The organism is Inhella gelatinilytica (genome assembly GCF_016093295.1).
GTDB classification, from domain to species: Bacteria; Pseudomonadota; Gammaproteobacteria; order Burkholderiales; family Burkholderiaceae_C; genus Inhella; species Inhella gelatinilytica.
This window is the reverse complement of sequence record NZ_JAEDAL010000004.1, coordinates 169,390-256,407: the sequence shown is the minus strand read 5'-3', so window position 1 is coordinate 256,407 and position 87,018 is coordinate 169,390. Positions and strand designations below refer to the sequence as shown.

78 protein-coding genes and 1 pseudogene (1 of these 79 only partly in view) are annotated in these 87,018 nt (G+C 64.2%); 65 read left to right on the top strand and 14 right to left on the bottom strand.

Annotation, left to right across the window (positions count from 1 at the left end):
• The 18 genes from I7X43_RS10770 to I7X43_RS10685 form a co-directional block, all read left to right on the top strand.
• Window positions 1–4,401: beta strand repeat-containing protein (locus tag I7X43_RS10770; protein ID WP_198100930.1), on the top strand; the 4,401-nt coding region annotated here is incomplete at its 5' end.
• Between the two features lie 97 nt (window positions 4,402–4,498).
• Window positions 4,499–5,734 carry a glycosyltransferase gene (locus I7X43_RS10765; RefSeq protein WP_198100929.1) on the top strand — a complete coding sequence of 412 codons (1,236 nt, stop codon included), beginning with the start codon at window positions 4,499–4,501 and terminating at the stop codon, window positions 5,732–5,734.
• Complete coding sequence (locus tag I7X43_RS10760; RefSeq protein WP_198100928.1) at window positions 5,731–6,549, top strand: NAD(P)-dependent oxidoreductase; 819 nt, start codon at window positions 5,731–5,733, stop codon at window positions 6,547–6,549. The genes I7X43_RS10765 and I7X43_RS10760 overlap by 4 nt, the downstream gene beginning before the upstream one ends.
• Window positions 6,546–8,423, top strand: a complete 1,878-nt coding sequence (locus tag I7X43_RS10755) for an acetate--CoA ligase family protein (protein ID WP_198100927.1) — start codon at window positions 6,546–6,548, stop codon at window positions 8,421–8,423. The genes I7X43_RS10760 and I7X43_RS10755 overlap by 4 nt, the downstream gene beginning before the upstream one ends.
• Window positions 8,420–9,997, top strand: a complete 1,578-nt coding sequence (locus I7X43_RS10750) for a hypothetical protein (RefSeq protein ID WP_198100926.1) — start codon at window positions 8,420–8,422, stop codon at window positions 9,995–9,997. The genes I7X43_RS10755 and I7X43_RS10750 overlap by 4 nt, the downstream gene beginning before the upstream one ends.
• The gene (locus tag I7X43_RS10745) at window positions 9,994–11,412 is read left to right on the top strand and encodes a glycosyltransferase (RefSeq protein WP_198100925.1); all 1,419 of its coding nucleotides are present in this window, start codon (window positions 9,994–9,996) and stop codon (window positions 11,410–11,412) included. Before I7X43_RS10750 ends, I7X43_RS10745 begins: the two co-directional genes overlap by 4 nt.
• 39 nt (window positions 11,413–11,451) lie before the next feature.
• Window positions 11,452–12,123 (top strand): hypothetical protein, encoded by a 672-nt coding sequence (locus I7X43_RS10740; RefSeq protein WP_198100924.1) that lies wholly within the window; start codon window positions 11,452–11,454, stop codon window positions 12,121–12,123.
• A gap of 57 nt (window positions 12,124–12,180) precedes the next feature.
• Entirely contained in the window at window positions 12,181–13,935 is a 1,755-nt protein-coding gene (locus I7X43_RS10735) for a type I secretion system permease/ATPase (protein WP_310737556.1), read from the top strand.
• Between the two features lie 11 nt (window positions 13,936–13,946).
• Window positions 13,947–15,692 carry a type I secretion system permease/ATPase gene (locus I7X43_RS10730; RefSeq protein WP_246480339.1) on the top strand — a complete coding sequence of 582 codons (1,746 nt, stop codon included), beginning with the start codon at window positions 13,947–13,949 and terminating at the stop codon, window positions 15,690–15,692.
• A gap of 47 nt (window positions 15,693–15,739) precedes the next feature.
• Complete coding sequence (locus I7X43_RS10725; protein ID WP_198100923.1) at window positions 15,740–17,107, top strand: HlyD family type I secretion periplasmic adaptor subunit; 1,368 nt, start codon at window positions 15,740–15,742, stop codon at window positions 17,105–17,107.
• Between the two features lie 2 nt (window positions 17,108–17,109).
• Window positions 17,110–18,498 carry a TolC family outer membrane protein gene (locus I7X43_RS10720; protein ID WP_198100922.1) on the top strand — a complete coding sequence of 463 codons (1,389 nt, stop codon included), beginning with the start codon at window positions 17,110–17,112 and terminating at the stop codon, window positions 18,496–18,498.
• Window positions 18,495–19,388, top strand: coding sequence for a peptidylprolyl isomerase (locus I7X43_RS10715; RefSeq protein ID WP_198100921.1), 894 nt, complete (start codon window positions 18,495–18,497; stop codon window positions 19,386–19,388). The genes I7X43_RS10720 and I7X43_RS10715 overlap by 4 nt, the downstream gene beginning before the upstream one ends.
• Before the next feature lie 6 nt (window positions 19,389–19,394).
• On the top strand, window positions 19,395–20,186 hold the full coding sequence (locus I7X43_RS10710; RefSeq protein ID WP_198100920.1) for an ABC transporter permease: 792 nt from the start codon (window positions 19,395–19,397) through the stop codon (window positions 20,184–20,186).
• The gene (locus I7X43_RS10705; RefSeq protein ID WP_198100919.1) at window positions 20,183–21,388 is read left to right on the top strand and encodes an ABC transporter ATP-binding protein; all 1,206 of its coding nucleotides are present in this window, start codon (window positions 20,183–20,185) and stop codon (window positions 21,386–21,388) included. Before I7X43_RS10710 ends, I7X43_RS10705 begins: the two co-directional genes overlap by 4 nt.
• Before the next feature lie 167 nt (window positions 21,389–21,555).
• Entirely contained in the window at window positions 21,556–22,428 is an 873-nt protein-coding gene (locus I7X43_RS10700; RefSeq protein WP_198100918.1) for a lysophospholipid acyltransferase family protein, read from the top strand.
• Window positions 22,371–23,507, top strand: a complete 1,137-nt coding sequence (locus I7X43_RS10695) for an acyltransferase family protein (protein WP_198100917.1) — start codon at window positions 22,371–22,373, stop codon at window positions 23,505–23,507. The genes I7X43_RS10700 and I7X43_RS10695 overlap by 58 nt, the downstream gene beginning before the upstream one ends.
• Window positions 23,497–26,142 (top strand): glycosyltransferase family 2 protein, encoded by a 2,646-nt coding sequence (locus I7X43_RS10690; RefSeq protein ID WP_198100916.1) that lies wholly within the window; start codon window positions 23,497–23,499, stop codon window positions 26,140–26,142. Before I7X43_RS10695 ends, I7X43_RS10690 begins: the two co-directional genes overlap by 11 nt.
• Complete coding sequence (locus I7X43_RS10685; RefSeq protein WP_198100915.1) at window positions 26,142–27,389, top strand: glycosyltransferase family 4 protein; 1,248 nt, start codon at window positions 26,142–26,144, stop codon at window positions 27,387–27,389. Before I7X43_RS10690 ends, I7X43_RS10685 begins: the two co-directional genes overlap by 1 nt.
• On the opposite strand, the gene I7X43_RS16580 is transcribed toward I7X43_RS10685, so the two are convergent.
• From I7X43_RS16580 to I7X43_RS10670, 3 genes are all read right to left on the bottom strand, one after another.
• Entirely contained in the window at window positions 27,362–28,525 is a 1,164-nt protein-coding gene (locus I7X43_RS16580; RefSeq protein ID WP_198100914.1) for an O-antigen ligase family protein, read from the bottom strand. The two genes, I7X43_RS10685 and I7X43_RS16580, sit on opposite strands and share 28 nt — an antisense overlap.
• A gap of 6 nt (window positions 28,526–28,531) precedes the next feature.
• The gene (locus I7X43_RS10675) at window positions 28,532–29,347 is read right to left on the bottom strand and encodes a glycosyltransferase family protein (protein ID WP_198100913.1); all 816 of its coding nucleotides are present in this window, start codon (window positions 29,345–29,347) and stop codon (window positions 28,532–28,534) included.
• Window positions 29,348–29,460: 113 nt separating this feature from the next.
• Entirely contained in the window at window positions 29,461–30,543 is a 1,083-nt protein-coding gene (locus tag I7X43_RS10670; RefSeq protein WP_246480338.1) for a glycosyltransferase family 2 protein, read from the bottom strand.
• A 104-nt stretch (window positions 30,544–30,647) separates the two neighbouring features.
• Between I7X43_RS10670 and I7X43_RS10665 the strand changes: the two genes are divergently transcribed.
• Entirely contained in the window at window positions 30,648–32,114 is a 1,467-nt protein-coding gene (locus I7X43_RS10665; protein WP_198100912.1) for a DEAD/DEAH box helicase, read from the top strand.
• On the opposite strand, the gene I7X43_RS10660 is transcribed toward I7X43_RS10665, so the two are convergent.
• Both I7X43_RS10660 and I7X43_RS10655 read right to left on the bottom strand, forming a co-directional pair.
• Window positions 32,081–32,866: an SAM-dependent methyltransferase gene (locus I7X43_RS10660; protein ID WP_198100911.1), complete on the bottom strand. Its 786-nt coding sequence runs from the start codon at window positions 32,864–32,866 to the stop codon at window positions 32,081–32,083. The two genes, I7X43_RS10665 and I7X43_RS10660, sit on opposite strands and share 34 nt — an antisense overlap.
• Window positions 32,863–33,450, bottom strand: a complete 588-nt coding sequence (locus tag I7X43_RS10655) for a Maf family protein (protein ID WP_198100910.1) — start codon at window positions 33,448–33,450, stop codon at window positions 32,863–32,865. The genes I7X43_RS10660 and I7X43_RS10655 overlap by 4 nt, the downstream gene beginning before the upstream one ends.
• Window positions 33,451–33,483: 33 nt before the next feature.
• On the opposite strand from I7X43_RS10655, the gene I7X43_RS10650 reads away from it, so the two are divergent.
• From I7X43_RS10650 to I7X43_RS10575, 16 genes are all read left to right on the top strand, one after another.
• A complete protein-coding gene (locus I7X43_RS10650) occupies window positions 33,484–34,050 on the top strand; it encodes a YceD family protein (protein ID WP_198100909.1) in 567 nt (188 codons plus the stop codon).
• A 161-nt stretch (window positions 34,051–34,211) separates the two neighbouring features.
• A complete protein-coding gene (rpmF, locus tag I7X43_RS10645) occupies window positions 34,212–34,397 on the top strand; it encodes a 50S ribosomal protein L32 (RefSeq protein ID WP_198100908.1) in 186 nt (61 codons plus the stop codon).
• Window positions 34,398–34,523: 126 nt separating this feature from the next.
• Complete coding sequence (plsX, locus tag I7X43_RS10640; protein WP_198100907.1) at window positions 34,524–35,579, top strand: phosphate acyltransferase PlsX; 1,056 nt, start codon at window positions 34,524–34,526, stop codon at window positions 35,577–35,579.
• An 8-nt stretch (window positions 35,580–35,587) separates the two neighbouring features.
• Window positions 35,588–36,568 carry a beta-ketoacyl-ACP synthase III gene (locus I7X43_RS10635; RefSeq protein WP_198100906.1) on the top strand — a complete coding sequence of 327 codons (981 nt, stop codon included), beginning with the start codon at window positions 35,588–35,590 and terminating at the stop codon, window positions 36,566–36,568.
• A 40-nt stretch (window positions 36,569–36,608) separates the two neighbouring features.
• Complete coding sequence (fabD, locus tag I7X43_RS10630) at window positions 36,609–37,550, top strand: ACP S-malonyltransferase (protein ID WP_198100905.1); 942 nt, start codon at window positions 36,609–36,611, stop codon at window positions 37,548–37,550.
• 11 nt (window positions 37,551–37,561) lie between these two features.
• Entirely contained in the window at window positions 37,562–38,302 is a 741-nt protein-coding gene (gene fabG, locus I7X43_RS10625) for a 3-oxoacyl-ACP reductase FabG (RefSeq protein ID WP_198100904.1), read from the top strand.
• Window positions 38,303–38,392: 90 nt separating this feature from the next.
• Window positions 38,393–38,632, top strand: a complete 240-nt coding sequence (gene acpP, locus I7X43_RS10620) for an acyl carrier protein (RefSeq protein ID WP_198100903.1) — start codon at window positions 38,393–38,395, stop codon at window positions 38,630–38,632.
• An 87-nt stretch (window positions 38,633–38,719) separates the two neighbouring features.
• Complete coding sequence (gene fabF / locus I7X43_RS10615; protein WP_198100902.1) at window positions 38,720–39,967, top strand: beta-ketoacyl-ACP synthase II; 1,248 nt, start codon at window positions 38,720–38,722, stop codon at window positions 39,965–39,967.
• A 428-nt stretch (window positions 39,968–40,395) separates the two neighbouring features.
• The gene (locus I7X43_RS10610; protein ID WP_198100901.1) at window positions 40,396–41,808 is read left to right on the top strand and encodes a DegQ family serine endoprotease; all 1,413 of its coding nucleotides are present in this window, start codon (window positions 40,396–40,398) and stop codon (window positions 41,806–41,808) included.
• A 284-nt stretch (window positions 41,809–42,092) separates the two neighbouring features.
• Entirely contained in the window at window positions 42,093–43,901 is a 1,809-nt protein-coding gene (gene lepA, locus I7X43_RS10605; protein WP_198100900.1) for a translation elongation factor 4, read from the top strand.
• Window positions 43,898–44,905, top strand: a complete 1,008-nt coding sequence (lepB, locus tag I7X43_RS10600; protein ID WP_198100899.1) for a signal peptidase I — start codon at window positions 43,898–43,900, stop codon at window positions 44,903–44,905. The genes lepA and lepB overlap by 4 nt, the downstream gene beginning before the upstream one ends.
• A gap of 37 nt (window positions 44,906–44,942) precedes the next feature.
• On the top strand, window positions 44,943–45,299 hold the full coding sequence (locus I7X43_RS10595) for a DUF4845 domain-containing protein (protein WP_198100898.1): 357 nt from the start codon (window positions 44,943–44,945) through the stop codon (window positions 45,297–45,299).
• A complete protein-coding gene (rnc, locus tag I7X43_RS10590) occupies window positions 45,296–45,991 on the top strand; it encodes a ribonuclease III (RefSeq protein ID WP_198100897.1) in 696 nt (231 codons plus the stop codon). The genes I7X43_RS10595 and rnc overlap by 4 nt, the downstream gene beginning before the upstream one ends.
• Window positions 45,988–46,959, top strand: a complete 972-nt coding sequence (gene era / locus I7X43_RS10585) for a GTPase Era (RefSeq protein WP_198100896.1) — start codon at window positions 45,988–45,990, stop codon at window positions 46,957–46,959. The genes rnc and era overlap by 4 nt, the downstream gene beginning before the upstream one ends.
• A 12-nt stretch (window positions 46,960–46,971) precedes the next feature.
• Window positions 46,972–47,745: a DNA repair protein RecO gene (gene recO / locus I7X43_RS10580; RefSeq protein WP_198100895.1), complete on the top strand. Its 774-nt coding sequence runs from the start codon at window positions 46,972–46,974 to the stop codon at window positions 47,743–47,745.
• Entirely contained in the window at window positions 47,742–48,518 is a 777-nt protein-coding gene (locus I7X43_RS10575) for a pyridoxine 5'-phosphate synthase (RefSeq protein ID WP_198100894.1), read from the top strand. Before recO ends, I7X43_RS10575 begins: the two co-directional genes overlap by 4 nt.
• A 63-nt stretch (window positions 48,519–48,581) precedes the next feature.
• Here the strand turns inward: I7X43_RS10575 and I7X43_RS10570 are convergent, their stop codons facing one another.
• Window positions 48,582–51,470, bottom strand: coding sequence for an Rne/Rng family ribonuclease (locus tag I7X43_RS10570; protein WP_198100893.1), 2,889 nt, complete (start codon window positions 51,468–51,470; stop codon window positions 48,582–48,584).
• Window positions 51,471–51,574: 104 nt separating this feature from the next.
• On the opposite strand from I7X43_RS10570, the gene I7X43_RS10565 reads away from it, so the two are divergent.
• The 9 genes from I7X43_RS10565 (at window position 51,575) to I7X43_RS10525 (ending at window position 60,206) form a co-directional block, all read left to right on the top strand.
• Window positions 51,575–51,712: a hypothetical protein gene (locus I7X43_RS10565; RefSeq protein ID WP_198100892.1), complete on the top strand. Its 138-nt coding sequence runs from the start codon at window positions 51,575–51,577 to the stop codon at window positions 51,710–51,712.
• 280 nt (window positions 51,713–51,992) lie between these two features.
• Window positions 51,993–53,018 carry an RluA family pseudouridine synthase gene (locus tag I7X43_RS10560; protein WP_198100891.1) on the top strand — a complete coding sequence of 342 codons (1,026 nt, stop codon included), beginning with the start codon at window positions 51,993–51,995 and terminating at the stop codon, window positions 53,016–53,018.
• Window positions 53,015–54,415, top strand: a complete 1,401-nt coding sequence (locus tag I7X43_RS10555; protein ID WP_198100890.1) for a hypothetical protein — start codon at window positions 53,015–53,017, stop codon at window positions 54,413–54,415. The genes I7X43_RS10560 and I7X43_RS10555 overlap by 4 nt, the downstream gene beginning before the upstream one ends.
• A gap of 5 nt (window positions 54,416–54,420) precedes the next feature.
• Window positions 54,421–55,080, top strand: a complete 660-nt coding sequence (locus tag I7X43_RS10550; protein ID WP_198100889.1) for an HAD family hydrolase — start codon at window positions 54,421–54,423, stop codon at window positions 55,078–55,080.
• Window positions 55,073–55,459 carry a Rieske (2Fe-2S) protein gene (locus tag I7X43_RS10545; RefSeq protein ID WP_198100888.1) on the top strand — a complete coding sequence of 129 codons (387 nt, stop codon included), beginning with the start codon at window positions 55,073–55,075 and terminating at the stop codon, window positions 55,457–55,459. The genes I7X43_RS10550 and I7X43_RS10545 overlap by 8 nt, the downstream gene beginning before the upstream one ends.
• Window positions 55,456–56,526 carry a S49 family peptidase gene (locus I7X43_RS10540; RefSeq protein ID WP_246480337.1) on the top strand — a complete coding sequence of 357 codons (1,071 nt, stop codon included), beginning with the start codon at window positions 55,456–55,458 and terminating at the stop codon, window positions 56,524–56,526. Before I7X43_RS10545 ends, I7X43_RS10540 begins: the two co-directional genes overlap by 4 nt.
• Window positions 56,527–56,540: 14 nt before the next feature.
• Window positions 56,541–58,166, top strand: coding sequence for a gamma-glutamyltransferase family protein (locus I7X43_RS10535; RefSeq protein ID WP_198100887.1), 1,626 nt, complete (start codon window positions 56,541–56,543; stop codon window positions 58,164–58,166).
• 179 nt (window positions 58,167–58,345) lie between these two features.
• Window positions 58,346–59,656 (top strand): MFS transporter, encoded by a 1,311-nt coding sequence (locus I7X43_RS10530; RefSeq protein WP_198100886.1) that lies wholly within the window; start codon window positions 58,346–58,348, stop codon window positions 59,654–59,656.
• A complete protein-coding gene (locus tag I7X43_RS10525) occupies window positions 59,631–60,206 on the top strand; it encodes a GAF domain-containing protein (RefSeq protein WP_246480336.1) in 576 nt (191 codons plus the stop codon). The genes I7X43_RS10530 and I7X43_RS10525 overlap by 26 nt, the downstream gene beginning before the upstream one ends.
• 75 nt (window positions 60,207–60,281) lie before the next feature.
• On the opposite strand, the gene I7X43_RS10520 is transcribed toward I7X43_RS10525, so the two are convergent.
• A complete protein-coding gene (locus tag I7X43_RS10520; protein ID WP_198100885.1) occupies window positions 60,282–60,887 on the bottom strand; it encodes an OmpW/AlkL family protein in 606 nt (201 codons plus the stop codon).
• A 123-nt stretch (window positions 60,888–61,010) separates the two neighbouring features.
• A complete protein-coding gene (gene ugpQ / locus I7X43_RS10515; RefSeq protein ID WP_198100884.1) occupies window positions 61,011–61,769 on the bottom strand; it encodes a glycerophosphodiester phosphodiesterase in 759 nt (252 codons plus the stop codon).
• 146 nt (window positions 61,770–61,915) lie between these two features.
• Here ugpQ and I7X43_RS10510 point away from each other — a divergent pair, with 146 nt between their 5' ends.
• Window positions 61,916–65,800 (top strand): DUF3683 domain-containing protein, encoded by a 3,885-nt coding sequence (locus tag I7X43_RS10510; RefSeq protein WP_198100883.1) that lies wholly within the window; start codon window positions 61,916–61,918, stop codon window positions 65,798–65,800.
• A gap of 28 nt (window positions 65,801–65,828) precedes the next feature.
• Here the strand turns inward: I7X43_RS10510 and I7X43_RS10505 are convergent, their stop codons facing one another.
• The gene (locus tag I7X43_RS10505; RefSeq protein ID WP_198100882.1) at window positions 65,829–66,605 is read right to left on the bottom strand and encodes a substrate-binding periplasmic protein; all 777 of its coding nucleotides are present in this window, start codon (window positions 66,603–66,605) and stop codon (window positions 65,829–65,831) included.
• Between the two features lie 81 nt (window positions 66,606–66,686).
• Between I7X43_RS10505 and I7X43_RS10500 the strand changes: the two genes are divergently transcribed.
• The 3 genes from I7X43_RS10500 (at window position 66,687) to I7X43_RS10490 (ending at window position 70,377) form a co-directional block, all read left to right on the top strand.
• Window positions 66,687–67,121, top strand: a complete 435-nt coding sequence (locus I7X43_RS10500; RefSeq protein WP_198100881.1) for an HIT family protein — start codon at window positions 66,687–66,689, stop codon at window positions 67,119–67,121.
• Window positions 67,122–67,283: 162 nt separating this feature from the next.
• On the top strand, window positions 67,284–69,311 hold the full coding sequence (locus I7X43_RS10495) for a PKD domain-containing protein (protein ID WP_198100880.1): 2,028 nt from the start codon (window positions 67,284–67,286) through the stop codon (window positions 69,309–69,311).
• A 37-nt stretch (window positions 69,312–69,348) separates the two neighbouring features.
• Window positions 69,349–70,377, top strand: coding sequence for a 2-hydroxyacid dehydrogenase (locus I7X43_RS10490; protein ID WP_198100879.1), 1,029 nt, complete (start codon window positions 69,349–69,351; stop codon window positions 70,375–70,377).
• A gap of 9 nt (window positions 70,378–70,386) precedes the next feature.
• Here I7X43_RS10490 and dtd read toward each other — a convergent pair whose 3' ends face one another.
• Together dtd and I7X43_RS10480 are read right to left on the bottom strand one after the other, a co-directional pair.
• Window positions 70,387–70,824: a D-aminoacyl-tRNA deacylase gene (gene dtd, locus I7X43_RS10485; protein WP_198100878.1), complete on the bottom strand. Its 438-nt coding sequence runs from the start codon at window positions 70,822–70,824 to the stop codon at window positions 70,387–70,389.
• Window positions 70,821–71,711 carry a cation diffusion facilitator family transporter gene (locus I7X43_RS10480; protein WP_198100877.1) on the bottom strand — a complete coding sequence of 297 codons (891 nt, stop codon included), beginning with the start codon at window positions 71,709–71,711 and terminating at the stop codon, window positions 70,821–70,823. The genes dtd and I7X43_RS10480 overlap by 4 nt, the downstream gene beginning before the upstream one ends.
• 135 nt (window positions 71,712–71,846) lie before the next feature.
• Here I7X43_RS10480 and I7X43_RS10475 point away from each other — a divergent pair, with 135 nt between their 5' ends.
• From I7X43_RS10475 to tatC, 10 genes and pseudogenes are all read left to right on the top strand, one after another.
• A complete protein-coding gene (locus I7X43_RS10475) occupies window positions 71,847–72,548 on the top strand; it encodes a substrate-binding periplasmic protein (RefSeq protein ID WP_198100876.1) in 702 nt (233 codons plus the stop codon).
• 58 nt (window positions 72,549–72,606) lie between these two features.
• Window positions 72,607–73,503: an acetylglutamate kinase gene (gene argB, locus I7X43_RS10470; protein ID WP_198100875.1), complete on the top strand. Its 897-nt coding sequence runs from the start codon at window positions 72,607–72,609 to the stop codon at window positions 73,501–73,503.
• 21 nt (window positions 73,504–73,524) lie between these two features.
• Entirely contained in the window at window positions 73,525–74,406 is an 882-nt protein-coding gene (locus I7X43_RS10465; RefSeq protein ID WP_198100874.1) for an ATP-binding protein, read from the top strand.
• Window positions 74,381–74,848 (top strand): annotated as a pseudogene (locus I7X43_RS16420) (NUDIX domain-containing protein); the annotation flags it as partial. The gene I7X43_RS10465 and the pseudogene I7X43_RS16420, both read left to right, overlap by 26 nt.
• Window positions 74,849–75,262: a phosphoribosyl-AMP cyclohydrolase gene (gene hisI, locus I7X43_RS10460; protein WP_246480352.1), complete on the top strand. Its 414-nt coding sequence runs from the start codon at window positions 74,849–74,851 to the stop codon at window positions 75,260–75,262.
• Window positions 75,259–75,594, top strand: coding sequence for a phosphoribosyl-ATP diphosphatase (locus I7X43_RS10455; RefSeq protein ID WP_198100873.1), 336 nt, complete (start codon window positions 75,259–75,261; stop codon window positions 75,592–75,594). Before hisI ends, I7X43_RS10455 begins: the two co-directional genes overlap by 4 nt.
• A 12-nt stretch (window positions 75,595–75,606) precedes the next feature.
• Window positions 75,607–75,954: a histidine triad nucleotide-binding protein gene (locus tag I7X43_RS10450; protein ID WP_198100872.1), complete on the top strand. Its 348-nt coding sequence runs from the start codon at window positions 75,607–75,609 to the stop codon at window positions 75,952–75,954.
• Window positions 75,955–76,017: 63 nt separating this feature from the next.
• Complete coding sequence (gene tatA / locus I7X43_RS10445; RefSeq protein WP_198100871.1) at window positions 76,018–76,242, top strand: Sec-independent protein translocase subunit TatA; 225 nt, start codon at window positions 76,018–76,020, stop codon at window positions 76,240–76,242.
• A gap of 31 nt (window positions 76,243–76,273) precedes the next feature.
• Window positions 76,274–76,723: a Sec-independent protein translocase protein TatB gene (gene tatB / locus I7X43_RS10440; protein WP_198100870.1), complete on the top strand. Its 450-nt coding sequence runs from the start codon at window positions 76,274–76,276 to the stop codon at window positions 76,721–76,723.
• A gap of 33 nt (window positions 76,724–76,756) precedes the next feature.
• A complete protein-coding gene (gene tatC, locus I7X43_RS10435; RefSeq protein ID WP_198100869.1) occupies window positions 76,757–77,539 on the top strand; it encodes a twin-arginine translocase subunit TatC in 783 nt (260 codons plus the stop codon).
• Here tatC and I7X43_RS10430 read toward each other — a convergent pair.
• Window positions 77,530–78,600, bottom strand: coding sequence for a S1C family serine protease (locus I7X43_RS10430; RefSeq protein ID WP_246480334.1), 1,071 nt, complete (start codon window positions 78,598–78,600; stop codon window positions 77,530–77,532). The two genes, tatC and I7X43_RS10430, sit on opposite strands and share 10 nt — an antisense overlap.
• Here I7X43_RS10430 and I7X43_RS10425 point away from each other — a divergent pair.
• Complete coding sequence (locus I7X43_RS10425) at window positions 78,599–79,348, top strand: Nif3-like dinuclear metal center hexameric protein (protein ID WP_198100868.1); 750 nt, start codon at window positions 78,599–78,601, stop codon at window positions 79,346–79,348. The genes I7X43_RS10430 and I7X43_RS10425 overlap by 2 nt on opposite strands.
• On the top strand, window positions 79,329–80,354 hold the full coding sequence (gene pdxA, locus I7X43_RS10420) for a 4-hydroxythreonine-4-phosphate dehydrogenase PdxA (protein WP_198100867.1): 1,026 nt from the start codon (window positions 79,329–79,331) through the stop codon (window positions 80,352–80,354). Before I7X43_RS10425 ends, pdxA begins: the two co-directional genes overlap by 20 nt.
• Here the strand turns inward: pdxA and I7X43_RS10415 are convergent.
• Both I7X43_RS10415 and mscL read right to left on the bottom strand, forming a co-directional pair.
• The gene (locus I7X43_RS10415; RefSeq protein WP_198100866.1) at window positions 80,341–82,641 is read right to left on the bottom strand and encodes a DUF1631 family protein; all 2,301 of its coding nucleotides are present in this window, start codon (window positions 82,639–82,641) and stop codon (window positions 80,341–80,343) included. The genes pdxA and I7X43_RS10415 overlap by 14 nt on opposite strands.
• Before the next feature lie 64 nt (window positions 82,642–82,705).
• Window positions 82,706–83,128: a large conductance mechanosensitive channel protein MscL gene (gene mscL / locus I7X43_RS10410; protein ID WP_198100865.1), complete on the bottom strand. Its 423-nt coding sequence runs from the start codon at window positions 83,126–83,128 to the stop codon at window positions 82,706–82,708.
• Window positions 83,129–83,360: 232 nt separating this feature from the next.
• On the opposite strand from mscL, the gene petA reads away from it, so the two are divergent.
• The 5 genes from petA to I7X43_RS10385 all read left to right on the top strand — a co-directional run.
• Window positions 83,361–83,951, top strand: a complete 591-nt coding sequence (gene petA / locus I7X43_RS10405) for a ubiquinol-cytochrome c reductase iron-sulfur subunit (RefSeq protein WP_375140393.1) — start codon at window positions 83,361–83,363, stop codon at window positions 83,949–83,951.
• 9 nt (window positions 83,952–83,960) lie between these two features.
• Window positions 83,961–85,418: a cytochrome b gene (locus I7X43_RS10400; protein WP_198100863.1), complete on the top strand. Its 1,458-nt coding sequence runs from the start codon at window positions 83,961–83,963 to the stop codon at window positions 85,416–85,418.
• Window positions 85,419–85,438: 20 nt separating this feature from the next.
• Complete coding sequence (locus I7X43_RS10395; RefSeq protein WP_198100862.1) at window positions 85,439–86,197, top strand: cytochrome c1; 759 nt, start codon at window positions 85,439–85,441, stop codon at window positions 86,195–86,197.
• 87 nt (window positions 86,198–86,284) lie between these two features.
• Complete coding sequence (locus I7X43_RS10390; protein WP_198100861.1) at window positions 86,285–86,902, top strand: glutathione S-transferase N-terminal domain-containing protein; 618 nt, start codon at window positions 86,285–86,287, stop codon at window positions 86,900–86,902.
• A protein-coding gene (locus tag I7X43_RS10385; RefSeq protein WP_246480333.1) for a ClpXP protease specificity-enhancing factor crosses the window boundary here: on the top strand, window positions 86,899–87,018 show its start. It continues 375 nt past the right edge of the window; only the first 120 of its 495 coding nucleotides appear in the window; it begins with the start codon at window positions 86,899–86,901; the stop codon falls past the right edge of the window. Before I7X43_RS10390 ends, I7X43_RS10385 begins: the two co-directional genes overlap by 4 nt.

The following is an 87,018-nucleotide window of genomic DNA, read 5'->3' as shown; positions in this document are numbered from 1 at the left end:
CTGACCTACACCATCACCAGCGATGACGGCAACGGCGGTACGGACACCCAGGACGTGGTGGTGACCATCACGGGCACCAACGAAGCCCCGGTGATCTCGCTGCAAGCGGGTGACTCGGCTGCGGTGGCTCTGGCGGAAACCAACGCCGGCCTGACCGCCAGCGACACGCTGACCGTGCGGGACGCTGACGACATCGACACCGTGACCAACGCGGTGACGGCGGTTGTGGCGTCGGGCACCTACGCGGGAGGCAGCACGCCGGTCAACGCCACGCTGCTGGCCATGATGTCGGTGAATGCCGGCCCGTTGAATGCGGATTCGGCGGATCTGAACAACATCACCTGGAGCTTCAACTCCGGTGCTGAGGCGTTCAACTTCCTGGCTGCGGGCGAGACGCTGGTTCTGACCTACACGATCACCTCGACCGACAACAACGGCGACTCGGACACGCAAGATGTGGTGGTGACCATCACGGGCAGCAACGATGCGCCGGACATCACGGTGCAAGCCGGCGGTACGGTGGACGCGGCCTCGGCCAGCCTGACCGAGACCAACGCTGGTCTGACCGCGACTGACACGCTGACCGTGCGTGATGCGGACGACAGCAACACCGTGACCAACTCGGTGACGGCGGTTGTGGCGTCGGGCACCTACGCGGGTGGCAGCACGCCGGTCAACGCCACGCTGCTGGCCATGATGGGTGTGAACGCGGGCCCGGTGAATGCCGACGCTGCGGATCTGAACAACATCACCTGGACCTTCAACTCTGGTGCGGAGGCGTTCAACTTCCTGCCGGTGGGCCAGACCCTGGTGCTGACGTACACGATCACCTCGACTGACGGCACGGCTTCGGACACGCAAGACGTGGTGGTGACCATCACGGGTACCAACGACGCTCCGGTCGTGACCTTTGATGGTTCGACGGCGGCAGGCTTCACGATCACGGCCAACGATCCGGATGACGGCGATGTCTTGACCTTCAAGGCGCCGACGTTTGCTGCGATCCAAGGCGCGGTGAATGACGGTGCTGCGACGCCGATCAACCTGGTGGCTCTGGGCACGCAAACCCAGTACGACCTGGTGGTTACCGATGGCACCGCCGACACCGCCGTCCTGAACGCCGATGGCGATCAGGTCATGGTCGTCGTCGGAACGGGCCTCAGCAACACCCAGGCCCCTGTGGCCGGCGCTGGCCTCTACTACGGTTTTGCGGGCAATGACACCATCACCGGTGGCGCCAACGCGGACACCCTGTATGGCGGCGAAGGCAACGACAGCATGACCGGCGGCGCGGGCAATGACACCTTCGCGCTGAACGGCGATGCAGGTGCTGAAACCGACACCATCACCGACTGGGGCAATGGCACCGACGTCTTCTCGGGTGTTGCTGGGTCGGATGTCATGGGCGCAGGTGACCAGCTCAATGTCACCATGGTGGGCAACACCTTCACGGCAGCTGTGATTGCTGCGGTGAATGGTGTGGTGAGCGTGAACGGCAGCGCCGGGAACGACACCATTACCGGTGGTGTGAACGCTGACACCCTCATCGGCAACGCCGGTGTGGACAGCATGATGGGTGGCAACGGCAACGACATCCTGGTTGGCGCGCAAGACGATGCCCTGCTGGATGGTGGCAACAACGCCGACATCCTGCAAATTGGCGCTGCGTTCAACGACGCCAGCGACGCGCAGATCGCCAACATCGAGACCGTGGACCTGACGGTAACCGGCTTGACGGTCGATCTGGGTGACCAGACCGAGAACCTGACGATCAACGGGTTTGCAACCGGCGCTTCGACCATCACCGGTGGTTCGGGTGCGGACACCATCACGGGTGGCACGGGCACGGACAGCCTGAATGGCGGTGCGGGCATCGACAGCCTGATGGGCGGTGACGGCAACGACACGCTGGTTGGCGCGCAAGACGATGCGCTGCTGGATGGTGGCAACAACACCGACACCCTGCAAATCGGCGCCGCTTTCAACGACGCCAGCGACGCACAGATTGCCAACATTGAGACAGTTGACCTGACGGTGACCGGCTTGACGGTTGATCTGGGTGACCAGACCGAGAACCTGACGATCAACGGGTTTGCAACTGGCGCTTCGACCATCACCGGTGGTTCGGGTGCGGACACCATCACGGGCGGTACGGGCACGGACAGCATCACGGGTGGCCTGGGCAACGACTCGATCACCTCGGGCGCTAGCAACGACACCATCAACGTTGACGCTGGCACCGACACCATCACCGACCTCGCCGGTTCGGACGTGGTGGTGATCAGCGCCGGTGCGACGGCCAACGGCACGGTCACGGCGGCGTGGACGGCCACGGCTGCGACCACCAACGCCGGCACGGGCAACGTGGACGCCGCTGGCTTCACGGTGGACCTGAGCCTGGCGGGTGGTGCCAACGGCTGGACGGTGACCAACAGCGGGGCTGCGGCTGCGCTGACGGGTTCGGGCCAAGCTGACACCATGACCGGTGGCGCTGGCAACGACACGATCAGCGCAGGCGCTGGCGTGGACGTGATCACGGGCGGCCTGGGCAACGACTCGATCACCTCGGGCGCTGGCAACGACACCATCAACGTGGACGCGGGTACCGACACCATCACCGATCTGGCGGGTGGTGACGAAGTGGTGGTCAGCGCTGGTGCCACGCTGAGCGGCACCGTGACGGCGGCCTGGACGCCGACGGCCACGACCAGCAACGACGGCACCGCTTCGGTGGATGCTGCGGGCTTTGCGGTTGACCTCACGGCGGCAACCGGCGCGAACGGCTGGACGGTGACCAACAGTGGGGCAGCGGCTGCGCTGACGGGATCGGGCCAGGCGGATACCCTCAACGGTGGCGCAGGTGCCGACACCCTGAGCGGTGGCGCCGGCAATGACTCGATCACCGGCGGCGCGGGTGCTGATTTGATCAACGTGACTGCGGGTACCGATGCCGTGGTGATGGATGACAACTCGGCGCACGACGACGTGGCGGTGTCTGCGGGTGCGACGGCCAACATCTCGATCACGGTCGGTGGCGGCTTCTTGTGGACCCCCACGGCCGCAACCACCAATGCGGGCACCGCAGTGATCACCTTGGCGCTCCCGCCCAACGGTGTGGATCTGACCAATGCCGGCGGCCCGAATGGCTACACGGTCATTTGCTCGGACGGCAGCAACGACAGCGTGGTGGGTTCGGCCTTTGCGGACACCATCACGGGTGGTGATGGTGATGACACGCTGACCGGCGGTGCTGGCAACGACAGCATCACTGGCGGTGCCGGTGCGGACTCCCTCACGGGCGGTGACGGTGACGACACCTTCCAGTTCGCGTCAGCAGCGCTCTTTGCTGCGGACACGGTCGACGGCGGCAACAACACCGACAGCATCGTGTTCACGGCGGATGGGTTGACCATTACCGATGCCCAATTCGCGAACAAGACCACAGTCGAGCGCGTGATCTTGGCCAATGGCGTCAACAGCATCTCCTTAGATGCCAATGCACTGGCGGCTGGTGTGCTGAGCGTGGTCGGTGGAACGGGGGCTGACACCTTCAATCTGACGGCCGGATTGAACCCGGGTGAGGGCTTCGACCTCTCGGGCGGGGCAGGCGCCAATACCTACAGCTTCGACGCAGGGGCAGGCGCTGAGGTGGGATCCTCGACGATCGTCGGTGGTGCCAACACGGACACGATCGTTGCTTGGAACGGTATCGCGCTCGGCAACGTGACCCTGAACGATGCGGACTTCACCGACGTTACCGGCGTGGAAGTGCTGACGTTGAGTGCTGCCGGTACGGGCACCGTGACCCTGGCTGCCGCGGCGAGCGCTGCGTTTGCCACCGGCATCACGGTGACCAATGCCATTGCTACCGGCGTGCTGGTGGTCAACGGCGCTGCGGCGACGGTGGCCATCACGGCGACCGGTGGCACGGCCAACGACACGCTGACAGGTGGCGCTGCAAACGACAGCCTGACCGGCGGGGGCGGTGCTGATTCGATGACCGGCGGGGCTGGCTCGGACGTCTTCCGTTTTAACGCCTTGAGCGATTCGGGTGTAACCGCTGGCACCGCCGATATCATCACCGACTTCAACAGCGCCACCGATGATCTCCACTTCGCCGGTCTCGGCGCGGGTGACTGGGTCGTGGGTTCCTACAGCGAGATTGACGCCTCCACAACCGGCGGTGACGACATCGCTACGGTCGCGGCAGCCTTGGCCTACTACGGCGGCTTGGGTGCCTGGGCCAGCGAATGGACGTTTGTGTACGACGGTACGGGTGGTACGCAGGGTTACTTGATCTATGACGCCGACTTGGACGGAACTGCTGAGCAGGTGATTGTTCTCGTTGGTGCCACCAGTGCGGGTGCCTTCGACAACGGCGATATCCTCCATGTTGCCTAAGGCGTAAGAACCGTACCGGGCTCCCGGTACCTTGACCAGGCCCCCGCTTCGGCGGGGGCTTTTTCATTTTTGGGAAGGTAAAGACGCCCCATCGACGATGAAAATTCTGTTTATTCACCAAAATTTTCCCGGCCAGTTCTTGCACCTGGCCCCCATCCTGGCGAACAACCCGCAGCACGAGGTGCGGGTCATGACCATGCGGCAGGACTTGCCCAAGCTGCACCCCCGCATTGGCGTGATGCGCTACGGCGTGAGGCGGGGCACCTCGCCGAACATCCAACCCTGGGTGGCGGACTTTGAGACCAAGGTCATTCGCGGCGAGGGCGCGCTGCGCGCTGCCCTTCAACTCAAGCGCCAGGGCTACACGCCCGAGGTGATCGTGGCGCACCCGGGCTGGGGGGAGAGCCTGTTCCTGCACGACGTCTGGCCCGCCGCCAAGATGGGCCTGTACTGCGAGTTCTATTACGGCGCGGGGCCGGGTTCGGACGTGGGCTTTGACCCGGAGTTCCCGGTGGCGCAGCCCGAAATCGAAGCCGCCCGCTTACGCGTCAAGAACGCCAACAACACGCTGCACTTCGAGTTCGCGCAGGCCGGGCTCTCGCCCACGGTCTGGCAGCGCAGCACCTTCCCGGAGCCCTTCCGCTCGCGCATCACGGTGGCGCACGACGGCGTGGACACCGAACGCGTGCGGCCGGACGCCCAGGCGCGCTTCGCGCTACCCGATGGCAAGGTGCTGAGCCGCGCGGACGAGGTCATCACCTTTGTGAACCGGAACCTGGAGCCCTACCGCGGCTACCACGTCTTCATGCGCTCCTTGCCCGAGCTGATGCGGCGCTGCCCGAAGGCGCAGATCGTGATCGTGGGCGGCAATGACGTCAGCTACGGCGCCCGCCCGCCCGCCGGCCAGACCTGGAAAGAGATCTACCTGAACGAGGTGGCGGGCCAAATCGACTCTGCACGGGTGCATTTCGTGGGGCATTTGCAGTACCCGAACTTCCTCAAGCTGCTGCAGGTGTCGACGGTTCACGTCTACCTGACCTACCCCTTCGTGCTGAGCTGGAGCCTGATTGAGGCCATGAGCACGGGCTGCGCCATTGTGGCCAGCCGCACGGCACCGCTGCTGGAGGCCATCGAGGACGGGCGCAACGGCGTGTTGGTGGACTTTTTTGACCGCGAGGCGCTGATCGACGCGGTGGCCGGCCTGTGCGAGCAGCCCGAGCGCCGCGCCCTGCTGGGCGCCGCGGCCCGGGCCGACGCACGGGCGAAGTACGACCTGCAGTCGGTGTGCCTGCCCGCGCAAAAGGCGTGGGTGGAAAGCTTGGCCGGCCTGTGAACATCGGCTTGCTCAGTCCGGGCGAGATGGGCTCGGCCCTGGCGCAGCAGTTGTGGAGCCGCGGCCATGCGGTGGCTTGGGCCTCGGAGGGGCGCAGTGCGGCTTCAGCGGCGCGGGCTCAGGCCCAGGGCCTGCGTGATTGCGGCAGCCTTGCGCAGCTGTGCGCGCAGGTCGACACATTACTGGTGGTGGCGCCGCCCCATGCTGCGCTGGACATTGCCACACGCGTGGCGGACTGCGGGTTTAAGGGCCTGTACATCGAGGCCAACGCCATTGCCCCCGACACCCTGGCCGAAATCGTCCGTTGCCTGCAGCCGGGTGGGGCGCGGGTGTTGGATGCCGCCCTGGTGGGGCCACCGCCGAAAGCGGGGCAGGCCGCGCCAACGCAGCTGCTGCTTGCTGGCCCTGATGCAGCAGCGCTGGCACCGCTGCTGGAAACCCCCGTGCTCCTGCCCACCGTACTGGGGGCGGAGCCCGGCGCCGCCAGCACGCTCAAGCTGCTGCACTCGGCACTGAACAAGCTGCCCCTGGCGCTGGAGCTGTGGGCCTGGGCCCTGGCCGGGCGCGCCGGGCTAAGCCCCGAGCTGCAAGCCTTGCTGGCCGATCGACCAGCGGCGGCCAGCGCGCTGAGCGACCCCGCACGGCGGCAGCGCTTGGCGGCCAAGGCTTGGCGCTTTGCTGGCGAGATGACGGAATTGGCCCAACTGGCCCAGGCCTTGGGCGAGGACCCGCAGCCGGCGCAAGGCGGGGCGCGGGCGTTTGAACAGTGGGTGGCCGCTGCCGCCCGGCAGCAGTCGGAAGGGGCGTCCGCATGACGGCTCGGGGGTTCACAGGCTTGCGCTGGCGGGGCCCGCTGCGCGTGCTGGATGGCAGCGGCCATGGCGTGCACCAACGCGTGGCCGTGGCCGAGCTGCGCCTGCGTCTGCCCGAGGGTTGCACGCCCGCGGCGGTGCAAGCGCTCACCGACTGGCTGGAGGTCGAAGTCTCGGACCCGCACCCGGAGGCCACACCGCCCGCGCCGGCCGCCCAACCCTGGGTGCTGGCGTGGCTGCACCGCTGGATGGCGGCCGTGCAGCGCGAGCAGGGCGTGCCCGTGTTCGGTCCCTGTCAAACCGTTTTGGCGGAGGCCGCTGCGGCGGATGCAGCCGACGGCGCGGCATGGACCTGGGTTTTGCCCGTGGGCCATACCGTCGCCTTTGAGCACAGCTTGGCTTGGGCCTTGCGCCAGCTGGGCACGGTGCTGGACGCGCCCAAGACCGGCCCCGAGGTGTGGGCGCCGGCCTTGCAGGCGTTGCGCCAGGCGCTGCGCCCCTGCGGCGTGGGCGGCACCAATGTGCTGCATTTTTTGGCCGCAGCCCGCGAGCTGAAGTTGGAGGCCGGCTTGCTGGTGAGCGGCGTCCATGCCTTCGGCCTGGGGGCAGGTGCGCGCTGGTTGAGCAGCACAATCACCGACCGCACGCCGTCGCTGGGCGTGTCGCTGGCGCGCAGCAAGCTGCACACGGCCACGGTGCTGCGCCGGGCAGGCCTGCCTGCGCCGCAGCACCGGCTGGTCCGCGACGAGGCCGAGGCCGTGCAGGCGGCCGGGCAGTTGGGCTGGCCCATCGTGGTCAAACCCAATGACCAGGATCAGGGCCGCGGGGTGTTCACCGAGCTGGCCACCGAAGCCCAGGTGCGCGCGCACTACCGCGAGGCGCGCCAGCATTCGGCCGAGATCCTGATCGAGCGCCATTGCCGGGGCGAGGACTACCGGCTCACCGTGGTGCAGGGCCAGCTGATCAAGGTGATGCACCGGCGCCCGGCCCAAATCGTCGGCACGGGAGAGGACACGGTGGCGGTCCTGGTCGAGCGCCTGGGCCAAACGACCGAGAACCTGCGTGCGTTCCGCCGCAGCGGGACGCCGCGCGTCAGCCTGGATGCCGAAGCCCTGGACTTGCTGGCCGAGCAGGGCTTGGCGCCGGACACGGTCTTGGCTGCCGGTCAAGCAGTGCGCCTGCGCCGCAAGGCCAACATCTCCACCGGCGGTACGCATGCCCTGGTGCCGCTTTCGGCGGTGCACCCGGACAACGTGAGCCTGGCTGTGCGGGCCGCCGCAGCGCTGCGCCTGGACCTGGCGGGCATCGACCTGATTGCCGCCGACATCGCCCAGCCCTGGCACGCCCAGGAAGCGGTGATCTGCGAGGTGAATGCCCAGCCGCAGCTGGGCTACCGCGACACCCCTGGCCTCTACCGGGACCTGCTGGCCGCCTGGGTGCCGCCGGCGCAGCGCGTCCAGGTGCACGTGCTGCTGTGGCCGCAGGCCCTGGCTTGGCCGACGGCGCGCCACCTCCAGGCGCTGGCGCAAACGCTGGGCTGCACGGCTTGGTCGGCGCCCGGCCACGCCTGGAGCGCGGGGCAGCGCCTGGGTTGGCCGCGGCCGGCGCCGGCGACGGGGGCGGGCAGTGACGCTTGGGAGCAAGCCCAGGTGCTGCTGCAGCACCCGGCGCTGCAGGCGGCCGTGCTGGTGTTGAGTGATGCCGAGGTGCTGGGCCGCGGCCTGCCCACGCCCTGGTTGCAGACGCTCTTGCTGCCAGATGCTGCCGCCGGACTGACCGGTGCGGACCGCGCCCGCTGGCACCAGGCCTGCACCCTGGCGCAGCCCCATGCGGCGCGTGTGCAGGCCCTGCAGTGGACGCAAGGGAGCCGACTATGAGCGCCACGGCGGGGCCGGTCGTCCTGTGCCTGGACGGCTTCAACACCGAGCTGCTGAACGAGGCGCTGGCAGCGGGGCATCTGCCCCAGCTGCGCCGCATTCAAGAGGCAGGCCAGACGCTGACCCTGGTCCATCAGAAGCAATTCCGCAACGAGCGCTGCTGGGAAATCTTCCTCACCGGTACCGACCAACCGCACTGCGGTTCGAGCTTCGACCCGGCGCGCTACGCCTACTTCAACGAGTCCCCTCAGCGCGGCGCCGCGACGCTGCAGCCGCCGTTTTACGCCCAGGCCGATCTGCGCGTCTGCACCTTTGACCTGCTCGGCCCGCTGGTGCCGGGCTTGCCGGGGCTGCAGCTCAGCGGTTGGGGCAGTGAGCTCAATGCGGCGGCGGCGCTGTCGGACCCGCCCGGGCTGATGGACGAGATGCTGCAGCGCCATGGCGCCGACCCCAAGCTGGTGACCTCGATGGCCGTGCGAGACCCGCGCACCGGCGCGCCCGAGCGCAGCTACCGCATGCCCAACCTGTACGACCCGGTGGGCACGGCACGCTTTGCGTCCAACCTGGTGGAGGCGGTGCAACGGCGCACGGCCATCCTGCTGGACCTGCTGCAGCGCGGGCCCTGGGATTTGGTGCTGGCGGCCATCGTCGAAGGCCACAGTGCCAACCACGCCCTCTGGCACTGGCAGCGCCCGCACCCGGCTGCGGACGCGGCAGATGCCGAGCGGGGGGCGGTGATGAGGGTGATGCAGGCCATTGACGCGAGCATTGGCCAGGTTCGCGCGGCCTTGGCGCCCGGGCAGCCGCTGGCGGTGCTGACACTGGACCATACGGTGGCCAACACCATGGACCTGCCGACCATGGCCTTTTTGCCCGAGTGGCTGCTGCGTTGGAACTTTCCGGGTCGGGTGGCGCTGGTGGGCGGGGAGCCCGCCGGGGCGCCGCCGGTCTGGCCGGCTGACCGGCATTGGAAGGAAGTGATTTGGGGCCAGTGCTCGCCCTGGGGCCGGGCCCATCTGAGCTCGCCCCAAGATTTGGAGGCCCAGGGCGAGGCCCTGAGCTGGAACCCGGCACGCTGGTACCAGCCGCTGTGGCCCCAGATGAAAGTCTTTGCCTTGCCCTCGGTGTCCGATGGTTATGTGCGCTTGAATGTGCAGGGCCGCGAGGCAAATGGCCAGGTCGCGCCGGCCGACTATGACGCCACCTTGGCGCAACTGGAGCAGGGCCTGCGCGGCTTGCGCGACGGTCGCACGGGCCAGCCCCTGGTGCAGCGTTTGCAGCGCACGCGCCGGGCCCCGCACGAGCACCCCGAGCTACCGCCCGACTTGATCGTTTGTTGGGCCGGTGAGACGCCGACCGACCGGGCCGAGTGCCCGCTGCTGGGGCGCCTCGGGCCCTTGCCGTTTTTTCGCTCCGGCGGGCATGTGGCCCATGGCACGGAGGTGCTCAACCCGGCTTACGGGCTCAACCTTCCCGGCCCCTGGGCCGAGGGCGAGCGCTTGGACCTGGCGGCCTTTGGCAGCCGCTTGATGGCGCAGTTGAGAGCGGCCCGCCAAGCCGAGGCCATGCCATGAGGGCAGTGGCCCGGCCTCGGGTGGCGCTGCATGACTACCGCACCGATCCGCTGCTGCCGCAGAAGGACGGCGTCAACCTGGCGCACGAGAACATCGCAGCCCTGTTGCGCTCACCCGCAGCGGTGGGGCTGGACGTGCGCTTCCACGACCTGCTGGCGTTGCTGCGAAGCGACGACCACGCCGCCGAAGCCTTGGCGGACGTGGACTGCGTGGTGGCCAATGTGGGCCCGCACGCGCACTACTACCTGGCGCTGCGCGAGCGGCTGGGCTTGCGCTACAGGGTGATCCGAGACGTGCGCACCGCCATGTGGAGCAGCTATCTGTTGCAGGAGCACCTGTGCGCGCCACTGCTGCGCGAGGGCGACGTGCTGATGGTGGCGAGCGTCTACACGCAGTCGCTGTACCGTCATTTTTTCCCGCATCTGGCGGGGCACCCGCTGCCGCTGTGCTACCCCTTGACGGTGGGCTTCCCCGCTTCACCGCCGGCGCGCGTGCCCGACCCGCTGGGTCGCCAGGTGCTGGGCTACCTGGGCCGGCTCTCGGAAGACAAGAACTTTCCCGACCTGGTTCAGCTGCTGATCGCGCTGGAGCGCCGTCAGCCGGGCCGGCACCTCCTGCTGGCCTGCGGCGACGTGCACTCGGCCTCCTGTCACCCCGAGCGGGTGCGTGCGGCCTTGGCGGAGCAGGGCGTCACGCCCAGTGCCTTCGAGCACTGTGGCGCGCTTCCCAACGCCGCAGTCTGGGGCGTGCTGGGGCGCATGGACGTGATGCTGTTCCCCAGCACCTCCAACCTGGAGACCCTGGGCCGGGTGCTGATCGAGGCCTCATTCGCCGGCATTCCCGTCATCGGGGGCCAACACGCAGCGGCTCCGGAGTTGGTGCCAGGCGAGGCGCTGGTGCCGGTCCACTACCACCCGGGTCTGGTGTTCGACACCCACCACGACCACTCGCTGGGCCACCTCTCGGGCGCTGACTTGCTCGCCGCGGTCGAGGGCCGCCAGGGCCGGGTGCCGCAGGCCTTTGGGCGCTACCAGGCCCATGCGGAGCGCTTTCTGGCCCTCGTGGCGGGTCAGTGGGATCCGGACTGGGAACGCCTTCCCGAGGGCTCACCGCCGGCGGGCGCTGGAGTCGAGCGCTGGCAGATGCGCTTGCCCCCGGCCTTGACGGCCCCAGCGGCCTTGGAGGCGATTGACACCGCCCAGCGCTGGTTCCTGGACCTGCACGATCGCAGCGCCCCTACGTTTGCGGCCACCTTGCAGGCGCTGCAGGCCTTGTCCGCGCACCCGGAGCGCACCCAGCGTTTTTTGCAGCGCTTGGCGCAGACCCGGGGGGATTTCACCAATGTGGGGGCGATCGACATCGAACTGTGTGGCGTGATGCGCTTCTGGCCGGAGGTGCGGCAAAACTTCATATAGGACAACATTCATATAGGATGCGCTATACTGCCGTCCTATATGAAATCCCGCGCGTCCATCGCCCTGCACCTGAACGACGCCCAGCGCCAACGGCTGGTGGCGTTGCAGCAGGCGTTTGCGCGGGCCTGCAATGCGCTGGCGCCCAAGGTGCGCGAAACGCGCTGCTGGAACCGCGTCGCCTTACACCACATGGCCTACAAGCAGCTGCGCGAGCAGTTTCCGGAGCTGGGCTCGCAAATGGTGTGCAACGCCATCTACTCGGTGAGCCGCTCGGCACGTTTGGTGTACCAACACCGCGCCAGCCCCTTCAATGTGCAGCGCTTGGGTGAGCGCGCCTTACCACTGTTGCAGTTTGCGGACTCCTCGCCCGTGTACTTCGATCGCCACACCCTGAGCCTGAAAGAGGGTGTGTTGTCGCTGTTCACTCTGGATGGACGCATGCGATTTGACGTGCGTATGGACTCGGACGTGGAGGCGTTGCTGCACGAGGGCCGCCTGCGCGAGGTGGTGTTGGCGCGTCGCGGCGAGGGCTTCGAGCTGAGTTTTGCCTTTTCCCAAGGCGAGGACGAGCACGCGGCGGAGGCGCTCGAAGCTGATGCCAATGGCCCCCAGTGGCCTGAATACCTGCTGGTGACCCCCGACGACCCAAATGCGCCGCGCCTAGCGCCGGCCCGGATGGGGGAGGCGCCACGCGCCGCCCCTCACGATTGACTGGACTGAACCCGAATGTCTGCACCCCCTCGAATGCCCCAGCCGGGCCAAGCGCCCGTGTCTGAACTCCGCGAAGGCCTGCGCGCCCAATCGCCCCTGCTGGCGCGGGTGGCGGGCTACAGCCTGGTCACCAGCCTGCTGTTCCTGGCGCCCACCTGGTACATGCTGGAGGTCTACGACCGTGTGCTGAACAGCCGCAACGAAACCACCTTGCTGATGCTGACCGTGATGGTGGTGGCGGCCTACGTGGTCATGGAGTTGTTGGATGTGGTACGTCTGCGGCTGTTGCAGCAGGTGGGCCTGAACCTGGACGCGCGGCTACGCCTGCGCTTGTTTGATGCCGCCTTCCGCCAGCAACTGCGCAAGCAGCCGGGCGGCAGCGTGCAGGTGTTCTCCGACCTGCGCACGCTGCGCGACGCGGCGGCCACGCCGGTGGTGACGGCGCTGTTTGACCTGCCGGCTTCGCTGGTGTTCCTGGTCCTGGTAGCGGCCATCAGTCCTTGGCTGGGGGTGCTGGCAGCATTGGGCGCGGCGCTGTTGGGTGTGATTGCCTGGTTGACCGAGCGCTACACCATGCCCATGCTGATGGAGGCGAACAAGGCCTCGATCGAGGCGCAGGGCTACGCCGGCGCCAGCCTGCGCAATGCCCAGGTGATCGAGAGCATGGGCATGCTGGGCGCCATCCGGTTGCGCTGGCTCAAGCGCCAGGAGGGCATGCTGGGCAACCAAGCTGCGGCCTCTGACCGCGCCGGCCTGAACACGGCGGTGTCCAAGATGCTGCAGGGCCTGCAGGGCTCGCTGCTGCTGGGGGCCTCGTGCTGGCTTACTTTGCAGGGCGACTTGGCGGGGGGGGGCGGCATGATGCTGGTGGCCTCCATCCTCGGTGGTCGGGTGCTGACGCCCTTGACTCAGCTCGTGGGCCAGTGGCGCCTAGTGGTCAATGCCCGCGATTCCTGGAGGCGCCTAGACAGCCTTTTGGCCGCCGTGCCTGAAGGCCAGGAGGGCATGGAGTTGCCGCCGCCCAAGGGCCAGCTGAGCGTCGAAGGCGTGTTGGCTGCGGCCCCGGGTTCGCAACTGCCCATCATCCGTGGCGCCAGCTTCGCGGTCAGCCCTGGCGAGGTGGTGGCGGTGATCGGCCCGTCGGCCAGCGGCAAGACTACCTTGGCGCGCCTGATGGTGGGCCTGTGGCCCACGCTCTCGGGCACGGTGCGCCTGGATGGGGCCGACGTGTACGGTTGGCCGAAGGAGAAGCTGGGGCCCCACCTGGGCTATGTGCCGCAGGGCGTGGAACTGTTTGACGGCACGCTGGCCGAGAACATCGCCCGCTTCGGCAAGGTGGACCTGGAGAAGGTCGAGCGGGCCGCGGCCCAGGTCGGCTTGACCGAATGGGTTCAGAGCCTGCCCGAGGGCTGGGAAACCAAGCTGGGTGAAGACGGCGCCGTGCTGTCGGGTGGCCAACGCCAGCGCGTGGCCCTGGCCCGGGCAATCTATGGTGACCCGAGCTTCATCGTCATGGATGAACCCAACGCCAGCCTGGACGAGGCCGGCGAAAAGGCCCTGGTGCAGTTGCTGCTGACGCTCAAGGCCCGCAAGGCCACGGTGGTGGTGATCACCCACCGCACGGCCGTGCTGCCAGCCTGCGACAAGCTGCTGATCCTGCGCGACGGCCAGGTGGCGGCCTTCGGCCCGCGAGACGAGGTGATGGCGCAGTTGAACAAGGCCGCGCAACAAGGTGCGGCCCAAGCCGCCCAAGCGGCACCCAAGCCTGGGGCCGCCATGGCGATGCCCATCAAGGTCGGGGGCGCAGCATGAAGGAATCGGGGATGAGTGAAATGAAGGCAACGGACGGCGGCACTGGGGTGTTGCGCCGCAGCCTGCAGGGCTTCCGCAAGGAACTGATCTGGGTGGCGGTGTTCAGCCTGTTCGTGAACGTGCTGATGCTGACGCCCACGCTGTACATGCTGCAGGTGTTCGACCGCGTCATGTTGTCGGGCAGTGGCTGGACACTGATTGCCTTGACCTTGGTGACGGTGCTGTTCTTCGCCGTCATGGCCTTCTCCGAGTGGGTGCGCTCGCGCCTGCTGGTGCGCGCTGGCGTGCGCTTCGACCAGTTCCTCAACACCCGGGTGTTCGACGCAAGCTTCGAAGCGCGGCTGGGCGGCTCCTCGGCCAAACCGCTGCAGGCCTTCGGCGACTTGGTGATGCTGCGTCAGTACCTCACCGGCAACGGGGTCTTCGCGTTCTTCGACACGCCCTGGGCCTTGATCTACATCGGCGTCCTCTTTTTGATGCACCCGCTGCTGGGCTGGGGTGCGGTGGTGGCCTGTATCGTGCTGGCCCTTGTGGCGGTCTGGTCGCACCGCATTTCGGCGCAGCGCGTCGAGGCGGCGAACGATGCGACCAGCGGCTCCACCAGCTTCTTGGTGGGCAAGCTGCGCAACGCCGAGACCATTGAGGCCCTGGGCATGCAGGGCAACCTGCGCCGCCAGTGGCAGGCTGGTTATGAAGCGCAGTTGGCCCAGCAGGGTGATGCCATGCACCTGCAGCACCGCATCCAGGCCACGGTCAAGTTCATCCAGTACACCCAGCAGTCGCTGATGCTGGGCCTGGGAGCCTGGCTGGCCGTGAAAGGCGAAATCGGTGTGGGCGCCATGGTGGCCTCGAATGCCCTGGCCTCTAACGCCATGCGCCCCATCGGCACCTTGGTGGCGACCTGGAAGCAGTTCATTGATGCTCGCCAGTCTTATCACCGCCTGGATGCGCTGCTGGTGACCCACCCACCCCGCGGCGACGAGCATGCCGGTCAAACCGTGCAAGGCCAAATCAGCCTGCGTGACCTCGTGGCCACTGCCCCCGCGCGCAAGGAGCCCATCCTCAAAGGCCTGACTGCCGACTTCAAGGCCGGCGAGGTGGTGGGCATCGTCGGCCCTTCGGGCGCGGGCAAGTCCACGCTGGCGCGTTGCCTGTTGGGCATCTGGCCGGAGACCCAGGGCACGGTGCTGCTGGATGGCCAGCCCATCGAGAGCTGGTCGCGCGAGGCCTTGGGCCCCCATGTCGGCTACCTGCCCCAGGACATCGAGCTGTTCGAGGGCACGATCGCCGAAAACATTGCCCGCTTTGCGCAGATGGACCCGATGAAGGTCATCGAGGCGGCCCAGCGCACTGGCATCCACGAGATGGTGCTGCGCTTCCCCAAGGGCTATGACACGCCCATGGGCGAGGCGGGCGGCCTGCTTTCAGGTGGGCAGCGCCAGCGCATCGGCTTGGCCCGGGCGCTGTACGGCAACCCCCGCCTGGTGGTGCTGGACGAGCCCAATGCCAACCTGGACGACGTGGGTGAGACCGCACTGATTCGCGCCGTGCGCGACCTGAAGGCCGGCGGCAGCACGGTGTTCATGATCGTGCACCAGCAAAAGGTCTTGGTCGCCTGTGACCGGGTGCTGGTGCTACAGGCCGGGCAGATCGCCCAGATCGCCGAAGTGAAGGTGCAAACCGCCCCGCCCGCGGCACCCGCGGGTTTTGCGAACACCTTGGCCGGCCCCGGCGCGCTCAAGCCCGCTGCCGGCTGAGCCACCGCCGAACACAACGAATTGACGAGTTGAAACGAGAGATGAGCATGAACGCTTCCCAAGGGACGACGGCGGGCACGCCCCGCAACAACAGCGGCGAGGCGGTGGACGTCACCGACGTGGCCCTGCTGTCTGACACCCGCGGTCCCATCCGCCTGGGGTTCTGGGTGCTGGTGGTGGGCTTTGGCGCCTTCCTGGCTTGGGCCGCCTGGGCCCCGCTGGACGAAGGGGTCTCGGCACAGGGTACGGTGGCCGTGGAGTCGCGGCGCAAGCCCATTCAGCACTTGCAGGGTGGGGTGATCAAGGAGCTGCGCGTCCACGATGCACAGCCCGTCAAGGCGGGCGACGTGCTGGTGGTGCTGGACGATGCCACCACCCGCGCCGGCTACGAAACCATCCAGCAGGCCTACCTGGCCCAGCGCGCGATGGAAAGCCGCTTGCTGGCGGAACTCAGCGGGGCGGGGCGCATCAGCTTCCACCCCGATGTGCTGGCCGCGGCTGACGGGCCGGCCAAGCCGCACATGATGGCGCAGCAGCAGCTGTTCGACGCGCGGCGGGCCGCCCAACAGGCCGAGATGGCCGCGGGCGAAGAGGCCATCGGCGGTCTGCAAGCCCAGGTCACCGGCCTGCGGGGCGTGCTGGAGGGGCGCCAGGCCCAAGCGCGCTACCAGAGCGAGCAGCTGAACAACGTCAAGAGCCTGGCAGCCGACGGCTTTGCACCGCGCAACCAGGCCTTGCAGCTGGAGCAGTCGCAAGCCGAGCTGCGTGCTGGCATGGCGGACGTGCAGGCCAACATTCAACGGGCACTCAACGGCATTGCCGAGACGCGCCAGCGCATGGCGATGCGCCGTCAGGAATACCTGAAAGAGACTTCGGCCCAGCTGACCGATGTGCGCCGCGAAGTTCAGGCCAACCAGGAAAAGCTGGTCGCGATTCGTGGTGAACTCAAGCGCACCCAGATCGTGGCCCCCATGGACGGTCAGATCGTGGGCCTGCAGTTGGGCGGCGTGGGCGGTGTGGTGTCGCCCGGCCAGCGCCTGATGGACGTGGTGCCCGCAGGCGAGACGCTGATCCTGGACGTCAAGGTGCCGCCCCACGTGATCGACCGCGTGCGCGTGGGCGATGCCACCGAGGTGCGCTTCTCGGGCTTTGCCAATTCGCCCCAACTGGTGGTGGATGCCAAGCTCAAGAGCTTGGCCGGCGATGCGGTGACGGAGCAGGTGGGCTCGATGGTGCAGACCTATTACGCCGCCCGCGTGGAGCTGACGCCTGAGGGCCTGAAGACCCTGGGCCATCGCCAGCTGCAGCCCGGCATGCCGGCCGAGGTGCTGATCCGCACCGGCGAGCGCTCGCTGCTGACCTACCTGCTGCACCCGCTGACCAAGCGGATCGCAGCGGCCATGAAGGAGGAGTGAGTATGGCTGGCTCTTTGCGTAAAACGGTCCTGGCGCTGAGCCTGGCTTGCCTGGGCGCGGGTGCCACCGCGGAGGTGCTGGGCTTTGCGCGCGCCTTTGACGCCGCGGTGAGCCACGACGCCCAGTTCGAGGCGGCGCGGCACGAACGCAACTCCGCCCACCACGGCGTGGGCGTGGCGCGTGCGGGCTTGCTGCCCACGCTGTCCTGGAGCTCCAACCGGATGCGCACCCAAGGGGAGCGCGACTTCTCCAACGCGCTCAACCAGCCGGTGACGGTGACGGTGGACTACATCGCCCCGCAAAACGCGCTGCAGCTGCGGGCGCCGCTGTTCAATGCCGACGCCATCACCCGCTACAAGCAGGCCATGCGCCAGGCCGATGCGGCCGACGCGCTCTACCGCGTGCGCGGCAATGAACTGCTGGACCGACTGGCCGTGGCCTACCTGCAGCGCCTGCTGGCCGAGGAGGCGCTGACCCAGGCCCAGGCTCAGCAGCGCTGGATTGAGGAGCAGGTCAGCCGTGCCGAGCAGCGCCTGCAGCGGGGCGAGGGCTCGCGCATCGAACTGGCCGACGCCCGCGCTCAGCACGCTCTGGTGCAGGCCCGCGTGAGCGAGGCCCGCGACCAGGTGCGGGTGGCGCGCGCTGGCTTGGTGCGCCTGACGGGCACCGAGGTGGACGAGGTGCCCAAGGTGTCCGCCAGCTGGCAGCTGATGCCGTTGGACCCGACGGACTTGAGCGAATGGCAATCCCATGCGCTGCGCTTCCATGCCGCCATCCAGGCGCGCGAGAAAAACGTGGAAGTGGCGCGCATGGGGGTGGAACGCCAGCAGGCGGGCTACTACCCACGCCTGGACCTGGTGGCCAGCGCGCAGACCAGCAGCAACGAGTCGGTCAGCAACCTGAATCAAAGCAACCGCCTGCGCAGCTACGGCCTGCAGCTCAGCGTGCCGATCTACAACGGCGGGGGCGTCCATGCTGGGGTTCAAGCCGCGCAGTCCGACCTGCTAAAAGTCCAGGCCGAGCTGGAGGCCGAGCGCCGCACGGCTCAGGTTGAAGTGGAGCGCCAATATTGGGCGGCGCTGAACGGGCGTGAGCGGGTGGGCCTCTACCAAGACGCCGTGCGCGCGGCCGAATTGATGGTCGAGGGCGTGCAGCGCGGCTTGCAGGCCGGCGTGCGCACCACGGCGGATGTGTTGGAGGCGCAGAGCCGTCTTTTCAACGCGCGCAAGGAATTGCTGCAGGCACAGCTTGACGGTGTGCTGGCCCGCGCCCGGTTGCAACTGCTCAGCGGCACGGTGCCGGCTGAGGTGGCTCAAGAGGTCGAGCGCTGGTTAGGAATGGCGGGCGCGCCGGTGGAGGCCGCGGCTGCGCAAGAAAAGGACAAACCATGAAGACGAATCTGCAACGCGCGTGGTCCTGGGGGCTGACCTTGGGCCTGGGCTTGAGCCTGGTGGGCTGTGGAGGCGGGGGCGGGGCCCTGGCCGACAAGGAGAACCAGGAAACCGTGTCCTCAATCTCGGCCACGACGGTGGGCTACCGCCGAACCATGACGGTGTCGGTGACGGGGGGGGGCTTGACCGATGGGCTCAAGGTCGTGGTGCCCGAGGGCTGTGGCGCCGTCACCGCCTCCACGGGCGGAACGCAGTTCAGCCGCTCCTTCACCTGCAAGGTGGACAAGCTCGGTGCCCTCTTGGTGACGGTGGAGAACGCCGCTGGCAAGCGCCTGGGCACGTTGACGCTGGACGTGCCGACGCCCCAAGTCACGTTGATCACGAACAAGGGCACGATGGTGCTGGAGCTGGATCCGATCAAGGCGCCGTTGTCGGTGAACAACTTCCTCGATTACGTGGCCGAGGGCTTTTACCGCAACGTGGTGTTCCACCGGGTGGATCCAGCCTTTGGAGTGATCCAGGCGGGCGGGTTCAGAACTGGCACGGCCCTGGTGCCCATCACCGTGGTTAAGGAGCCGATCAAGAACGAGTCCAACAACGGGCTCAAGAACCTGCAGGGCACGATTGCCATGGCGCGTCTGGCCGGCACGGACACCGCCACCTCGCAGTTCTTCATCAACATGCGCGACAACCCGGACTTTGATTTCCAAAGCGAGGCCCTGCCGGGCTACGCGGTGTTTGGCAAGGTGGTGACGGGTCTTGACGTGGTGGACACGATCGGCGCCGTGGAAACGGGGCCCCGCAATGTCACGATCGAGGGCAATGTGACCACGCTGCAGAACGTCCCCAAGGTCGATGTGACCATCACCTTCGCCAGCCAGTCTCGCTGAGCCCAGATGAATTGGTGGCGCACGACCCGTGACCTGGCCTGGCCGCTGGCGCGCAAGGACTTGCAGGCCCGCTTTCGGGGCTCCGTCCTCGGTGTGGCCTGGATCCTCATCGCGCCGCTGCTGATGGTGGCGGTCTACGCGCTGGTGTTCACGGGCGTCTTCAAGGCCCGTTGGCCCGGCCTGGGGGACAGTACCGGCCTGCCGCTGGACTATGCCGTGCGCCTCTCCGTGGGTCTCTTGATGTTCAGCGCTTGGAGCGAGGTATTCAGCCGCGCCACGCGCCTGATCCAGGAGCATGCGTCGCTGGTCAAGCGGGTGATCTTTCCTTTGCCCTTGCTAGGCACCTCCGTCATCCTGGCCGCCTTAGGCATCCTGGTGCTGCAGTGGGTGAGCATGGCGGGGGTCTGGGTGCTGCTGGGGGGGCGGCCCTCCGTGAATGTTTGGGCGGCGCCGCTGGCCGTGGCCTGGTGGGGGCTGCTGGCCCTGGGCGGGGTGTGGGCGCTTTCAGCTTGCGCCTGCTACCTGCGGGATCTGCAACAGATGGTGCCTGTCGCTCTGGGCGGTCTGCTGTTCGTGTCGCCGGTTTTTTATCCCCTGGACGCCGCACCGCCAGCGCTGCAAGGGCTGTTGGTGCTGAATCCGATGGCCGGCCCCATAGAACTGGCGCGCTGGGCGTGGTTCGGACAGGCCGTGGACTGGGGATTCCTGGCTGGCTCGCTTCTGGGGACACTGCTGATCTTGACCCTGGGCCGCTGGGTGTTTGTTCGATTGCAACCGGGCTTTGCGGATTTGGTATGACCTCGCAATCCGATGATGGGGTGATTGAGCTACGGGGCGTGGCCAAGCGATATGCCACCGAGAGCCGCCCCTGGGCGCGCCTGTGGCGCCAGTTGCGCGGCACGGTGGATCAAGGGCCGGTTCACGAGGCGCTCGTGGGCGTGGACTTGTCCATCCGTCGTGGCGAGTTGGTGGGGTTGATCGGCAGCAACGGGGCGGGTAAATCCACCCTGCTGCAATTGGTGTGCGGCGTGCTGCAACCCAGCGCGGGCGAAGTGCGGGTGCAAGGGCGCATTGCGGCCATCCTGGAACTTGGGGCCGGCTTTAACCCTGAGCTGACGGGGCGCGAGAACGTGCGCTTTTGTGCGCCGCTGCTGGGGCTTTCCCCGCAGGAGACTGAGGCCAAGTTGCCCGACATCCTGGCCTTTGCAGAGATTGGAGATTTTGTGGACCAGCCCGTCCGCAGTTATTCCAGCGGCATGTTCGTGCGCTTGGCCTTTGCCCTGGCGACTTCCGTTCAGCCCGACATATTGGTGATCGACGAAGCTCTGGCCGTGGGCGATGAGGCGTTCGCCCGCAAGTCGTTCAAACGCATCATGGCGTTGCGTGAGGCGGGTGCCACGATTCTGTTTTGCTCTCACGCGCTTTTCCAGGTGGAGGCGTTGTGCCCTCGGGCAGTGTGGCTGAACCGCGGCCGCATCGCCTTTGATGGTCCGTCCGCCGAAGCAATCGTGCGCTACCGGGCTCACCTTGGCGTGCAAGGGGAACTCGGCGAATCGGCACTGCAGGAAAACCGCTTTGACACCGGTCGAACTGCCTTGAAGTCAGTACGGGTTGAGTCGGACGAAAGGGTCTTGCGCAGTGGCGAAGATGAACTGGTGATTGCAGTGGAATTCGCGAGCGATCCCAATGATGCCTGCCCGGTTTTGGGAGTCGTTGTTCAGGATGCTGAAGGGCGGTCGATCATGAGCGCGGGTAGCTGGTTGGATGCTCAGAATTTGGTGCGCGATGACGGCGGTGCAGGGCGCGTGCGGCTGTGCTTCCCGCAGGTGGGCTTACTCAAAGGGCGCTACTACGTCTCGGCCTACCTCATGTGCGAGCGGGGCATTCAGGTGCGATCCGCTGCCGAACATGTGGTGCGGTTTGAGGTCAAGCAGACCCATTTGGAGCAAGGGGTGGTTCACCTTCCGCGCACCTGGACAGTAGAGGCCGGAGGGGCATGAGCTTGGATCCGGTTACCCTCGAGCATGCGAGGCGTTGTAAGCGTTTTTTCGTTTGGGCAGAGCGTTTCTTTCGCTGGACGCCCGTCGCCTTACACCCTCGTGCAGCACGTTGGGTGGCGGGCGCGTTTTCCCCCAGTGAGCGCGATTGGGCTGCCTTGGGCGCCAGCATGCAATGGGCCTTAAAGCTGACGGATGCTCAGGCGCAGCAAGCCCTGGACCGTTGGTTGGCCAACCAAGGTGCATGGGGCCTGGACTTGCACAACTATGCCCACTTGCCCCCGGAGTGGACCCAGAGCGTGCACTGCACGAGTCGTGGCCTGTTGGGGGAACTCGTGGCTCAAGGGGGGTTGGTACTCAGCGCTCATTCCCAGCACCACAACCGGTTGGGTGCATTTCTGGGGGATTCCGGTGTGCCGGTCTGGGGAGTGGCGGGGCCCGAAGAGGGGTCACCGTATCAGCCCTGGACCGGGCGTTATGTGCGCTTGATCAACGGCGGCAGTGAAGCCCGCTTTGGCGGCGGGCGCTATGTGTTTACCGACAACCTAAGGGGCTTGGTTCGCGACTGCCGGCACGCCTTTGAACGTGGCCATGCGGTGGTGAGCGTTTCGGATGTTCCCTTGGGCAGTCCTCAGTCCGTGGGTGTTTCCATTTTCGGGCGGGAGTTGCCCGTGGCCACTGCGCTGATCGACTTGGCCTTGAGTGCAGGGGCGCCCATCTGGGCCGCCATCATGGTGAGCGATCTTGAGGGCGGACATACGGTGCGGATGGTTCGCCTGACGGCGATCGATACCCCAGCGGTGGTCCGGGCCTACGGGGCGGTGCTTGAGGGGTGGTTGCGGGAGGAGCCCTGGTTTTGGCAGGGTTGGGCGTGGTGGCTCAACTTGCCCGCTCTGGACCCAGAGGTCTCGGGCACGCCGATCGAGATCGCCGAGCGACTGGAGCATTTCATGCAAGCCCGCCCGGTTGCGTCGCGGGGTACGCGATGGCTGCGCCGCATTGGAGCGTGGCAGGAGCGGGTGGCTCCGCTGATGCGACCATGATGGCCGTGGGGGCCTGCGCGCCGAATGAGGACGCGCGCATTGAGGGGCTGCGGGCCTTGGCGGCGTGGATGGTCGTCGGGATGCATTACCTTCCGCAGGCCTTGGGCCCGAGTGTCCAAAACCTGCTGGTGCTCCAAACCGGAGTCAATCTGTTTTTTGTGCTGAGCGGCTTTGTGTTTGGCCGCTATGTTTGGGGGGCGCCGCTGGATCTCAAGGGATATGCCTTGCGCCGCTGCATGCGCATCGTGCCGTTGTACTTTGTGGCCGTTGCGCTGTACGCCTGGGCGGCCCCGACCGGGGAGATCAGCGGGGGCCTCGTGCTCAAGCACCTGCTCTTTCTGCACACCTGGGAAAACCACGCTACGGCGACTGCACTGAACCCCGCGTTCTGGAGCTTGCCGCCGGAGGTGGAGTTTTACCTTTTCATTCCGCTGATCGCGAGGCTGAAAGGGCCCGTGCGCGTACTTTTTGTAATGGCATTTATCGGACGCTGGCTGATTGGGGAGGCCCTGCCCAGCGAGGGCGTCAATGCGGCGCTGCGTTTGTGGGTTCACCTTCCCGGCATTGCCGTGGAATTCTTGGCCGGGGCGATGGCCTGGCAATGGACGCAGACGCCTCGATCGGGGCGCTTGCGGTGGGCGATGGGCCTTGTGGCGCTGGCGCTGTGGGGTTGGCTAGCGTTTGCGATGGGTTCGGCGGGCGGCGAGGGGGCGTTGCATGCCATGACCTGGGCACGGGGCAAAACAGGGATGTGGGCGGCGATGATTTACGCCGTGGCCCTAGCAGCCTGCATGGCCGGACCGGCGAGGGTGAACCCTCGGTGGCGGGCAGCAATGCTGGGGGCCGGTTCGCTGAGCTACGGGGTGTACTTGTTACACAACCTTTGGCCCGCGCACGTCTTGCCCCACTTTCCGGAGCATACGGTCGTGGGGCTGGCGGTTTGTGTTGCGCTGACGCTCCTTAGTGCCTGGGTCGCCCACTGGGGGATTGAGCGCCCGGCGCGGGCCTGGGGACGAGCCAAAGCGCAGCAGTGGGCGGACCGGTCGGCCCAGGGTTCAAAGAGCAGACATGAAGATTGATGTTTTGGTTCGCACGATGGGCCGTCCCACTTTGGGGCGGGCTGTGGCCTCGGCGCTGGCGCAAGATGGGGTCGAACTGCGGGTGTTGATCCAGCCAGCGCAGGGCTTGCCCTTGGATGGGGCGGTGCTGGGCGTGTCGGGCACAGATCCCCGGTGTGAGGTGCTGCCCCTGGCGGGGGTGTTGCCCCGGGCGCAGGCGGCCAACCAATTGCTGCGCGCTACGCAGGCCGACGCTTTTCTCTTCTTGGACGATGACGACTGGTTGGAGCCGGGGCATTTGGCTGCACTGCAGACGGCTCTGCTTCAGCATCCTGAAGCCGTGGCCGTCCACACCGGCGCACGGATCGAGCAAGCCGGGGGCGCCGAGGGCGGGCAATGCCTCGCCCCGGATTCGGTGGATGCCGACGCCCTGCTGCTGACAAACCGCCTGGCCATTCACTCCGTGCTGGTGCGCCGTCAGGCTGTGGAAGATCCCGCGCTCCGGTTCGATGAGGGATTGGTGTGTTTTGAGGATTGGGACTTCTGGTGCCAGTTGGTTGAGCGCGGGCCACTGGTGGCCGTGCCGCAAATGACGGCGGTGTACTGTTTGAGCCCTGCGGCCGGCTCGGGCCATTCGGCGCCGAGTGACCAGCGGCAGCGGTGGCTGGACGCCTTTGGTGCGCGACAAGTCAAGCGGGTGACACCGGAGCGGCTGGCGCGGTGGATCCAAATGCACGCGCAGACAGCCCACGAAATGCAGCTGCTTCAAGACGCGGTGTCGATTGGCGCCACGGAGTCGAAGAATCTGAAGTTGGAGTTGCGTGCTCTTAGAGCGGAGGTCAATGCTTTCAGAGAAGCCCTTGACGACCGGCACAGGTACGTTGACGCTTTGCGTGCCGAACAACAGGTGCTGGCCCGAGCGTTGGACGAGGCCCGTGACAGCGAACAGCAACTGGTGGTGGCCCGTGAAACGCTCCTGGACGAGTTGCGAGCATTCGAGGCCACGCGTCAGGAGTTGACCAAACTGGAAGCGGTCCGATTGCATCTCTTGGCCGACCTATCGCTGCTGCAAGCGCAGCTGCAGGGGGTTCTGAGTTCGACCTCGTGGCGGTTAACGGCACCGCTGCGCGCGGCTGTGACCCACTGGCGCGTGCTGCAGTCGGCCGCGCTTCGCCGATCCAGGGCGCTGGTGCGCTTTGCGCGCAACTCGGGGCTACTCACTCGGCAGCATGTGCGTCACCACGGGGTCTGGGGTGTGCTGCGCCGGTTGCCGCACTACGCGCGCCGACTGCCGCAGCGCTGGCGCTGGATGGCCCAAGATGAGGCGCCACTGCAAGGCAACCCGTTCGATCAAGTCGAGCGGGTGCGTCGCCAAGGGCCCCAGCGCCCGCTACCGCCGGACCTAGTGCGCGACTGGACGGATGTGGACGCTAGCGTGTCGGTCGTGATTCCCGTGCTGAACGGAGGGGCTGAACTCAAAGCTTTGGCGCGCAAGCTGCTGGCGCAGCAAGGGCTGCGGTCGGTAGAGGTGGTGATCGTGGACAGCGGCTCTCGGGATGGGTCACCCGAAGCTCTGCGCGCCCTTGGGGCGAAGGTGGTGGAAATCTTGCCCAGCGAGTTCAGCCACAGCCACTCTCGCAACGTTGGTGCAGCCCACGCCACGGGCGACTTCCTGCTCTTTATGGTGCAGGACGCCTTTCCCATTGGCGACCGGTGGTTGGCGGGTTTGGTTCGATCGCTGGAGCGTCTGTCGCCTCAGGGGGTGGTTGCGGTCTCGTGTGCCGAAACACCGCGCAGTGACAGCGACATCATTTACGACAGCATGATCCACACGCACTACCGCTTTCTTGGCTGTGACGTGCAAGACCGGGTCGGGCAGTTCAGTGGTGAGGACCACATGAACTTGCGCTCCCAGGGGCAACTCAGCGATGTGGCGTGCCTGATCCCGCGCGCGTTGTTCCAGTCTTACGGGTACCGGGGCGATTACGCGGAAGACTTGGATCTGGGCATGCGCTTGATCCGCGACGGCCACCGCATCGCCATGTTGTCGTCGCTGCGGGTCATCCACTCGCACAACCGCCCCGCTTATTACTACCTCAAGCGGTCGCTGGTGGATGTGGTGTTCTTGGTGGATCTCTTTTCCGACTTCCACCATCCCCGCATTCGGTCGATTCGGGCCCAGACTGGACAGGTGGCCCTGGCCAGCACCTGGCTCAGCGATCTGAGAGCCAGTCTGGCCGACGTTCCCGAGGGCACGCCAACTGCCAGGTGGTTGGGCACCTGGGTGTCGCGTTTGCGGGAGTCCCCTGCCCCGTCGTCGGCTGCGGGTGCAACTGGCGATGGGCGCTTGGACGCTTTTGTTGGGCGCTTGCTGATTGACCATCCAGCGGAGTCAGGCGGTGACCGCGAAGAGGAGCCGTTTGGTCGGGCGCTCGCGGCACGTGTGGAGCACTTTGATGCCTACTTGTGCGGCGTGCACACCCACTTCAACCCTGCACTGAAGACCGAAGTGGACGCGGCGGTGGTCAAGATCTTTGCGCAGGCCTTGGGAACCTTGATGGCGTACTGCTGGCTGGATCGAAGAGGGCGGGCCGAATCCGATGCTGAACGCCAGTGGGCTGCCGCCGTCTTGGCGGAATTGAAGGCGGGGGTGTGATGCGTCTGCTGTACATCGTTCATCAGTTCTTTCCAGAGTTTGCAAGCGGAACGGAGCGCGTGACGCTGAATCTGGCCCGCATGGCCCAGCGGGCCGGGCATCGCGTCGACGTCTTAACCTGCACCCTGGACCCGCGGCAGTTGAAAGGGGCACAGCCCGGCCCGCTGCCGGGGACCTGGGTGAGTTGGGTGGAGGGTGTGCCCGTCTGCTACCTGGACCGGGCGCAGCTCTCCCTCCAGGCGGAAACCACGTTTGAGGTGAATGGAGCCCTGCGTGACGCGTTGGTCCAGTGGATGCAGCAACGTGAGTTTGACGTGGTGCACGTGATGCACAGCATGCGCATGGGCACGGCCATTGCCGCGGCTTTGGCGGCCGGGGTGCCCCTGGTGGCCAGCCTGACGGACTTTCACCCTCTGTGCTTGCGCACCAACCTCGTGGATCAGGTGGGCGACCTGTGCGCGGGGCCTCAGCAGGGCGTGGCCTGTCGGCAGCGCTGTTCGGCGCTGGGTTGGGCCCCGGAGGCGCTAGCCCGGCGTCTGAACCAAGCGGCTACATGGCTTCGGTCAACATCGGCTTGCATCGCACCGTCGGAGTTTGTGGCGCAGCGCTATCGGGCCGAGCTCCCGGATTTGCCCCTTCATGTGATCCCGCATGGCGTGGATGGGCTCCGGTTCCTGGACCTTGGGGCGAAGCGCCCACCGCCGGCCCCGAGTCTTCGATTGCTGTTCATCGGCTCGCTGATCGAGATCAAGGGGCTGCACGTGGTTCTGCAAGCCCTGGCCCAGCACCCCAAGTGGCCGATCACCGTGGACGTTGCGGGGGGACTGCACGGGGATCCGGTGTATCAGCAGCGGATCCGCCAAGCGATGCAGGCCGATCCGCGGGTGACGTGGCACGGACAGCAACCGTCCGACGACGTCCTGCGACTGCTGGGTCAAGCGCATGTGTTGTTGCTGCCCTCCTTGGTGCCGGAAACGTTTTCTCTGGCCTTGCACGAAGGGTTTGCGGCGGGGCTTCCGGCCTTGGTCTCTGACCAAGGCGCACCGGCCGACCGCGTGCGGGCCACGGGCGCCGGGTGTACGGTGCCGATGGGCTCTGTGGAGGCTTGGGAAGGGGCGCTGGCGGACCTGGTGAAATCGCCCGACCGCGTGACCGACTGGGCCCATCGCATCCAGCCCCCACTGCGCATCGAAGAAGAGGCCTTCTTGACCGAAAGCCTTTACTGGGCGGCCTTGGCTGGGGGCTGAGACAGGCTGACCCCGAGCACGATCAGCAGCGGGAGCCCAAAGACGCTGTCTCGAAGGACCGCGTTGAAGAGGGCACCGACCGCCAACAAGACCAGAGCGGCTCGGGCCTGCGGAACCGCACAAGCGGTGGTAGTCGCCCGTGCCATGGCCACCCCCCAAGCCAGAAGCAAGGTCAGACCCACCAGGCCTTGTTGCGTCAGCACTTGCAGGTACTCGTTGTGGGCGGTTCGAAGTCGGGCCAGTGGGCTGTTTGGGGGAGCCTGGCCCCGCCACCACACCTCCCAGCTCCCCAACCCCCATCCTGCGAGGGGGCGCGCTTGCGCCATGTGCAGGCTGCCCTCGGTGAGGGCCGCCCGCTGACCCCAGCTGGTGTCGACCGCCCGGGGAGAGTCGGCGTTTTCGAGTTCGTGCCACCCCTCCTGAAAACGGCCTTGCACCTGGCTTGAACTCACCCAAATCGACCCAAACAAGAGCAGCAAGCCACTGAACTTCATGAGGCGCCGAGGGAGGGAACCTTCGCTGATCGCCCAAATGACCAACAAGACCGCCAGCGCCACCATGCCGGAGCGGCGGTCCTGATTCAGCAAGCCCCAAGCCGAGCCAAGGCCCGCCAGGGCCCACGCCACGCGGCGGGTGCCGCTCGAGGTGGCCGCAATCTGCAGGGCCCAGACGGACCCCAGCGCCAAGAGCAGGGACGTGGCAATGCGCTGGTTGCCCTCGGACATCACCGTGCTGCTTAAAAGCATGGTGCCTCCGGGCTGAGCGCCCAACAGCGCGGTCAGCGGCCCGGCCACGGCGGTGGCGAGCCCCACGAGGGCCGCGCTCACCACGAAATGGGCGCGCAACCGAGAAGCCCACTGCGGGGACAGGCGATCAGCCAGCAGGGCCGGCAGGAGCAGCGGCAGGTAGTGGGCCCACTCGCGCAGTGCGGCGGTGACGGACGCGGCGCTCCAGGCCATCGAAATCAGCATCCACACCAGCAGTACCAACGCCCAGCGCGCCCCCCCCGACTGCGTCCAGGGCCGACGGACCCGATCGGTGCGGGGGTGGAGCAGGGCCCCCATCGCCAGTGCCAGGGCGGCCATCCATTTCAGGGTCACCGAGCCCCACAGCGACCAGGCCAGTAGCGCCGCCACGCCGCCTTACCCTGGACGGGCGCGAGGCCGCCGCCAAAGACCAACCCCGATGCCCCGCCACAGTGCGGCCAGCTTCGCTCCTTTTTGCGCCTCGGCCTTGAGAATGCCCAGCGTTTCATAGGCCAATCGACTCAGGGCCAGGACCGCAAACGAGGGGAACTGCCATCCGTGGCGGCGAATCAACCACACCGTGTTGCGGCCAATTTGGAATCGCCGATCGGGATCGTGCCCACCGGTTTGAAACGTGCGACCCAAAAAGCGGTAGGCCCGTCGCTCACCGATGCGATGAAGGAACTCATGCGAACCGTCGACCAGCAGGCGCAGTCCCGCGCGTTGGGCGCGCAAACACATGTCCGTGTCGATGTGGTCCACCGCCAGAGTTTCGTCAAATGGCCCCAGTCGATGCAGGACCTCGCGTTTCCAACAACTCATGGAGTTGATCAGGAAGCTCACCGGCCGGAGGTCGGCAAACTCGCGAGGCCAAAACCGCACGGACACCCCATGTAGGGGCTGCACATACTGGCCCCGAAGGCCGGTCTGACGCTCTCGGTAAGCCGGCGCGATGGCGCCGCAGTCGTCGTTGCGAAATGCCGCCAAGGTATTGGGGTCGCCGAGAAACGCCTCAAGGCTCTGCGGCTGGGAGTCGTCGTCGACGAACAGGACAAATGGCCATCGATCCGCAGCGTGTTCATCCAACCAACGGAGCGCCCGGTTGTAGGCACCCGCCAAGCCGCCTTGGTTTTGGTTGTCGAGTCGCACGACGTCAGGGGGTAGGCGCAGATCCGCGGGCCAGTGGCCTTGCGGGTGATTGTTGACAATCACCACCGAGCCCATGTGAGAGTGAAGCGATTCGATGAGAGCGACGGGGAAACGGTCGGACTTGAAAAAGACCACCACTGCCGCGCACCGTGCAGCCCAACTCGCGGGCGAATGGGTCACAGCCGGCGAATCAGGGCGGCCAGGGCGATGCCGACGTTGCCCACCCAAGTTTGCCGGTGAATTCCACTGCGCCGCAGTCGTACCAAGCGCGCACCCACCCATCGCTTGCGCAGCGATTTGAATTCGTCCAATACCTTGCGGTTCTCGGGCGTGATGAGGTGCCGGACCTTGTCCAGCGCGCTCAGGTTGGCGTCGATCCAATTGCGGAATCGCCCGTGGAGCAACTGATTCACGCGGCGCGCCTGGGCGCGAACGCTCACATTGGCTCCGAACTGATTGGTGTCATGCTGGCGGTACCGCACCGTGGGGTGGGGGTCGTAATGCACCAAACCGCCGCAGCCACTGATGAGCATGTAGGCCCACCAGTCATGGGTTACAGCTTCAACAGACTCGCCCGCCCGCCGCAGCAGGTCACGGGCTGCGCGATTGAAAACCATGGTGTTGCCGCCCGCAATGCTCTGCACCAAAGCGTTGCGGAAACTCGGCTCTTTCTGAAAAAGGGGCGAGTACCCAATGTGCTGGTTGCGCGCATCCACCAGTTGGGTGCGCGAACCATACAGCGCAGGAATGTGCGCCGGAATGGTCTGCAGCCAGGCGACGGCCCGCTCGAGTTTGTCGGCTTCCCAAATGTCGTCTTGATCGGCGTAGGCGAAATAGTCGGCGTCAATGTCGGCCCGGCAGGTGAGGGCCAGGAAGTTGGCCGTTGACCCTTCGGCCGGACCCTCATGGATGGAGATGCGCTCTTCACCCCAATGCGACTGGTAGTACGCGAGGATGTCGTGGGTGAAGTCATCGGAGCCATCGTCCGACGCCCAAATCGACCAACTGGGGTGGGTTTGCGTGGCGATGGAATTCAGTTGTTCGGCCAGAAAACGCTGGGCCTGCATGGTGCACATCAACACCGCCACTTTGGGAAGGGGCGGGTGCGTGCGATGCAGCAGCGATTTCAGCGAAACCAGCGGAATGACGCGCCGAAATTCCTCCCAGGGCGCCACCAAACCCGCCACCGTTAAGGACGGATCCGATCCCGCTCGGCGCGGCATCTGCGGTGCCGTTTCGGTTGTTTGGGGCCGAGTCATGAGCTCAGTTTACCGGCTGGTTTCAGCCGATTTGTGACCGGCAACACATGTTTACGGTCATTTACGAGGTAACCCCATGTGCAAGGCGGCGACAATACACGGATATGACCCAAGAAACCCCCCAAGCGCCGCGATTTGACACGCTGCCACTGGATGCCAAGTTGCTGCGTGCCGTGGCGGACTCTGGCTACACCGCGATGACCCCCATTCAGGCCAAGGCGATCCCGATCGTGTTGTCCGGCCGAGATGTCATGGGGGCCGCCCAAACGGGAACGGGCAAAACGGCGGCGTTCTCCATACCGTTGCTACAGCGCATGCTCAAGCACGAGAACAGCAGCATGTCGCCCGCGCGACACCCCGTTCGCGCCGTGGTGTTGGCGCCGACCCGGGAGTTGGCGGACCAAGTGGCGCAAAACGTATTGGCCTATGCCAAGCACACCCAATTGCGGGTGGCGTGCGTTTTCGGCGGGGTTGATATCAAGCCGCAGGCGGCCCAGTTGCGCGGTGGGGTGGAGGTGCTCATCGCCACCCCAGGTCGACTCTTGGACCACATTGAGGGGAAGAACTGCGCCTTGCACCAGGTGGAATACGTGGTGCTGGATGAGGCGGACCGGATGCTGGATATCGGCTTCCTGCCGGACTTGGAACGTATCCTCAGCTACTTGCCCAAAAATCGGCAGACCTTGCTGTTTTCGGCGACGTTCTCGCCCGAAATCAAGCGGCTCGCTGGCAGCTATTTGCAAAACCCTGAACTCGTGGAAGTGGCGCGGCCCAACGCCACCGCTTCGACCGTGGACCAGCGGTTCTACGCTGTGGGTGATGATGCCAAGCGGGCGCTCTTGAAGCAGTTGTGGCGTGAACAGGGGCAGAAGCAGGCTATCGTGTTCATGAACAGCAAGCTGGGCGCTGCGCGGTTGACGCGGGCGCTGGAGCGCGAAGGGCTTAAGGCCAGTGCCCTGCATGGCGACAAGAGCCAAGATGAGCGACTGAAAACCTTGGCGGCTTTTAAGGCGGGCGAGGTGGACCTGCTCGTCGCCACCGATGTCGCAGGGCGAGGGCTTGATATCGCGGAGCTGCCGCTGGTCTTCAATTTCGATGTGCCCTTCAATGCCGAGGACTATGTGCACCGGATCGGACGAACCGGTCGCGCCGGCGCCTCGGGGGTCGCCATCACGTTTGTATCCCCCAGCGATTCACGCCTGGTAGCGGATATTGAAAAGCTGATCAAACGCAAGATTGAGCCGCAATCCGTTGCCGTTGAAGAAGAAGGGCGGGCTCGCCGAGCCGACAGCCGCGGGGAGCCACGTTTTGAGCGCTGGGGAGAAGCGCGCAGTGTTGAAGCGGCGCCGCGTCGCGCTGTGCCCGCGTCGCCCCGCGACCCCTTCTTTGACCGCCCCTACGAGGAAAAAGAGGGGGGCGAGGTGCCCGCCTGGGAGCGTGCAGCGGTCAAACCCGCCGTAAAGGCCGGCGGCTTGTCGCGTTACATCAAGCCCAAACGCCAAGTGGCGGCTTTGTTTGCGCCGCCGGTGGTGGTCGATCAACCGGCCAGCCAGGAAAACACCGCCGGCTGATCGGTGGGTAACTCGCGGGGCTCACGGCGCCAGTGGGCCACGGTTGCGCAATGGGTGGAAGCCGATGGCGTAGTCAGTGCCATGCTGACAGACAGCCGGGTTTCCGGGTGCAGCGCTTGCAGCAGGGCGTCCAGCAACACCCGGTTTCGATAGGGCGTTTCGATGGCGATTTGCGTTTGTTGCTCTTTGCGCGACCGCTGTTCCAATTCGCGGATGCGCGCCGTGCGTGCTGCCGCATCTTGGGGCAGATAGCCCACAAAAGCGAATTGTTGCCCTTGTAGCCCACTGGCTGCCAACGCCAGGAGCAAACTGCTGGGCCCGGCCAAACTGTGAACCGGGAGGCGCTCGCGATGCGCTTGCGCGACCAATCCACTCCCCGGGTCGGCCACGGCAGGCAGACCAGCCTCTGACAGCAGGCCCAGGTCATGCCCGGCGCGAGCGGGGGCCAGCAAAGAAGCCCACACCTCGCTCGCTAGGGTCTGCGATGGGGCGGTTTTGCCGCCCTTGTTGGGTCGCGGTAGTTCGACGATCGACAGTTGCTGCAGCGGAACCGAGAGGGGCTGGACGGCATCGATTCGCTTGAGAAAGGCGCGCGCTGACTTGGCGTTCTCCACCACCCAGTACCGGAGTTGGGCTGCTTCACGCCAAACGAGGGGAGGGAGCGCTGCGTCCAAGCCGAGGACGGACTCGACACCGAAGTCGAGGGTGTTCGGGACCAGGACGAGGCGCCCGGGGGGCGACGTGGTTTTCATGTTGACAAGGGGTCCAACCCTGCCTCGCGCAGCAGTCGTGTCAAGGCGATGAGGGGCAATCCAATCAGGGCGGTGGGGTCGTCAGATTCAATGGTCTCCAGCAAAGCAATACCCAAGCCCTCACTCTTGGCGCTGCCGGCGCAATCGATGGCGGGCTCCAACGCGAGATAGCGAGCAATGGCGTCTGGAGTCAGGGTTCGAAAGCGAACCCGAACGGGCACCCTGACGGACTGCTGCCACTGTCGGGCATGGTTCACCAGGGCCAAGCCTGTTTGAAACACCACGGTTTGGCCGCTCAGCCGTTCTAGCTGTCGCTGGGCACGCTCTAAATCTCCGGGCTTTCCGATGGGTTCGCCGTTTAGATCGGCAACTTGGTCCGATCCAATGACCCAGGCCTCCGGGTGGGCCTGAGCCACGGCGCGGGCCTTGGCGATGGCCAGCCGTACCGCGAGTTCGGCGGGGGACTCATGGTCCCTGGGTGTTTCGTCCGTGTGGGGTGGGTGGACCGAAAAGGGCAGATGCAGTCGCTCCAAGAGTTCACGTCGATAGCGTGAAGTGGAGGCCAAGATCAGGGGGTGTTGCATGGTGGGCGGATTGTCCCTTCGTACACTCTCGACATGCGTGCTGAATTGAATTGGAAGCCGGATCGCCTGGATGTGGGCGCGTTCGCGCGTGAGGGCGCCGAATTGCATGGTCGCTGGGTGGCCTCAGATTTACCCCGGTGGTTGGAGAGTCAGTGGTGCCCGGTCGAGGAGGCTGAGCGCCTGCCGGCGATTGACTGGTCATTGCGGGGCGAGCGACGGGAGCGTTTGGGGTCCCCGCCCGAGGTGTGGTTGCATTTGTCGGTGTCGACGGGCTATCGGCTGGAGTGTCAGCGCTGTTTGCAGGCCGTTGAGAGGACTGTGTCCGTCGACCGCTCGTTTCGTTTCGTTCGGGATGAGGCGTCGGCCGAGTCCGAAGACTTGGACAGCGATGAGGATCTGCTGGTCCTTAGCCGAACCTTCGATGCAAGAGAACTCATTGAGGACGAGTTGCTGCTGGCGCTTCCGCTTGTGCCCCTACACGAGGCTTGCTCGGCGCCTGAATTCGCCAGCGAGCCCGAAGGGGTGTCTGGAGAGGAGCCCTCCCAGGACGAGCGCCCCAACCCCTTCGCGGCCCTCGCGGTTCTCAAGAAGCAGGACTAGGGGCTTCCCTGGGGTCTGAATTCGGGCTAGAATGGAAGACTTTTGTCGCTGCCGCTTCTGTCTTTGGGTGCTGGCAGGTTCGTCGCTTTGTGGGTTGTAGCAATCCACGGCGCTCATCGGATGAGCCGTTTTTCGGCCCGCCGCACAGCATTGGAGCAATCATGGCTGTTCAACAAAACAAGAAGTCGCCGTCCAAGCGCGGCATGCACCGCTCGCATAACGCCTTGGTGAACCCGGGTACGGCCATCGAGCCGACGACCGGTGAAGTCCACCTGCGTCACCACATCAGCCCGAACGGTTTTTACCGGGGCCGTAAGGTTCTGAAGACCAAGGCTGACGCGGCCTGATTCCGTTTGGGGGGCGAGGTCACGCGTTTGTGATTTCTGCTCCCGGGATCGATCGTTGCTGCGCCCGACGTCCCTGCGAGGGGGCGCCGGGCGTTCTGCTTTGGTTTTCTTGGTGAGGATTTGCGGATGCTGCAGCGTGTGCGCATTGCGGTGGACTGCATGGGCGGCGATTTGGGGCCGGCAGCGACCTTGCCGGCCTGCCAAGCCTTTCTGAGCAGTCATCCCCACGCGGAACTGCTGTTGGTGGGTCGGCCCGAGACGGTGGGTGTGGCGCGGCATTGGCCGCGGTGCACGGTGATCGAGGCCAACGAAGTTGTTGCCATGGATGATCCCGTTGAGGTCGCCCTGCGCAGGAAGAAAGACTCTTCGCTTCGTGTCGCCATCAACCAACTGAAAGCTGCGGACGGAATACCCGCCGCGGCCGATGCCTGCGTCTCGTCGGGCAATACCGGGGCGCTGATGGCGGTGGCCCGTTTCGTCTTGAAGACGATGGAGGGCATTGATCGCCCGGCCATTGCCACCGTGCTGCCCAATCGCAAGGGCACGGGCACCACGGTCTTGGACCTGGGGGCCAATGTCGATTGCGGCCCTGATCACTTGCTGCAGTTCGCGATCATGGGTTCGGCCTTGGTCACGGCGGTGACCGAAAACCCCAGCCCCACGGTGGGCCTTCTCAATGTGGGTGAGGAGGTGATCAAAGGCAGCGAAGTGATCAAGAAAACGGGCGAACTGCTCCGCGGTGCGCATGAGGCCGGTTTGGTGAACTTCCACGGCAACGTGGAGGGCAACGACATTTTTAAGGGTACGACGGACATCGTGGTCTGCGATGGTTTTGTCGGTAACGTGGCGCTGAAAGCTGCGGAAGGTCTGGCCAGCATGGTCGGCGAGCAGCTCAAGGCGGAGTTTTCCGCGGGTTGGCTCTCAAAAGCGGCGGCGGTGGTGGCGTTGCCCGTGCTGAAGCGGTTCAAACAGCGCGTGGATCACCGGCGCTTCAACGGGGCCGCTTTGCTGGGTCTGCGGGGCTTGGTTTTTAAGAGCCACGGTTCGGCCGATGCTTACGCGTTTGAACGCGCCTTGGAGCGGGCCTATGAGGCCGCTCGCCACCAGCTCCTGTCGGGTGTTCAGAGTCGCGTGACCGCTGCTGTCTCCAACTTACCCGCGAGTGCCGCCCAGCCAGCGTGAGTTTCAATATGAATCCGAATTTCTCTAGGGTCTTGGGCACGGGCAGTCATTTGCCCGCCCGTCGTGTGTCCAATGTCCAGCTGGTCGCTCAGTTGGCGGCCGACGGGGTTGAAACCTCGGACGAATGGATTACCGAGCGCACAGGCATTCAAGCTCGTTACTTTGCCGAGTCAGGTCAGTCCACCAGCGACTTGGCCCTGCCGGCGGCGCAAGCCGCGATTGCCGCGGCGGGCCTTGCAGCCGAGGATTTGGACCTGATCATCGTCGCGACCACCACGCCAGACATGGTCTTCCCTTCCACAGCGTGTTTGCTACAGGCCAAGCTGGGTGTCGCTGGTTGCGCGGCGTTCGATGTGCAGGCCGTGTGTTCGGGCTTTTTGTACGCCTTGTCGGTGGCGGATGCCATGATCCGGGCGGGACAGGCCCGGCACGCCCTGGTGGTTGGGGCGGAAGTGTTTTCTCGCTTGCTGGACTTCAAAGATCGCACCACGTGTGTGCTCTTTGGCGATGGTGCTGGCGCCGTCGTGCTGGGGGCTTCCGACACACCGGGCATCCTGGCCACTGCCCTGCATGCTGACGGGGCGCAAGCCGAAGTTCTCTGTGTTCCGGGCACGGTGCAGGGGGGGCATGTGGTGGGTCATCCGGTGGTCCGCATGGACGGTCAGGCTGTTTTCAAACTTGCGGTCACGGCGCTGGACAAAGTCGCCCGCGAAGTCATGGAGCGAGCCCAGGTCGCAGCGGGTCAGATTGATTGGCTGATACCTCACCAAGCCAATCTGCGCATCATGAAGGGCACGGCCAAAAAACTCGGACTCCCCGAGGAGCGAATGATCGTGACCGTTCATGAGCATGGCAATACATCGGCTGCGTCTGTGCCATTGGCACTGGACGGGGCTATCCGGTCAGGGCGCATTCAACGGGGGCAAAAATTGCTGCTCGAAGGGGTGGGCGGCGGCTTCACGTGGGGCGCCGCCCTGTTGACGTACTGATTACGACATTACACGAACCTATAGGACATTGGAGTCATTGATGACCGCATCGTTTGCTTTCGTTTTTCCGGGCCAGGGTTCCCAGGCTGTAGGCATGTTGAATGCTTGGGGCGACCATCCGGCCGTGCGCGCGGTCCTTGCCGAGGCGAGCGAAGCCTTGGGGCAGGATATGGGCCGATTGATTGCCGAGGGGCCCAAAGATCAACTCGATTTGACGACTAACACGCAGCCCGTGATGCTGACAGCGGGCGTGGCGTGCTACCGCGCCTGGGTTCAAGAGACCGGATTGCTTCCGAGCGCCGTGGCAGGTCACAGTCTGGGTGAATACAGTGCGCTGGTGGCAGCAGGTGTCCTGACCTTGGGGCAAGCATTGCCCTTGGTTCGCCTGCGCGCTGAGGCGATGCAAGAGGCAGTGCCCGTGGGGCAAGGTGGCATGGCGGCCATTTTGGGTTTGAATGAGGGGGCGGTTAAAGCTGGTTGCGCGCTTGCTGCTCAATTCAGTGGGCAGGTTGTTGAAGCGGTTAACTTCAATGAACCGCTCCAAACTGTTATCGCAGGTACCAAAGGTGGCGTCGAGCGCGCTTGCGAGATGCTCAAGGCCTCAGGTGCGAAACGCGCGCTGCCCTTGCCGGTTTCGGCGCCGTTCCACAGCAGCCTGATGAAGCCGGCTGCGGAACGTCTACAAGAAGCCCTCAAAGGAATGAAGCTGAAGAAGGCGGCCTTCCCTGTGGTCAATAACGTAGACGTTCAGACGCCCACGGAAAGCAAGGCTATTCGAGAAGCCTTGGTGCGACAAGCATACCAGCCCGTCCGCTGGGTCGAGGTGGTTCAGGCCCTCAAGGCGCGTGGCCTGAATCATGTGATTGAGTGCGGCCCTGGCAAAGTCCTTTCGGGGATGGTGAAGCGCATTGATAGTGCGCTTGTGACCGCGGTCGTTCAAGATCCCGCCAGTCTGGCTGAGGCACGGGCCTTGTTGGGCTGAGGATCAAGGGGATGACCATGAGTACCAAGACAATTGCCCTCGTAACCGGTGCCAGTCGTGGCATCGGTGCGGCCATCGCCCAGGCATTGGCCGAGCAGGGTCATCATGTGATCGGGACGGCGACCACCGTCGAAGGGGCCGAGCGGATCACCACATCCCTGGCTGCGACGGGCGGCCGTGGGGTGGCTCTCAATGTGAACGATGCGGCGGCCTGTGAAGCGCTGGTTGAGAGCCTGATCAAAGACGAAGGCGGCCTCCATGTGCTCGTCAACAACGCGGGCATCACCAAGGACAATTTGGCGCTGCGTCTGAAGGACGAAGATTGGGACGCGGTGCTTGATACCAATCTGAAGGCCGTTTTTCGGCTCTGTCGTTTGGCGATCAAGCCCATGATGAAACAGCGCCACGGCCGCATCATCAGCATCACGTCCGTTGTGGGTGCCTCCGGCAACCCGGGGCAAGCCAACTATGCGGCGGCTAAAGCCGGCTTGGCGGGCATGAGTCGCGCTTTGGCTCGGGAAGTCGGCAGCCGTGGCATCACGGTGAACTGCGTGGCTCCTGGCTTCATTGCGACCGACATGACTTCGGCGCTGCCTGAGGCGCAGCAACAGGCGCTTCTGTCGCAGATTCCGTTGGCGCGACTGGGCGAAGCCAAGGAAGTGGCGGCGGCTGTGGCCTTCTTGGCTGGTCCTGGCGGTGGCTATGTGACGGGCAGTGAACTGCACGTCAACGGCGGCATGTACATGTGTTGATTTCGTGGCTGTCGCCCATTGATTAGGGCGATGGCTCTAATGCCCGTAGAATGGCGGGCTGTTTCTTTGCAAACCCCTCCTGGAGGAGTCATGAGCGATATCGAAGCCCGCGTCAAAAAAATCATTGCTGAACAACTCGGCGTGCCTGAGGCGGACGTGACCAACGAAAAGGCCTTTGTGGCCGACCTGGGCGCTGACTCGCTCGATACCGTGGAGCTGGTCATGGCCCTGGAAGACGAGTTCGGCATTGAAATTCCGGACGAAGAAGCCGAGAAGATCACCACCGTCCAACTGGCGATCGACTACGCTGTCAAGGCGCAAAAAGCCTAATCTTTGGGCTGCGCTGTGCGCAACTTCGGTTGCGCTTTCGATGGGGCCGCAAGGCCCCTTTGACCATTTGCACTTCAGTTGAATCGCATGAGCCGTCGTCGCGTTGTCGTCACTGGACTGGGCCTGATCACACCGGTGGGAAACACCGTTGCAGACTCGTGGGCCAATATTTTGGCCGGCCGCTCCGGGATCGCCACCGTCACTCGATTTGATGCCAGTAACTTGGCCTGCCAATTCGCAGGAGAAGTGAAGGGCTTCAGCATTGAGGACTACATCACTGCCAAAGAAGCCCGCACGATGGATACCTTTATCCATTACGGTTTGGCCGCGGGCATCCAGGCCGTGAGGGACTCAGGTCTGCTCACTGGCGAGGCCCTGACCGAGGCGCAATCCGAGCGCATCGGCGTGATGGTGGGATCCGGCATTGGTGGCTTGCCGATGATTGAGGAAACCAAGGCTGAAGCGATCAGCCGAGGGCCTCGTCGAATCTCGCCGTTTTTTGTGCCAGCCTCAATCATCAACATGATTTCGGGGCACCTGTCGATTCAATTGGGATTCAAGGGCCCCAACTTGTCGGTGGTGACGGCCTGCACGACGGGTTTGCACAGCATTGGCATGGCGGCCCGTCTGATCCAGATGGGCGACGCGGATGCGATGGTGGCGGGTGGCGCCGAATCCACGGTGTCGCCCCTGGGGATCGGTGGCTTTGCGGCGGCCCGGGCGCTGTCAACCCGCAACGATGACCCGGCCGCGGCCTCGCGTCCCTGGGACAAGGGGCGCGATGGGTTTGTTCTGGGTGAGGGGGCCGGCGTGATGGTGCTCGAAAGCATGGAGCACGCACAAGCCCGGGGCGCCAAGATCTATGCGGAGCTCATCGGCTTTGGCATGGGAGCGGATGCGTATCACATGACGGCCCCCAACGTCGATGGCCCACGCCGCACCATGCAGGCGGCGTTGCGCGACGCCGGCCTGAACGCGGATGCGGTGGATTACATGAATGCGCATGGCACCTCCACTCCGCTGGGCGATGCCAATGAAACCAATGCCATCAAACTGGCCTTTGGAGACCATGCCAAGAAAATGGTGGTGAGTTCCACCAAGTCGATGACCGGGCATTTGCTGGGGGGGGCAGGCGGGATCGAATCGATCTTCACTGTGCTGGCCCTTCGGGACCAGATTGCGCCGCCGACCATCAACTTGCAGGATCCCGATCCGGCTTGCGATTTGGACTATTGTGCCAATCAAGCGCGGGAGATGAAGATCGACATCGCTGCCAAAAACAATTTCGGTTTTGGTGGCACGAATGGCACGCTGATCTTCAAGCGATTCGACTGAGCCATGAGCCGGCGGGCTCTGCCGGGGGTGGTCTGGCCGTTAAGCCAGCCTCAATGGAGGGCCTTGGTGGCCGACGAATCGGGATGGGCACTGCTGCCGCGCGTGGTGGGCCCGGATCCGCTCCCTGTGGAGCGGGTTGACGTGGTCTGGGAATGGGGGCGCTGCATTGGATTGAGGCTGTCGCTGCCATGTTCGGCCGGTCATCGGGCAACGCGGCGGCGCCATCAATTCTTGTGGCTGCGCGCGGCGCACCAACCGCGAGCCTGGGCGCTTTTGCGGGCACATTTGGCCCGCACCCGAAGAGGCCACTGGCTGGGCGCCCAGTAGCGGCGGGCAGCTTTGTCAACGCAGGGGTGACTTCTGGCCGTTGAGGTCGGTGCCTTGGCATCATCCTGCCTGCGTGACTTAAACGGGGAACTGAACGCACCATGAAATCGATTGCAGTACGAACGGGCTTGGCCACTCTGGCGGTGGCGCTGAGTTTGATTCAAGGAGGTGCAGCGCACGCCCAGAACCCAAATTTGCCAGATTTCACGGAGCTGGTGGAGCGCGTGGGGCCCGCTGTGGTGAACATTCGCACCTCGGAGCGGGTGCGGGGAATGCCCGGCGGGGAGATGGACCCCCAGATGCAGGAGTTTTTGCGTCGGTTTGGACTGCCGGGGGGGCGACGCCCTCAACCTCGGGGAGAGGATGACGAGGCGCCCCAACGACGTGGGGTGGGTTCGGGTTTCATCTTGGCCGCCGATGGGGTGGTGTTGACCAATGCGCATGTGGTGGAAGGGGCGGACGAGGTCATCGTGACCCTCACCGACAAGCGCGAATTCAGGGCAAAGGTGAGTGGATTGGACCGTCGCACCGATGTGGCGGTGCTCAAGATTGACGCGCAGGGCTTGCCCTCGGTTCGGTTGGGCGACGTCAATCGCCTCAAAGTGGGCGAGTGGGTCTTGGCCATTGGGTCGCCCTTTGGCTTTGAAAGCACGGTGACGGCCGGCATCGTCAGCGCCAAGGCGCGTGACACCGGTGAGTTTTTGCCTTTCATTCAAACCGATGTCGCCATCAATCCGGGGAATTCGGGCGGGCCGCTGCTCAATATGCGGGGCGAAGTGGTGGGCATCAATTCGCAGATCTACAGCCAGTCCGGTGGTTTCATGGGAATTTCCTTTGCCATCCCCATTGACGAGGCGATGCGCGTCGCCGATCAATTGCGGGCCAGTGGCAAGGTGGTGCGGGGGCGGATTGGTGTGGCCATTGGGCCCGTCACCAAAGAGGTCGCGGATGCCATGGGATTGGCCAAACCACAGGGAGCGTGGGTGAGTTCGGTGGAGGCTGGCAGCCCGGCTGAAAAGGCGGGGGTCGAGGGCGGCGACGTCATCCTCAAATTCGATGGCAAAACCATTGAACGCTCAACGGACTTGCCTCGGCTCGTTGGGGCCGCGCGTCCAGGCAGCAAGGCTCAACTCCAGGTGTTTCGGCGCGGCGCGAGCAAGGATCTGTCGGTGACGGTTGCAGAGCTCAAAGAGAGTCCCGGTCGTGGGCAGGCCGACGCGTCGGAAGCGGCCCGCGCAGCAGGGGGGCTGGGCTTGATTCTTTCGGACCTGACGGAGTCTCAACGCAAGGAGTTGCGGGTGCGCGGCGGCATTCGAATTGACGGGGCCGAAGGGCCGGCTGCGCGCGCGGGTTTGCGTGAGGGGGATGTCATTCTGTCCGTCGAAAACACCGAAATCAGCAGCGTGAAGCAATTCCAGAGTTTGGTCTCCAAGGCCGACCGGAACAAAGTGCTAAGTTTGGTGGTTCGGCGCGGCGACGTGACTAGCTTTGTCTTGATTCGGCCGGGAAAGTGACATTTTCCAGGGGAATCTGTGAATAAGTTGTGGGCAACATCGCTTGTCGGGTGCCTGCAACGGTCATGACCCTTTGCGGCGGGGGCTGGTGAATTCGAGGGCTTTGGCTACAATCAGTCCCCCAACAAGCAGTTGCCATACGTTTTGTTGGAAGGCGCGTCTGCCCCTTGGACGTGCCTTTTTTTTAGCTTCGGCACGGCTTGTGTTCGTGCGGGATACGGTGCTGGGGCGCTCTGCGCCTGTGTGCACCGAGCAACCCCACCGAGGCGTGGCACCGAGACCCCATGGACCACATCCGAAACTTTTCCATCATTGCCCACATCGACCACGGGAAGAGCACCCTGGCCGACCGACTCATCCAGCGTTGCGGGGGTTTGGCTGACCGCGAAATGGAGGCCCAAGTCCTGGATTCGATGGACATTGAGCGCGAGCGCGGCATCACCATCAAGGCTCAAACGGCGGCGCTTCACTACAAGGCGCGAGATGGGAAGGTCTACAACCTGAACCTGATCGATACCCCCGGGCATGTTGACTTCAGCTACGAGGTGAGCCGCAGTCTCAGTGCCTGCGAAGGGGCCTTGCTGGTCGTGGATGCGAGCCAAGGCGTTGAAGCGCAGACCGTTGCCAACTGCTACACCGCTTTGGATCTGGGCGTGGAAGTGGTTCCGGTGTTGAACAAGATGGACCTGCCGCAAGCGGACCCGGACAACGCCAAAGCCGAGATCGAAGATGTGATCGGTATTGATGCCACCGATGCCATTCCGTGCTCGGCCAAGTCGGGCATGGGCATCGACGACATCCTGGAAGCGGTCATCGCCAAAATGCCGCCCCCCAAAGGGGTCCTGGAGGCACCGCTGCGCGCCATGATCATTGACTCCTGGTTCGATAACTATGTGGGCGTCGTGATGTTGGTCCGTGTGGTGGACGGTACGCTAAAGCGAGATGAACGCATCCGTATGATGGCCACCAACGCGGTCTATCCCGTGGACCAGTTGGGAGTCTTCACGCCCAAGAGCGAGAAACGCGATCAACTGAACGCCGGCGAGGTCGGTTTCGTGATTGCGGGCATCAAGGAACTGGCCGCCGCCAAGGTGGGTGACACTATCACGCTGGAAAAGAAGTTGCCCAACAACCTCGGTCCGGCCACCGAGGCCCTGCCAGGGTTCAAGGAAATCCAGCCCCAGGTCTTTGCCGGGCTGTACCCGACCGAAGCGAGTGAATACGACCAGCTTCGTGACGCCCTGGAAAAGTTGCACTTGAATGACTCCTCCCTGCGGTTCGAACCCGAGGTGTCGCAAGCGCTGGGTTTTGGTTTCCGCTGCGGGTTCTTGGGCTTGCTGCACATGGAGATCGTGCAGGAGCGCCTGGAGCGTGAGTTTGACCAGGACCTCATCACCACCGCACCGTCGGTTGTGTACGAAGTGGTGCTGGGCGATGGCGAAGTCATTGAAGTCGAGAACCCCAGCAAGATGCCCGAGCCCGGCAAAATCGCCGAGATTCGGGAGCCCATCGTGACGGTGCACCTGTACCAGCCCCAGGAGTACGTGGGCGCCGTCATGACCCTGGCCAATCAGAAGCGGGGCGTGCAGGTGCAGATGAGCTATCACGGCCGCCAGGTCCACCTGACGTACGAGATGCCCCTCGCGGAAATCGTGCTCGACTTCTTTGACAAACTGAAGTCTGTCAGCCGGGGCTATGCCTCGATGGACTACGAGTTCAAGGAATACCGGGCCTCAGACGTCGTGAAGGTCGACATGCTGATCAACGGCGACCGGATCGACGCGCTGGCCATCATCGTGCACCGCAGCCAGAGCCAGTTCCGCGGGCGTCAGGTGGCCGCGAAGATGCGCGAAATCATTCCGCGTCAGATGTATGACGTCTCGATTCAAGCGGCCATCGGGGTGAAGATCATCGCCCGCGAGGACATCAAAGCATTGCGCAAGAACGTGCTGGCTAAGTGTTATGGCGGCGACATCACCCGCAAGCGCAAGCTGCTGGAAAAGCAGAAAGCGGGTAAGAAGCGCATGAAGCAAATCGGCTCTGTGGAAGTGCCGCAAGAGGCCTTCCTAGCCATTCTGCAGGTCGAAGAATGAACAGCGAGCTCAACGAAGATCACCCTCAACTCAGCGCGTTGACCGCATTTTTGTACGCGGTTCTGGTCGTCTACTTGGGGGGCTGGTACCTGGACAAATGGACGGGAAATTTTGCGCTGCTGCTCTTCCTGATGTCGGTGGTGACGTTCTTCTATTGGATCGCCGAGCGCTGGTATTTCTTGCCCCGGCGAGAAGCCGCGGCCCGCGCCCTGGTCGAACAGGACGCTCAGCGGCGCGCCAAGCTGTCGGCCGAAGGAATCAAGGTCGACCACGCGGACATCGAAGGCGCGCGCAGGGCGGTGCTGCGCCAACCCTGGTGGCTGGATTGGACGGCAGGCTTGTTTCCGGTCATCGTCCTGGTGTTTGGGCTGCGTTCTTTCTTATTTGAGCCCTTTCGCATCCCCTCGGGCTCCATGGTGCCCACGCTTTTGGTGGGGGACTTGATCTTGGTGAACAAGTTTCACTACGGGGTGCGCCTGCCCGTCATCAACAAGAAGATTTGGGACAACCAACCGGTCCGGCGTGGGGATGTGATGGTGTTTCGCTTCCCGGAAGACCCGCGCATGGACTACATCAAGCGGGTGGTCGGACTGCCGGGCGACGTGGTGAGCTGGCGCAACCAGACCCTGAGCATCAACGGTCAAGAAGTCAAGACCGACGCGTTGGGGCCCTATTTCGACCAGGACAGCCTGCGAGAGCGCCCTCGTTACCGTGAGTCTCTGGGCGAGCGCCCCCATGACATGCTCGTGAATCGCAGTTTGCCGCTGCATTTCCGCATGGACACGGCGAACGGCCCGTTCCCTCACGCAGAAAATTGCCAATACGGGTTGGATGGCGTGACGTGCACCGTGCCGGCGGGGCACTACTTCATGCTGGGTGACAACCGGGACAATTCACGCGACAGCCGCTTCTGGGGTTTTGTGCCTGACGCCAATATTGTGGGCAAGGCCGTGTTCATCTGGATGAATTTGGGCGATCCCAAGCGGATTGGCGGATTCGACTGAGATACGCTTCTAGATCTCGGACATTCGGAGTCAGGCGATGCGGAATTCAGCCCGGGCCCAGCGCGGCCTTTCCTTGATCGGCATGTTGACGGTGGGGGTCATCGTTGCTTTTTTCTTTATTGTTGGCGCCAAGGTGACCCCCACACTTTTGGAGTACCAAGCCACGAAGAAGGCCGTGACGACCATTGCACGAAACAACCCGCCGACCGTGGCGGCGGCGCGTGCCGAATTTGATCGAATCAAGGCAGTCGAGTACTCGATTCAATTGAATTCCAGTGAATTGGATGTCTCCAAGGATGGAGACAAAGTCCATATCAGTTTCGCGTTCCAGCGCGAGATCGAACTCGGCGGACCGGTCTACTTGCTCATGAAGTATCAAGGGCAGTCTGAGTGAGGGAGTTGCAAGCGGCGCTTGGGTATTCGTTTCGTGACGTTGGCCTGCTGCAGCGAGCGCTCACCCATCGCAGCTTCAGTGCACAGCACAACGAGCGACTGGAGTTCCTGGGCGACGCGGTCCTGGGGCTGGCCATTACGCAGCACTTGTATGCCAGCCGCCAGCAAATGGATGAAGGCGCCCTGTCCAGAATGCGCGCCCATTTGGTGCGAGAAGAAAGCCTGCAGACGGTTGCACGGGCCTTAAACCTGCCGCAGCACCTGCGCGTGAGCGAGGGCGAAGCACGAGGCGGCGGCGCCCAACGCCCGGCCATCTTGGCGGACGCCCTGGAGGCGGTGATCGGCGCGGTCCATTTGGATGGCGGATTTGATGCCGCCCAAGCGCTGGTTTTGCGATTGTTCGGCCCCGCGCTGCTTGAGGATGCGAGTGCGACCCGGTGGGCCAAGGACGCCAAGACGGCGTTGCAGGAATGGCTGCAAGCTCGCAAGCACCCGATTCCGGCCTATCGCATCGTTTCGGCCCAGGGTAAATCGCACCAGCAGGTCTTTGAAGTGGAATGCGCCATTTCGGTCTTGTCCTTGCAGAGTCGAGGAAAGGGCACCTCTCGGCGAGCGGCTGAACAACAGGCAGCGCAGGCACTCTTGAACCAACTCCAAGGCCAAACGCCCAGTCAATCGAAGGACACCCCATGAACGACGTGCAGACCCCTGTGAATCCTCGCTGTGGGCTCATCGCCATTGTCGGGCGACCGAACGTCGGCAAGTCCACCTTGCTCAATGCCCTGGTGGGACAAAAGGTGTCGATCACGTCTAAGAAAGCGCAAACCACGCGGCATCGCATCACTGGGGTGCGTACCCGTGGCGAGACCCAGTTTGTCTTTGTCGACACGCCCGGGTTCCAGACGCGCCACGGCAATGCGCTGAATCGAAACTTGAATCGCACGGTGACGGGCGCGTTGGCGGACGTGGATTTGGTTCTGCTCGTCGTCGAGGCTGGGCGATTTGGCTTGGATGACGCCAAAGTTCTGTCGCTGCTTCCGCCCGGTAAACCCGCCGTGTTGGTGGCGAACAAATTGGACGCCGTCCACCGCAGGGCCGATCTGCTGCCGTGGCTCAAAGACATGCAGGAGCGCCACGCCTTTGCCGAATTTGTGCCGTTGAGTGCGCGCAAGGCCGCGGACGTGGACCGGCTCTACGACATCCTTTCGCCCTATTTGCCGGAGCAGCCGTGGTTTTTTGAAGAGGATGCGCTGACGGATCGCAGCGAGCGATTTCTGGCCTCAGAGTTGATCCGTGAGAAACTGTTTCGCCTGACGGGCGACGAGTTGCCCTACAGCTGCACGGTGGTCATTGATCGGTGGGAAGAAGAGGCTCCGGATCCGGTCGCTGACAGCAAGCCGCTGGCCCCAGGGCTTCCGGCCCTGCCGGCAGCGCCCGGTGCGGCGCGCCGCCGGATTGCAGCGACGATCGTGGTGGAACGCGAAGCCCACAAAGGCATGGTGATTGGCCAGGGCGGCGAGCGTCTCAAGCGCATTGGGACTGAAGCTCGCCAGGAACTAGAGCGGCTGACCGAGTCACGCGTGTTCTTGGAGCTTTTTGTCAAAGTGCGCTCGGGCTGGGCTGACAGCGAGGAGCACCTGCGCTCCTATGGCTACGAGTAAGACGCGACTGAGGTGAAATCGGGTGGCCTGACGGCCTACGTGCTGCACCGGTACGACTGGAGTGAGTCCAGTCTGGTTCTGGATGTTTTTACGCGCGAACAAGGCCGGATCAGTGTTGTGGCCAAAGGCGCCAAACGTCCGACCTCCCAGCTTCGGGCGGTGTTGTTGCCCATGCAGCGCGTGCACCTGCACCTCACCAAGCCCAAAGGCCCTGAGCTGATGGACATCCACACGCTCAGAAGCGCGGAGTGGGCGGCCGGCCATCCCATGCCCCAAGGGGACGGGTTGTTGGCGGCGTACTACCTCAATGAGCTGCTGTTGCGCCTATTGCCGCGCGGCGAACCCCATCCCGAGGTGTTTGAGCCCTACGCCGCAGCGATCGCAGGCTTGGCATTGCCAACGGAGACCAGCGACTCGCCCGATGCTTGGCTTCGGGCCTTCGAATTGCGATTGCTTCAGGCCCTGGGGTGGTTGCCCGATTTGACCCGAGACAGCGTCCACCTCGAACCGCTTCACGCTGCTGGCCGTTACACCCTGACCCCCGAAATCGGCCTGGTCGCAGGGGAGGGGACGCGCGGCAGCTTGGCCGGCGCGAACTGGGTGGCCATGGCCCACGCCCTGCCTGGAGGACTCCACCCATTGGTGGAAGCGGTGCTGACGCTGCCGAAGCGGAGCACGCTGAAAGCGCTCTTGCGGGAGGTCCTCCACTACCATCTGGGGCATCAGGCGCTGCGCAGCCGCTTCGTGCTCCATCAGGCCCACGATCTTCTGGAAAACCGCCCATGAACCCCTTACTGAATGGTGCAGACGCGAGCCCCCTGTGCGCGCTGTCGGTGAACGTCAACAAAGTTGCGCTGCTGCGCAATACGCGCCACCTGGGCATTCCCAGTGTCACGCGGGCGGCTGCACTGTGTCTGGAGGCCGGGGCGCAGGGCATCACCGTGCATCCCCGGCCGGATGCCCGGCACATTCGGGAGTCGGATGTCCACGAACTGGCCACCTTGATGGCCCAGTGGCCGCAGGCGGAATTCAACATTGAAGGCAACCCGACGCAGAACCTGATGAACTTGGTCCGGGCCTTGAGGCCGCATCAGGCTACGTTTGTGCCGGATAGCGAGGACCAATTCACATCGGATCATGGTTGGACCCTTCCCGCGGACGCCGGCCGTCTGGCGCCCTTGGTGGCCGAATGTCGGCAACTTGGTGTGAGAGTGAGCCTCTTCATGGATCCCAATCCGGACGCGATGCTTGAAGCCGCGCGTTTGGGTGCCGATCGGGTCGAGTTGTATACCGAGCCCTACGCGGCGGCACATGGCGGTCCAGAACAGGCAGCGCAACTGCAGCGCTACAAGATGGCCGCCCAAGCGGCATTGGCCGCAGGGTTGGGTGTCAACGCGGGGCATGACCTGAACCGGACCAACTTGACGGATTTCCTGCGGGCGGTGCCGGGGGTTCAAGAGGTGTCGATTGGACACGCGCTGATTGCCGATGCGCTGGAACTGGGGTATGCCGAAACCGTTCGGGAGTACCTGCGCTGCATTGCTCGCGCGGTCCGCTGACTCGCTCAATAAAAAAGCCGCCGTGCCCGTCAGGGCCGGCGGCTTTTTTCCGGGCTTCGACGATTAAGCGTCGAACGGCAGACGAACCTGATTCAGATCCTTGCGGGTTTCGACCAAGACCAGGGGGCCTGCGTCGACCACGACCGCAGGAGGACGTTCGCGGGGAACGCGCTGCGGCTTGGGCTCGGCTGCGATGGCCGCTTGCGCGGCTGCGACCTTGTCGGCATCCGATCCAACCCAGGTCAGTCCGGCCTCAGCGGCCAACTGCTGTAGCGCTTCGGTGGGCAACACATAAGCTGCGGCGGCCGGCGCAGCGGCTTCTGCGGCCGGTGGTGCGGACTCCATCGTTTCCGTGACGATGGATTCCACCGCTTGAGGCGGCTCGGCCTGCGGTTCGCTCTCCAGCGTAACGGGCGCGCCCGAGGACGCTTCCAGTTCAAGTTGTTGCGGGGCCTCAGTGGCCTCGACCGGTTCGTTGCGACCCCGGCGACGACGGCGGCGACGCTGACCCTCTTCTGACTGGTGACCTTCGGCGAGATCATCGTTCGGCGTTTCATCCGCTTCCACGCGCCCAAGGGTGGCGTCCGCAGCGATCACGGCTGGAGAGGGCGCAAGACGGTCCGGTTCGGTATCTGCGAAATCGGTCGGCGCTTCGGTGGTTTCGGGCGCGACCCCGTCGCTTCGACCCCGGCCACCCCGGCGGCGGCGGCGGCCTTTGCGCTCATCGGCCAGGTTGGACGAGGTCGGTTCGCCGTGCAGCGGTTCGATGCGCTCGTCTTGATCCGGCGCCTGGCTGTCCACGTAGGCGGGCGGGGCCTCGTGCAGTTCTTGTACGGTCGGCACGGCCGCGCTGGGATGGGCCGTGGCGAGGTGTTGACTGGCCTCGGCCACCTGGGCTTCGCTGTGTTCACGCCGCTCGCCGCGGTCACGACGGCGGCGCTGACCGTCACCGCGCCCCTCCGGGCGCGCTTCTTGGCGCTCCTCGGTGCGCGCCTCGCGGCTTTCGCGGGTGTCCCGTTTCGATTCGGTGGGCTTGGCCTCGCCGCGGTTGCGTTCGCCGCGGTCCCCCCGATCACTGCGGTCTCCCCGCTCGCCCTTCTCGCGCTTGTCGGCGCGCTCACCGCGTTCCGTCCGGTCACCGCGATCGCTGCGGCGACCCCGGTCGCCACGTCCTGCACGGCGCTCCTCTTTGCCCTTCTCCTGGGAAGGAGCGGGCGTCACCGCCGGCGTGGGTTCCGGGGTGCTGCTGAACAGACTCTTGAGCCAGCCCAAGAAGCCGCCGGAGGCGGCTTTCGGGGCGGCGGCTGGCGCGGGCACGGGCGCCGGAGCGGGCGGTGGCGCCAGTGGCGCGGGCTGATCGGGCAAAACCCCTTTGATCAGCGGCTCCTGGCGAGGCTTGGCCTTCTCACGACGGGTGATGCCCACCTCATCGCTGGGCTCCTCGATCATGGTGTAGCTGGCCTTGAAGGCGTCCAGACGGGGGTCGTCATGGCGCAGGCGCTCCAGCTTGTAGTTCGGGGTTTCCAGATGCGGGTTGGGGATCAACAGCACGTTGACGCGCTGCTTCAACTCGATCTTCGTGATCTCTGCGCGCTTCTCGTTCAAGAGGAAGCTGGTCACCTCCACTGGCACCTGAACGTGCACTGCGGCGGTGTTGTCCTTCATGGACTCTTCCTGAACCATGCGCAGGATCTGCAGGGCCGAGCTTTCCGTGTCACGGATGTGGCCCGTGCCATTGCAGCGCGGGCAGGTGATGTGGCTGCCCTCGCTGAGTGCCGGGCGCAGGCGCTGCCGGCTCAGTTCCAGCAGGCCGAATTTGCTGATGGAGCTGAACTGCACGCGGGCACGGTCGTGGCGCAGGGCGTCGCGCAGACGGGTCTCGACCTCGCGGCGGTTCTTGCCTTCCTCCATGTCGATGAAGTCGACCACGATCAGGCCGCCCAAGTCGCGCAGGCGGCACTGACGGGCGATTTCGTCGGCCGCTTCGAGGTTGGTGCGGGTCGCGGTTTCCTCGATGTCCGAGCCGCGCGTGGCGCGGGCCGAGTTCACGTCCACCGAAACCAAGGCTTCGGTGTGGTCGATCACGATGGCGCCGCCGCTGGGCAAGGTCACCGTGCGGCTGAACGCCGTTTCGATCTGGTGTTCGATCTGGAAGCGGCTGAACAGCGGCGCGTCGTCGCGGTAGCGTTTGACGCGGTTGGCGGTGTCCGGCATCACGTGGGCCATGAACTGCTTGGCCTGCTCGTAGATGTCGTCGGTGTCGATCAGGATCTCGCCCACATCCGCGTGGAAGTAATCGCGAATGGCCCGAATAACCAGGCTGCTTTCCTGGTAAATCAGAAAGGCACCCTTGCCACCCTTGGCCGCGTCGTCAATGGCACTCCAGAGTTTGAGCAGGTAGTTCAGATCCCACTGCAACTCGGCGGCCGAGCGGCCGATGCCGGCGGTGCGGGCGATCAGGCTCATGCCCTTGGGGTAGTCCAGGCTCTCCAGGTTTTCCTTGAGCTCTTCGCGGTCCTCACCCTCGATGCGGCGGCTCACGCCACCGCCGCGCGGATTGTTGGGCATCAAGACCACATAGCGACCGGCGAGCGAGATGAAGGTGGTCAGGGCTGCGCCCTTGTTCCCACGTTCTTCCTTTTCAACCTGAACCAGGAGCTCTTGACCTTCTTTGATGACGTCGTTGATGCGCGCGCTGCGCACATCGACCCCCTCCTTGAAGTAGGAGCGCGCAATTTCCTTGAAGGGCAAGAAACCGTGCCGCTCTTCGCCGTAATCGACGAAGCACGCTTCCAAGGACGGCTCGACCCGGGTGACGACGGCTTTGTAGATGTTGCCCTTGCGCTGCTCTCGACCTTCGATTTCGGTTTCAAAGTCGATCAGCTTTTGGCCATCCACAACGGCCAAGCGACGCTCTTCGGGCTGCGTCGCGTTAATCAGCATGCGTTTCATGCGGGTTCTCTCTCCACGGTCAAAGCGCTGCCCACGGGCAGCAACCATGCACGCGCCTTAGAGATGAACCGGAAGGAATCGCCCTGGGCGACGCGATCAGCCTGATGAACAGCTTCGCGAAGCGTTGGCACGAGAGTGAACTCCGCTCGCGGCCCCACCTGGCCATTCGAGCCCTGCGGCCCAGCGGCAACGCCCGGCCCAATCGCGCGTCACTGGGGCGCGATGGTCGGGGCGGCGGCTGAAGGCCGGGGAGGGGCGAAGGGGCAGCATGGGCTGGCGAATTGGAGAACACACAGTGCGCGCAGCCCACCCTCATGAGGTGACCTGCGGCGCAAAAAACCTTGTCGATCAACGCAGGGCCCAAGCCCTGCGAATGGTTCAATCACTTGGCGCTACCTGAGCAGTTGCCCCAGCCGCCTTCGCCACCTTGGGGCGAGGCCTGCAGGGCAAAAAGCCCAGTTGCATCACGAATACCCTCTGCGCCGCGCATAAAATTTTTCAAATCAACGACTTACCACGCAGATGGCCGGCCGCATTATAAAAGCCAAAGCACGCGCCGACGCTCCGGCCCGCCCGCAAAAACCCGAAGCTTCACCGGCGCCCCCTCTCGCCAAAGGGATCGTTCGTCTCGTCGTGGTGGACGAAGGCAGCGCGGGGCAACGTCTCGATAACTTCTTGTTGCGCGAAATCCGCGGGGTTCCCAAGACCCATGTCTACCGGGTGATTCGGGGCGGCGAGGTGCGCGTCAACAAGGGCCGCGCTCAGGCGGACACCCGTCTGAATGTGGGGGATGTGGTGCGCATTCCCCCTGTGCGATTGCCGGAAAAGGGGGGCGATGCCGAGGCGGTACCGCCCCGAGAATTTCCGATCCTCTTCGAAGACGAACACCTGCTGGTGGTGGATAAGCCAGCAGGTGTCGCGGTCCATGGCGGCTCCGGCGTGAGTTTTGGCGTGATTGAGCAATTGCGCCGGGCGCGTCCCCAGGCCAAATTTTTGGAATTGGTGCATCGCTTGGACAAAGAAACCAGCGGGGTGCTGGTGATGGCCAAGAAGCGCTCGGCGCTGACTCATGTGCAGGACCAGTTTCGAGGCCGGGAGACGGGCAAGACCTATGCCGCCCTGGTCTGGGGCGACTGGCCCGAGAAGCTCAAAGTGATTGACCAAGCCCTCCTCAAGACTCTGGACGCGAAAGGGGAGCGGCATGTGCGCGTGGTGCCCGCGGATCACGACGGGGCCAAGCGGTCCATCACCCTGGTCAAGGTGGCGCAGCGCCTGGGCTGGGCGACCCTGCTGGACGTCACCATCAAGACGGGCCGAACCCACCAAATTCGGGTGCACCTGGCCGAAGCCGGGCACGCCATCGTGGGCGATCCCAAATACGGCGACTTCGCCAAAAACAAAGAACTGGCGCGCGGGCCGCGTCGATTTGAGCGCATGTTTTTGCACGCCAAGCGCTTGCAGTTCACCCATCCGGCCAGTGGGGCCGAGGTGGTGTGCGAGGCCGGTTTGCCGCAAGGGTGCGTGCTCTTGATTCAAGGAAATCCATGATTGGGCGTGTGCGGCTCTTGATGTGTTGGGTCGGGATCGGCTTGGCTTGCCTGTGCACGCCGGTCGAGGCCGGCGGCCCGTACTCAGGGCCCGAGCCGCTCGCGATCCCCTTCGGTGCCGGGCAGGCCAAGCTGGATGCCCGGGTTGTCGAGGTACTGGATCAGTTGGCGATTCGGGCGCAGCACTGCGCCAAAGAGGGCGAGCTGGTGTTTCAAGTCCGCCACATGCCGGGCGCTGATCCGAAGCTCTTGTTGCGACGCGAGGCGGCGATACGCGCGCGGCTCGATGCCTTGGGTCTCTCCGTGAAGATGGAGCGGCTCCAATTCAGCATTCCCACGGGTTCTGGGGCTGTTTCTGTTGACCCTGACGAGGAGGCCCTGCCGCCTGCTCCGCCTCCACCCCCTTGGTACCTCGAGGGCGCCGTCCGGGCGGGCGAAGACGATTTTTGCTTTGAGGGGCAAGACACGTTTGCCTGGACGGAACGTAATCCACGTCTGCTAGCTTGGGTCCGCGCGTTGGAGCAGTCGTTGCGACAGAAGGCGGCGAAGGCGCCCTCGTTTTGGCAGTTGATCACCCCCAGTGTGCGACGCGCATTTCTAAGCCCTTCTTTGGCACGGGAAGCGTATGCGCTCAGCTTGGCCGGCAGGCCCGATGCACGGGGGGTTTTCTGGTGGCTGGTGGACCAGGATGCTGTGGCGTTGCCGCCGGCGCAGCGCTTGGAGTGGGTGCGGTACCTCTGGCAGGCGGGCGCCGACGAGGATTTGTCGGAATTGAGCCGTCGCCTTGCCATCCCTGGCATCAGCCTGGACGATCGCGTGGTCCGCGCGCCGATTCTGATGGAGGCCAATCTGCCCTGGCCTGTCATTGAACGACGCCTGATGGAGGAGGGTTTGATGCGTCGGGCGGGCGAAGTGTTGCGGCCGACGTTCGGCCAGCGTGATTCGCGTCTGATCATGACCGAGAGCATGATTCGGCGGCCGCAGTGGGCCGCTTGGGCGCGCCTCACGCGTGCGGCCGGTGCGGCGCGCGCGTGCTTTCTGAGTGATGCCATTTCTCTTACGCAGCCCGACAGGGTCCCCGAGTCAGATGCCCATCTGGCATCGGCGGCCTTCGCCAACCTTTACGTGTGGGTCGCCGGGCCGGCAGGTCGGTTTGAGGTTGAGCCACCCCACGGTGTGTGCAACCCAACAGCCGACCTGCTGCGCATCGCTACGGGTTGCAACTCCAGAGGGACGGCTTACCCGGAGTTCGCGTCGCGATGGCTTGAGGCCGGTTTGATCCTGGACGAGCGGACCATCGCCGTCGCGATTTCGCCCGGAGGGCTGGACGGTGATGGTCGTTGCCGTCTTCAATACACGCCCGGGCAGCGCTTCCCCTACCGTTTGTACAAACCGTGAGTGTCATGTCCCCACTTCGTTTTGAGTTGCTTGCCTTCGACTGGGATGGCACCTTGTTTGACTCCACGGCCTGCATCGTCAAGAGCATCCAGGCGGCGGCGCGGGAGTTTGGCTTGCCGGAGGTGCCCAAAGAGCGTGCCCAGCATGTCATTGGCTTGGGGTTGGAGCCGGCCTTGCAGATCGCGGTGCCGGATTTGCCGCGCGAGCGCTATCGGGACCTCGCCAACGCCTACCGCCGCCACTACTTCGCAACGGTGCACGAGGTGACCCTGTTCGAAGGGGTGCCCGACCTGCTGCTGGAACTAAAACGCCGGGGGCACCGCCTCACCGTGGCGACTGGAAAAAGCCGCCGGGGGCTGGACGAAGCCTTGCGACAAGTGGGCCTGACCGATTTGTTTGAGGCCACCCGTACCGCGGAGGAAACAGCGAGCAAGCCGCACCCGCAAATGCTGCACGAGTTGATGGACGAGTTGCGGGTGCCGGCGCATGGCACCTTGATGATTGGCGACACGACCCATGATCTGCAGTTGGCCGCTAATGCGGGCACGGCGGCGTTGGCGGTGAGCTTTGGCGCCCACGCTGCCGCCGAATTGCTGGCCCTGCAGCCGTTGGCCGTGGTGCCCAATGTGCCTGCCCTGGCCACCTGGTTGCGCCAGCATGGCTGAAGCCCTGCCGGTTTGCGCCAGCGAGGCCCTGCAGGAGCGGGGATTGGCCGTGCAATGGGAACTGCTCTATTGCGGGTTGGAAGAGCGCGCTTTTGCTGTGCGCGTGGATGGACAAGTGGTGGCCTACCTCAATCGCTGTGGGCATGTGCCGACTGAGTTGGATTGGCAGCCGAATGCGTTTTGGGACGACAGCCGGCAGTACTTGATTTGTGCTGTTCACGGCGCGCTGTATTCGCCCAGGACTGGGGCCTGCTTGGGCGGACGCTGCGGGCGGATGGGGCTGATTCCCGTCGCCGTATCCGAGCGGGACGGCCAGGTGCATTGGTATCCTTCTGACACCCTCCAGCCTTTACCGGACGCCCCGGCGTCTTCTCCATGAATCCGAACGACCCGACCGTGCTGCCAGACCCCACGCCGGAGCCGGCCGACATGCTCAAAGCAACATCCGCCCCGGCGACCTCGGCGACCTCGGCGACCCCGGCGACCCCGGCGACCCCAACAGAACCGTCTCCGCCCCATGCGCCCGCCGGCCACGAAGTCTTGGCGCTGCAGTTGGCCCGCGATTTCTTGGATGAACGTCGGCGCGAGCGCCGTTGGCGCATCGGATTTCGCTTGTTGTGGCTGGTGCTGGGGGTCGCGTTCCTACTGACCCTGTGGGCCGAGCAGAACCCTGCCGTGACTCACGGGTCGCCGCATACCGCTTTGGTGGAGGTCCATGGCGAAATTGGCCCGACAACCGAAGCGGGGGCCGAAGTGCTGGTGGCGGCGTTAAAGAATGCCTTTGCTGACCAAGGGGCGCGGGCCGTGGTGCTGCGGTTCAATTCCCCGGGGGGCAGCCCCGTGCAGGCGGGGATCGTTTATGACGAAATTCGCCGACTCAAAGCGTTGCACAAGAAGCCGGTCTATGCCGTGGTGGAAGACCTTTGCGCGTCAGCCGCTTATTACATCGCGTCGGCTGCCGACGAAATCTATGTCGACAAGGCGTCCATGGTGGGGTCCATTGGGGTCTTGATCGACGATTTCGGTTTTGACGGGCTGATGTCCAAATTGGGCATCGAGCGGCGGCTGATCACCGCTGGCGAGCACAAGGGGCTTCTGGATCCGTATTCGCCCCTGCGTCCCCAGGAGCGGGCCCTGGCGCAGGCCATGATTGATGAGGTGCATCAGCAGTTCATTGCCGCGGTGCGGGATGGACGCGGCTCCCGGCTGAAGGAGGACCCGAAGCTGTTTTCTGGCCTGGTGTGGAACGGCCAACGCGCTGTGGAGTTGGGGCTGGCGGACGGTCTGGCCAACTTGGATCATGTGGCGCGGGAAGTCGTGGGTGCCGAGGACGTGATCGACTACACCCCGCACGAAAACGTGGCCGAACGGTTGGTGAAGCGGTTCGGTGCGGCGCTGGGCGAGGGCGCGGTTCGGGCCATGCGCGACAGTCCGACTTTGCGCTGAAGGCCGGGGGCACCATGAACTGGGATTGGAGTGCAGGGTACCCCAGCCGCCGGAGCCCGGTTTTTGGACGTGAAGTGGTGGCAACCAGTCACCCCCTGGCGGCGCAAGCGGGGCTACAAATCCTGCGCCAAGGCGGCAATGCCGTGGATGCCGCGGTCGCCACCGCGGCTTGCATGACCCTGGTGGAGCCCTGCTCGAACGGTTTGGGGTCTGATGCTTTCGCCCTGGTGTGGGACGGGCGGCATTTGCACGGGCTCAATGCCAGTGGGCCGGCCCCACAGGCGTGGAGCCCTGACCGCTTTGCGGGACAGTCCACCATGCCGACTCGGGGGTGGGACGCGGTGACGGTGCCCGGCGCCGTGGCCGGCTGGGTGGCGCTACACCAGCGGTTCGGACGGCTGCCGTTTGCCGATCTGATGGCTCCCGCGATCGACATCGCCGAGCGCGGCTATGCGGTCCCGGTGGGCGTGGCCGACAAATGGGCGCGCGCGGCACAGGTTCCGGAGCTGGCGCAGGGCGCGGGGTTTGCCCAGGCCTTTTTGCCTGCGGGCCGGGCGCCGCAGGTGGGGGATTGCTTTGCTTTTCCGGCGGCGGCCCGCAGTCTGCGTTTGATCGCGGAGTCGCGCGGCGACGCTTTTTATCGGGGAGAGATTGCTGCAGCACTGGACGCCTTTTCTCGCGAAGGCGGTGGGGCCCTGCGGGCCTCGGATCTGGCCGCCTTCCAGCCCGAGTGGGTGGAGCCCATCAGCGTGGCGTTTCAGGGACATCGGGTGCACGAAATCCCGCCCAATGGGCAAGGCATCGCAGCCCTGATGGCTTTGGGGATGGCTCGGCACCTGGGCTTGGGCGAGCACCCCGTGGACGACTGGCGCACGCAGCACCTGCTGATCGAGGCCATGAAATTGGCCTTCGCAGACACCTATGCCTACGTCAGTGAGCGGTCTGCGATGCCGGTTTCAACCGCTGCTTTGTTGGACGACGCCTACCTGCGTGATCGGGCGGCCCAGATTGACCCCCTGCGGGCCCAAGCGTTTGGCGCGGGCAATCCGGTCCGCGGCGGCACGATCTATCTGACCACCGCGGACGCGCAAGGGCTCCAAGTCAGCTTCATCCAGAGCAACTACATGGGTTTTGGCTCCGGTCTGGTGTTGCCCGGGTACGGCATTAGCCTTCAAAACCGCGGGGCTTGCTTCAGTCTGGTGCCGGGGCATCCCAACCGGGTGGCTCCTGGGAAGCGTCCCTTTCACACCATCATTCCGGGTTTTCTGACCCGCGAGGGCCCGGGCGGCCCTGAGGCGGTCATGGGGTTTGGGGTCATGGGCGGCAACATGCAGCCACAAGGCCACTTGCAAACCTTGGTGCGCCTGCTGGTGTATGGCCAAAACCCGCAGGCCGCCTGTGATGCGCCCCGCTGGCGCTTCAACGACGGCCTGCACCTGAACGCCGAGCCGCATTGGCCCCGCAGCACGCTAGAGGGTTTGGCGGCCGCTGGGCATCAGTTGGGCGACATCCACGACAGCTACCAAGACTTTGGGGCCGGTCAGTTCATTGCGCGGCTCCAGCCGGGCGAGCCGGCAGGGGTTGCGGGCTATGTGGCGGCCAGCGACCCGCGTCGAGACGGCTCTGCCGTGGCTTGGTAATGGATGCTGGACTGCTTCTCCCTGACGATCGTCAGGGAGTCTGAGTTTCGTTAGCATCGATGGTTTCTTGACCACCGATTGCGGCCCGTGACCAAGCTGCTTGATGCCACCTAAGTCGTGCTTCCCTTGCTGACCGGCAAGGGACGGATGCGTGCGTCAAGAATTAGTTGGAGTGGTCCATGACTCAATCGGTTTGGCAGCGGTGGCGGGCGGCAATTCGTCAGCGCTTGACCCTAGCCCCCCACGATTTATTGCGGGAGCGCGGCTTTCGCCGCCTCTGGATGTCGACGCTGATGTCGTCGACTGGGGCGCAAATCACCATGTTGGCTTTGCCCCTGACGGCGGCCCTGCTGCTGCAGGCGAGCCCCCAGCAAATGGGGTGGCTGACGGCGCTGGAGCTAGCGCCTTTTGTGCTTTTTTCGCTGCCCAGTGGCGTGTGGTTGGATCGGGTGCGCAAGTTGCCCGTCTATGTGGTGGGGGAGCTGAGTCTGGCGGCCGCACTGGTGACCGTGCCGGTGGCCTTTTACCTGGACTCGTTATCCATCGCCTGGCTGTACGTCGTGGCGTTCTGGCTCGGTACTGTGCATACGGTCGCGGGCACGGCCGCTCAAGTGGTATTGACCCAGGTGGTCCCGCGCGACCGGTTGGTCGAGGCCCACGCCAAGAATGCGTTGGCCTCCAGTGGGCCGGAAGTGGCGGGCCCGGCATTGGGGGGGGTGCTGATCAAGTTGGTTGGGCCGCCCGTGGCTTTGCTCTTGGACGCCTTGCTGTTGGCGGGATCGGCCCTGGTACTGAAGGGCATTCACGTCAGCGAAACGGTGGTGGACCGGGGCCGGCGCTTCAGCGAAGAGCTCTTTACCGGTTTGCGCTTTGTGCGTGGCAACTCGCTGCTGCCCACGCTGTCTTGGGCCATCGGTGGCTGGCAGTTTTGTCACTACACCGCCATGGTGGTGCAGATCCTGGTGGCTTCACGCGAACTGGGGTTGAGTCCGGGCACGATTGGGCTGACTTATGTGGCCTTGGGCGTCGGCACGGTGCTGGGCAGTGTGAAAGGCCATGCGATCAGCCAAAAGTTGGGCCCTGGCCCGTGTTTGGTTTTGGGCATGGCCACCACGGGCGTGGGTTGGGGGCTGGCGGCTTTGGCGCCTGCGGGCCCTTGGGGGGTAGTGGCCTTCGCGACCATGCTGGGCTTGTTTGGGCTGGGGGCGGTGCTGATCTTCATCAACTTCCTCGGCTTGCGCCAGGCGGTCACGCCGGATGACATGCTGGGGCGGGTGACCAGCACCATGCGGTGGTTGACGGTGATCCCCGGTGCGCCCGGCGCCCTGCTGGGGGGCTGGTTGGGCCAGCATTGGGGGCTTCGTCACGCGTTGGGAGCGGCGGGCCTTGGGGTACTGCTACTTGCAGTTCTGGCCTGGCGCTCCCCAACTCTGCGGAGGCTTCGCGCCTTACCGCAGGTGGACCATGACTCTGCGATGGCTGCCGTTTGACCCAGTCGCGCGCAGCTTTTTCGAAGAAGATATGCAGACCCGGACGTGTCTTGAGGATCGCATGCAAGAACCCAGAATTCCAATTGAGGAAAAGCAACGCCTTCTCGCTTTGCACCGACTCAATTTACTGGACACGCCACCGGAGGAGCGATTTGATCGTCTGACGCGTATAGCGCGGCAGTATTTCAAAGTGCCCATCGTGCTAGTCAGTCTCGTGGATGCAGACCGCCAATGGTTCAAATCCGCCCAGGGTTTGTCCGTCTGCGAGACCGGAAGGAATGTTTCGTTTTGCGGGCATGCCATCCTCAGCGAGGAGCCACTGATGGTGCCCAATGCACTGCAGGATCCAAGATTCGATGACAACCCACTGGTTACGGGGCCACCGAATATTCGCTTTTATGCCGGGCGCCCCGTCCATGCGCCGACTGGCGAGCGGGTGGGAACCTTGTGCCTCATTGATGTCCGCCCGCGCGATTTGTCTCGACTGGATTTGCAAGTTCTGGCTGATTTGGCTGGTGCCGTAGAAAGCGAAATGGCCCGGAGTGGTTAAACACGACCACGGGCCATTGGATTTGGAGTGGAGCCTCGTCGCCGAATTTTGGCGATTGGGCATCTTCATTGAGCTTTAGAAGCGTTTGCCAACGCCCACGCTGACCAAGAGCGGGTTCACTTCGAATTCGCCCACCTTGGTGCCCTTGGACGTCACGTCCGTGCCCAGTTGCACCTTTTTCACGTCAACGTTGAACAGCCAGCCACCGCCCATCGGGACATCGAAGCCCACATTGGCGGCCAGACCGTAGCTGTGCCGCTTGATGTTGGGTTGCAGTGCGGTCTGAACGGCGGGGGCGAACTCCACTCCCGAGAACAGCGTCGCGTTCACGCCCACGCCCACGTACGGGCGCCAGCCCATGCCGGTGAAGTGGTACTGCAGCGTCAGCGTCGGTGGCAGATGCTTCAATTCGCCGATCTTGGCGCCGGCGGAGCGAATGTCGTGCTTTTGCGGGTAAGTCAAGATCAATTCAGCCGCCACGTTGGGGCTGAAGAAATAGGTGATGTCCAGCTCGGGGAAGGTCTTGTTGTTGACCGAAAGGGCCAAGGGGGTGGTGTCCTTGTTGGCCGAGTCCAGGTGCAACGCGCGGCCCCGAACAATCCAGTCGCCTTGGTCTTGGGCTTGCGCCGAGAAGGCAAGGGCGGCGAGGGCGAGGGCGGACAGCGAAACTTTGCGAGACATTGAAAAACTCCTGTCAGGAAGGGAAGACAGGGGCATTCCACGCCCGAAAGGACTAGTACTTGTTGATTAGGGTCAAACCCTCGCCCCCACAACAATTGTGGGTATTGGAGGCTTTGCGTTGGATCAGAAACCGGCGTGGGGGTGTCGTGTCGAGGCCACATGCAAGGGCAAATCCAGCCGGTCGGTAATCAGCCCGTCCACGCCAGCGCCGATGAGCCGCTCGGCGTCGGGCTCCTCGTTGACGGTGTAACAAAGCGCCTTCAGTCCGGCGGTGTGCAGCGCACGGACGCCGTCCGCGGTCAAGCTGGCGTGATGACTGACAACGGCCCGAACGTGCAGAGACAGGGCCAGTGCCGGAATCTCGGCGCTCCACCGCTCGACCAGCAGCGCCAAAGGCCAGTGGGGATCCGCGGCTTGTGCGGCGCGCAAGGCCTGGGGGTCGAAGGAGCTGAGCAGTGGGGGAATGCCCCCTTTCCAGTGGTCCGAGAGCCAGCGCGCCACACCGGCACCGACCCGCTCCGCCTCGCCTGGGCTGGGTTTGAGCTCCAAGTTCAGGGCCCATCCGAGATCCGCTGCACTGGCACTCAGCTGGGCGAGGCTGGCCAGGGGCTCGCCGACAAAGGCAGGGCTGTGCCAGCTCCCCGCATCCAATTGCGCCAACACGGCCCAGGGTTGAGTGCAAGCCAATCCTTGCCCGTTGGTGGTGCGCTCCAAGGTGTCGTCGTGGAGCAAAAAAGGAACCCCATCGGCGCTCAACTGCACGTCGCATTCAAAGCCTCGAAAGCCGGCCGCCGCGCCGGTTCGGAACGCCCCCGCGGTGTTTTCCGGCGCTTGCTTGCCCGCGCCGCGATGTGCGATCCAAAAAGGGTAGGGCCAGTCCATGGGTTCACTCCGGGTTGGTGAGCAGGCTCACTTCGCGCCAGACGCAGGCTAGGCGCAACTCCTTACCCCCAAATCACACCGGGAGAAGGCTCTGCACGAGAATAGCCGGACCACGACGCCGCATCCAGCGGCCCCGACGCTGATCCATGTCCGCCGCGCCGCTTGCCCCCACCCCGCTAGATTCCCCGCTGCTCCCCAACGAACCGTTGGTTCGTTTGAGGGAGATCCCCTACAACTACACCTCGTTCTCCGACCGCGAGATCGTGCTGCGCCTGCTGGGCCCTCGCGCCTGGGAGCTTGCCGAGCAGTTGCGCGGCCAGCGCAACACCGGCCGCTCGGCGCGCATGCTCTACGAGGTGCTGGGTGACATCTGGGTGGTTCAGCGCAATCCGTATTTGGAAGATGACTTGCTGGCCAATCCGCGCCGGCGGGAGGCCCTGGTGGAGGCGCTGTACCACCGCTTGCGCGAGGTGGACCGCCGCCGCGATCCTGCCAAGGATCCGGAGCGGGATGCGCTGGTGGGCGAGCTGTTGGATCTTGCGGGCCAAGCCGTGCAGCGCTTTGCGACGCGTTTCCGGGAGGTCTGGGACCTGCGCAAGCGCACGGCCAAAGTCTTGGGGCGGCACACCGCCAAGGACAACATCAAGTTCGACGGCCTTTCACGCGTCAGCCATGTGACCGACGCGACCGACTGGCGCGTCGAGTACCCCTTCGTGGTGCTGACCCCCGACAGCGAGGCCGAGATGGCCGGCTTGGTGGCTGGGTGCATCGAGCTGGGCCTGACCATCATCCCCCGGGGCGGCGGCACCGGCTACACCGGTGGCGCCGTGCCCCTCGTGTGGAAAAGCGCCGTGATCAACACCGAGAAGCTCGAGGCCCTGCAGGGCGTCGAGATGCTGCAACTGCCCGGCCTGGACCGCGAGGTGGCCACGATCTACAGCGAAGCGGGCGTGGTGACGCAGCGCGTGGCGGACTTGGCGGAGCAGCACGGCTTTGTGTTCGCCGTGGACCCGACCAGCGCCGAGGCCAGCTGCATCGGCGGCAACATCGCCATGAATGCCGGCGGCAAGAAGGCCGTGCTGTGGGGTACGGCGCTGGACAACCTGGCCTCGTGGCGCATGGTGACGCCGGACGCCAAGTGGCTGGAAGTGGTGCGTCTGAACCACAACCTCGGCAAGATTCACGACGTTGAAACGGCCAGCTTCGAGCTGCGCCACTTCGACGCCAGCGGCAAGACCCTGGAGAAGACCGAGCGCTTGGACATCCCGGGGCGGCTGTTCCGCAAGGAAGGCCTGGGCAAAGACGTCACCGACAAATTCCTCGCTGGGCTGCCCGGCATCCAAAAAGAGGGCTGCGACGGCCTGATCACCAGTGCGCGCTGGGTGGTGCACCGCATGCCCAAAGCGGTTCGGACCGTCTGTTTGGAATTCTTTGGCAATCCCAAGGAGGCCGTGCCTTCGATCGTGGAGATCAAGGACTATCTGTTCGCCTCCGCCAAAGAAGGCAAGGCCATCTTGGCCGGCCTGGAGCATCTGGACGACCGCTACCTTAAGGCAGTCGGTTATGCCACCAAGAGCAAGCGGGGCGGCCTGCCCAAGATGGTGCTGGTGGGCGACATTGTGGGCGACGACGAGGCCGAGGTCGCGCGGGCCACTTCAGAGGTGGTGCGCATCGCCAATGCACGCAGCGGCGAGGGATTTGTGGCCGTTAGCAGTGATGCGCGTAAGAAATTCTGGCTGGACCGCAAGCGCACGGCGGCGATTGCCAAACACACCAACGCCTTCAAGATCAACGAGGACGTGGTGATCCCGCTCGAGCGCATGGGCGAGTACACGCTCGGCATCGAACGCATCAACATCGAACTGAGCTTGCGCAACAAGCTGGAGCTCATCGAGGAGCTGCAAGCCTTCTTTGCGCAGCCGCGCCTGCCCCTGGGCAAGAGCGACGATGCCAGCGAGATCGCCAGCTCGGAATTGCTCGAAGACCGGGTGGTTCAAGCGCAAGCCCTGATTCAGCAGGTCGGGGATCAGTGGCAGCGCTGGCACGACGAGCTGGACCTGCCCCGCGCGGCGGAGCCCAGCTACTTCGAGCAATTGCAGGCTGGCCAGGCCCGCGCCAGCTGGAAGCGGGACGTGCTGCGTCCGCTGCAAAACCTGTTCAGCGGGGCGGCCTACACGCCCATCATTGAGGGCATCAAGGCCCTCCACCAAGAGGTGCTCAAGGGTCGCGTGTGGGTGGCTTTGCACATGCACGCGGGTGACGGGAATGTTCACACCAACATCCCGGTGAACTCCGACAACTACACCATGCTGCAAACCGCCCATGAAGCGGTGGGCCGCATCATGAAGCTGGCCCGTTCGCTGGGCGGTGTCATCAGCGGCGAACATGGCATCGGCATTACCAAGCTGGAGTTCCTGACCGACGCTGAACTGGCCGGCTTTGCCGACTACAAGCGCCGTATCGACCCCGAAGGCCGCTTCAACCGCGGCAAGCTGCTGCGTCTTGGGCAAGACAAAGAAATCCCCTTTGCCGACCTCACCAATGCCTACACGCCCAGCTTTGGGCTGATGGGGCATGAGTCCCTGATCATGCAGCGCTCGGATATCGGCGCCATCTCCGACTCGATCAAAGATTGCCTGCGGTGCGGCAAGTGCAAGCCCGTGTGCGCAACCCATGTACCGCGCGCCAACTTGCTCTACAGCCCGCGCAACAAGATCTTGGCCACCTCGCTGCTGATCGAGGCCTTCCTCTACGAGGAGCAGACGCGGCGCGGCATCAGCCTGCAGCACTGGGAAGAGTTCGAGGACGTGGCCGACCACTGCACGGTGTGCCACAAGTGCGCCACGCCCTGCCCGGTTAAGATCGACTTCGGCGACGTGTCCATGAACATGCGCAACCTCTTGCGCAAGATGGGCCAAAAGAGCTTCCGACCGGGCAACGCCGCGGCGATGTTCATGCTCAACGCCACCAACCCCGAGACTATCAAGCTGGCGCGAAGCGCCATGGTGGGCGTGGGCTTCAAGGCGCAGCGCATGGCGCACGAGGTGCTAAAAAAGCTCGCCAAGAAGCAGACCTCGGCGCCGCCGAGCACCGTCGGTGTGGCGCCCGTCCGCGAGCAGGTCATTCACTTCATCAACAAAAAACTGCCCGGAGGCCTGCCCAAGAAGACCGCGCGTGCGCTCTTGGACATCGAGGACAAAAACTACGTTCCCATCATTCGCAACCCGGCGACGACGAACGCGGACACTGAGGCGGTTTTTTACTTCCCAGGTTGCGGCTCCGAGCGGCTCTTCAGCCAAGTCGGCTTGGCCACGCAAGCCATGCTCTGGCACGCCGGCGTGCAAACCGTGCTGCCGCCGGGCTATCTGTGCTGCGGCTATCCGCAGCGCGGTTCGGGCCAGTTCGAAAAGGCCGAGCAGATGATCACCGACAACCGGGTGCTGTTCCACCGCGTGGCCAATACGCTGAATTACCTGGACATCAAGACGGTGGTCGTGAGTTGCGGCACCTGCTTTGACCAGTTGCAGGGCTATCGCTTCGAAGACATCTTCCCGGGCTGCCGCATCGTCGACATCCACGAATACCTGCTGGAGAAGGGCATCAAGCTCGAAGCCGGTGGTTCCTACCTGTACCACGACCCCTGCCACAGCCCGATGAAACAGCAGGAGCCCCTGAAGACCGTCAAGGCCCTCGTGGGTGAGCACGTGGTGCAGAGCGCGCGCTGCTGCGGTGAATCGGGCACGCTGGGCGTGACCCGGCCGGACATCAGCACGCAGATTCGCTTCCGCAAGGAAGAAGAGTTGCGCAAGAACGCCGCGCAAATCGCGCCGCAGGGGGGTGACGTCAAGATCCTCACCAGCTGCCCGAGTTGCTTGCAGGGCCTGAGCCGTTATGGCAACGACCTGCAGAACGGCTTGCTGGAGGCCGACTACATCGTGGTGGAGATGGCCAACAAGATCTTGGGCGCCAATTGGATGCCCGATTACGTGGCTCAAGCCAATGCGGGTGGAATTGAGCGGGTGTTGGTCTAAGGGCGCGGGCTTCCTCGACCCGCTTGTCTCAGGGGCGCAGGCCGTATCGCAGCAACAGCGTTTGTAAGCTGCCTTCGCGCTGCATGGCCTGCAGCGCCTGGTCGTACCGATGCACGAATTCGGCGCTCACACTGCGTCGGCTAAAGGCCGAGCCGGCCCCATCGTTGGAGACCGCCAAGTCGGTAGCGACCACTTGGTCCGTCAGACCCAAAAGCTGCAGCTCATATACAGCCGTGGCCTCGTCGGCGATCAGCCCGTCGATTCGGCCACGAGCCAACATTTGCCACAGGCCCATGCGACTCGCACCAAACTGGATCTTGGCTGCGAGCGCAGGTTTTTGAAGCAGCGCTTGATAAGGCTCACCGTATACGACCCCGATTTGTGCGCCCAAGCGGAAAGAGCCTGAAACCAACGCTTCCAAATCTCGTATTTGCGTGGCGGGAGACCAAGCCGCCTTGCGTGCGAAGAGCAAATTTCGAGATTGCATCAACAGCACAGTTGAGAAATGCGCAAAGGCCTCGCGGTCGGGGCGCTGGAAAGCGCCCGGCAAGATGTCGAGCCGGCCGGCCTCCAACTCGGTCAAAGCGCGGGCAAAGGGCATGTCCACCAGGGCCATGCGACAACCCAACCGTTGCAACACCGCCCGGGCCAGCTCCACTTGCAGGCCCGTGATCTCGCCGTCGGCCCCCCGGTAGCTGTAGGGGGGGTCGTTGTGCCACCGAACCGATTTGACGCAAGCCAGCGCGCTGCCGCCCCCCATCAGGGCCCAAAGCGCGAGGGCTCCCAGCCAGTGCCTGATTACCATGGGTGCTGACGTTAGCTTGAATCGGGCACGCTGCATCACCTTCAAATTGGGGGCTTGGGTGTCCGAAACCGAAGAGGAAGCATGAACCCACATTGCGTGTTGTGCCGGGAAGAGGGCGGAGTCTTGGTGCACCAGGACGCGCTGCTGCGCATCGTCCGGGTCACCGACACGCCGGCGCATCCGGCGTTTTATCGGGTGATCCTGAATCGCCATGTGGCGGAGTTCAGCCAGTTGCCGCCGGACGAGCGTCGGCGGGTGATGGAGGCCGTGGTGGCAGTGGAGCAGGCCCTGCTGGCCCACCTGCAGCCCATCAAAATCAATCTGGCCAGCCTGGGCAATGTGGTGCCGCACCTGCACTGGCATGTCATTGCTCGCGCTGAAGACGATGCGCAGTTTCCGGCCCCCATTTGGGCCAACCCCGTGCGGGAGCGTGCGGAGTCCGCTTTGCAGCGTTGGCACGCAGCGTTACCGGGCATTGATCGAGCCGTGCTGGCTGCGCTGGCACCCGCCGGTTGAGCGAACTCTGAGACCACCGCGCGGCGGACGAACGGGCTGCTTCGGAATCGGGGCCGACGCGACGAGCACCAGGTTTGTCACCCTTGCTTGCACTTTTGCAGGGAAAGTTGCAGGCCAAGCCTGCAGCATCGCAACTCTTACGGGTTGGGTGCGAGGTGGGCGATGAAACGGTTTGGCGTCAAGGTGATGGGGGGGCTGGTGCTCGCGCTGGTCATACAGGGGGCCACAGCGCAGCCAGGGGGAACCGCGGCGCGTAAGCTTCACCCGGCGCGCGCAGCCTTTCCGAGCTTGCAACTGCCGGCTGTGGTTCAGGGCCAATCGGCCATCGAGGCCCTGGGGGCCCGTCTGCCTGAGGTCGCGACTTGGTATGGGCAATCGCCCGAGGAATTCGCGGCGCTCTTGCGGCGTGATAACCGGCTGCGACTGGACCGCCAGGGGCGGCTGTTCGCTGTGGACACCCTCGAAACCCCATTGGCGGCTTTGCCGGATGACCAAAAGACTTTGCACGACGGCACGCTCTTGCCGCTGGAGCAAACGTTCCTTCTGCACAGCCGACCGGGGGCGCAGCGCACCATCTACTTGAATTTCAAAGGGGCGACGCTGGTGGGCACCGCCTGGAATGGCAGCGCCAGCAGCATCACGGCATTGCCCTACGACCTCGATGGCTTGCCCTACAGCTTCAACTCCACCGAGTTGCAGCGCATCCAGGGCATCTGGCAGCGGGTTGCGGAGGATTACGCCCCCTTTGATGTCAACGTCACCACCGAAGCCCCGCCAGCTGAGGCCTTGAGCCGATCGAGCGGCACAGACTCGACCTTTGGAACCACCGTGCTGATTACCCACTCGAACGGGGTCTACAGCTGCAGTTGCGGCGGGGTGGCGTATCTGGGCGTTTTTGACGACACCACAGAGGTCTACAAGCCTGCCTTGGTTTTTTACAACCAGTTGGGCAGTGGCAACGAGAAGTACGTGGCGGAAGCGATTTCCCACGAAGCGGGGCACAACTTGGGTTTGCAGCACGATGGCTATGCGGGCGGTGGCTATTACGGGGGCCACGGAACTGGCACCACGGGGTGGGCTCCAATCATGGGGGTTGGGTATGCGAAGTCTCTGGTTCAGTGGAGCAAAGGGGAGTACAGCACCGCCACGAACCTGCAAGACGATTTCAAGGTGGCCGAGTCCTATGGGGCGCCCCTTCGTGCAGATGACCACGGCAATGTTCTTGGCACAGCCACGATGCTCACCGGGGTCAACAGTGGCGGTGTGGCGACCTGGAATGAAACGGGCGTCATTGAACGAGCAGGGGACGTGGATGTTTTTCGCTTCAATGCCGGGGCAGGGCAAGTCACGCTGGTGCTCCAACCCGTCGTTCGGTCGGCCAACCTGGATGCATTGATCGAAGTGCGAGATGCGGGCGGCGCGCTGCTGGCGCAAGCCTCCCCCCTGGAGACCCTCAATGCCAGTCTGACCCTTACCGTGCCCGGAGGCACCTACTTTGTTCTGGTGACCGGTACCGGCAAGGGCGACCCGGGGGTCGACGGTTACTCGGCCTACGGCAGCGTAGGGCGATACCGCTTGACGGTCAGCGCGCCAGTCGCCGGTGGGCAGGCGCCACTGGCTGTGGCGAGTGCCACCCCTGTTCGTGGCACAGCACCGCTGACCGTCAGTTTCTCGGGGGCAGGGTCCAGTGATCCGGATGGCCAGGTGGTCGCGTGGGACTGGAATTATGGCGACGGTCAAACGGCCAGCGGCGTCTCGACCGCTTACACCTACACCTCACCGGGCAGCTACGCCGCTCAGCTGCGCGTGACCGACAACAGCGGCCTCTCGTCGGTTCAGGCGGTCACGATTCAAGTCGATCCGGCGGTATCTGTCGTCGCGATGGGGGTGGCGGACATTGCCATGAGCGCCGTCACCAGTGGCAAAGACCGCTGGCGCGCGCAGGCGGCTATCAAAGTGGTGGATGCGCAGGGGCGAAACGTGGCCGGGGCGAGCGTCTCGGTGCGTTGGGGGGGCTTGGTTTCCGGCACCGCAACGGCTACGACCGGCAGCACGGGGGTCGCGCTCGTCCAGTCCGGCACCACCCGCTCGGCGGGCAGCATCTCCGTCACCGTCACCGGCGTGCAACTCAGCGGCTATCAGTACGACGCCGCACGCAATGTCGAAGGCTCGGACGTCATCAGCCGTTGATTGGAGAGGCCTCGCCCACTCAGGGTAGGCTTGAGCCATGAGCTCTGCCTACCCGCATCAGTTCGACGAGCGCGCACCCTTCCGTGTGGCCTTCTTCAGCACCAAGCGCTACGACCGAACCAGCTTTTCGGGGGCCCTGACTGCCCTGAAATCACCTGTTGTCTTCGAATTCTTAGAAGCCCGGCTGGAGGTTCACAGTGCGTCCGCCGCGGCGGGCTGTCACGCGGTTTGCGCGTTTGTGAACGATGACCTGAGCGCAGCGGTGTTGGAGCAGTTGGCGGCGCAAGGGGTTCGCTTGGTGCTGCTGCGGTGTGCGGGCTTTAATCATGTGGATTTGGACGCCGCACGTCGACTGGGCCTGCGGGTGGCGCGGGTGCCCGAGTACTCTCCCCACGCGGTGGCGGAGCACACCTTGGCGCTGCTGTTGACCCTGATCCGGAAAACGCACCGGGCGCATGCCCGCGTACGAGAGGGCAACTTTGAGCTGGATGGATTGCTGGGCTTTGATTTGTTTGGCAAGACCGTGGGCGTGGTGGGAACCGGACGCATCGGACGGTGTGTGGTGAACCTTTTCAAGGGCTTGGGCTGCGACGTTGTGGCCCATGACCCGATGCCCGATCCAGGCTTGGGGGTCCGCTATGTGACCCTGGGCGAACTGCTGTCGTCCTCCCGGGTCGTGTTGTTGCAATGCCCCTTGACCGCCCAGACCCACCATCTGGTGAACGCCCAGAGCTTGGCCCGCCTGCAGCGTGGAACCATCCTCGTGAATACCTCCCGTGGCGCGGTGGTGGACACGCCGGCCGCGATCGCTGCGCTCAAGTCGGGTCAGTTGGGCGGGTTGGCGATCGACGTGTATGAAGAAGAAGCGGAGCTTTTCTTTGACGACCATTCCGGCGAAGTCATTGCCGACGATGTGTTTGCCCGGTTGACGACTTTTCCCAACGTGCTGATCACGGCGCATCAGGCGTTTTTTACGGAGGAGGCCTTGAGTGCCATTGCCCAAACCACGCTGGCCAATGCCGAGGCGTTCGCGGTGCGGGGCGAGCCGCTCCATGCTGTGGCGTGAGCGGCTGTCCTAAAGATTCAACGGGATGGTGACCGGCCCATCGTTGATCAGCTGCACCTGCATATCGGCCGCAAAGACGCCAGCGGCCACTTGAGGGTGGCGGCTGCGCGCTTGCTCAATCAAGTCCAAGTACAGCGTTCGAGCCTGATCCGGTGGGGCAGCACTGGAAAAGCTGGGCCGATTCCCGCCGGAACAGTCAGCGGCCAGCGTGAACTGCGACACCAGCAGCAAGCCGCCTTGGGTGTCCGTCAGGCTGCGGTTCATCTTGCCCGCGTCGTCTGAAAAGATGCGCAGCTTCAACACCTTGTTGAGCCACCGGTTCGCCGTCTCGGGCGTGTCGTGCGGCTCGGCGCACACCAGCGCCAACAAGCCGGGCCCTATGGCTCCGACCACGGCCCCGTCGACGGTGACTTGGGCTGTCTTCACGCGCTGCAACACCGATTTCATGGGGGGCTTTCCGTCTCAAAAAAGTGAGCCTCGGCGTTCGCTGGCAGCAGTTGGATGCTGGCCCGCAACCCCGGCACCGCTTGCATCAGCGCTTGCTCAACGGCGCGGCGCTCGGCAGCTGCCCGCTCCAGGCTCCAGTCAGGGGGCATGTGCATGTGCAGATCCACGTACCGGCGGCTGCCGGCTCTGCGGGTGTGCAGGTGATCAAATCGGACGTCAGGACTTGAAAAGGCTTTTAGCGTGCGCGTCAGGGCGTCCATCCATTGGGGTTCCAGCGCCCGGTCCATCAAGCCATCGACTGCCGCGCGAACCAAGGCGTAGCCTTCGCGCCCGATGTTGAGGGCCATCAGCAAGGCCGCCGCCGCGTCCAGCCACAGCCAGCCCGTCCAGTGCACCCCCAACAACCCCACCACGACACCCGCTGAGGTCCACACGTCGGTCATCAAATGACGCGCATCCGCTTCCAGGGCCATGGAATGGTGCTGGCGTGCCGCACGGAGCATGAAGTAGGCCAGGCCGCCATTGAGCGCCGAACTGACCAGTGCCAGGCCCAACCCCAGACTCAATTCGGCCAAAGGCTGCGGGTGCCACAAGCGATTCAACGCAGCCCAGGCAATCCCGCCCGCAGCGCCCAAGATCAGCAGTCCTTCAAAGCCGCCGCTGAAGTATTCAGCCTTGTGGTGACCAAACGGGTGGTCTTCATCCGGCGGTTGCGCGGCCAGCGTAACCATCCACAGCGCAAACGTGGCGCCGGCCAAATTCACCACGGATTCCAGCGCGTCGGAGAGCAAGGCCACGGAATCGGTGAGCCACCAGGCGCCCGCTTTCATGGCAATGGTGGCCAGGGCCACGGCGATGGAGAGGTGCAGGTAGCGGGCGGCGTGCATGGGGCCATTGTCTCGGGTAGAGTCAGTTCATCCTTTTTAACGAGGGCGATCTAGGTGATGCGCGCGGTGTGGGTTGGGCTTGGCGGTGTGGTGATGTCCGGGGTGGTTTGGGCTGCCCCCGAGGTCCGCATTTGCATGACCGACGTCTCACATGCACCATGGCGCCTTGCTGACCCCGATGGTCGCGTGCGGGATCGCGGGCTGGACTTCGACTTGATTCGAGCCGTGGCCGCACGCAGCGGCTGGACTGTGCGCGTCGAAACCAGGCCCGGAAAGCGGTGTCTGGCGGAGTTGGAGGCCGGCTATGTTGATGCCACGGTCGGTTTGAGCTACACACCTGAGCGCGAGCGTTTTTTGCGATACCCCATGGCGGGTACGGGCGTCGATGCTCAGTTAGCGTTGCGTACCGATCGCTATCGCCTCTATCGCTTGCCTCGCACCCCTGTGCGTTGGGACGGTGTCCGGCTCGAACTGCCCGCGGGGTCCAAAGTGGGGGTCACGATTGGGCATGCCGTAGCGGCTCAGCTGAGGCAACTCAAGGCGGACGTGGACGAACGGGCTCGGACGACCGAGATGGCGCTGCGCATGGTGGCCGCTGGTGAAATTGCCGCGGCGGCTGCCCATCAGGGCGAGGCCGACGCCCTGATCGCCACGCGCCCCGACCTCAAGGGACTGGAGCGCTTGCCTGTGCCGTTGGAGCAGCGGGCTTACTTCGTGGTGTTTTCCAAGAAATTTGCACAAGCTCACGAGGCGGCGCTGCCGACCTTGTGGGGCCACTTCCGCGAGGCGAGCAAGACGGCGGCCTATCAGCGAGCCGTGCAAGAGCTTTCGCGCTGAGCGCAGGTCCGGCTCCCTAGAATGGGGCGAACCCTGTTTTTGTGTAGGAGCCTTTGCTTTGCAAGCCCCCGACGTCACCCACATTGCGCCGCGTGAAAAGGCGGAGATCCTCAGTCAAGCCCTGCCGTACATCCAGCGCTTTCATGGCAAGACCATCGTTGTGAAATACGGGGGCAATGCCATGACCGACCCGGCCCTGCAGCAGGATTTTGCCGAGGATGTGGTGCTGCTCAAGTTGGTGGGCCTAAACCCGGTGGTGGTGCATGGTGGGGGGCCGCAAATTGAGAACGCCCTGAAACGCTTGGGAAAGCAGGGCACCTTCATTCAAGGCATGCGCGTGACGGACGCCGAAACCATGGGCATCGTGGAGTGGGTGTTGGCGGGCGAGGTGCAGCAGGAAATTGTGGGGTTGATCAACAAGGCGGGTGGCAAAGCCGTGGGTCTGACGGGCAAGGATGGCGCCATGATCCGTGCCAGGAAGCTCAAGATGGTCGACAGCAAGGACCCGTCTATCGAGCACGATGTTGGCCAGGTGGGGGATATCGAGTCCATCGACCCCAGCGTGGTCAAGGCGCTTCAGGACGATGCGTTCATTCCCGTCATCTCGCCACTGGGCTTCGGCCAAGAAAACGAGAGCTACAACATCAATGCGGATGTGGTGGCGGGCAAACTGGCCGAGGTGCTCAAGGCCGAAAAGCTGGTCATGCTGACCAATACGCCGGGCGTGCTCGACAAGGAGGGCAAATTGCTCACCGATTTGTCTGCCCGCCAAATCGACGCCATGTTTGCCGATGGCACCCTCAGCGGGGGCATGCTGCCCAAGATCGCGTCGGCGCTGGATGCGGCGCGGGCCGGTGTTCGGGCCGTCCACATCATTGACGGCCGCGTGCCGCATGCGCTGCTGCTGGAGGTGCTGAGTGATCAGGCTTACGGCACCATGATCCGCAGCCACTGAGCGACCGCCGCGGTGAATGCGATGGATTCCAATGTCGGGGGGGATGTGACCTCTCCAACGGACTTGTTGGCTCGCTGCGTGGCCCTGCTGGAGCGGCTGGATGCACGTTATCAAGGAGGGGTGGTGCAGCCCGATTGGCAAGGGGCACGGGCGTGGCGGTTGCGGCGCCAAGGCCTCAGTGTGCACTTGCACCCGGTGCGGCAGTTGAGTGCGCAGCGGTTTGAGACCTTGCTGGAGATTGACGCCCAGAAGGCGCGGTTCCAACGCAACCTCGCGGCCTTTGTCGAGGGGCGGCCTGCCAATCACGTGCTGCTTTCGGGGGCGCGCGGATGCGGCAAGAGTTCGCTGGTCAAAGCCGCGCTGAATGCGTGGCCCGACCTGCGATTGATCGAAATTGACAAAGCGGATTTGGGTGAACTGCCAGTCTTGAGCGAAGTGCTGGCGACCCGTCCTGAAAAATTCCTGCTGTTCTGCGATGACCTGAGTTTTGAGGCCGGCGAGAGCGGGTACAAGGCGTTGAAGTCCGTTTTGGATGGCACCGTGGCAGCGGGCGGTGACAACTTGCTCTTGGTGGCCACCAGCAACCGGCGCCATTTGATGCCCGAGCAATTCAAAGACAACCTGGAGACGCGAGGCCGCGGGCCGGACGGCGAGATTCACCCGGGCGAATCCGTCGAAGAAAAGATTTCACTGTCAGAGCGATTCGGGCTGTGGATCAGTTTTTATCCGTTTAGCCAAGAGGAATACCTTCGTTTGTGTGAGCTCTGGCTGATGGAGCATGGGCTTCAGCCCACAGAGGCGCTGCGCGCTCAAGCTCGGGTTTGGGCTTTGGAACGCGGCTCTCGCAGTGGTCGCGTGGCCCATCAGTTCGCACGCGATGTGGCGGGGCGCAACGATGCTTGAAAACGCGGCAACCGACCGATTGGCCGTCGATGTGGCCGTGGGGGTGCTTTTGCAACGCGACGCCCAGGGGCGCGAAGTGGCCTTTCTGCTGACGTCGCGGCCACCGGGCAAGGTGTACCCGGGGCACTGGGAGTTCCCGGGCGGCAAATTCGAGCCCGGCGAGGATGCCGAGACCGCGCTGCGTCGCGAGTTGCATGAGGAGCTGGGCATCACCATTGGGCCTGCCCAGCCCTGGCGTGTCGAGGAAATGGACTACCCCCACGCCCGCGTACGGCTGCATTTCATGAAGTGCTTCGACTGGACGGGTGAGTTGCACATGCGGGAAGGGCAGCGTATGGCTTGGCAGACGTTGCCGACCACCGTTTGGCCAGTGCTCCCGGGCACCGTGCCGGTGCTCCGTTGGTTTGCCCACGAGTGGCAACATGCCGGTGAAACGCATGCTCTGGCGCCACCGTCACCGCCCTCCTGGTTGGATGACGTGGCCTGGGACGAGCGGGGGCTGGCCCCGGCCATCGCGCAAGAAGCGGGCAGCAAGGACGTGCTGATGGTGGCCTGGATGAATCGCGAGGCCTTGCTCCAAACCTGGGCACGAGGTCAGGCGGTGTACTGGAGCCGCAGTCGCCAGCGCCTGTGGCACAAAGGCGAAGAGTCCGGCCATGTGCAAACGGTGCAGGACATTCGGCTGGACTGCGATCGGGATGTGATTCTGCTGACGGTGCGTCAGGAGGGGCAGCCCAGCGGCCCGGGTGTGGCCTGCCACACCGGGCGCCATTCGTGTTTTTTCCGCCAACTGGATGGTGACGGCTGGGCCACCGTGGAGCCTGTGCTGGTGGATCCGGAGAGGGTATACAAATGAACGACCACGTCCTGGCGCAGTTGGCCGATACCATCGAAGCGCGTCGCCAGTCGGGGGACCCGGCCACCAGCTACGTGGCCAAGCTCAAGGCCAAGGGCTTGGATGCCATGCTCAAAAAAGTGGGCGAAGAGGCGACTGAATTTGTTCTGGCCGCCAAGGATCGAAACGCCATGCAGGTGACCTACGAGGCCGCCGACCTGTGGTTTCACAGCTTGATGGCCTTGGCCGAAGTTGGCGTTCGGCCCGAGCAGGTACTGGGCGAGTTGGCGCGTCGGGAGGGACTTTCGGGGTTGGCCGAATTTGCGTCTCGACCTGCAGACCCAAAAATTTGAAAGGAACTCAACGTGTCGCATGACCCTCATTGCATTTTTTGCAAGATCGTGGCGGGTCAAATCCCGTCGCGCAAGGCTTACGAAGATGACGAGTTGCTGGCCTTTCATGACATTCAGCCCAGCGCACCCGTTCACCTGTTGATCGTCCCCAAAGTGCATTTGCCCAGTTTGGCCGAGGCGCGCCCGGAGCACCAAGGGCTTCTGGGCCGCATGATGGTGCTGGCGCCTGAATTGATGCGCGAGGCGGGGGTGACCGGGGGTTTCCGGGCCCAGATCAATACCGGGGCAGACGGGGGTCAAGAGGTCATGCACCTGCACCTGCACGTCATGGGCGGCCCCCGGCCCTGGCGTAAAGGCTGATCTACATCACGGGCGTATGCGCCGGGCAGCCTAGAATCGAAATCTCATCTTCTGGAGTTAAGAATGGGCGGTTTGAGCATTTGGCACTGGCTGATCGTGCTGCTGGTGGTCGTGCTGGTGTTTGGCACGAAGAAGCTCAAGAACGTGGGCTCTGACCTGGGCTCTGCGGTCAAGGGGTTCAAGGATGGCATGCGCGATGGCGCTGCGCCGGCCGACCCGCAAGCCCGTGTGGGTCAAGATCCCAACACGGTGGACGTGCAAGCCACGGAAAAGAAAACCCACTCCTGATCGAGCACACGCTCAACTGAACTGAATCCGCATGCTCGACCTGGGTCTGGACAAACTGGCATTGGTCGGCGTGGTGGCCTTGATCGTCATCGGCCCCGAGAAGCTGCCCAAAGTGGCCCGGACCGTGGGCCACATGATGGGCAAGGCCCGCCGCTACGTGGCCGACGTCAAAGCGGAGGTGAATCGGTCGATTGAGCTCGAAGAGCTCAAGAAGGCCCAGGCCCAGTTTCGAGAAGCCGCCTCTGAAGTCTCCGGCTCGCTGAACGAGGTTTCAGAGGGCCTGAACGAAGTGCAGACCAGCTTCGAAGAGGCCTGGAAGGCGCCTGCGTTGGATGGCCAGTGGTCCCCCAATCCCCAATCGGTTCGCAAGAATTGGCGGGTGCGCCGCATGCGAACCCCGATGTGGTTCAAGGAACGCACGGGGGTTCGACGGCATGTGCAATCTGGCGCAGCGCGGGTGGCGCGGCATCGCCCCAAGTAAAGGAGGCGCCGGGTGCTCGGCGCTCAAACCAACGTGAACGCAAGCTCTCCCCCGCCGGAAGACGAACTGGCCGGAACCGAACAGCCCTTTGTCGAGCATCTGGTCGAATTGCGGGACCGCATCGTGCGGGCGCTGCTGGCGGTGATGCTGATGTTTGGGGTGTTGTGTGTTTGGCCGTCGCCGGGTGGGCTGTATGACCTGCTGGCGCTGCCCATGAGTCAAGCCTTGCCCGGAGGGGCCAAGCTGATTGCCACGGGTACGTTTGCGCCCTTCATGGTGCCCCTCAAGATTACGCTGATGGGCGGTTTTCTTCTGGCCCTGCCCTTTGTGCTGTACCAAGTCTGGGCGTTCGTCGCGCCTGGTCTTTATTCGCACGAGAAGCGTTTCATCCTGCCCTTGGTGGTCTCCAGCACGCTGCTCTTCTTTGTCGGCGTGGCTTTTTGCTACTACCTCGTGCTGCCGGCGATGAGCAAGTTCATCGTTGCGTTTGCCCCCGCATCGATCCAAGTGGCGCCCGATATCGAACAGTATTTCGGCACTGTGTTGACCCTCTTCATGGTGTTTGGCATTGCCTTTGAGGTGCCTGTTGCCGTGGTGGTCCTGGCGGCGCTCGGTGTGGTGTCGGTCGAGAAACTTCGTGAATGGCGCGGTTACTTTGCGGTTGGCGCCATCATCGTGGCCGCCATCGTGACACCGCCCGATGTGATCTCGCAGATCTCGCTCTTTGTTCCCATGGTGGTGCTCTATGAGGTGGGCATTTGGGCGGCCGTGATGGTGCGGCGCGAGCCCCAGAGCGAAGACGACCCTCAGTCTTGAACGGGGGGCGGCGTGGTGCCAGGCCGGGGCCGTTGGCCCACTGCGACTTCCACGGTGAGGGCTTGGCCGTTGCGCCGGAGCGTGATCGGCGCTCGCTGCCCGGGTCGCAGCTCAGCGACGACATCCAGCAGGTGCTCCGGGCTCCGAATGGAAGTGCCCCCCACTGACTCGATCACATCCCCGGTGTGAAGTTGGATTTGAGCGGCCGGGGAGTCGGGAATCACGACACTCACCAGCACGCCGCCGTGGGCCGGCAGTTTGAGTACCCGGGCCAAATCGGGCGTGAACGCGCGGGTTTGCACCCCGAGCCATCCCCGCTGGACGTAGCCCTGGGTTTGCAGGGCTTGCACCACCTGTTGCGCTAACTCAGCGGGGATGGCAAAGCCTAGGCCAATGCTCCCGCCGTCGCGGGAGTAAATGGCGCTGGGAATGCCCACCACGAGCCCTTGGCTGTTGACCAGGGCGCCCCCTGAATTGCCGGGGTTGATGGCGGCATCGGTTTGAATGAAATTCTCAAACACATTGATCCCCAGCGCTTTGCGCTGCAGGGCGCTCACGATGCCTGCGGTCACCGTTTGACCGACGCCAAAGGGATTGCCGATGGCCAGCAGTGGCTCTCCCACCACCAGTTGCTGGGAGGAACCCCAGCGGGCGACGGGGAGGGCGCGCAGATCGGTGCGCAGCACGGCAAGGTCGGTCTCGGGGTCGGAGCCGGTGACCTGGGCGGTGCCTTCTCGTCCATCTGGAAGCTGAACGCGCACCTGCGAAGCCTCTGCAACCACGTGGTGATTGGTCACGATCCAACCGTCGGCGTGCACGATGACGCCAGAGCCGGTGGGGCTGGCCGCACCGCCCGGCTCGTCGTCGGTGCGAATGGCCACGACGGCCGGGGCCACCTGTGCTGCGGCTTGGACCAAGCTGCGCTCCGGCGGGCTCTGGCCCGTCGCTGGCCGGGGATGAAGGGTGTTGACTGCCTGCAAGGCCAGAGCCAGCCCCAGACCGAGGGTGCAGGCCTGGGCGAAAATCAGCCAGAGCTTTTTCAACAAGGATGGGCCCTTCATGGTTGAACGCGCGGAGTTGGAGCGCTACCTCGGTGACGCGCTGGCGGTAGGGCAGTTTAAGGACTATGGGCCCAATGGCTTGCAGGTCGAAGGCCGCCCCCAAGTTCGCAAGCTGATGGTGGGTGTTACCGCCAGTCGTCAGGTGATTGAGGCGGCGGTGACTTGGGGCGCCGATGCCCTCTTGGTCCATCACGGACTGTTCTGGCGCGGTCAAGACGGGCGCGTCGTAGGCTGGTTGCGCGAACGATTGCGCCTGCTGCTGGCCCACGACATCAATCTGCTGGCCTACCACCTGCCGCTGGATGCTCACGCCCAGTGGGGCAATAACGCCACCTTGGGCGAAAAATTGGGTTGGCAGGCCGATGCGCGGTTTGGTGAACAAAACCTCGGATTTCTGGGGTCGATCGAATCCCCTGTAGACGCAGAGACGTTGACCGGCCACGTGCAGGCCACGTTGGGGCGTCCCGTGCACTTGCTGCCCGGAGATGGCAGGCTCATTCGTCGCGTGGCGTGGTGTACCGGGGGTGCCCAAGGGTACTTCGAATCGGCAGTGGCTTCGGGCGCAGACGTGTTCGTGACCGGTGAGATGAGTGAGCCTCAGTTCCATTTGGCGCGGGAAACCGGTGTGGCCTTTTTGGCGGCCGGCCACCACGCCACTGAACGTGGGGGTGTCCAAGCCCTGGGCAAGCATTTGGCCGAGCAATTTGATTTGGATTGCCGTTTTCACGATGAAGCCAATCCCGCGTGAGGAGTCGTCGGTGAAGGCCGACCGGCCCCTGTTGCTGACTCAGGGCGACGCGGCCGGCATCGGCCCTGAAGTCATCGCACAGGCCTGGGCACGGGTGCCTGAGCCTGCGGCGGTGGTGGTGGGAGATCCCCAAGTGATGCGCAGGGCACTGGCGCAGTGCCGGCTGCAGCGTCCCGTTCAAGTGCTCGAGACGATCAGTGAACCCAGGCTGCCGGGGGCGATGGCCGTGTGGGCCCCTCCGGGCTTACCGGCAACGCTTCTGCAGGGATCGCAAGGTCTCGTTCGAGCCGATTGCGGTCTGGCCGCAGCGCGCTGCATTGAGGCGGCTGTCGGGGCGATTCAGAGTGGTGCGGCGCGTGGTTTAGTCACTGCGCCCGTCCACAAAGAGGCCCTCCATGCGGCGGGTGTGCCTTTTCCCGGTCATACGGAAATGTTGCAACACCTGGCGGGCGTTCCGGCCGTTCGCATGATGTTGGTGAACGACGAGCTGCGCGTGGCCTTGGTCACCGTCCATGTTTCGTTGCGAAAGGCCCTTGATTTGATCGATGGCCCCACGATTTTGGAAACCGTTCGGCAGGTGCACGCCATGCTGGTGGGGCCGCTGGGAATCGCCGCACCCAGAATTGCCGTGGCGGGCCTCAATCCCCATGCAGGCGAGGGCGGGTTGTTTGGTGATGAGGAAGTGACCACCATAGGGCCAGCGGTTCAGCAGGCCCAAAGTGAAGGGCTCCAGGTCCATGGGCCCTATGCGCCGGACACGGTGTTCATGCGGGCGCGGCGCGGTGAGTTTGACGCGGTGGTGGCGATGACACACGACCATGGCCTCATCCCAATCAAATATCTGGGGCTCGATGCCGGCGTGAACCTGACCCTGGGCTTGCCTTTTGTACGCACCAGCCCCGACCACGGAACCGCCTTTGACCGGGTGGGGCGAGGTACGGCGGATCCGTCCAGTTTTTTGGCGGCCTGGCAGCTGGGCCAGCGATTGACGATCAGTGCCGGCTGACTTGCGGCATCAGGGCCGCCAGCTGTTGGCGCGCGCGCGCGGTCGCCCGCTCAAGCAAGAAGGCGTTCTCCACCGACCGGAAGCGCTCGTTGGCGCAAAGGCGGCGCAACATGCGCGCCGTCATCGTCAGGGTCTTGGGGTGATGGTCCCCTTCCGTAAAGATGAAGAAACTGCGCTGATCGCTGATGTGCGTGAGTTTGACCTTGTGCCAGTCTTTGCCCGTGTGAATGCGGTACGCGCAGCCGATCTGCAGGTGATCAAACAGCGCTGCGCCGTGCGTGGGTTCTGGTGATTCGGGTTCAGGCAGACCGGCGATGGCGAGGTCCACAGTCTGTACCGGGGTGTCCGGCTCGGCGCTGAGGTCAATGTCGACTTGACCGTCCCACGGGACCTGGGCCTCCGTGAGCAAGCCCATCTGGGCTGCCTCGGCGGGGTTGAAGGCCTCTTCGAGATTGATGTCCAGCGACGTTGTGGCCCGCAACGCCTCTTGTTCGTCCGGCACGGCCAGCCCGAACGCCGCCTCGATCCGCTTGACCAGCAAATTGTGGTCGAGTGGTGACAGTGCCGGCGTCTTGAGGGCCTCGGCATGCACGGGCATCAAATCCGCAAACAACTGCTTGCGTGTGGACTCCGGGCAGCCAATGGAGTCCAGCCCCAATTGCACCCCGCGGACCAACAGCGGCAGCTGGGAGAGGAAGTCCTTCCGGGCGGGCGATCCGCCCTTGGGGAGGACGGAAACCGCCAAATCGCGCCCCTGGCGCCGGGCCATGAGCGCCTGCGGTTCACCCTGCCCCGAGGCGGTCACGATGACCGCCCCCCAGTCTTTGCAGAGGAACTGCTTCAGAAAGCCGGGCAGGGGCAAGTCCTGCAGGGCCCGATCCAACTGTTTCTCGTACTGCAGCCGTTGGCGAGCTTGGAGTTCTTTTTCCTCCAGCTTGCGCGCCGCTTCTTGTCCTGCAGCGCTCAGGGCTTGCTTTGCCTGCTCGGTGACAAATTGGTCGAGCTGGTCCAGCTGTTTGTCGTAGGTTTCGAGTCGCTCGAAATCGCCACCCGCGATTTCTTCGACCAACTCGGAAACCCGCTTCAAGAAGCTGAGGCCGGGATCTTGCGTGAAGTCCTCGAAGGAGCACGCCAAGGACGCCAGTCGGTTGATGAATCGTCGAACCGGGTGGTTGCGCTTGGCAAAGAAGCTGGTGTCCCCCAGTGCCGCTCGCAGCACGGGGAGTTGCAAGCGCCCGAGCAGGCGGGCCATTTGCGGGGGCACGCGAGAGTCCGCCAAGATGGCGTCAAACAGGGTCGCCACGACGTCGATCACCATGTGATCAAGTGGCGCCGTGGCGGTCTGACGCAGCTCTTCGCGGTGCAGCTGAATCAGGTTGCTCGGCATGGCCAAGCCCGCAGTCGGATCGGCCAGCGTGCTGAAGCTCACGGCGGGCGCTGCGCCGTGCAAGCGGCGCAACAGGTTCATCACGACGGGTTCAACATGCCCCAGTCCGCCCAAAGCGCCAATGGGCGCTGGGTAACCGCCGGGAGGCTGCGTGCCGGGGGCGCCGTGACCGCCGGGGGCGCTGGACAGCCCGTCCGGGCCGCTGTTGCTGAAAGGGGGCGCGGGCTCGGGCGCTGCTCCTGCCGCGCCACCCCGACTGCCGCCTTCGGTGGTAATGGCCCGCAGATCTTGGGCGCGCAGGCCTTTTTGGCGGAACCAAGCGGCAAGGTCTGCGTAGCAAGACTTCATTTGCCCGGACAGGGTCCGGGTCAACTCCTCGCTCAGGGTTTGACGCAGATTGGGTTGATCCGTGACGTCGTCCACAGCATGGATCAGGGCGCGCGCGACCAATCCGGGCCGCACCGGATTGCGGTCCGGGCCGGCTTCCGGGTCGCCCAGCAGATCGCTGACGAACGACTCGACGGCCCGCAACTCCCACTCGCAACTGTGGCCCAAAGCCTTGCCTATGCGGTCGGCGGCGACCAGGGCGTCCACCGCGGCGTCGTCGACCAAACTCAGTTCGCCCCACCCGCTGCTCCGGGCTGGCACTGCGCCGACGGCCTTGCCCAGCCCGTCCTTTTCCCACTCGGAAAGCAAGGAGCGCTGAAACTGATCGATCAAGACGCTTTGCTGCTGGCGCAACAGTGCTTGCGTGAGCAAGAGTTCGTCCCGACGCGCCGACTTCAGCGCGGAACCGGCCAATTGACCGGCGGTTTCTTGGGTTTGCGACAGGGCCTGATCAAAGGCCTGGCAGAGGCGCTGAAGCGCCGCCTGCAAGTGGGGGTTGCTGAGAGCCGACATGGAACAAACTGAGCCCGGAAGAAACACTGGGGCGAAGGGCCCCATCATGCCCGAAGGCCGGTGCTTAACGTTTCAAACTGTCACGAATCTCCCGCAGGAGTTGAATGTCTTCCGGCGGGGCAGCCGGCGCTTGCGGGGCGGCCGGCGTTTGCTCGGCGCGTTTGAGCCGATTGATCTGCTTGATCATCATGAAGATGACGAAGGCCAAGATGATGAAGTTCAGCATCACGGTCAGAAAGCTGCCGTAGGCCAGGACCGCCCCCGCTTTCTTGGCCTCCACCAAAGTGGTTGCGGCTTGGCCTGCCAACGGGATGAAGTAGTTGTCGAAATTCAGGCCGCCCACCACCATGCCGACGAGCGGCATGATCACGTCGCCGACCAAGGAGTCAACAATCTTGCCGAAAGCACCGCCGATGATCACGCCCACGGCCAAGTCGATGACATTGCCCTTGACGGCAAATTCTCTGAACTCCGAAAGAAATCCCATGCTGGTGTCTCCAGGTAAAACGTCGATTCTCGATGCCTTGGATGGGTGCAGGGGGTTGGCGGAATCCCGGGGCCCGATTCCTGGGGCTTGACCCTGCCGCTAGAATCCGCGCCGCTTTGCAAGCGCATTTGACTTTTCGCAAAGCGCTTGGTTTCAAAAGAAGTCCGGACCTGTGGCGCCTAGGTGCTGTGGAAACGGGCAACAGAATCAAAAAACCCGCCAGAGGATGCTCATGAGCGAAGTGGACAACAGCAAGCGCACGTGGATGATGGCCACGGGATGCGCGGGCGCAGTGGGCGGGGTGGCGGTGGCCGTCCCGTTTGTGAAGACCTTTAGCCCCTCCGAGCGGGCGTTGGCGGCTGGTGCGGCGGTCGAAGTCGACATTGGCGGCATGAAACCGGGCGAGAAGCTCACGGTGGAATGGCGGGGTAAGCCGGTGTGGATCGTGCGCCGCACGCCCGAGCAGCTTGAGGCGCTGAAGAAGACGACCCCCCAGGTGGCCGACCCTGAAAGCAAGCGCACGGCCTACCCGACGCCGGAATACGCCAAGAACGAGCACCGTTCCATCAAGCCGGAATATTTCGTGGCGGTGGGTATTTGCTCGCATCTGGGCTGTTCGCCCTCGGACAAGTTCCAGACCGGCGCGCAGCCGTCGCTGCCGGACGATTGGACCGGGGGTTTCCTGTGCCCCTGCCACGGCTCGACGTTTGACTTGGCTGGCCGCGTGTTCAAGAACAAGCCGGCGCCGGATAACCTCGAGGTGCCTCCGCACATGTACCTGTCCGACACCAAGCTGTTGATCGGCGAAGACAAAAAGGCATAAGGACCGACCATGGCTGAATTCAAGGAAGCGCCGGCGGGCGCCTCGATGGGCGTGAAGACCATGACCTGGCTGGAGAACCGGTTCCCCACCGCGTTCGACGCCTACAAGGTCCACATGTCCGAGTACTACGCACCGAAGAACTTCAACTGGTGGTACATCTTCGGCTCGCTGGCCCTCTTGGTGCTGGTGATCCAGATCGTCACCGGCATCTTCCTGGTGATGCACTACAAGCCCGATGCGAACCTGGCGTTTGCTTCGGTCGAGTACATCATGCGCGACGTGCCCTGGGGTTGGCTGGTGCGCTACATGCATTCCACCGGTGCCTCGGCCTTCTTCGTCGTGGTGTACCTGCACATGTACCGCGGCCTGATCTACGGCAGCTACCGCCAACCGCGGGAATTGGTGTGGATTTTCGGCTGCGCCATCTTCCTGTGTCTGATGGCTGAAGCCTTCATGGGCTATTTGCTCCCCTGGGGGCAGATGAGCTATTGGGGCGCCCAGGTGATCATCAACCTCTTCTCTGCCATTCCGTTTGTGGGGGAAGAGCTGTCGATCATGATTCGCGGCGACTTTGTCGTGGGCGATGCCACGCTGAACCGCTTCTTCAGCTTCCATGTGATCGCCGTGCCGTTGGTGTTGCTCGGCTTGGTGGTTGCCCACTTGTTGGCGCTGCACGACGTGGGCTCCAACAACCCCGACGGTGTGGAAATCAAGAAGCACAAGGATGCGCAAGGTCGCCCGCTGGATGGCGTGCCCTTCCACCCCTACTACACGGTGCATGACATCTACGGCGTCTCGCTGTTCCTGATGGTGTTCTGCGCGATCGTGTTCTTCGCTCCGGAATTGGGCGGATATTTCTTGGAGTACAACAACTTCATCCCGGCGGACCCGCTGAAGACCCCGGCCCATATCGCGCCGGTTTGGTACTTCACGCCGTTCTATTCCATGCTGCGTGCCACGACGTCGGACTTCATGCCGTTTATGTGGCTGTTCTTCGTTGTCGTTGGTGTGGTGTCGGTTCGTCGTTCGGCCTTGCCGGCGGCTGTGCGTGTGGGCTATTGGGGGCTGATGGCAGCGCTCCTGTTCCTGTTCGACGTCCATGGCGTGGTGTTGGGCTGGATGGGCGTGGAACTGCCTCAGTGGGCCCATGGTTTTGATGCCAAATTCTGGGGTGTGGTGGTCATGGGGGGCACGGTGGTGATCCTGGCGTTCCTGCCCTGGCTGGACAAGTCGCCGGTCAAATCCATTCGCTACCGCCCGAGCTGGAACAACTACCTGTACGGTGTTTTCGTGGTGGTGTTCGGCATCCTCGGGTACCTGGGCGTGCAACCGCCCAGCACGATCGGCACCTTGGTGTCGCAAGTCGGCACCCTGTTCTACTTGGGTTTCTTCTTGCTGATGCCCTGGTGGAGCGTCAAGGGTGAGTTCAAAACCCCGCCCGATCGCGTGACCTTTCACGCCCATTGATCTACCGGAGACGAACAACCATGAAAAAAATCATCGCCTCCCTGTTGACCGCCTTGAGCCTGAGTGCATTTGCGTCGGGTGGTGGCGTGGCCTGGGATCGGTTTCCGACGGAAAAGATGAGTGACTTGGCGTCGCTGCAAAACGGCGCCAAGATCTTCGCCAACTACTGTTTGAACTGCCACAGCGCGGCCTTCCACCGCTACAACCGCCTGCAGGAAATCGGCCTCTCGAAAGAGCAGATCAAGGACAACCTGATGTTCACCACCGACAAGGTGGGGGAGCAGATGAAGGCAGCGATTGACGCGAAGGAGGCCAAGGCGTGGTTTGGCGCCACGCCGCCGGACCTGACGCTGGTGGCCCGGTCGCGCGCCGATGGCAGCAAGGGCACCGGGGCCGATTACCTCTACACGCTGTGGCGCAGCTACTACCGCGACGAGACCAAGGCCACGGGCTGGGATAATTTGGTATTCCCCTCGATCGGCATGCCCCATGTTTTGTGGGAGCTGCAAGGCGAGCGCAAGCCGATGTTTGAAGAGCGCATGTCGCACGGAAAGCCCGAGCATGTGTTCAGTGGCAAGTGGGAAGTGGTCAAGGCGGGCAAGCTCTCCGCTCAGGAATATGACAACGCCGTGGGTGATCTGGTTGCTTACCTGACCTGGATGGCGGAACCGCAAGCCAAGCAGCGCTTCAACCTGGGCGTGGGCGTGATGCTGTTCCTGCTGGTGTTTTCTGTCTTCGCCTGGCGCTTGAATGCCGCCTATTGGAAGGATGTGAAGTAAGCCCCACGGCTGCTTCACCTGCGCAGTGCTGGCCCCATTGCCTGCACTGCGCTTTTGTTTTTTGACTGACTACGGGAGTCCACTCTCATGATGGTTCTCTACTCGGGCACGACCTGCCCCTATTCGCACCGCTGCCGCTTCGTTCTGTTCGAAAAAGGCATGGACTTTGAGATCCGCGATGTGGATTTGTTTGCCAAGCCGGAAGACATCGCTTTGATGAATCCGTACAACGACGTGCCCATCTTGGTGGAGCGCGACCTGATCCTGTACGAGAGCAACATCATCAACGAGTACATCGACGAGCGGTTCCCGCACCCGCAACTGATGCCCGGGGACCCGCTGGCGCGCGCGCGCGTGCGACTGTTCCTTCTGAATTTCGAGAAGGAGCTGTTTGCCTACGTGAACATCCTTGAAAACCGCAGCGGGGGCCCGAAGCCCACGGACAAGCTGCTCGAAAAGGCGCGCAGCCAGATTCGCGACCGTCTGACTCAGCTCGCGCCGATCTTCCTGAAGAACAAGTTCATGCTCGGGGATGACTTCTCGATGCTGGATGTGGCCATTGCGCCTTTGCTGTGGCGTCTGGATTACTACGGCATTGACATGAGCAAAAACGCGGCGCCGCTGTTGAAGTACGCCGAGCGCATCTTCTCTCGCCCGGCGTACATCGAAGCGCTGACGCCGTCGGAAAAGGTAATGCGCCGTTGAGCACTCTCGACGACCCCATCCTGCCGTCAACGCGGCCCTACCTGGTTCGTGCGTTGCACGCGTGGTGCACGGACCATGGTTTTACGCCGTACTTGCAGGTTCAAGTGGTGCGCGGT

Bases quoted from the DNA above. Each gene is read 5' to 3' on its own strand.
- I7X43_RS10725 (WP_198100923.1), top strand. From the start codon at position 15,740: ATGAACGCTTCCCAAGGGACGACGGCGGGCACGCCCCGCAACAACAGC.
- tatB (WP_198100870.1), top strand. From the start codon at position 76,274: ATGCTCGACCTGGGTCTGGACAAACTGGCATTGGTCGGCGTGGTGGCC.
- I7X43_RS10490 (WP_198100879.1), top strand. From the start codon at position 69,349: ATGAGCTCTGCCTACCCGCATCAGTTCGACGAGCGCGCACCCTTCCGT.
- mscL (WP_198100865.1), bottom strand. From the start codon at position 83,128: ATGGGATTTCTTTCGGAGTTCAGAGAATTTGCCGTCAAGGGCAATGTC.
- I7X43_RS10560 (WP_198100891.1), top strand. From the start codon at position 51,993: ATGGCCGGCCGCATTATAAAAGCCAAAGCACGCGCCGACGCTCCGGCC.
- dtd (WP_198100878.1), bottom strand. From the start codon at position 70,824: ATGAAATCGGTGTTGCAGCGCGTGAAGACAGCCCAAGTCACCGTCGAC.
- I7X43_RS10545 (WP_198100888.1), top strand. From the start codon at position 55,073: ATGGCTGAAGCCCTGCCGGTTTGCGCCAGCGAGGCCCTGCAGGAGCGG.
- plsX (WP_198100907.1), top strand. From the start codon at position 34,524: ATGCTGCAGCGTGTGCGCATTGCGGTGGACTGCATGGGCGGCGATTTG.
- I7X43_RS10665 (WP_198100912.1), top strand. From the start codon at position 30,648: ATGACCCAAGAAACCCCCCAAGCGCCGCGATTTGACACGCTGCCACTG.
- I7X43_RS10425 (WP_198100868.1), top strand. From the start codon at position 78,599: ATGGTTGAACGCGCGGAGTTGGAGCGCTACCTCGGTGACGCGCTGGCG.
- I7X43_RS10430 (WP_246480334.1), bottom strand. From the start codon at position 78,600: ATGAAGGGCCCATCCTTGTTGAAAAAGCTCTGGCTGATTTTCGCCCAG.
- I7X43_RS10525 (WP_246480336.1), top strand. From the start codon at position 59,631: ATGACTCTGCGATGGCTGCCGTTTGACCCAGTCGCGCGCAGCTTTTTC.
- I7X43_RS10655 (WP_198100910.1), bottom strand. From the start codon at position 33,450: ATGCAACACCCCCTGATCTTGGCCTCCACTTCACGCTATCGACGTGAA.
- I7X43_RS10700 (WP_198100918.1), top strand. From the start codon at position 21,556: ATGCAATGGGCCTTAAAGCTGACGGATGCTCAGGCGCAGCAAGCCCTG.
- I7X43_RS10755 (WP_198100927.1), top strand. From the start codon at position 6,546: ATGACGGCTCGGGGGTTCACAGGCTTGCGCTGGCGGGGCCCGCTGCGC.
- I7X43_RS10650 (WP_198100909.1), top strand. From the start codon at position 33,484: ATGCGTGCTGAATTGAATTGGAAGCCGGATCGCCTGGATGTGGGCGCG.
- I7X43_RS10635 (WP_198100906.1), top strand. From the start codon at position 35,588: ATGAATCCGAATTTCTCTAGGGTCTTGGGCACGGGCAGTCATTTGCCC.
- ugpQ (WP_198100884.1), bottom strand. From the start codon at position 61,769: ATGGACTGGCCCTACCCTTTTTGGATCGCACATCGCGGCGCGGGCAAG.
- rpmF (WP_198100908.1), top strand. From the start codon at position 34,212: ATGGCTGTTCAACAAAACAAGAAGTCGCCGTCCAAGCGCGGCATGCAC.
- I7X43_RS10685 (WP_198100915.1), top strand. From the start codon at position 26,142: ATGCGTCTGCTGTACATCGTTCATCAGTTCTTTCCAGAGTTTGCAAGC.
- I7X43_RS10740 (WP_198100924.1), top strand. From the start codon at position 11,452: ATGAAATCCCGCGCGTCCATCGCCCTGCACCTGAACGACGCCCAGCGC.
- I7X43_RS10480 (WP_198100877.1), bottom strand. From the start codon at position 71,711: ATGCACGCCGCCCGCTACCTGCACCTCTCCATCGCCGTGGCCCTGGCC.
- I7X43_RS10720 (WP_198100922.1), top strand. From the start codon at position 17,110: ATGGCTGGCTCTTTGCGTAAAACGGTCCTGGCGCTGAGCCTGGCTTGC.
- fabF (WP_198100902.1), top strand. From the start codon at position 38,720: ATGAGCCGTCGTCGCGTTGTCGTCACTGGACTGGGCCTGATCACACCG.
- I7X43_RS10395 (WP_198100862.1), top strand. From the start codon at position 85,439: ATGAAAAAAATCATCGCCTCCCTGTTGACCGCCTTGAGCCTGAGTGCA.
- I7X43_RS10570 (WP_198100893.1), bottom strand. From the start codon at position 51,470: ATGAAACGCATGCTGATTAACGCGACGCAGCCCGAAGAGCGTCGCTTG.
- I7X43_RS10705 (WP_198100919.1), top strand. From the start codon at position 20,183: ATGACCTCGCAATCCGATGATGGGGTGATTGAGCTACGGGGCGTGGCC.
- I7X43_RS10730 (WP_246480339.1), top strand. From the start codon at position 13,947: ATGAGTGAAATGAAGGCAACGGACGGCGGCACTGGGGTGTTGCGCCGC.
- I7X43_RS10390 (WP_198100861.1), top strand. From the start codon at position 86,285: ATGATGGTTCTCTACTCGGGCACGACCTGCCCCTATTCGCACCGCTGC.
- I7X43_RS10765 (WP_198100929.1), top strand. From the start codon at position 4,499: ATGAAAATTCTGTTTATTCACCAAAATTTTCCCGGCCAGTTCTTGCAC.
- I7X43_RS10745 (WP_198100925.1), top strand. From the start codon at position 9,994: ATGAGGGCAGTGGCCCGGCCTCGGGTGGCGCTGCATGACTACCGCACC.
- tatA (WP_198100871.1), top strand. From the start codon at position 76,018: ATGGGCGGTTTGAGCATTTGGCACTGGCTGATCGTGCTGCTGGTGGTC.
- era (WP_198100896.1), top strand. From the start codon at position 45,988: ATGAACGACGTGCAGACCCCTGTGAATCCTCGCTGTGGGCTCATCGCC.
- pdxA (WP_198100867.1), top strand. From the start codon at position 79,329: ATGAAGCCAATCCCGCGTGAGGAGTCGTCGGTGAAGGCCGACCGGCCC.
- I7X43_RS10475 (WP_198100876.1), top strand. From the start codon at position 71,847: ATGACCGACGTCTCACATGCACCATGGCGCCTTGCTGACCCCGATGGT.
- I7X43_RS10510 (WP_198100883.1), top strand. From the start codon at position 61,916: ATGTCCGCCGCGCCGCTTGCCCCCACCCCGCTAGATTCCCCGCTGCTC.
- I7X43_RS10550 (WP_198100889.1), top strand. From the start codon at position 54,421: ATGTCCCCACTTCGTTTTGAGTTGCTTGCCTTCGACTGGGATGGCACC.
- I7X43_RS10495 (WP_198100880.1), top strand. From the start codon at position 67,284: ATGAAACGGTTTGGCGTCAAGGTGATGGGGGGGCTGGTGCTCGCGCTG.
- I7X43_RS10400 (WP_198100863.1), top strand. From the start codon at position 83,961: ATGGCTGAATTCAAGGAAGCGCCGGCGGGCGCCTCGATGGGCGTGAAG.
- I7X43_RS10535 (WP_198100887.1), top strand. From the start codon at position 56,541: ATGAACTGGGATTGGAGTGCAGGGTACCCCAGCCGCCGGAGCCCGGTT.
- fabD (WP_198100905.1), top strand. From the start codon at position 36,609: ATGACCGCATCGTTTGCTTTCGTTTTTCCGGGCCAGGGTTCCCAGGCT.
- I7X43_RS10455 (WP_198100873.1), top strand. From the start codon at position 75,259: ATGAACGACCACGTCCTGGCGCAGTTGGCCGATACCATCGAAGCGCGT.
- I7X43_RS10540 (WP_246480337.1), top strand. From the start codon at position 55,456: ATGAATCCGAACGACCCGACCGTGCTGCCAGACCCCACGCCGGAGCCG.
- acpP (WP_198100903.1), top strand. From the start codon at position 38,393: ATGAGCGATATCGAAGCCCGCGTCAAAAAAATCATTGCTGAACAACTC.
- fabG (WP_198100904.1), top strand. From the start codon at position 37,562: ATGACCATGAGTACCAAGACAATTGCCCTCGTAACCGGTGCCAGTCGT.
- I7X43_RS10500 (WP_198100881.1), top strand. From the start codon at position 66,687: ATGAACCCACATTGCGTGTTGTGCCGGGAAGAGGGCGGAGTCTTGGTG.
- I7X43_RS10565 (WP_198100892.1), top strand. From the start codon at position 51,575: ATGAACAGCTTCGCGAAGCGTTGGCACGAGAGTGAACTCCGCTCGCGG.
- I7X43_RS10595 (WP_198100898.1), top strand. From the start codon at position 44,943: ATGCGGAATTCAGCCCGGGCCCAGCGCGGCCTTTCCTTGATCGGCATG.
- I7X43_RS10555 (WP_198100890.1), top strand. From the start codon at position 53,015: ATGATTGGGCGTGTGCGGCTCTTGATGTGTTGGGTCGGGATCGGCTTG.
- lepA (WP_198100900.1), top strand. From the start codon at position 42,093: ATGGACCACATCCGAAACTTTTCCATCATTGCCCACATCGACCACGGG.
- I7X43_RS10715 (WP_198100921.1), top strand. From the start codon at position 18,495: ATGAAGACGAATCTGCAACGCGCGTGGTCCTGGGGGCTGACCTTGGGC.
- I7X43_RS10465 (WP_198100874.1), top strand. From the start codon at position 73,525: ATGGATTCCAATGTCGGGGGGGATGTGACCTCTCCAACGGACTTGTTG.
- I7X43_RS10520 (WP_198100885.1), bottom strand. From the start codon at position 60,887: ATGTCTCGCAAAGTTTCGCTGTCCGCCCTCGCCCTCGCCGCCCTTGCC.
- I7X43_RS10610 (WP_198100901.1), top strand. From the start codon at position 40,396: ATGAAATCGATTGCAGTACGAACGGGCTTGGCCACTCTGGCGGTGGCG.
- I7X43_RS10415 (WP_198100866.1), bottom strand. From the start codon at position 82,641: ATGTCGGCTCTCAGCAACCCCCACTTGCAGGCGGCGCTTCAGCGCCTC.
- I7X43_RS10575 (WP_198100894.1), top strand. From the start codon at position 47,742: ATGAACCCCTTACTGAATGGTGCAGACGCGAGCCCCCTGTGCGCGCTG.
- I7X43_RS10710 (WP_198100920.1), top strand. From the start codon at position 19,395: ATGAATTGGTGGCGCACGACCCGTGACCTGGCCTGGCCGCTGGCGCGC.
- I7X43_RS10750 (WP_198100926.1), top strand. From the start codon at position 8,420: ATGAGCGCCACGGCGGGGCCGGTCGTCCTGTGCCTGGACGGCTTCAAC.
- petA (WP_375140393.1), top strand. From the start codon at position 83,361: ATGAGCGAAGTGGACAACAGCAAGCGCACGTGGATGATGGCCACGGGA.
- I7X43_RS10690 (WP_198100916.1), top strand. From the start codon at position 23,497: ATGAAGATTGATGTTTTGGTTCGCACGATGGGCCGTCCCACTTTGGGG.
- I7X43_RS10695 (WP_198100917.1), top strand. From the start codon at position 22,371: ATGGCTGCGCCGCATTGGAGCGTGGCAGGAGCGGGTGGCTCCGCTGAT.
- lepB (WP_198100899.1), top strand. From the start codon at position 43,898: ATGAACAGCGAGCTCAACGAAGATCACCCTCAACTCAGCGCGTTGACC.
- I7X43_RS10530 (WP_198100886.1), top strand. From the start codon at position 58,346: ATGACTCAATCGGTTTGGCAGCGGTGGCGGGCGGCAATTCGTCAGCGC.
- I7X43_RS10670 (WP_246480338.1), bottom strand. From the start codon at position 30,543: ATGACTCGGCCCCAAACAACCGAAACGGCACCGCAGATGCCGCGCCGA.
- I7X43_RS10660 (WP_198100911.1), bottom strand. From the start codon at position 32,866: ATGAAAACCACGTCGCCCCCCGGGCGCCTCGTCCTGGTCCCGAACACC.
- I7X43_RS10505 (WP_198100882.1), bottom strand. From the start codon at position 66,605: ATGGTAATCAGGCACTGGCTGGGAGCCCTCGCGCTTTGGGCCCTGATG.